The 112,639-nt window shown below is 60.8% G+C and carries 109 protein-coding genes, 2 tRNA genes, 1 rRNA gene and 2 pseudogenes (1 of these 114 cut by a window edge); 54 read left to right on the plus strand and 60 right to left on the minus strand.

Features of this window, described 5'->3' with window-relative positions:
- Positions 1-209 precede the first annotated feature (209 nt).
- The 4 genes from rrf (at position 210) to AC07OV_RS16525 (ending at position 4,050) form a co-directional block, all read left to right on the plus strand.
- Positions 210-325 (plus strand): 5S ribosomal RNA (gene rrf / locus AC07OV_RS16510).
- Between the two features lie 159 nt (positions 326-484).
- Positions 485-1,144 (plus strand): paraquat-inducible protein A, encoded by a 660-nt coding sequence (locus AC07OV_RS16515; RefSeq protein ID WP_176995247.1) that lies wholly within the window; start codon positions 485-487, stop codon positions 1,142-1,144.
- Complete coding sequence (locus tag AC07OV_RS16520; RefSeq protein WP_176995246.1) at positions 1,131-1,754, plus strand: paraquat-inducible protein A; 624 nt, start codon at positions 1,131-1,133, stop codon at positions 1,752-1,754. The genes AC07OV_RS16515 and AC07OV_RS16520 overlap by 14 nt, the downstream gene beginning before the upstream one ends.
- Positions 1,747-4,050 (plus strand): PqiB family protein, encoded by a 2,304-nt coding sequence (locus AC07OV_RS16525; protein ID WP_495092594.1) that lies wholly within the window; start codon positions 1,747-1,749, stop codon positions 4,048-4,050. Before AC07OV_RS16520 ends, AC07OV_RS16525 begins: the two co-directional genes overlap by 8 nt.
- A gap of 169 nt (positions 4,051-4,219) precedes the next feature.
- Here the strand turns inward: AC07OV_RS16525 and mksF are convergent, their stop codons facing one another.
- The 3 genes from mksF to mksB are packed head-to-tail and all read right to left on the minus strand — an operon-like array spanning position 4,220 to position 9,031.
- Positions 4,220-7,060 carry an Mks condensin complex protein MksF gene (gene mksF, locus AC07OV_RS16530; RefSeq protein ID WP_495092595.1) on the minus strand — a complete coding sequence of 947 codons (2,841 nt, stop codon included), beginning with the start codon at positions 7,058-7,060 and terminating at the stop codon, positions 4,220-4,222.
- Complete coding sequence (gene mksE / locus AC07OV_RS16535) at positions 7,057-7,764, minus strand: Mks condensin complex protein MksE (RefSeq protein ID WP_135290752.1); 708 nt, start codon at positions 7,762-7,764, stop codon at positions 7,057-7,059. The genes mksF and mksE overlap by 4 nt, the downstream gene beginning before the upstream one ends.
- Complete coding sequence (gene mksB / locus AC07OV_RS16540; RefSeq protein WP_176995243.1) at positions 7,754-9,031, minus strand: Mks condensin complex protein MksB; 1,278 nt, start codon at positions 9,029-9,031, stop codon at positions 7,754-7,756. The genes mksE and mksB overlap by 11 nt, the downstream gene beginning before the upstream one ends.
- A 186-nt stretch (positions 9,032-9,217) precedes the next feature.
- Here mksB and AC07OV_RS16545 point away from each other — a divergent pair, with 186 nt between their 5' ends.
- A complete protein-coding gene (locus tag AC07OV_RS16545) occupies positions 9,218-9,964 on the plus strand; it encodes an energy transducer TonB (protein WP_495092631.1) in 747 nt (248 codons plus the stop codon).
- A complete protein-coding gene (gene rimI / locus AC07OV_RS16550) occupies positions 9,957-10,409 on the plus strand; it encodes a ribosomal protein S18-alanine N-acetyltransferase (RefSeq protein ID WP_005784514.1) in 453 nt (150 codons plus the stop codon). The genes AC07OV_RS16545 and rimI overlap by 8 nt, the downstream gene beginning before the upstream one ends.
- A gap of 110 nt (positions 10,410-10,519) precedes the next feature.
- On the opposite strand, the gene AC07OV_RS16555 is transcribed toward rimI, so the two are convergent.
- On the minus strand, positions 10,520-10,924 hold the full coding sequence (locus AC07OV_RS16555) for a serine kinase/phosphatase (protein ID WP_495092596.1): 405 nt from the start codon (positions 10,922-10,924) through the stop codon (positions 10,520-10,522).
- A gap of 154 nt (positions 10,925-11,078) precedes the next feature.
- Here AC07OV_RS16555 and can point away from each other — a divergent pair, with 154 nt between their 5' ends.
- The gene (gene can / locus AC07OV_RS16560; RefSeq protein WP_046070813.1) at positions 11,079-11,723 is read left to right on the plus strand and encodes a carbonate dehydratase; all 645 of its coding nucleotides are present in this window, start codon (positions 11,079-11,081) and stop codon (positions 11,721-11,723) included.
- Here the strand turns inward: can and AC07OV_RS16565 are convergent.
- From AC07OV_RS16565 to AC07OV_RS16585, 5 genes are all read right to left on the minus strand, one after another.
- A complete protein-coding gene (locus tag AC07OV_RS16565) occupies positions 11,720-12,229 on the minus strand; it encodes an SET domain-containing protein-lysine N-methyltransferase (RefSeq protein WP_494996479.1) in 510 nt (169 codons plus the stop codon). The two genes, can and AC07OV_RS16565, sit on opposite strands and share 4 nt — an antisense overlap.
- A gap of 147 nt (positions 12,230-12,376) precedes the next feature.
- On the minus strand, positions 12,377-13,546 hold the full coding sequence (locus AC07OV_RS16570; RefSeq protein WP_494996480.1) for a hypothetical protein: 1,170 nt from the start codon (positions 13,544-13,546) through the stop codon (positions 12,377-12,379).
- Positions 13,547-13,668: 122 nt separating this feature from the next.
- Positions 13,669-15,369, minus strand: coding sequence for an acid phosphatase (locus AC07OV_RS16575; protein WP_495092597.1), 1,701 nt, complete (start codon positions 15,367-15,369; stop codon positions 13,669-13,671).
- A gap of 93 nt (positions 15,370-15,462) precedes the next feature.
- Entirely contained in the window at positions 15,463-15,783 is a 321-nt protein-coding gene (locus tag AC07OV_RS16580; protein ID WP_494996482.1) for a hypothetical protein, read from the minus strand.
- Positions 15,784-15,910: 127 nt separating this feature from the next.
- The gene (locus AC07OV_RS16585; protein WP_259172017.1) at positions 15,911-17,329 is read right to left on the minus strand and encodes a short-chain fatty acid transporter; all 1,419 of its coding nucleotides are present in this window, start codon (positions 17,327-17,329) and stop codon (positions 15,911-15,913) included.
- A 186-nt stretch (positions 17,330-17,515) separates the two neighbouring features.
- Between AC07OV_RS16585 and AC07OV_RS16590 the strand changes: the two genes are divergently transcribed.
- On the plus strand, positions 17,516-18,805 hold the full coding sequence (locus AC07OV_RS16590) for an MFS transporter (protein ID WP_176995236.1): 1,290 nt from the start codon (positions 17,516-17,518) through the stop codon (positions 18,803-18,805).
- Between the two features lie 3 nt (positions 18,806-18,808).
- On the opposite strand, the gene AC07OV_RS16595 is transcribed toward AC07OV_RS16590, so the two are convergent.
- Positions 18,809-20,179 carry a GntT/GntP/DsdX family permease gene (locus AC07OV_RS16595; protein ID WP_176995235.1) on the minus strand — a complete coding sequence of 457 codons (1,371 nt, stop codon included), beginning with the start codon at positions 20,177-20,179 and terminating at the stop codon, positions 18,809-18,811.
- A gap of 294 nt (positions 20,180-20,473) precedes the next feature.
- Here AC07OV_RS16595 and AC07OV_RS16600 point away from each other — a divergent pair, with 294 nt between their 5' ends.
- From AC07OV_RS16600 to AC07OV_RS16615, 4 genes are all read left to right on the plus strand, one after another.
- Positions 20,474-21,379, plus strand: coding sequence for a cation diffusion facilitator family transporter (locus AC07OV_RS16600; RefSeq protein WP_176995234.1), 906 nt, complete (start codon positions 20,474-20,476; stop codon positions 21,377-21,379).
- A gap of 99 nt (positions 21,380-21,478) precedes the next feature.
- A complete protein-coding gene (locus tag AC07OV_RS16605; RefSeq protein WP_495092598.1) occupies positions 21,479-22,699 on the plus strand; it encodes a TolC family protein in 1,221 nt (406 codons plus the stop codon).
- 16 nt (positions 22,700-22,715) lie between these two features.
- Positions 22,716-23,822, plus strand: coding sequence for an efflux RND transporter periplasmic adaptor subunit (locus tag AC07OV_RS16610; RefSeq protein ID WP_495092599.1), 1,107 nt, complete (start codon positions 22,716-22,718; stop codon positions 23,820-23,822).
- Positions 23,823-23,840: 18 nt separating this feature from the next.
- A complete protein-coding gene (locus AC07OV_RS16615) occupies positions 23,841-26,978 on the plus strand; it encodes a CusA/CzcA family heavy metal efflux RND transporter (RefSeq protein ID WP_495092600.1) in 3,138 nt (1,045 codons plus the stop codon).
- A gap of 224 nt (positions 26,979-27,202) precedes the next feature.
- On the opposite strand, the gene AC07OV_RS16620 is transcribed toward AC07OV_RS16615, so the two are convergent.
- The 3 genes from AC07OV_RS16620 to AC07OV_RS16630 all read right to left on the minus strand — a co-directional run bounded on the left by AC07OV_RS16620 (position 27,203) and on the right by AC07OV_RS16630 (position 30,916).
- A complete protein-coding gene (locus tag AC07OV_RS16620) occupies positions 27,203-28,585 on the minus strand; it encodes a heavy metal sensor histidine kinase (RefSeq protein ID WP_495092601.1) in 1,383 nt (460 codons plus the stop codon).
- Positions 28,582-29,256 carry a heavy metal response regulator transcription factor gene (locus AC07OV_RS16625; RefSeq protein WP_176995229.1) on the minus strand — a complete coding sequence of 225 codons (675 nt, stop codon included), beginning with the start codon at positions 29,254-29,256 and terminating at the stop codon, positions 28,582-28,584. Before AC07OV_RS16625 ends, AC07OV_RS16620 begins: the two co-directional genes overlap by 4 nt.
- Before the next feature lie 340 nt (positions 29,257-29,596).
- Complete coding sequence (locus tag AC07OV_RS16630; protein WP_494996487.1) at positions 29,597-30,916, minus strand: OprD family porin; 1,320 nt, start codon at positions 30,914-30,916, stop codon at positions 29,597-29,599.
- A 225-nt stretch (positions 30,917-31,141) separates the two neighbouring features.
- Between AC07OV_RS16630 and AC07OV_RS16635 the strand changes: the two genes are divergently transcribed.
- From AC07OV_RS16635 to AC07OV_RS16650, 4 genes and pseudogenes are all read left to right on the plus strand, one after another.
- Positions 31,142-31,474, plus strand: a complete 333-nt coding sequence (locus tag AC07OV_RS16635) for a DUF2790 domain-containing protein (protein WP_495092602.1) — start codon at positions 31,142-31,144, stop codon at positions 31,472-31,474.
- 195 nt (positions 31,475-31,669) lie between these two features.
- A pseudogene (locus tag AC07OV_RS16640) lies at positions 31,670-32,356 on the plus strand (PAS domain-containing protein); the annotation flags it as partial.
- Between the two features lie 108 nt (positions 32,357-32,464).
- Positions 32,465-32,896: pseudogene (locus tag AC07OV_RS16645) on the plus strand (methyl-accepting chemotaxis protein); the annotation flags it as partial.
- 53 nt (positions 32,897-32,949) lie between these two features.
- Positions 32,950-33,528 (plus strand): flavin reductase family protein, encoded by a 579-nt coding sequence (locus AC07OV_RS16650; protein WP_494996489.1) that lies wholly within the window; start codon positions 32,950-32,952, stop codon positions 33,526-33,528.
- Between the two features lie 98 nt (positions 33,529-33,626).
- Here the strand turns inward: AC07OV_RS16650 and AC07OV_RS16655 are convergent, their stop codons facing one another.
- Positions 33,627-34,511 carry a LysR family transcriptional regulator gene (locus AC07OV_RS16655; protein WP_495092603.1) on the minus strand — a complete coding sequence of 295 codons (885 nt, stop codon included), beginning with the start codon at positions 34,509-34,511 and terminating at the stop codon, positions 33,627-33,629.
- A 122-nt stretch (positions 34,512-34,633) separates the two neighbouring features.
- On the opposite strand from AC07OV_RS16655, the gene AC07OV_RS16660 reads away from it, so the two are divergent.
- Complete coding sequence (locus AC07OV_RS16660) at positions 34,634-35,974, plus strand: MFS transporter (RefSeq protein WP_494996570.1); 1,341 nt, start codon at positions 34,634-34,636, stop codon at positions 35,972-35,974.
- Positions 35,975-36,063: 89 nt separating this feature from the next.
- On the opposite strand, the gene AC07OV_RS16665 is transcribed toward AC07OV_RS16660, so the two are convergent.
- Positions 36,064-36,873, minus strand: coding sequence for an AraC family transcriptional regulator (locus tag AC07OV_RS16665; protein ID WP_176995223.1), 810 nt, complete (start codon positions 36,871-36,873; stop codon positions 36,064-36,066).
- A gap of 138 nt (positions 36,874-37,011) precedes the next feature.
- Here AC07OV_RS16665 and AC07OV_RS16670 point away from each other — a divergent pair, with 138 nt between their 5' ends.
- Together AC07OV_RS16670 and ddlA are read left to right on the plus strand one after the other, a co-directional pair.
- Positions 37,012-37,650 (plus strand): LysE family translocator, encoded by a 639-nt coding sequence (locus AC07OV_RS16670; RefSeq protein ID WP_176995222.1) that lies wholly within the window; start codon positions 37,012-37,014, stop codon positions 37,648-37,650.
- Positions 37,651-37,694: 44 nt separating this feature from the next.
- Positions 37,695-38,789, plus strand: coding sequence for a D-alanine--D-alanine ligase (gene ddlA / locus AC07OV_RS16675; RefSeq protein WP_495092604.1), 1,095 nt, complete (start codon positions 37,695-37,697; stop codon positions 38,787-38,789).
- A 24-nt stretch (positions 38,790-38,813) separates the two neighbouring features.
- Here ddlA and AC07OV_RS16680 read toward each other — a convergent pair whose 3' ends face one another.
- The 7 genes from AC07OV_RS16680 to AC07OV_RS16710 all read right to left on the minus strand — a co-directional run bounded on the left by AC07OV_RS16680 (position 38,814) and on the right by AC07OV_RS16710 (position 44,876).
- Positions 38,814-39,128 carry a helix-turn-helix domain-containing protein gene (locus tag AC07OV_RS16680; RefSeq protein ID WP_176995220.1) on the minus strand — a complete coding sequence of 105 codons (315 nt, stop codon included), beginning with the start codon at positions 39,126-39,128 and terminating at the stop codon, positions 38,814-38,816.
- 471 nt (positions 39,129-39,599) lie between these two features.
- Entirely contained in the window at positions 39,600-40,325 is a 726-nt protein-coding gene (locus AC07OV_RS16685) for a purine nucleoside phosphorylase YfiH/LACC1 family protein (protein ID WP_495092632.1), read from the minus strand.
- Between the two features lie 25 nt (positions 40,326-40,350).
- Positions 40,351-42,180 (minus strand): gamma-glutamyltransferase, encoded by a 1,830-nt coding sequence (gene ggt, locus AC07OV_RS16690; RefSeq protein ID WP_495092605.1) that lies wholly within the window; start codon positions 42,178-42,180, stop codon positions 40,351-40,353.
- Between the two features lie 36 nt (positions 42,181-42,216).
- Positions 42,217-42,996 carry a PhzF family phenazine biosynthesis protein gene (locus tag AC07OV_RS16695; protein ID WP_494996494.1) on the minus strand — a complete coding sequence of 260 codons (780 nt, stop codon included), beginning with the start codon at positions 42,994-42,996 and terminating at the stop codon, positions 42,217-42,219.
- A 98-nt stretch (positions 42,997-43,094) separates the two neighbouring features.
- Complete coding sequence (locus tag AC07OV_RS16700) at positions 43,095-43,928, minus strand: EamA family transporter (RefSeq protein ID WP_495092606.1); 834 nt, start codon at positions 43,926-43,928, stop codon at positions 43,095-43,097.
- 123 nt (positions 43,929-44,051) lie between these two features.
- Positions 44,052-44,128, minus strand: a tRNA-Met gene (locus tag AC07OV_RS16705).
- A 196-nt stretch (positions 44,129-44,324) separates the two neighbouring features.
- Positions 44,325-44,876 (minus strand): RNA polymerase sigma factor, encoded by a 552-nt coding sequence (locus AC07OV_RS16710; RefSeq protein ID WP_176995216.1) that lies wholly within the window; start codon positions 44,874-44,876, stop codon positions 44,325-44,327.
- 263 nt (positions 44,877-45,139) lie between these two features.
- On the opposite strand from AC07OV_RS16710, the gene AC07OV_RS16715 reads away from it, so the two are divergent.
- The 11 genes from AC07OV_RS16715 to sctU are packed head-to-tail and all read left to right on the plus strand — an operon-like array spanning position 45,140 to position 55,280.
- Complete coding sequence (locus tag AC07OV_RS16715; RefSeq protein ID WP_495092607.1) at positions 45,140-46,204, plus strand: HrpJ domain-containing protein; 1,065 nt, start codon at positions 45,140-45,142, stop codon at positions 46,202-46,204.
- The gene (gene sctV / locus AC07OV_RS16720) at positions 46,201-48,294 is read left to right on the plus strand and encodes a type III secretion system export apparatus subunit SctV (protein ID WP_494996496.1); all 2,094 of its coding nucleotides are present in this window, start codon (positions 46,201-46,203) and stop codon (positions 48,292-48,294) included. Before AC07OV_RS16715 ends, sctV begins: the two co-directional genes overlap by 4 nt.
- 37 nt (positions 48,295-48,331) lie before the next feature.
- Positions 48,332-49,231 carry an FHA domain-containing protein gene (locus tag AC07OV_RS16725; RefSeq protein ID WP_176995213.1) on the plus strand — a complete coding sequence of 300 codons (900 nt, stop codon included), beginning with the start codon at positions 48,332-48,334 and terminating at the stop codon, positions 49,229-49,231.
- Complete coding sequence (locus tag AC07OV_RS16730) at positions 49,228-50,586, plus strand: FliI/YscN family ATPase (RefSeq protein WP_494996497.1); 1,359 nt, start codon at positions 49,228-49,230, stop codon at positions 50,584-50,586. The genes AC07OV_RS16725 and AC07OV_RS16730 overlap by 4 nt, the downstream gene beginning before the upstream one ends.
- Positions 50,573-51,001 carry a type III secretion system stalk subunit SctO gene (gene sctO / locus AC07OV_RS16735; protein ID WP_495092608.1) on the plus strand — a complete coding sequence of 143 codons (429 nt, stop codon included), beginning with the start codon at positions 50,573-50,575 and terminating at the stop codon, positions 50,999-51,001. The genes AC07OV_RS16730 and sctO overlap by 14 nt, the downstream gene beginning before the upstream one ends.
- Positions 50,998-51,456 carry a type III secretion system HrpP C-terminal domain-containing protein gene (locus tag AC07OV_RS16740; protein WP_495092609.1) on the plus strand — a complete coding sequence of 153 codons (459 nt, stop codon included), beginning with the start codon at positions 50,998-51,000 and terminating at the stop codon, positions 51,454-51,456. The genes sctO and AC07OV_RS16740 overlap by 4 nt, the downstream gene beginning before the upstream one ends.
- Entirely contained in the window at positions 51,453-52,466 is a 1,014-nt protein-coding gene (locus AC07OV_RS16745) for a FliM/FliN family flagellar motor switch protein (RefSeq protein WP_495092610.1), read from the plus strand. The genes AC07OV_RS16740 and AC07OV_RS16745 overlap by 4 nt, the downstream gene beginning before the upstream one ends.
- On the plus strand, positions 52,463-53,116 hold the full coding sequence (gene sctR, locus AC07OV_RS16750) for a type III secretion system export apparatus subunit SctR (RefSeq protein ID WP_494996501.1): 654 nt from the start codon (positions 52,463-52,465) through the stop codon (positions 53,114-53,116). The genes AC07OV_RS16745 and sctR overlap by 4 nt, the downstream gene beginning before the upstream one ends.
- Before the next feature lie 7 nt (positions 53,117-53,123).
- Positions 53,124-53,387, plus strand: coding sequence for a type III secretion system export apparatus subunit SctS (gene sctS, locus AC07OV_RS16755; protein ID WP_032886096.1), 264 nt, complete (start codon positions 53,124-53,126; stop codon positions 53,385-53,387).
- Positions 53,388-53,397: 10 nt separating this feature from the next.
- Positions 53,398-54,186: a type III secretion system export apparatus subunit SctT gene (sctT, locus tag AC07OV_RS16760; protein WP_495092611.1), complete on the plus strand. Its 789-nt coding sequence runs from the start codon at positions 53,398-53,400 to the stop codon at positions 54,184-54,186.
- Positions 54,183-55,280, plus strand: coding sequence for a type III secretion system export apparatus subunit SctU (gene sctU / locus AC07OV_RS16765; protein WP_176995207.1), 1,098 nt, complete (start codon positions 54,183-54,185; stop codon positions 55,278-55,280). The genes sctT and sctU overlap by 4 nt, the downstream gene beginning before the upstream one ends.
- A gap of 220 nt (positions 55,281-55,500) precedes the next feature.
- Here sctU and hrpT read toward each other — a convergent pair whose 3' ends face one another.
- From hrpT to AC07OV_RS16850, 17 genes are all read right to left on the minus strand, one after another.
- Complete coding sequence (gene hrpT, locus AC07OV_RS16770; RefSeq protein ID WP_176995206.1) at positions 55,501-55,704, minus strand: HrpT family type III secretion system protein; 204 nt, start codon at positions 55,702-55,704, stop codon at positions 55,501-55,503.
- On the minus strand, positions 55,701-57,839 hold the full coding sequence (gene sctC / locus AC07OV_RS16775) for a type III secretion system outer membrane ring subunit SctC (protein WP_494996503.1): 2,139 nt from the start codon (positions 57,837-57,839) through the stop codon (positions 55,701-55,703). The genes hrpT and sctC overlap by 4 nt, the downstream gene beginning before the upstream one ends.
- A gap of 195 nt (positions 57,840-58,034) precedes the next feature.
- Positions 58,035-58,250 (minus strand): hypothetical protein, encoded by a 216-nt coding sequence (locus tag AC07OV_RS16780; RefSeq protein ID WP_176995204.1) that lies wholly within the window; start codon positions 58,248-58,250, stop codon positions 58,035-58,037.
- A 55-nt stretch (positions 58,251-58,305) separates the two neighbouring features.
- On the minus strand, positions 58,306-58,926 hold the full coding sequence (gene sctL, locus AC07OV_RS16785) for a type III secretion system stator protein SctL (RefSeq protein WP_495092612.1): 621 nt from the start codon (positions 58,924-58,926) through the stop codon (positions 58,306-58,308).
- Between the two features lie 88 nt (positions 58,927-59,014).
- Positions 59,015-59,311 carry a hypothetical protein gene (locus AC07OV_RS16790; RefSeq protein WP_495092613.1) on the minus strand — a complete coding sequence of 99 codons (297 nt, stop codon included), beginning with the start codon at positions 59,309-59,311 and terminating at the stop codon, positions 59,015-59,017.
- 187 nt (positions 59,312-59,498) lie between these two features.
- A complete protein-coding gene (sctJ, locus tag AC07OV_RS16795) occupies positions 59,499-60,299 on the minus strand; it encodes a type III secretion system inner membrane ring lipoprotein SctJ (RefSeq protein ID WP_495092614.1) in 801 nt (266 codons plus the stop codon).
- Between the two features lie 5 nt (positions 60,300-60,304).
- Positions 60,305-60,673 carry an EscI/YscI/HrpB family type III secretion system inner rod protein gene (locus AC07OV_RS16800; protein WP_495092615.1) on the minus strand — a complete coding sequence of 123 codons (369 nt, stop codon included), beginning with the start codon at positions 60,671-60,673 and terminating at the stop codon, positions 60,305-60,307.
- A 117-nt stretch (positions 60,674-60,790) separates the two neighbouring features.
- Positions 60,791-60,982 (minus strand): hypothetical protein, encoded by a 192-nt coding sequence (locus AC07OV_RS16805; protein WP_176995200.1) that lies wholly within the window; start codon positions 60,980-60,982, stop codon positions 60,791-60,793.
- A gap of 172 nt (positions 60,983-61,154) precedes the next feature.
- Positions 61,155-62,078: a sigma 54-interacting transcriptional regulator gene (locus AC07OV_RS16810; RefSeq protein ID WP_494996507.1), complete on the minus strand. Its 924-nt coding sequence runs from the start codon at positions 62,076-62,078 to the stop codon at positions 61,155-61,157.
- Between the two features lie 318 nt (positions 62,079-62,396).
- Positions 62,397-63,497: a redox-regulated ATPase YchF gene (ychF, locus tag AC07OV_RS16815; RefSeq protein ID WP_176995198.1), complete on the minus strand. Its 1,101-nt coding sequence runs from the start codon at positions 63,495-63,497 to the stop codon at positions 62,397-62,399.
- 21 nt (positions 63,498-63,518) lie between these two features.
- Positions 63,519-64,103 (minus strand): aminoacyl-tRNA hydrolase, encoded by a 585-nt coding sequence (pth, locus tag AC07OV_RS16820; protein ID WP_003171596.1) that lies wholly within the window; start codon positions 64,101-64,103, stop codon positions 63,519-63,521.
- Positions 64,104-64,270: 167 nt separating this feature from the next.
- Positions 64,271-64,867 (minus strand): 50S ribosomal protein L25/general stress protein Ctc, encoded by a 597-nt coding sequence (locus AC07OV_RS16825; RefSeq protein WP_176995197.1) that lies wholly within the window; start codon positions 64,865-64,867, stop codon positions 64,271-64,273.
- Positions 64,868-65,004: 137 nt separating this feature from the next.
- The gene (locus tag AC07OV_RS16830) at positions 65,005-65,946 is read right to left on the minus strand and encodes a ribose-phosphate pyrophosphokinase (RefSeq protein WP_003208392.1); all 942 of its coding nucleotides are present in this window, start codon (positions 65,944-65,946) and stop codon (positions 65,005-65,007) included.
- Between the two features lie 46 nt (positions 65,947-65,992).
- Positions 65,993-66,067: transfer RNA gene (locus AC07OV_RS16835), tRNA-Gln, on the minus strand.
- A 37-nt stretch (positions 66,068-66,104) separates the two neighbouring features.
- Positions 66,105-66,908, minus strand: a complete 804-nt coding sequence (gene ispE, locus AC07OV_RS16840; RefSeq protein WP_495092633.1) for a 4-(cytidine 5'-diphospho)-2-C-methyl-D-erythritol kinase — start codon at positions 66,906-66,908, stop codon at positions 66,105-66,107.
- Positions 66,909-66,957: 49 nt separating this feature from the next.
- The gene (gene lolB / locus AC07OV_RS16845; RefSeq protein WP_176995195.1) at positions 66,958-67,575 is read right to left on the minus strand and encodes a lipoprotein insertase outer membrane protein LolB; all 618 of its coding nucleotides are present in this window, start codon (positions 67,573-67,575) and stop codon (positions 66,958-66,960) included.
- Between the two features lie 4 nt (positions 67,576-67,579).
- Positions 67,580-69,304: a tetratricopeptide repeat protein gene (locus tag AC07OV_RS16850; protein ID WP_495092616.1), complete on the minus strand. Its 1,725-nt coding sequence runs from the start codon at positions 69,302-69,304 to the stop codon at positions 67,580-67,582.
- A 182-nt stretch (positions 69,305-69,486) separates the two neighbouring features.
- Here AC07OV_RS16850 and hemA point away from each other — a divergent pair, with 182 nt between their 5' ends.
- From hemA to AC07OV_RS16880, 6 genes are all read left to right on the plus strand, one after another.
- Positions 69,487-70,776, plus strand: coding sequence for a glutamyl-tRNA reductase (hemA, locus tag AC07OV_RS16855; protein WP_494996508.1), 1,290 nt, complete (start codon positions 69,487-69,489; stop codon positions 70,774-70,776).
- Entirely contained in the window at positions 70,773-71,855 is a 1,083-nt protein-coding gene (gene prfA, locus AC07OV_RS16860) for a peptide chain release factor 1 (RefSeq protein ID WP_495092617.1), read from the plus strand. The genes hemA and prfA overlap by 4 nt, the downstream gene beginning before the upstream one ends.
- Positions 71,856-72,686: a peptide chain release factor N(5)-glutamine methyltransferase gene (prmC, locus tag AC07OV_RS16865; protein WP_495092618.1), complete on the plus strand. Its 831-nt coding sequence runs from the start codon at positions 71,856-71,858 to the stop codon at positions 72,684-72,686.
- The gene (locus AC07OV_RS16870) at positions 72,680-73,435 is read left to right on the plus strand and encodes a molybdopterin-synthase adenylyltransferase MoeB (RefSeq protein WP_495092619.1); all 756 of its coding nucleotides are present in this window, start codon (positions 72,680-72,682) and stop codon (positions 73,433-73,435) included. Before prmC ends, AC07OV_RS16870 begins: the two co-directional genes overlap by 7 nt.
- Positions 73,428-74,222 carry a glutamate racemase gene (murI, locus tag AC07OV_RS16875; protein ID WP_495092620.1) on the plus strand — a complete coding sequence of 265 codons (795 nt, stop codon included), beginning with the start codon at positions 73,428-73,430 and terminating at the stop codon, positions 74,220-74,222. The genes AC07OV_RS16870 and murI overlap by 8 nt, the downstream gene beginning before the upstream one ends.
- Before the next feature lie 112 nt (positions 74,223-74,334).
- Positions 74,335-74,853, plus strand: a complete 519-nt coding sequence (locus AC07OV_RS16880) for an acyloxyacyl hydrolase (protein WP_176995188.1) — start codon at positions 74,335-74,337, stop codon at positions 74,851-74,853.
- A 111-nt stretch (positions 74,854-74,964) separates the two neighbouring features.
- Here the strand turns inward: AC07OV_RS16880 and AC07OV_RS16885 are convergent, their stop codons facing one another.
- The 12 genes from AC07OV_RS16885 to AC07OV_RS16940 form a co-directional block, all read right to left on the minus strand.
- Positions 74,965-75,270: a YkgJ family cysteine cluster protein gene (locus tag AC07OV_RS16885; RefSeq protein ID WP_176995187.1), complete on the minus strand. Its 306-nt coding sequence runs from the start codon at positions 75,268-75,270 to the stop codon at positions 74,965-74,967.
- 54 nt (positions 75,271-75,324) lie between these two features.
- On the minus strand, positions 75,325-75,816 hold the full coding sequence (locus AC07OV_RS16890) for a DUF2878 domain-containing protein (RefSeq protein WP_495092621.1): 492 nt from the start codon (positions 75,814-75,816) through the stop codon (positions 75,325-75,327).
- Positions 75,809-77,080, minus strand: coding sequence for a class I SAM-dependent methyltransferase (locus AC07OV_RS16895; protein WP_495092622.1), 1,272 nt, complete (start codon positions 77,078-77,080; stop codon positions 75,809-75,811). The genes AC07OV_RS16890 and AC07OV_RS16895 overlap by 8 nt, the downstream gene beginning before the upstream one ends.
- The gene (locus AC07OV_RS16900; protein ID WP_457404510.1) at positions 77,067-77,876 is read right to left on the minus strand and encodes a DUF1365 domain-containing protein; all 810 of its coding nucleotides are present in this window, start codon (positions 77,874-77,876) and stop codon (positions 77,067-77,069) included. Before AC07OV_RS16900 ends, AC07OV_RS16895 begins: the two co-directional genes overlap by 14 nt.
- On the minus strand, positions 77,873-79,120 hold the full coding sequence (locus tag AC07OV_RS16905) for an NAD(P)/FAD-dependent oxidoreductase (RefSeq protein ID WP_495092623.1): 1,248 nt from the start codon (positions 79,118-79,120) through the stop codon (positions 77,873-77,875). The genes AC07OV_RS16900 and AC07OV_RS16905 overlap by 4 nt, the downstream gene beginning before the upstream one ends.
- Complete coding sequence (locus AC07OV_RS16910) at positions 79,117-79,899, minus strand: SDR family NAD(P)-dependent oxidoreductase (RefSeq protein ID WP_494996515.1); 783 nt, start codon at positions 79,897-79,899, stop codon at positions 79,117-79,119. The genes AC07OV_RS16905 and AC07OV_RS16910 overlap by 4 nt, the downstream gene beginning before the upstream one ends.
- Positions 79,896-80,318 (minus strand): nuclear transport factor 2 family protein, encoded by a 423-nt coding sequence (locus AC07OV_RS16915; protein ID WP_494996516.1) that lies wholly within the window; start codon positions 80,316-80,318, stop codon positions 79,896-79,898. Before AC07OV_RS16915 ends, AC07OV_RS16910 begins: the two co-directional genes overlap by 4 nt.
- Entirely contained in the window at positions 80,311-81,756 is a 1,446-nt protein-coding gene (gene phrB / locus AC07OV_RS16920) for a deoxyribodipyrimidine photo-lyase (RefSeq protein WP_494996517.1), read from the minus strand. The genes AC07OV_RS16915 and phrB overlap by 8 nt, the downstream gene beginning before the upstream one ends.
- Positions 81,757-82,686 (minus strand): MerR family transcriptional regulator, encoded by a 930-nt coding sequence (locus AC07OV_RS16925; protein WP_495092624.1) that lies wholly within the window; start codon positions 82,684-82,686, stop codon positions 81,757-81,759.
- Positions 82,687-82,688: 2 nt separating this feature from the next.
- The gene (locus AC07OV_RS16930; RefSeq protein WP_494996519.1) at positions 82,689-83,648 is read right to left on the minus strand and encodes a YbgA family protein; all 960 of its coding nucleotides are present in this window, start codon (positions 83,646-83,648) and stop codon (positions 82,689-82,691) included.
- 111 nt (positions 83,649-83,759) lie between these two features.
- Positions 83,760-83,975, minus strand: a complete 216-nt coding sequence (locus AC07OV_RS16935; RefSeq protein WP_176995177.1) for a TIGR02450 family Trp-rich protein — start codon at positions 83,973-83,975, stop codon at positions 83,760-83,762.
- The gene (locus AC07OV_RS16940; RefSeq protein WP_176995176.1) at positions 83,972-84,958 is read right to left on the minus strand and encodes an NAD(P)/FAD-dependent oxidoreductase; all 987 of its coding nucleotides are present in this window, start codon (positions 84,956-84,958) and stop codon (positions 83,972-83,974) included. The genes AC07OV_RS16935 and AC07OV_RS16940 overlap by 4 nt, the downstream gene beginning before the upstream one ends.
- A 210-nt stretch (positions 84,959-85,168) precedes the next feature.
- On the opposite strand from AC07OV_RS16940, the gene AC07OV_RS16945 reads away from it, so the two are divergent.
- Both AC07OV_RS16945 and hemH read left to right on the plus strand, forming a co-directional pair.
- A complete protein-coding gene (locus tag AC07OV_RS16945) occupies positions 85,169-86,068 on the plus strand; it encodes a TIGR01777 family oxidoreductase (RefSeq protein WP_495092625.1) in 900 nt (299 codons plus the stop codon).
- 14 nt (positions 86,069-86,082) lie between these two features.
- Positions 86,083-87,105: a ferrochelatase gene (gene hemH / locus AC07OV_RS16950; protein WP_495092626.1), complete on the plus strand. Its 1,023-nt coding sequence runs from the start codon at positions 86,083-86,085 to the stop codon at positions 87,103-87,105.
- 138 nt (positions 87,106-87,243) lie between these two features.
- Here hemH and AC07OV_RS16955 read toward each other — a convergent pair whose 3' ends face one another.
- Positions 87,244-89,337: a TonB-dependent siderophore receptor gene (locus tag AC07OV_RS16955; protein ID WP_495092627.1), complete on the minus strand. Its 2,094-nt coding sequence runs from the start codon at positions 89,335-89,337 to the stop codon at positions 87,244-87,246.
- 111 nt (positions 89,338-89,448) lie between these two features.
- Complete coding sequence (gene algW / locus AC07OV_RS16960; RefSeq protein WP_176995172.1) at positions 89,449-90,603, minus strand: Do family serine endopeptidase AlgW; 1,155 nt, start codon at positions 90,601-90,603, stop codon at positions 89,449-89,451.
- 102 nt (positions 90,604-90,705) lie between these two features.
- Here algW and AC07OV_RS16965 point away from each other — a divergent pair, with 102 nt between their 5' ends.
- The 3 genes from AC07OV_RS16965 (at position 90,706) to cysN (ending at position 94,558) form a co-directional block, all read left to right on the plus strand.
- Complete coding sequence (locus tag AC07OV_RS16965; RefSeq protein ID WP_495092628.1) at positions 90,706-91,464, plus strand: Nif3-like dinuclear metal center hexameric protein; 759 nt, start codon at positions 90,706-90,708, stop codon at positions 91,462-91,464.
- Between the two features lie 268 nt (positions 91,465-91,732).
- Positions 91,733-92,650, plus strand: coding sequence for a sulfate adenylyltransferase subunit CysD (gene cysD, locus AC07OV_RS16970; RefSeq protein ID WP_005784641.1), 918 nt, complete (start codon positions 91,733-91,735; stop codon positions 92,648-92,650).
- 9 nt (positions 92,651-92,659) lie between these two features.
- Positions 92,660-94,558 (plus strand): sulfate adenylyltransferase subunit CysN, encoded by a 1,899-nt coding sequence (gene cysN / locus AC07OV_RS16975; RefSeq protein WP_178919180.1) that lies wholly within the window; start codon positions 92,660-92,662, stop codon positions 94,556-94,558.
- 176 nt (positions 94,559-94,734) lie between these two features.
- Here cysN and yihG read toward each other — a convergent pair whose 3' ends face one another.
- The 3 genes from yihG to AC07OV_RS16990 form a co-directional block, all read right to left on the minus strand.
- Positions 94,735-95,634: a 1-acylglycerol-3-phosphate O-acyltransferase, YihG family gene (gene yihG / locus AC07OV_RS16980; RefSeq protein ID WP_176995169.1), complete on the minus strand. Its 900-nt coding sequence runs from the start codon at positions 95,632-95,634 to the stop codon at positions 94,735-94,737.
- Positions 95,635-97,734, minus strand: coding sequence for a phosphate acetyltransferase (gene pta / locus AC07OV_RS16985; RefSeq protein ID WP_176995168.1), 2,100 nt, complete (start codon positions 97,732-97,734; stop codon positions 95,635-95,637).
- A 79-nt stretch (positions 97,735-97,813) separates the two neighbouring features.
- Entirely contained in the window at positions 97,814-98,104 is a 291-nt protein-coding gene (locus AC07OV_RS16990; protein WP_176995259.1) for a DUF3565 domain-containing protein, read from the minus strand.
- On the opposite strand from AC07OV_RS16990, the gene AC07OV_RS16995 reads away from it, so the two are divergent.
- The gene (locus AC07OV_RS16995; RefSeq protein ID WP_176995167.1) at positions 98,103-98,588 is read left to right on the plus strand and encodes an FKBP-type peptidyl-prolyl cis-trans isomerase; all 486 of its coding nucleotides are present in this window, start codon (positions 98,103-98,105) and stop codon (positions 98,586-98,588) included. The two genes, AC07OV_RS16990 and AC07OV_RS16995, sit on opposite strands and share 2 nt — an antisense overlap.
- Positions 98,589-98,887: 299 nt before the next feature.
- Here the strand turns inward: AC07OV_RS16995 and rpsT are convergent, their stop codons facing one another.
- Positions 98,888-99,166 carry a 30S ribosomal protein S20 gene (gene rpsT, locus AC07OV_RS17000; RefSeq protein WP_003171647.1) on the minus strand — a complete coding sequence of 93 codons (279 nt, stop codon included), beginning with the start codon at positions 99,164-99,166 and terminating at the stop codon, positions 98,888-98,890.
- Between the two features lie 254 nt (positions 99,167-99,420).
- Between rpsT and murJ the strand changes: the two genes are divergently transcribed.
- The 6 genes from murJ (at position 99,421) to ispH (ending at position 106,943) form a co-directional block, all read left to right on the plus strand.
- Positions 99,421-100,959: a murein biosynthesis integral membrane protein MurJ gene (gene murJ, locus AC07OV_RS17005; RefSeq protein ID WP_176995166.1), complete on the plus strand. Its 1,539-nt coding sequence runs from the start codon at positions 99,421-99,423 to the stop codon at positions 100,957-100,959.
- 119 nt (positions 100,960-101,078) lie between these two features.
- Positions 101,079-102,017 carry a bifunctional riboflavin kinase/FAD synthetase gene (gene ribF, locus AC07OV_RS17010; RefSeq protein WP_176995165.1) on the plus strand — a complete coding sequence of 313 codons (939 nt, stop codon included), beginning with the start codon at positions 101,079-101,081 and terminating at the stop codon, positions 102,015-102,017.
- A gap of 14 nt (positions 102,018-102,031) precedes the next feature.
- Positions 102,032-104,863, plus strand: a complete 2,832-nt coding sequence (ileS, locus tag AC07OV_RS17015; protein ID WP_176995164.1) for an isoleucine--tRNA ligase — start codon at positions 102,032-102,034, stop codon at positions 104,861-104,863.
- Entirely contained in the window at positions 104,856-105,365 is a 510-nt protein-coding gene (lspA, locus tag AC07OV_RS17020) for a signal peptidase II (protein WP_105697447.1), read from the plus strand. Before ileS ends, lspA begins: the two co-directional genes overlap by 8 nt.
- 7 nt (positions 105,366-105,372) lie before the next feature.
- A complete protein-coding gene (gene fkpB / locus AC07OV_RS17025) occupies positions 105,373-105,810 on the plus strand; it encodes an FKBP-type peptidyl-prolyl cis-trans isomerase (RefSeq protein WP_173390393.1) in 438 nt (145 codons plus the stop codon).
- Between the two features lie 185 nt (positions 105,811-105,995).
- Positions 105,996-106,943 carry a 4-hydroxy-3-methylbut-2-enyl diphosphate reductase gene (ispH, locus tag AC07OV_RS17030; RefSeq protein ID WP_176995163.1) on the plus strand — a complete coding sequence of 316 codons (948 nt, stop codon included), beginning with the start codon at positions 105,996-105,998 and terminating at the stop codon, positions 106,941-106,943.
- Here ispH and AC07OV_RS17035 read toward each other — a convergent pair.
- The gene (locus AC07OV_RS17035) at positions 106,897-107,475 is read right to left on the minus strand and encodes a GspH/FimT family pseudopilin (RefSeq protein WP_176995162.1); all 579 of its coding nucleotides are present in this window, start codon (positions 107,473-107,475) and stop codon (positions 106,897-106,899) included. The genes ispH and AC07OV_RS17035 overlap by 47 nt on opposite strands.
- Positions 107,476-107,680: 205 nt before the next feature.
- Here AC07OV_RS17035 and pilV point away from each other — a divergent pair, with 205 nt between their 5' ends.
- From pilV to thiO, 5 genes are all read left to right on the plus strand, one after another.
- The gene (gene pilV, locus AC07OV_RS17040; RefSeq protein ID WP_495092629.1) at positions 107,681-108,166 is read left to right on the plus strand and encodes a type IV pilus modification protein PilV; all 486 of its coding nucleotides are present in this window, start codon (positions 107,681-107,683) and stop codon (positions 108,164-108,166) included.
- Positions 108,163-108,870: a PilW family protein gene (locus AC07OV_RS17045; RefSeq protein ID WP_495092630.1), complete on the plus strand. Its 708-nt coding sequence runs from the start codon at positions 108,163-108,165 to the stop codon at positions 108,868-108,870. Before pilV ends, AC07OV_RS17045 begins: the two co-directional genes overlap by 4 nt.
- Before the next feature lie 6 nt (positions 108,871-108,876).
- A complete protein-coding gene (locus AC07OV_RS17050; RefSeq protein ID WP_494996525.1) occupies positions 108,877-109,407 on the plus strand; it encodes a pilus assembly PilX family protein in 531 nt (176 codons plus the stop codon).
- Between the two features lie 11 nt (positions 109,408-109,418).
- Positions 109,419-109,820, plus strand: coding sequence for a type IV pilin protein (locus AC07OV_RS17055; protein ID WP_176995158.1), 402 nt, complete (start codon positions 109,419-109,421; stop codon positions 109,818-109,820).
- A 62-nt stretch (positions 109,821-109,882) separates the two neighbouring features.
- A complete protein-coding gene (gene thiO / locus AC07OV_RS17060) occupies positions 109,883-110,992 on the plus strand; it encodes a glycine oxidase ThiO (protein WP_176995157.1) in 1,110 nt (369 codons plus the stop codon).
- Here the strand turns inward: thiO and AC07OV_RS17065 are convergent.
- On the minus strand, positions 110,979-111,212 hold the full coding sequence (locus tag AC07OV_RS17065) for a PP0621 family protein (RefSeq protein ID WP_494996526.1): 234 nt from the start codon (positions 111,210-111,212) through the stop codon (positions 110,979-110,981). The genes thiO and AC07OV_RS17065 overlap by 14 nt on opposite strands.
- Before the next feature lie 125 nt (positions 111,213-111,337).
- Complete coding sequence (locus AC07OV_RS17070) at positions 111,338-112,363, minus strand: outer membrane protein assembly factor BamD (protein ID WP_176995155.1); 1,026 nt, start codon at positions 112,361-112,363, stop codon at positions 111,338-111,340.
- 149 nt (positions 112,364-112,512) lie between these two features.
- On the opposite strand from AC07OV_RS17070, the gene rluD reads away from it, so the two are divergent.
- A protein-coding gene (gene rluD, locus AC07OV_RS17075; protein WP_010213248.1) for a 23S rRNA pseudouridine(1911/1915/1917) synthase RluD crosses the window boundary here: on the plus strand, positions 112,513-112,639 show its beginning. It continues 836 nt past the right edge of the window; only the first 127 of its 963 coding nucleotides appear in the window; the start codon lies at positions 112,513-112,515; the stop codon falls past the right edge of the window.

A 112,639-nucleotide genomic window follows, 5' to 3' on the forward strand; every position in this document is an offset into this window, starting at 1 on the left:
TGTAAGCGCTGTGAGGCGTTGAGCTAACCAATACTAATTGCCCGTGAGGCTTGACCATATAACACCCAAGCAATTTGAGTCGAAAGGCCAGATTGCGGTGTGTGAAGACGAAATGAACCGAAAGTTCGACGCTCTCAAAGCACCGATAGCTGTCACATACCCAATTTGCTGAAGCGAGGCCAGCCGGCCACGACTCAGTACCCGAATTTCTTGACGACCATAGAGCATTGGAACCACCTGATCCCATCCCGAACTCAGCAGTGAAACGATGCATCGCCGATGGTAGTGTGGGGTTTCCCCATGTGAGAGTAGGTCATCGTCAAGATTAAATTCCAAAACCCCTGTTTGCTAACGCAGACAGGGGTTTTGTTTTGGGCGGTCGAAAACCAGATCACCGTACATCCCCCGACAAATTTGCACAGTTATTTCTGAACCAGACCACTAGAATAGCCACCTAACCTTTTTTAGAGTCTGAGCCCTACCTATGCCGGATCCGGTTGATGCCCTCGAGGTGTCGGATTTACCACTGGACGACCTGGTGGCATGCCATGAGTGCGATCTGCTGATGCGCAAACCATCGCTCGCCCTCGGCGAAAAGGCCCAATGCCCGCGATGCGGTTACGAGCTCTACGCCCACCGTCACAACGTCGTTGAACGCAGCCTCGCGCTGGTGATCGCCGCGTTGCTGTTGTTCATCCCTGCGAACTTTTTACCCATTATGCAGCTCAACTTACTTGGGCAGACGTCCGAGGACACGGTATGGAGCGGTGTCGTGGGCTTGTTCGATACAGGTATGCAAGGCGTCTCCATCGTAGTGTTCCTGTGCAGTATGGGGATCCCTCTGCTCAAACTGCTGTGCCAGTTGGCTGTGTTGCTCAGCATTCGCTGGAACATCGGCCGCAGCTATGGGCTGCTGCTGTACCGCATCTACCATCACATGAAGGATTGGGGGATGTTGGAGGTCTACTTGATGGGCGTACTGGTGGCGATCGTAAAACTCGCCGACATGGCCGCCATCACGATCGGCCTGGGGCTGGCCTGCTTTGTCAGCCTATTGATGGTGCAGGTGCTGCTTGAGGTGGTGATGTCGCCCCACCAGATCTGGGAAGCCCTTTCAGGAGAGGATGAACATGCGGGCGATTGATGCAGGCATTCTGATTTGTACCGAATGCCACGAGTTGAACAAGCAGGACCCCGATAACGATGAACAGATCTGCACCCGCTGCGGTGCGTTGATCCATGCCCGTCGTCCTAACAGTCTCACCCGTACCTGGGCGCTGCTGATTACCGCGGCCATCTTGTACATTCCAGCCAACCTGTTACCCATCATGACCATCAACTCGCTCGGCCAGGGTGACCCCAGTACCATCATGGCCGGGGTGATCCAGCTGATGCAGCATGGCATGTTCCCCATCGCTGCCGTGGTGTTCATTGCCAGTATCCTGGTGCCGACCTTCAAGCTAGTGGGCATAGGTCTGCTACTGTTCTCGGTGCAGCGCCATCAACCGCTGTCCGCGCAACAACGTATTGTGATGTACCGTTTTATCGAGTTCATTGGCCGCTGGTCCATGCTGGATATCTTCGTGATCGCCATCCTGGTGGCGGTCGTAAACTTTGGGCGACTTGCCAGTGTCGAGGCCAATCTCGGCGCTGCGGCGTTCGCCAGTGTGGTGATCTTGACGATGCTTGCCGCAGTAACTTTTGATCCCCGACTGATTTGGGACAACACGGAGTCGGACGACGACCATGAGTGATTTGCCAAAAGCTAAAACCCGCCCAGCCTCCAACTGGTCGGCCATTTGGGTCCTGCCCCTGATTGCGTTGATCATCGGCGGCTGGCTGGGATGGCGTGCCTATACCCAGCAGGGCATCGAAATCCAGGTTCGCTTTGAAAGCGGCGAAGGCATCCAGGTGAACAAGACCGAAGTGGTCTACAAAGGCATGCCCGTGGGCAAGGTCAAGACCCTGGCCCTGGACGATGAGGGTAACAATCGGGGAGTCATTGCCACCATCGAGATGAACAAGGACGTCGAGCAATACCTCAAGACCAACACCCGCTTCTGGCTGGTCAAGCCCAGCGTCAGCCTAGCCGGTATCACGGGGCTGGAAACCCTCGTCTCGGGTAACTACATCGCCGCCAGCCCTGGCGACGGCGAACCCACGCGCAAGTTCAAGGCGCTCTCCGAAGAGCCGCCGTTGTCCGATGCCAAACCCGGCTTGCACCTGACCATCAAGGCTGATCGCCTAGGCTCCCTAAATCGTGGCAGCCCGGTGTTCTACAAGCAGATCCAGGTCGGCCAGGTCAAAAGCTACCTGCTGTCCGAAGACCAGAGCACCGTCGAGATCAAGGTCTACATCGAGCCGACCTACGCCAGCCTGGTGCGCAAACACACACGTTTCTGGAACGCCAGCGGCATCAGCATCGACGCCAACCTTTCCGGCGTAAAAGTGCGCAGCGAATCCCTGTCCAGCATCGTCGCCGGCGGCATCGCCTTCGCCACGCCGGAAAACCGCAAGGACAGCCCACCCACCGACCCGAGCTTGCCGTTCCGCCTGTATGAAGACTTCGACGCCGCCGCAGCGGGCATCAAGGTCAAGGTCAAGCTCACCGACTTCGAAGGCCTGCAAGCCGGGCGCACGCCGGTCATGTACAAAGGCATTCAGGTCGGTAGCCTGAAAACCCTGAAGATCGACCCGGACCTGTCCAGCGCCAACGCCGAGCTGACGCTCGACCCATTGGCCGAAGACTACCTGGTCCAGGACACCCAGTTCTGGGTGGTCAAACCATCGATCTCCCTGGCCGGCATCACCGGCTTGGAAGCCTTGGTCAAAGGTAATTACATCGCCATCCGCCCCGGCGACAAAGGCAGCGCGCCCCAGCGCGAATTTGTCGCCCGCGCCAAAGCGCCACCGTTGGATCTGCGCTCCCCAGGCCTGCACATGGTGCTGTTTACCGACAACCTCGGCTCGCTGGATGTCGGCAGCCCGATCCTCTACAAGCAGGTCAAGGTTGGCTCGGTGCAGAGCTACCAGTTCTCGCGCAAGAACAAGCAACTGGTGATCGGCGTCCACATCGAGAAGGAATACGAAAACCTGGTCAACGGCTCGACGCGTTTCTGGAACGCCAGCGGCGTTACCCTGACCGGTGGACTCACCGGCGGCATTCAGGTGAAAAGCGAATCCCTTGCCAGCCTGATGGCCGGTGGCATCGCCTTCGAAACCCCAGAGCCGAACGTGCCGTTGAAAAAACGCATCCCGCGTTTCCGTTTGTTTGCCGATCGCGAAGCGGCCAATCAACACGGCACCCTGGTGACCATCAAGGTTGATCGCGCCGACGGCCTGCGTCCAGGCACACCGATACGCTTCAAAGGGCTGGATGTGGGCAAGATCGAGAATGTCGACCTGAGTGCCGACATGCAATCGGTCCTGCTCAGCGCGCGCATCACTCAAGTGGCCGATCGCATTGCGCGCACGGGCAGCCAGTTCTGGGTGGTCAAGCCTGAGCTGGGCCTGATGAAAACCTCGAACCTGGAAACGTTGGTCACCGGCCAATACATCGAAGTGCAGCCCGCCGTCAAAAACGCCGGGCCGCAAAAAAGCTTCGTGGCACTGGATGAACCGCCGAAAGCCATCCATCAGGAAGAGGGCCTGAGCCTCACGCTTAGCGCCGCCCGCCGTGGTTCACTGAAAGAGGGCGTTCCAGTGACCTACCGTGAAGTGACCGTCGGCAAAGTCACTGGCTACGAATTGGGCCAGACGGCTGACCGTGTGCTTATCCACATCCTGATCGAACCGAAATACGCACCGCTGGTACGCAGTGGCAGCCGCTTCTGGAACACCAGCGGTTTCGGCCTCGACTTCGGTCTGTTCAAAGGCGCAACGGTGCGCACCGAGTCTCTCGAAACTCTGGTGGCCGGTGGCATCGCCTTCGCAACACCCGACGGCGAGCGCATGGGTAACGCTGCACGGCCGCAGCAAACCTTCCCGCTGTTCGACAAGTTTGAAGATGAATGGCTGACCTGGGCGCCGAAGATTCCGCTCGGCAAGTAGACCGAGGCGCGGCCTTCGCGGGCAAGCCCGGCTCCCACAGGGGAATGCATTTTCAGAAACAATGCATTCCAAATGTGGGAGCGGGCTTGCCCGCGATGAGGCCCGAACAGGCAACAAAAAAGGCCCCTGGATTCTCATCCAGGGGCCTTTTGCATTTCAGCCGAAAAAATCAGACCTCATCCAACTCCGGCTCATCCGCCTGCACATTCACCGTCGCCTTCACCACATCATGACGGCGGATGTACTTCCAGTCCGCCTCATCGATATAGATTCCGTTCGGCCCGCTACCGCCTTCCAGGTCGATCGCCACCTGCGCCGACACCTGCGGCTTAACACTCGCCAGGATCGGCACAAAGCCCAGCTGCAAGCTGGTTTCCAGCAATGCCGCCTGGTTCTTCTCGTCGATGTCCGCCGCCTCATCGAGGTAGTAAGGCAGGCGCACGCGCCCGGCCTGGTCGCGGTCCATCAAGTGCAGCAACAAGTACATGTTGGTCAGCGCCTTGATGGTCATGGTGGTGCCGTTGGACGCCGCACCGTCGATGTCGGTGTGAATCACCGGCTGCCCGTGCACCTTGGTGATCTCGAACGCCAGTTCGAACAAGTCCTTGAGGCCCAACTGGTTATGGTTGGCGGCCACCAGGCGAGCCAGGTATTCCTTGGCCTCTTCGTTCTTGTTGTCCTGTTCGGCGCTCTGGCTCAGGTCGAACACCGACAGCGTTTCACCTTCTTCATACTGGCCGGCACTGTGGATGATCTGGTCGATGTGCTTGAGCGCTTCCTTGTTCGGCGCCAACACGATGCGGAAGCTCTGCAGGTTGGACACCTGACGCTTGTTGATCTCGCGGTTGAATAACGCCAGTTGGTGCTCAAGGCTGTCGTAGTCGCTGCGGATATTGCGCAGGGTCCGCGCGATATCGGTCACCGCCGCACGGCGTGCCTTGCCCAGGGTCAGGGCTTCGTCGGTACGGTGCGCATAGGCGTTGATCAGCAACTGCAGGCGACGCTCAACGTCATCCTCGCTGTCGAACTTGGCCACGCCCTTGAGGCGCACTTGCGCGTACAGCGCTTCGATCTGGCCATCGGCGCGCAGCAAGCCTTGCCAGCTGTCCTGATAGTCATTGAGCAGCGGCAGCAGGTTGTCCATGGAGTCGTCGACCGGGTCCATGAACGGTGTGCCAAACGGCAAGTCAGCCGGCAGCAACTGACGACGACGCAAGGCGTCATCCAGGGTGCGCTGCTTGGCTTCCATATCGCCGATCTGGCGGCCCACCAGTTGTAGCTTGGCGGACAGTTGCTGGACGCGTTCGGTAAACGCATCGCTGGAACGCTTCAACTCATCCTGAGCGGCTTCCATCTGCGCCAGGTTTTCCAGTTTCTCGCCTTCTTCCGCGCTCAGAGTCTGTGCACGACGGAAGTCTTCCAACGCTTTCTGCGCGTCCAGCACGTGCTGGTACAGCGCTTCGGTCTGGGTCTTGCTCGCCGCGCGGTCAGCGGCTACGGCCTGTTGGGTCTTGAGCTGCTTGAGTTCTTTTTCCAGGCGCTCTTTCTGGTCACGCAATGCTGCGCGGTCCGCCAGGGCCTGCAATGCCGGTGGTTCGATGTGCGAGATGTCGATGGACAACCCCGGCACTTCAAAGCGTTCACCCTTGAAGCCATCGAGGATCTGCTCCAGGGATTTAACCCACTGGCCGTCCTCATCCAGCGTGATGCCATGCTCGCCCAACGGCAGGCTGAACAACGAACTGTTGAACAGGCGCATCAGACGCTCGACATCCTGCTGCGAGAATTCTTCGCGCAGTTTGGCGTAGCTGTTGTTGTCCGCGTGATCTAGCTGCTGCTTGACCGACTTCAGGCGCTTCTCCAGGTCGCGCAAGCGTTCGTCCAGGTCCTCGGCGCTGAACTGCCGCGACTGCGCCAGGGCGCCCGCCAGTTCATCGTGAGCATCCTTGGCCGCCAGCAACTGCTGCTCCAGCACCTTCACGTCATCGACCAGCGCAAAGCGATGCTTGAGCACCGACAACTCGCCCAGCCAGCGCTGGATGCCACTGATCTCCCGCTCAAGGCGCATCAGCTCCTGGGTGCCGCCACGCTGGTCGTTTTGCAGCGCGTCCTGCTCGTTGCGGTAGTGCTCGGCCTGAATGGTCAGTTCTTCCTTGCGTGCACTGGCGTAGTCCGACCAGGTGCCCAGCAGCGAATCCAGCAGCGGCGACAGGCGATGCAGTTTGCCGCGCAGGACATCGCGCTGTTTCACGCCGTTGGACAAGGCCTCCACCAGCGGCCCGGCGGCCACCAGCGAGTTGTAGTCCTGTTCCATGCGTCGTACATCACGGAAAGCTTCTTCGCACGCGGCGATGTAGTCCACGCTGCCGGAGCGCAGGCTGTGTTCGAACGCATCGAGGAACAGTTGCTTGAGCTTGGCCGCGGTGATTTCACGCATGTGCAGCAGGTTGATAAACAGTGCGCGGAAGGTCTTCAGGCTCTGCTCGCTGGTGGAGCGCAGCGGAATCAACGTCAGGTCCAGCGGGATCGACGTGTGGCCGCCCACCAGCAAACGGCGCAGTTCATCGGGCTTGAGTTCGTAGGCTTTCAGGCCTTCGCGCTCAAGGTTGGTGAACAATTCCTTCTGGCGCAGGCAGGTGTCGTTCTTCTGGTAGTGCGCCAGATCCAGCTTGCCGGCATAGGCAAAGAACTGGTGACCGAAACCGCCACCCGGGCCGCGACCTACCACGCCGATCACATGCGGGCCGTGGGGCAGGGACACTTCCACGAGGATGTAGCTGGTGTCGCTGGCAAAGTAGAACCGGCGCGATTGTTCCAGGGTGTACTTGCCGAAGCTCATGTCCGACATGCGTGCCAGGATCGGGAACTGCAAGGCGTTGATCGACGCAGATTTACCCAGGTTGTTCGCGCCATACACCGACAGCGGCTCTTCCAGCGGGAACAGGCCCAGGCTGTAGCCGGCGGTATTCAATAGGGCGAAGCGGCGGATGCCGTAGCGTTCCTTACTCATGCGTCGGTCTCCTGTTCTTCGGCAATGGCACGGGCCAGGGCGTCTTCTTCGCTTTCATCGGCAAAGTCGCTCAAGTCCAGCGGGTCATCGGTTTTCAGCAGTTTCTCATCGCTGTCTTCATCGATGATCACCGGTGCCGGCAACGGCAACACGCTGTGCACGCTGGCCGCCAGGTCGCGGTCCTGCTGCACCGAGAGGCACACGTCGAGGAAACGGTGCATTGGCGGCAGGAAGCGGTACACGCCGTTGTCTTCGCTGGCAAACCCGAGTTGGGTCATGCGGCGCATGATCTTTTCTTCGAGTTCTTCCTGAGTCTGCACTTCGGCCTGGATAAACAGGTCGCGGTACTTCTCCAGCAACGACGGCAGCTCATCGCGGCCCAGGCTGCCACCGTCGAGCACGGCAATCGGGTCGCGGCCCTGGTCGGCCAGGTGTTCAACGATGATGAAGGTAAACAGCGCCAGGCGTTGCGCGGTCTTGTTCACCTGCGCAGCGGCCACGGCGGTGTCCGGCACGAAGTAGTAGAAGCCACGGGTGTCGCACACCAGTTCAAAGCCCAGGGCCTTGAACAGCGTGCGGTACTGGTCCTGGAAATTCGACAATTGCGCGTACAGCTCCGGGTCGCGGCGGCTGACGTGATAACCCTTGAACAGCTCGCGAAAGATCGGCGCCAGCTGGGACAGTTCGGAAAGATCAAGATGCATGAGGTGTGCTCGCGGAATTCTCGGTCGCTTCAACAGCGGCCGGGAGCAGGGCGAAGGAGCGCAGGCTGACCTGGTGCTCGTGTGTGTGGTAATCGCGGCGTTCCAGGCGTTCACGCTTGAAGCGTTTTTCGCGGGACAGGCGTGAGAACCAGTACAGCAATTCGTCGGTGGCGCCGTTCGGTTCCTGCTCCAGCAGCCAGGTCATCAGGTCCGGCATCGGCAGCGCGTCTTCGCAGCGCTCGAGCATTTCCTTGACCGTGCGCGGTGCACGCTGGGCGTCGCCTTTGTAGGACTTGTGCGCTTTTGGAAACTTTGCCGGTTTCGGTTCGAAGTTCGCCAGTGCGTATACATAAGCTTCCACCTGGCTCGCGCTGCCGAGGAAGGTGCTTTGCGGCCGGGTGAACATCGGCATCGCCGCTTGCGGCACCGCGTCCAGGCCTTTGCGGCGGATCGCCGACAGGGCCAGCGCCGCGCCACGGGTCACGGCGTTGTGCCGGCGTGCTTCTTCACGCAGGGGCAGCAGCAGTTCCCGCGCATGGCGCAAGGTCAGCTGGGCGCTGGTCTGCATTTCGAGGATGCGCGCGTGGGTGCGCAGCAACATGTCGTCGTCCACCAGGTGGCCCAGGCGCTGTTGCTCGGTGAGCAGGCGCAGCAACACGTTTTCCACCTTGCGCACGCCTTGCTCGAAGGCGCCGTCGGCGTTTACCAGTTGGATCATCGGTTCGACGTATTCGTCCCAGGTCGCCAGGACCTCGGCGTAACGCTGGCGCAACGGGATCTGCCGGTCGCTGGTCTTGGCCCGGTCGGCCACGGCAGCGAGGGCCTGTTCGTCGTTGGCGAGTTTTTTCAGCACGTCCCGCACGCGCATGTCGAGCAAGCGCAGCTGGCGGGCGAGGTCGTGGCCATCACGGATGTCGAAGGCGTCCTGGATATAACCCGCCAGGCGCTCAAGGTGGCGCAGGTAGGCTTCGATTTCCAGGCACAGGCCAAGCCGGTGCTCCTTGCGAAGATAGGCCAGGAAGTCGTGGATCTGCGCATTGAGCTCGAAACGGTTCGGGCTCTTGGCGACAGGCACCAGGATATCCAGGCGAATCCACACGTCCAACAGGCTGGTAATGTCCTGTGGCGTGCTGTCCAGTTGTTGGGCGGCCAATTGTGCGCGCAGCTCGCCCAGGCTCAAGGTGCCTTGGTCGAAGTGTTCGCACAGTGGCTCAAGTAAGGCCCAGTGTTCGGCGAGGGCGCGCAGGACGCGCTTGGGTTCGATCATGGGAAAGGCCGCTGGTTGGCGATGAAAAGTCGCGATTGTACTGCATCGGGCGGGGGATTTATCCACAGCCGGTCAGTGCGCAGTGGGCGATTGTTGCCGAACAGCGGTAGAATCCCCGCTCTTTAGTTATCCACAAGTGGCCGAGCTGTGCTTATCGAGTCCCGACGTCGCGCTTACTTGACCGCCATGCAGGTGGTCAACTGGCTGCCCCGCACCGAACTGCCGTTTGCCGCGCCGTCGCGGCCCGAGCTGCTGGAAGCGCTTGAGCCTTATGAGGCGTTGGAGGTATCGGGCGAGGAGGCGGCGGCGCCGGTCGCGGTGACGAAGTCGTCTGCGCCCGTACGTCCGGTGGTGGAACGCGCCAAGATCGAAGTGCCACGCCCTTCGACGGCGGCCAAGGCGCCCGTGGTAGCCGAGGAGGCTGCCCCAGTGGTCAAGGCCCCGGTCGTGCCGCCGCCGCGTTTTGCCCTGCAATTGCTGCGTGCCGGGCGCTGTCTGCTGCTGGTGGAACTGCCCACCGGCGAACGCTTCCAGACCCGCGACCCGGCCTACATGCTGCTCAAGGACATGCTGCGCGCCGCCGGCCTGCCCGACAGCCCGCAAATCATCGGCGACCCGGTGCGCTGGCCGCTCCTGGTACGTGGCAACATGAACCAGGGCCCCGAAGCCGCACGGGATTTTGTGCAAGGTTTTGTGTCGGCACGCCTGGAAGACGAACCCTGCGTGTGCCTGTGGCTGATCGGCCTGCCTGCCGTACGCTTCGCCGGCGAGGCCAATGCCGAAGCGTGGTACCGCGAGCTGCAGGTCGAAGGCCTGGGCTCGGTATGGGCCCTGCCGGGCCTGGAACTATTAATGGAAGAGCCACAGCGTAAGGCTGATGTCTGGCAAGCCATGCGCCGGCTGATGGCGCGCTGGAAAACAACTGATGAGTGAGGCTTTATCCTTCCGCCCGATGACCGAGGCTGACCTCGACGCCGTGCTGAAAATCGAATACGCGGCGTTCAGCCACCCCTGGACCCGCGGAATCTTTCTCGATGGGCTGGGCAAGTACCAGATCTGGCTGATGTTCGAAGGCGAGCAGCAGGTGGGCCACGGCGTGGTCCAGATCATCCTCGATGAAGCGCATCTGCTGAACATCACCGTCAAACCCGAAAACCAGGGCCGTGGCCTTGGCCTGGCGTTGCTGGAGCACCTGATGTCCCGCGCCTACGCCGCCAGTGCCCGGGAGTGCTTCCTGGAAGTACGCGACAGCAACACCGGCGCCTTCCGCCTGTACGAGCGCTACGGCTTCAACGAAATCGGCCGCCGCCGGGATTACTACCCCGCCGTGGGTGGCCGCGAAGACGCGGTTGTCATGGCCTGCACCCTGGTCGACTAACCAACACGCCGCTGTAGGAGCCCGGCTTGCCGGCGATAGCGCCCTCAAGATCGCCATCGCCGGCAAGCCGGCTCCTACAGGTCGTGGTGGATAGTCGGTATGAAGGCGTATCAGGGTTTACCGTCTATCGGGTCGACATCAGCCAATTCCGCCTCATCCAACCCATTCCCGCCGCCAATCTCATCTTCACCCACGATGCTCAAATCCCAATCCGCCTGATCACCCTCGCCCAGCTCGCGGGCATCCCGTGCACCGTCTTCATGGATCAGCGTTTCCGGGCTCATGTCATCGTCCGTCGACTCGTGATCATCGGTGGATGCGCCGGTAAGCCCGGCTTCCCGCACCCGTTCGTCGGGCATCCGGTGTTCACGTTCACGCCGCGGGATCTCATCGCCGATCTCCGCCGTGGGTTCCTCTTCGTCAAAGTCCAGTTCGCGCATCGAACCCATGCGGTCTTCATTGTCATCAATGGGTTCCGGTTGCGTTGCACCGTAGGGACGTCGTGATTCAGTCATGGCCAATCCTCATACTGTGGGGCTTATAGTGTGTGGACAGGCGGCACGGCCCAAAGATTCAAGCGGATTCATGCTTGTTATTCAACGGCAGGGCGTGACCTGGACGTGGGGTTGTCAGTCACAAAACTGCGCATCATTCCTGAGGCTTTCCCTGATGAACGAACTACAAGACCTGCTTGATAACAACGAACGCTGGGCGGACGCGATCAAACAGGAAGATCCCGAATTCTTCGCCAAGCTTGCCCGCCAGCAAACCCCGGAATACCTGTGGATCGGCTGCTCCGACGCCCGGGTACCGGCCAACGAGATCGTCGGCATGCTGCCGGGTGATCTGTTCGTGCACCGCAACGTGGCCAACGTGGTGCTGCACACCGACCTCAACTGCCTGTCGGTCATCCAGTACGCGGTGGACGTGCTCAAGGTCAAACACATCCTGGTCACCGGCCACTATGGCTGCGGCGGCGTACGTGCCTCGATGCAGGACCGTCAGTTCGGCCTGATCGACGGCTGGTTGCGCACCATTCGTGACCTCTACTACGAAAACCGTGATCTGTTGGCCCAGCTGCCAACCGAAGAAGAGCGCGTCGACCGGATGTGCGAGCTGAACGTGATCCAGCAGGTGGCCAACGTCGGGCATACCAGCATTGTGCAAAACGCCTGGCACCGTGGGCAGAGCCTGTCGATCCATGGCTGCATCTATGGCATCAAGGACGGCCGCTGGAAGAGTTTGAACACCACCATCAGTGGTTTCGAGCAGCTACCGCCGCAATATCGTCTGCGCCCGCTGGGCGAAGCTTAAGGCCGGTTACGTTCGTACCATTGCCTGCCTTCGGCGTTCGGGGCTTCCGCGTTGCCGGTGATCCAGCCCCGGCAGTTCGGCTCGCCGCACTGGCAGGCGAATTGCCGGAACAGCACGTCCTCGGTGGTGGCGTAATCCATGGTCAGCTGTTCGCCTGCCGGGATATGACGTACGGTCCAGGCCTCCAGGTAATGCAAGTCGAGGAACACGTTCGGATTGCACGAATGCATGACCAGGCCTGTGAACCAGCAGTCGTACAGGTGGATGCGTGGGGATAACCGCAACGTGTGCACGCGTCGTTCGCTCAGTGCATAGCCGGAGATCTTGGCGATGCACACGCGGCTGTCGAAGGCGACGAGCGTTCGGATACCGGTTTGCATGCCATTGGCCATTTGCATCACTTCAAAATGCTCCGTCGTGGGGTAACCCAGGCCCAGTAACAGCTTGAAGGGATAAAGGTAATTGCTCTTGGCTTTTTTGGCCTTGTCCTTGGCTTGAGTGTTCATGACTCTCCTGGCTTAGGCTGCATCGACCTGCGGAGAGTGTCTGACTGCCAGTCTTGCAGCGAATGGGCGCACTTCAAGACTTGCTCAAGTTACAACCAATTTCTACTGTCAAATCTGACAGTAGAAATTGGTTTTTTTTTGTGCGCCCTACAGCGCTGGGGCAGTGACGGAAGGGGCGGGAGCGGCGCTTTTCAGCTGTTTAAGCTGGGCTTTGACAGGCGGCGTGGCGCATTTGGCGTTGGCTTGCTCCGGCGGCAAGTTGCGCACCGAGGTGTAGAACAGTTCACAGGTCTGTTCCTTGCGGGTGACCTGCCAGGTGTTCATGCAGGCCTTGAGCAATACATTCGGATCGCTCGCCGGTTTCTGTCCCATCCCGGCCTGCCAGCAAGCGGCGCTCAGGTCCTGGCCCATCACTTTCAAACCGGCTTCATCGGCCTTTTGTTCGTTACCGTCATAGGTGGCCGGATCGGCCGCGTACCAGATGTAACTGGGGTGGTTGGCGCCCAGCACCGACACGGTTTTACCTGTCGCCGGGCTGATCTGCGCCAGGCCCAGCACGCCCACGGTCTGGCCATATTGCTGTTTTATCCAGCTGCGCACCGGCGCGCCGAACGCCACCATTGGCAATGAGCCGTTGGGTTGCAGGCTCAACTCCTTGACCATGCGCGTCTGGTAGTCAGCGAAGTAGCTGTAGACGTTTTCCAGGTCCTTGCCGGCGTTGGACGGCGCGGCAATCGGGGCGATATCGATGATGGTCTGGTACGCCGGTGTTTCGGTGGCCGGGATGCCATTGTCGGTCAGCAGTGTCGCCCAGCGGTCGGTGGTCGCCGACTCCAGGTAATCCTGGGCCTGGGTCAGTGAGTAATCGGGTGGAAAGTGCAGCAGCTCGATGCTTTTGCGGTTTTCCAGGGCCATGCCCAGCGGCAGGAACAGGTACCAGTTATAGGCCCACTTGCCGTCGGTATTGAGCTTGCTGGCGCCCTGGTAGGCCAGGTCGGCGGTGTTGAGTAGCGTGGTCAGCGGTTGGCCGTAGTTGTCGGGCACGCCACTGAAGGTGGCCGACACCTGCCCATCATGGGTCTTCACACTGACTTTGGCCCGGCTGTAACCGTCTCGCTGCAGGCTCTGGTTCAAATAATGCTCGGCGGTCTGCTCCAGCGTCCACGGGCGCAAGCAGATCACGTTGCAGTTATTGGGAAAAGCGAACAGCTGGGTCACACGTTGCGTGCTGCCCAGCGGTACTTCGATGTCGGCCTGTACGACCGCACTGGCCATCAGTGCGGCCAGGGTGAAGGACAACCTGGTCGGTTTAAACATTGTCTGTTCCTTGTCAGCGAAAGCCCGTCTGCGCGGGGTGAAAGCCCACGTGCACACAGTAGCGGTTGACCAGGAAAACCGCGTGCTAAATCGCCAGCTGTGTCGCTATTGGATAAGAAAACCTACAGGGTGAACTGCAATGCGTTGCTCAGATCACCCATCGGCTTCTGGCCACGGGCGATCATCGCGTCATCACGCTGCTTGAGGCCGTCCAGGGTCTCCAGCTGGAACACACGGGTGATCAGGCGCAGGATCGACGCCGTGTCGTAAACCGTGTGGTCCACCGTGCCTTTGCGTGCGAATGGCGACACCACCAGCGCCGGAATCCGGGTGCCAGGGCCCCAACGGTCGCCTTTTGGCGGTGCCACGTGGTCCCACCAGCCGCCGTTTTCATCGACGGTCACCACCACCACCATGTTTTTCCACTGCGGGCTTTCTTGCAGCACCTTCAGGGCGCGGGCGATATGGCGGTCGCCCGAGGCCACGTCGGCGTAGCCTGCGTGCATGTTCAGGTTGCCCTGGGGCTTGTAGAAGCTCACGGCAGGCAGCTTGCCGGCCTGGGCATCGGCGAAAAACTTGTTGGTGCTCGACTCATCGCCCAAACCGCCGTCGCGCAGGCGCTTGTCCCGCTCGGCGCGGTTCTCAGGCCCTTGTTTCTTGAAGTAGTTGAACGGCTGGTGGTGGTACTGGAAGTTCGGGATCTTGGGGATGCCGCCCGAGTCCTTGAACTGATCCAGCGTGGCCTGCCAGGCCCCGGCGTACCACGCCCAGTCGACGTTCTTTTTCGACAGCTTGTCGCCAATGTGCTCGTGGGTTTGCGGCACCAGCACGTTGGGCAGGTCGGGTTTGGAGTAGTCCGGGTTTTCCGGGTCGCGAATCCACGTTGGCCAGTAAGGCGGGGCCAGGGTATTTACGCCGTAGCCGTCCGGGGTCAGCGCGCTGGGGCCGAACTGCGGCGGGCCGGTCATGGCGCTGGCCGGGGATTTGTCCAGAGGCTTGAGACGCGGGTCGGTCGGGTCATCGCTTTGCAGCGTGGCGATCTGGGCCTTGGCCACCGATTGTGCGGCATTCGGATAAAACGGTGCCGTGGCGCTGATCAGGTACTGGTGGTTGAGGAACGAGCCACCAAATGCACCCTGGAAGAAGTTATCGCAGAGCACAAATTCCTTGGCCACATCCCACAACCGCAGGGAGTACCGGCTCTGGGCGTAATACCCCATCACCAGGCCTCCGGAGTCAGCCCAGGCGACAAAGTTGTCGTTCTTGCCGCCGTTGATCTGCATCTGGTTCTGATAAAACACGTGCCACAAGTCGCGGGTCACCAGGCTCAGGGGCAGGTCTTCGGCGTTCGGGCCCTTGAGGGCGAAGGGCGCGTTGGGCAGGTTTTCCTGGAACTGCACTTCGCTGGGGTAGGTCACCCCGTCCACGCTTTGCGGGCCGACTTGCAGCACACCGCCCCAGGCGGGCGGCAGGGTGGTCAGCAGGCTGCCGTCGCGGTCGCGTTGCTGCACGTCGGCCGCAGAGAGGGCGGACAGTGGCTTTTCGACGCCAGGGAAGTCGGCAAACAGGTTGTTGAAGCTGCGGTTCTCGGCGTAGATCACCACCACGGTTTTCACCTGGTCGTGCAGGGCCTTGTCCAGCTCTTGCGGAGTGAGCGGTCGCGCCACCGGCTTGCCCGGTGCTTCGCTGGTATTGCCGCACGCACTCAAGGTTGCGCCGACCCCCAGCACTGCCGCGCCTCCCAGGAAACGCCGGCGGCTGGTGTCTACCGGCGCCGGGTCTGCGGAATCGGGGGAAGGGCGGTCTTCGTGCTCATCACTCATTGTTGGGAGTCCCTGTCGAGGTGTTGCAAGATATTTCGCAGGACGGTAACAACGCAATGTGACGGAAAGAAGACAGCGGTTTGAATCAGAGGATCAGAGCAGGCGCAGGGCCAATTGGGCACCAGCGCGTAAGTACTCCACCTGTGCCGTCACCGCATCCTTGACGATGGCTTCGCCGGTGTCAGTCAGCTTGGCTTTTTTTGCATCGATGACACTGGTCTGCAACAGCTGCATGGCCACGTCGATCGATTTCTGGAACGCGGTCACGTTGTTATGCAGGCCAAACTCCTTGATGACGGTGGCCATGCGGCGATCAGCGTCGTCACGCAAGGCCCTGTACTCAGTGACCGAGACGGTGTCGTCCTGGTAGATATCAGTGATCAACTCTTCCAGTGATTTGGATAGGGGCGTCATCGGATTTTCCTTGGTGTTGGGTGAGGGAGGAATCCGAATCAGATTAATCAAAGGCCCTGGCGGAAGGAGTCAGGGGTTGTCGTTGCCGGGTGTACGACAACCCCACGTGATCAATGAGACGTTGCTATCAAGGCATGACCGGTGGCAGATATTTCAATGTAGTCCCCAGTGCCCACAACAGGAACAGCACCAACGGCGTGTGCACCAGCAACTGCACAAACGAGAACCCAATCAGGTCCCGTGCCTTCAACCCCAGTACGCCCAGCAGCGGCAACATATAGAACGGGTTGATCAGGTTCGGCAGCGCCTCGGCAGCGTTGTAGATCTGCACCGCCCAGCCCAGGTGGTATTGCAGGTCATTGGCCACCTGCATCACGTAAGGCGCTTCGATGATCCACTTGCCGCCGCCCGACGGGATAAAGAAGCCGAGCACCGCCGAGTACACGCCCATCAACAAGGCATAGGTGTCGTGGGAGGCAATGGAGGTGAAGAACAGCGAGATATGGTGCGCAAGGGTCTGGCCGTCGCCGCCCTTGACCACGGTCATCAGCGCCGCAATCGAGCCATACAGCGGGAACTGGATCAGCACGCCCGTGGTGGTCGGCACCGCACGGGCCACGGCATCAAGGAAGCTGCGCGGGCGCCAGTGCAGCAGTGCACCGACCATGATGAACAGGAAGTTGTAGGTGTTCAGCCCCGAGATGGCGCTGATCGCCGGCTTGGTCGAAAACTCGTGGAACAACCAACCGGCCGCCAGCAACGCCAGCAGAATGGTCAGCAACGGGCTGTGTTCCAGCCATTCGCCCGGGCGAGTCGGTGCTTGCACCTTGGGCAGATTGAACGCCGGGTCGACGCCGCAAGCCTTGGCATCACGGGCGCTGTTCGGCCCGGGTGCGGTGGCGTAGGCAATAATCAGCGAGACCACAATCAGCGCCAACAGCAGCACGCCCGATTGCCACAGGAAGATGGTGTCGGTGAACGGGATCACCCCGGTAATCGACAAAATCGACGGCGGCAGGCTGGCCGGGTTGGCCTGCAGTTGCGCGGCCGACGACGACAGCCCCAAGGCCCACACGGCGCCAAGACCCAGGTAGGCAGCAGCCCCCGCTGCGCGGTAATCCATACGCAAATCCGTACGGCGGGCCAGCGCACGCACCAGCAACCCGCCAAACACCAGGGACAGGCCCCAGTTCAGCAGGGAGGCAACCATGGAGATCAACGCCACCCACGCCACGGCCGAGCGGCCGTTCTTCGGGATGCGCGCCAGGCGATCGATCAGCTTCACCGCAGGTGGAGAGCTGGCGACCACGTAACCGCCGATCACCACAAAGGCCATCTGCATGGTGAACGGAATCAGGCTCCAGAACCCGTCACCAAAGGCCTTGGCGGCTTCGGCCGGCGCAGCGCCCATGCCCAGGGTCGCCACGGCGACAATGATCACGGCGAGGGCGGCGAACACCCAGGAGTCAGGAAACCAGCGTTCGGCGAAGTTGGAACAACGCAGGGCAAATCGGGCATAGCGGCTTTCTTCGATAGCATCGGCCACGAGTCATTCCTCTTGTATTTATTATGGGTGTTGGCAGTTTTACGGCATGTTCCGCTACGGCCATTGATATGGGAATGCAGTTATCTTCATCGATCAATGAGGAAAACAAATATATCTGTCGTGATTGCCATCACTCGGCCCAACTCATAACCTGCACGCCATTTTGTTTGTCTGCCGAGCCTTGTCATGACTGCCACCTCTTTCCCACGGGCGCAGCGTTTTTCCCGCTCCGACTACAAAACCCTGGGCCTGGCCGCCCTGGGCGGGGCCCTGGAAATCTACGACTTCATCATCTTCGTGTTCTTCGCGCTGACCCTCAGCCAACTGTTCTTCCCGCCGGAAATGCCCGAGTGGCTGCGCCTGCTGCAAAGCTTCGGTATTTTCGTCACCGGCTACCTGGCGCGGCCGCTGGGCGGCATCCTGATGGCACATTTTGCCGATCATCTGGGGCGCAAACGGGTGTTCAGCCTCAGCATCCTGATGATGGCGTTGCCCTGCCTGCTGATTGGCGTCATGCCAACCTATGCGCAAATCGGCTATTTCGCCCCATTGATTCTGCTGGCGCTGCGCGTGCTGCAAGGCGCCGCCGTGGGCGGTGAAGTGCCGAGCGCCTGGACCTTCGTCGCCGAACACGCGCCGAGAAACCATCGCGGCTACGCCCTGGGCTTCCTGCAAGCCGGCCTGACCTTTGGCTACCTGCTCGGCGCGCTGACCGCCACCCTGCTGGCGCAAGTTTTCACCCCGGCCGAAATCCTCGACTACGCCTGGCGCTTCCCCTTCCTGCTCGGCGGTGTGTTCGGCGTGATCGGCGTGTGGCTGCGCCGCTGGCTCAGCGAAACCCCGGTGTTCCTCGAAATGCAGGCCCGCCGCCAGGCCGCCGCCGAATTGCCGCTGCGCACGGTGCTGCGCGACCACCGTGCGGTGCTGCTGCCGGCGATGATCCTCACCTGCGTGCTCACCTCCGCCGTGGTGGTGCTGGTGGTCATCACCCCGACCATGATGCAGAAAACCTTCGGCATGAGCCCCAGCCACACCTTTGCCTTGAGCGCCTTGGGCATCGTGTTCCTGAACATCGGCTGCGTGCTTGCCGGCCTGTTGGTGGACCGCATCGGCGCCTGGCGCGCGGTGCTGGTCTACAGCCTGCTGTTACCGGTGGGGGTTGCTGTGTTGTACGCCAGCCTCATCGCCGGTGGCGTCTGGCTGGGCGCGGCGTATGCCGTGGCGGGCTTGAGTTGCGGGGTGGTGGGCGCGGTACCGTCGGTGATGGTCGGCCTGTTTCCGGCGCAGGTGCGGGTGTCGGGCATTTCCTTCACCTACAACATTGCCTACGCACTGTGGGCGAGCACCACGCCGCTGCTGTTGATCGCGCTGATGCCGACCAGCCCGTGGATCTGCGTGGGCTATTGCGTGGTGATGGGGGCGGTGGGCGTGGTGAGTGTGGCGCTGTTTGGCAAGCGCCACACCTTGGCTGCGTAGGGCTCAGGTCAGGAAATGCCAGAGCAACAACGTACCGATCAAGCCGACGACTGAAACGATGGTCTGCAACACCGACCACACCCAGATCGTCTGCTTCAACTGCAGGCCGAAATACTCGCGCACCATCCAGAACCCGGCGTCGTTGACGTGGCAGAAGAACACCGAGCCGGCGCCAATCGCCAGGGCCACCAGTGAGCTTTGCGTGGCCGCCAGCCCGGCCATCATCGGCGCGAGGATGCCCGCCGTCGTGGTGGTGGCGACGGTGGCCGAGCCGGTGGCCTGGCGCAAGGCCACGGCGATCAACCACGCCAGCAGCAGGTACGGCATGTGCGCGCCTTCGGCGACCTTGCTGATGGTCTGGCTGACGCCCGCGTCCAGCAAGGTTTGCTTGAGGCCGCCACCGGCGCCGATGGTCAGCAGCAACACGGCGATCGGCGCCAGGGCCTTGCGCAGGGTGTTGCCGACTTCGGCACGCGGCATGCCGGCCGCCCAGCCCAGGCAGATCACGGCCGCAATCACCGCCAGGCCGAGGGCGATCAGCGGTTCACCGAGGAACTTCAAGGTCAACGCCACCGGGCTCTCCGGTGACATGGCGACCTTGGCCAGGGTGCTGCCGAGCATCAGGATCACCGGCAACAAAATAATCAGCAACGACACGCCGAAGCTCGGCTGGCGCGGCGCCTTGGGCGGTGCGCTGAAGAGTGCACCGATGTCGGCGGGTTCATCCACGTGCAGGCGCTTGGACAACCAGTTGCCGTAGATCGGGCCGGCCAGGATCACCGCCGGCACCGCCAGGCAGAAGCCCAGCAACATGGTCAGGCCCAGGTCCGCGTGCAACGCACCCACCGCAATCAGCGGGCCTGGGTGCGGCGGCATCAGGGCGTGCAGGGTGGTCATGCCGGCCAGCGCCGGGATGGCGATTTTCAGCAGCGGCAGGTTCGAACGTTTAGCCATCACGAAGATGATCGGCACCATCATCACCAGGCCCACTTCGAAGAACAGCGGCAAGCCGATCACCATGGCCACCAGCGCCATCACCCAGGGCAATGACTTGCCCTTGCCCAGGCCGAGCAGGGTGGTGGCGATGCGGTCGGCGGCGCCGGATTCCGCCATCAGCGCGCCGAGCATCGAGCCCAGGGCAATGATGATGCCGGCTTCACCGAGGATTGCACCGGCACCCTTGCTGAACGCCTTGGCGACCTCCTCCGGTGGCAGCCCGGCGCCGACACCGGCGATGAAGGTGCCGATCAGGATCGACAGGAACGGCGGCAGCTTGGTCGCGCTGATCAGCACGATGATGCTGGCGATGGCCAGCAGTACACAAAACATGAGGCGGGTGTCGTGAACCATCCACGCGGCAGTCGATAACTCCAAAACGGGACTCCTTATCGAACAGGTTGGCTAATTTGTTTCTTTTTGTTTCCTGCACGAAAAGCATACCTGATAGAACCGTGGCAGAGCGCCCGTGTGCGATTTTGGTGCGCCAAAAAATAACGCCGGACTGGCGGCCGGATGACAAATCCGCAAGGCATGCCACTTTTTTGCATCAGGACTCTATCTTTGTAGGAGCCGGCTTGCCGGCGATGACGCCCGCAAGGTCGGCGCAACGGCCAAAACCGTTATCGCCGGCAAACCGGCTCCTACACAACGCATCAGGAGTACCGCCCCATGAGCGCAGGACACAACCACGCCCAGGTACGCGCCGGCCACGAGCGCAAGTTATGGATGGCCCTGGGCCTGACGGGCAGCTTCATGATCGCTGAAGTGATCGGCGCCTTCGTCACCGGCAGCCTGGCACTGTTGTCCGACGCCGCGCACATGATGACCGACGCCCTGGCCCTGGCGATCTCCCTGGTGGCCATCCAGGTCGCCAAGCGCCCGGCCGACCGCAAGCGCACTTTCGGTTATGCGCGCTTCGAGATACTGGCAGCGGCGTTCAATGCGTTGCTGTTATTCGCTGTAGCGTTCTACATCCTGTATGAGGCGTACCAACGGTTGCAGGCGCCGGCCGAGATCCAGTCCACCGGCATGTTGGTGATTGCAGTGCTGGGGCTGATCGTCAACCTGATCTCCATGCGCCTGCTCAGCGCCGCCAGCGGCGAGAGCCTCAACGTTAAGGGCGCCTACCTGGAAGTGTGGAGTGACATGCTCGGCTCCATCGGCGTGATCATCGCGGCGGTGGTGATCATGCTCACCGGCTGGGGCTGGGTCGACTCGCTGGTGGCGGCCGCCATCGGCTTCTGGGTGTTGCCACGCACCTGGACGCTACTCAAGGAAAGCATGAACGTGCTGCTGCAAGGTGTGCCGGACGGCGTTGATATCGATCAGGTCGAGCAGGGCATTCGTAGCGTGCCTGGGGTGAGGGACGTGCACGACTTGCACATCTGGGCCCTGACCAGCGGCAAGAATGTGCTGAGCACGCACTTGGTCGCCGATGCGTCCCAAGGCTCCGAGCAACAGATCCTCAGTCGAGTGACGGAGTTGCTGCACGAACAATTCGATATTTCCCACGCCACCATTCAGGTCGAGGGCGAAGGGTTTCAGCACGATGAGCATGACGAGGTGCATGCCTGACGGATTTGTAATCTTTGCTCCACCGCCGCGATAAGTGCTGAACGCTACATTGCCCCCGCTGGGAAACCTCAGCAACTTCATGGGCGTGGAACTCTCGTTATGGCACTTTCGCTTAGAACACTGTTGGGGGCGGCCGCCTTGTGGGCCGCCGCCAGTGCCGTCCAGGCACAAACCCTCACCCTCGACTCGGCCCTGCAAACCGCCTTCGCCAACAACCCGGACCTGGCGGCGGCGCAATGGGAAATCGACATCGCCAGGGGCGGTCGCCAGCAAGCGGGGTTGATCCCCAACCCGGTCGCTTCGCTGGATGCCGAAGACACCCGTCGCGATACCCGCACCACCACCCTCAAGCTCAGCCAAACCCTGGAACTGGGTGGCAAGCGTGGCGCGCGTATCGACGTGGCGACGCGGGCCCAGGACGCGGCGGCGCTGACCTTGGAGCAGCGGCGCAACGGCCTGCGCGCCGAGGTGATCGGCAGCTATTACAGCGCCCTGCGCGCTCAGGAACGCCTTGACCTGGCGCAGCGCTCGCTGGCCCTGGCCGAGCGCGGCCTGGTGGTCGCCAATGGGCGCGTGACCGCAGGTAAATCGTCGCCGGTGGAAGCGACCCGCGCCCAGGTGCAATTGTCGGAAATACGCCTGGAACTGAACCGCGCCGAGGTCGGCCTCACTGACGCCTATCGTCGCCTGGCCGCCAGCACCGGCAGCGCCGCCACCGACTTCCAGGCCGTTGCCGCGCCAGCCCAAGTGGTGCCGCAATTACCGGCTTCGGCGCAGTTGCTGGCGCGTCTGGAACACACCACCGAGCTGCGCCTGGCCGAGTTGCAGATCTTGCAAAGTGAAGCCAGCGTAGGCCTGGAAAAAGCCCAGCGCATTCCCGACCTCGACCTGTCCATCGGCAGCCAATACGACGCCAGTGTGCGCGAACGAGTGAACCTGATCGGCGTGTCGATGCCGATCCCATTGTTCAACCGCAACCAGGGCAACGTACTCGCCGCCAGCCGTCGTGCCGACCAGGCCCGCGACCTGCGCAACGCCACCGAGCTTCGCCTGCGTACCGAAACCCGCCAGGCCCTGGACCTGTGGCAAACCGCGAACACCGAAGTGCGTGCTTTCAACCAACAGATCCTGCCCGCTGCCCAGAGCGCAGTGGACAGCGCCACCCGTGGTTTCGAGATGGGCAAGTTCAACTTCCTCGACGTGCTCGACGCCCAGCGCACCTTGATCGCAGCCCGCACCCAATACCTCGCGGCCACCGCCCAGGCCACCGACGCCTGGGTGCGCATCGAACGAATCTACGGCGACCTCGCCCGGTTTTGATTTTATGGAGTCCTCTATGAACCCTAAACATGGCGTGGCGCTTGCCGTCGCCCTCGGCCTGATGCTGTCCGGTTTTGCCAAGGCCGACGAAGAAGAAGGCGCACTTGAACTCACCGAGCAGCAGATCCAGGCGGCCGGCATTCAGCTGGCTCAGGCGCAGCCCCGTGCGATCAGCACGATGCTCACGCTGCCCGGCGAAGTGCGTTTCGACGAAGACCGTACCTCGCACATCGTGCCCCGTGCGGCAGGCGTGGTGGAGTCGGTGAAGGTCAATCTTGGCCAGTCGGTAAAGAAGGGCGAGTTGCTGGCAGTGATCGCCAGCCAGCAGATTTCCGACCAGCGCAGCGAGTTGGCGGCCAGCGAACGTCGTGTCGAACTGGCGCGCACCACCTTCCAGCGTGAGCGTCAGTTGTGGCAGGACAAAATCTCCGCCGAGCAGGATTACCTGCTGGCGCGCCAGGCCCTGCAGGAAGCTGAAATCGCCCTGAACAATGCGCGCCAGAAGATGAACGCCCTCAGCGGCAGCGCGGTGTTGGTGGGCGGCAATCGCTATGAGTTGCGTGCGCCGTTCGCCGGCACCGTGGTGGAAAAACACCTGGGCGTGGGCGAGGTGGTCAGCGAAACCAGCAACGCCTTTACCCTCTCGGACCTGTCCCAGGTATGGGTCACCTTCGGCGTGTTTCCCAAGGACTTGAACAAGGTGCGTGTCGGTAAACCGGTGACCATCAGCTCCACGGAAATGGGCACCGACGTGCAAGGCACCGTGGCCTATGTCGGCAACCTGCTCGGTGAGCAAACCCGCACCGCCACCGTGCGCGTGACCGTGCCCAACCCCGATGACGCTTGGCGCCCGGGCCTGTTTGTGTCGGTGCAGGTGGCGACCGACACCTACCAGGCCAAGGTCACCGTGCCGCAGGCCGCGATCCAGACCGTCGAGGACAAACCCTCGGTATTCGTGCGCACCCCCGAAGGTTTTATCACCCGCCATCTGGAGCTGGGCGTCAGCGAAAACGGTTATGTCGAAGTGCGCCAGGGCCTCGACGCCGGGGCGCAGGTGGCCACGGTCGGCAGCTTCATCCTCAAGTCCGAACTGGGCAAAGGCTCGGCCGAACACGCCCATTGATCCTGCGAGTGATTCCCCATGTTTGAACGCCTTATCCAATTTGCCATCGAGCAGCGCATCATCGTGCTGCTGGCGGTGCTGTTGATGGCCGGAATCGGCATCGCCAGCTATCAGAAGTTGCCCATCGATGCGGTGCCCGACATCACCAACGTGCAGGTGCAGATCAACTCCGCAGCGGCCGGTTACTCGCCGCTGGAAACCGAACAGCGCATCACCTTTCCCATCGAAACCGCCATGGCCGGGCTGCCGGGGTTGCAGCAGACCCGTTCGCTGTCGCGCTCCGGGCTGTCCCAGGTGACGGTGATTTTCAAGGACGGCACCGACCTGTTCTTCGCCCGTCAGTTGGTCAACGAACGCCTGCAAGTGGCCCGCGAGCAGTTGCCCGACGGTATCGAAACCGCCATGGGGCCGATCTCTACGGGCCTGGGGGAAATTTTCCTGTGGACCGTGGAGGCCAAGGACGGCGCACTCAAGGACGACGGCACGCCCTACACCCCGACTGACCTGCGGGTGATCCAGGACTGGATCATCAAGCCGCAACTGCGCAACGTGCCGGGCGTGGCCGAGATCAATACCATCGGCGGTTTCGCCAAGGAGTATCAGATCGCCCCCGACCCTAAGCGCCTGGCCGCCTACAACCTGACCTTGGGCGATCTGGTCACAGCGCTGGAGCGCAACAACGCCAACGTCGGCGCCGGGTACATCGAGCGCAGCGGTGAGCAGTTGCTGATTCGGGCGCCGGGCCAGGTGGCGTCGGTCGACGACATTGCCAATATCGTGATCACCACCTCGGACGGCACGCCGATTCGCGTGCGCAACGTGGCGCAGGTCGACATCGGCCGCGAGTTGCGCACGGGGGCGGCCACCGAAAACGGCCGGGAAGTGGTGCTGGGCACTGTGTTCATGCTGATCGGCGAAAACAGCCGCACGGTGTCCCAGGCGGTGGCGAAGAAACTTGAGGAGATCAATCGCTCGCTGCCCGCAGGCGTGGTCGCGGTCACGGTCTACGACCGCACCAACCTGGTGGAAAAAGCCATCGCCACCGTGAAGAAAAACCTCTTCGAAGGGGCGCTGCTGGTGGTGGCCGTGCTGTTCCTGTTCCTGGGCAACATTCGTGCGGCACTGATCACCGCGATGGTGATTCCGCTGGCGATGCTGTTCACCTTTACCGGGATGTTCACCAACAAGGTCAGCGCCAACCTGATGAGCCTTGGCGCGCTGGACTTCGGCATCATCGTCGACGGCGCGGTGGTGATTGTCGAAAACGCCATTCGCCGCCTGGCCCACGCGCAACAACGTCACGGGCGATTGCTGACGCGCAGCGAACGCCTGCACGAAGTGTTCGCCGCCGCCAAGGAAGCGCGGCGTGCGCTGATCTTCGGGCAGTTGATCATCATGGTGGTGTACCTGCCGATCTTCGCCCTCACCGGGGTGGCCGGGAAGATGTTCCACCCGATGGCGTTCACCGTGGTGATCGCCTTGCTCGGCGCGATGATCTTGTCGGTGACCTTCGTGCCGGCGGCCATTGCGCTGTTCGTCACCGGCAAGGTCAAGGAGGAAGAAAACCTGGTGATGCGCACCGCACGCCGCGCCTATGCGCCGGTGCTCGATTGGGTGATGGCGCGCCGTCCGCTGGTGTTTGGCTTGGCGGTGTTGACCATCGTGGGTTCGGGCTGGGTCGCCAGCCGCATGGGCAGCGAGTTTATCCCCAGCCTCAGCGAAGGCGACTTCGCCCAGCAAGCCCTGCGCGTACCCGGCACCAGCCTCACGCAATCGGTGCAGATGCAGCAGCAATTGGAAAAAACCTTGATGGCCCAGGTGCCGGAAATCGAGCGGGTGTTTGCACGCACCGGCACGGCGGAAATCGCCTCGGACCCCATGCCGCCGAACATTTCCGACAGCTACGTGATGCTCAAGCCGAAGGACCAGTGGCCGGACCCGAAAAAGTCCCGCGAAGCCCTGGTCGCCGATATCCAGCGTGCCAGTGCAATTGTGCCGGGCAGTGCGTATGAACTGTCGCAACCGATCCAGCTGCGCTTCAACGAGCTGATTTCGGGCGTGCGCAGCGATGTGGCGGTGAAGGTGTTTGGCGATGACATGGCGGTGCTGAACAGGACCGCCGCTGAAATCGCCGAGACCTTGCAAACCCTCAACGGTGCCTCGGAGGTAAAGGTGGAGCAGACGTCCGGCCTGCCGGTACTGACCATCAATATCGACCGCGACAAGGCCGCGCGTTTTGGCCTGAATGTGGGCGATGTGCAGGACACCATTGCCGTCGCCGTTGGCGGGCGCCAGGCCGGCACGCTGTACGAAGGCGACCGCCGTTTTGACATGGTCGTGCGTTTGTCTGACGCGTTGCGCACCGACATTGACGGCTTGTCACGGTTGTTGATCCCGGTGCCGGCGTTGGCCAGCAATGCCTCGGGGCAATTGGGGTTTATTGCGTTGTCCCAGGTGGCCAGCCTGGACCTGGTGCTTGGCCCCAATCAAATCAGCCGCGAGAACGGCAAGCGCTTGGTGATCGTCAGTGCCAATGTGCGTGGGCGTGACATTGGCTCGTTTGTGGATGAGGCCGAGGCGGCCATTACCGCGCAAGTCAAGGTGCCAGCCGGTTACTGGACCACCTGGGGTGGCCAGTTCGAACAATTGAAAGAAGCCTCCGAGCGTTTGCGCATCGTGGTGCCGGTGGCCTTGCTGCTGGTGTTCGGGTTGCTGTTCATGATGTTCAACAACCTCAAGGATGGGTTGCTGGTGTTTACCGGCATTCCGTTCGCGTTGACCGGTGGGATCATGGCGCTGTGGCTGCGTGATATTCCGCTGTCGATCTCGGCGGGAGTGGGGTTTATCGCGTTGTCTGGTGTGGCAGTGCTCAACGGGCTGGTGATGATTGCGTTTATCCGCAACCTGCGCGAGGAGGGGCGTTCGTTGTCGGTCGCGATCCACGAAGGCGCGCTGACACGCTTGCGCCCGGTGTTGATGACCGCGCTGGTGGCGTCCCTCGGCTTCATCCCCATGGCACTGGCCACTGGCACCGGCGCCGAAGTGCAGCGCCCGTTGGCGACGGTGGTGATCGGCGGCATCATCTCCTCCACCTTGCTGACCTTGCTGGTGCTGCCGGCCCTCTACCAATGGGCCCATCGCAAAGAAGAGTCATGAAACACCACAGACAACATGTAGGAGCTGGCTTGCCGGCGATGCAGGCGCCTCGGTGTATCAGTGGCAGCGCAGTGATGCCATCGCAGGCAAGCCAGCTCCCACAGGGAATTGCGTTGTTCTTGAGTAGGAGCCGGCTTGCCGGCGATGCAGGCGCCTCGGTGTATCAGTGGCAGCGCAGTGATGCTATCGCTGGCAAGCCAGCTCCTACAGGATGCGCGTCTGATTTATAGGGGGAAGACCAGCCGAAACAAAGTGAAGCCACCGGGCAGGCTGCGCACGTCAGCCTGGCCCTGATGCAGGGTCATGATCGACCGCACGATGGCCAGCCCTAAACCGGTGCCACCTTCCGTGCGTGCGCGGCTGCTGTCGACGCGGTAGAAGCGTTCGAACAGGTGGGGCAGGTGTTGAGCTTCGATCCCCGGGCCCGGGTTGCTCACCGACACCGAAGCGTGATTGCCATAGGCCTCCACCAACAACGAAATGTTCGAGCCTTGCGGAGTGTGGCGGATCGCATTGGACAGCAGGTTGGAAAGGGCGCGCTGGATCATCAGGCGGTCGCCTTGCACCTGGGCATCGCCGCTCAAGGTCAGGGTCAGCTGCTTGTCCTCGGCGCTCAGGGCGAACAGCTCCATTACACGATGGGCTTCGTCGGCCAGTGAAACAGCAGTGAACGAAGCCCGCGCGGCGGGGTGGCTCACCTGGGCCAGGAACAGCATGTCGGAGACGATGCGCGCCAAGCGCTCCAGCTCTTCGGTGTTGGATTCGAGCACCGCCTTGTATTCCTCAGGCGGCCGCTGGCGCGACAGCGTCACCTGGGCCTTGCCCATCAGGTTGGTCAGGGGCGCACGTAGTTCGTGGGCGAGGTCATCGGAGAATTGCGAGAGCTGCTGCACCCCGGCGTCCAGACGCTTGAGCATCACGTTGAAGCCCTGCGCCAACTCACCCAGCTCCTGCGGCAGGTTGTCGACGGACAAACGATGCGTCAGGTCCTGGGTGGTGACCTTGGCCGCGATCTGGCTGAATTGCTTCAACGGCGCCAACCCCCGTTGTACCAGCCACCAGGCGCCCATGCCGATCAGGATCAGCAGCATCGGCAGGGCGATCACCGTGGCGCGCAGGTAGGCACTGAGCAACGCCTGGTCGTCCATGCGGTCCAGGGACAGCACCACGCGCACCCGTTCACCGCTGGCCAGGCGCATCAGGCTGGAGGCGCTGAGCACCTGGTTGCCGTAACTGTCTTCCCAGTTGAGATAGCCGAGGGTCTCGCGGTGCGCATAGTCCGTCAGCAACGGCTCCTGGGGCTTGGCCCCGATGCTTAGCAGCACGCTGTTATCTGGTGCGGTGCCGACGATGGTCAGGTAAAAATTGTCATGGCCCATCACCAGGTCCATCAGCGAATGGGGGCGAGCGCGGATGGCGCGGGTGTCCAGGCCCTGGGAGAGGCTGTGCTGGATCTGCTCCATCTTGCTCTCCAGGCCCTTGCGCGCGAGTTTTTCCAGCTCGAAGGTGAGGGCCAGGTAAGCCAGGGTCGCCAACAGCAACACCAGGCCTGCGCCCATTAGGCTGACGGTCAGCCCCAGGCGCATCGACAGGCTGCCGGACCTCATGGGCGCGCCTCCAGCACGTAGCCCACGCCGCGAATGGTGTGGATCAGTTTCACTTCGCTCTGATCGTCCACCTTGGCCCGTAGGCGGCTGATGGAGACCTCCACCACGTTGGTGTCGCAGTCGAAATTCATGTCCCACACCAGCGAGATGATCTGTGTGCGGGTCAGCACTTCTCCGGCCTGGCGCATCAACACCTGGAGCAGGGCGAACTCCTTGGTGGTCAGGTCGATGCGCCGGGTGCCGCGATAGGCGCGGTGGCGGCGCGGGTCCAGTTCCAGGTCCGACACGCAAAACACTTCCGGCTGCGGGATGTGTTCGCTGCGCCGTAGCAGCGTGCGCACCCGCGCGAGCAACTCGGGAAATTCGAAGGGCTTGACCAGGTAATCGTCGGCGCCCATGTCCAGGCCTTTGATCTTGTCGTCCAGGCGGCCACGGGCGGTGAGCATCATCACGCGCTGGGTGCCGTTGCGGCGCAATTGTTCCAGCACGTGCCAGCCATCCTTGCCGGGCAGGTTGACGTCGAGTATCACCAGTTCGTAGGCGTGTTGCCCGGCCAGGTGCAGGCCGTCGATACCGTTGGCGGCGCAGTCGACCACGTAGCCGCTTTCACTGAGACCTTGCTGCAGGTAGGCAGCGGTTTTTTGCTCGTCCTCAACCACAAGGATACGCATGGGGAATGACCTTTTTCGCGATGAGAAGGGGGATCCATTTCCTTATGGAGGGTGTTGCCGGGGAGCCGCAGACTCTGAACCGTGAAGTCACTTCAGGGTCAACTGCGACCATCGGTCGCAACTAAAGTGAACAGCCAAAAAAAACGCCCCAGTGGGGCGTTAAAAATCCATCTCTTTCCAAAGGAGCTACACAAAAGCTTCAGAGATGAATGTGCTCGGTGTTGCAACTTGAGGCCAGTCTACGAAGTTCAACTTAACGAGAAGGTGAGGCCAATATTACAGTTTTGATAACTGGCTATTTGTGAACAGATGTTAGTCAAGCGCGAACGAATGTAATGACTCAGAGAATAGTCATGGGGTATTCGGCAATCACGCGCACTTCTTCCAGGTCTGACTCGAATGCACTGGAACGCACCGTGGCCTGACGCAAACGCAGCGACAAGTCTTTCAAGTTGCCACTTTGCACCACGTACTTGGCTTCGATATCACGTTCCCAACGACGTTGATCGGTCAACGGGTTGCCCGCCCCGTCGCGGCGCATGTACACCGCGTTGGCGTTGCTGTAGTCGGCGCCGGTGCCCTTGCCGTAGCGGGTCATGAACGACAGGCCGGGAATGCCGAATGCCTGCATGTCCAGGTCATAGCGCACCATCCACGAACGTTCCTTGGGCGAGTTGAAGTCGCTGTACTGGATCGAGTTGTTGAGGAAGATCGAGTCGGACTGGCGCAGGTAATCGAAGTCGTCATCGCCGTTGTTGCGCTGGTGCGACACGGCCACGCTGTGGGCACCGACCTTCACCCCGACCCTGGCGCTCCAGATGCTGTTGTCGAACTCGCCCAGCCGCTTCTTGCCCTCATCCACGGCCTTGTAATAGTTGACGTCGCCGAACAGCGAGATGTCTTCGTTCAGGGGGTAGTTGGCGGCGCTGCCCAGGTAGTACTGATCCCAGGCGTCCTTGAGACGGCTGCTGTACAGGCTCAGGCTGAGGTGCTTGTTCACCGTGTAATCGCCGCCGAAATAGCCGATCCAGGGCGAGTCGACCTTGCCTGCGTAGAACGTTGCAAAGCCGTTGTTCATGCCACTTTCATTGGGCTGGCTCATGCCGCTCAAACGCCCGCCTTGCAGGCTCAAGCCTTCGATGCTGGTGTTTTGCGCGGTCACGCCACGAAAGCTTTCGGGCAATAGGCGCGAGTCGCCGTAGGCCACCACCGGCGTAACTGGGAACACGTCGCCAGCCTTGATCACGGTGTCGAGCACGCGCAGTTTCGCGGCGCCACCGACCTTGCTGTAGCCAGTTTCCGGATGGTTTTCGCTCTCTACTGGCAGCACGCCGAACGAACCCTTGCCGCCACTGCGACCAGTGCCCGAATCGAGCTTGAGGCCGTACATGGCAAATGCGTCCAGGCCAAACCCCACGGTGCCTTGGGTAAAACCGGACTCGAACTTGCCGATCAACCCCTGCGCCCAGGCTTCGGAATAGCCATTGCCGGTAGGGCTGGACTGGCCCTTGCGGTCATCGCGGTTGAAGTAAAAATTGCGCGCCAGCACATTCAGGCTGCTGCCTTCGATAAAGCCTTCTGGCTTGCCTTCCACAGCCACGGCGGCCAGGGGCAGTGCGGCAATCAATGAAAAGGGAAGGGTGTAATACACAGTGCTCATGTTTCGCTCCTCGGTAGTGGCAGTGTTCAGCTTCTTATTGAAGTGGGCGTTTTTATTGATCTGGCCCGGGCTGATAGTTGCAAACTGCAGATAACGGCGAAGTGGCGCGAACATTACAATTCTGGAAACTAGCGTCCATCTAACAAATAAGTAATGTTCTGGTGAACATCGCGTCAGGGTTCGCTGGTTACGCTCGGCACTGAACTTTCAGACGAGGAACCAGCAATGAACTTTTATAAACTTGGCCTGGGTGTACTGGCTGCAGTGTTGTCATTTGGCGCAATGGCCGAGGGCGGTGGTGATCGCACGTTTGCGTTGATGATGGAGCGCAATGAAAAAGCGATGGCCGACTATGCCAACCGGGTCGGCAAGCCTGCGCCCGAGGTGCAGGCGTATCGCTACGGCATGAAACTGGACATTGCCAAGGTGGTCAACGTCACGCCGCCGATCCGTTCGTGCAATCCAGTGCCGTCGCGCATGACCTACGAAGACTCCAGCGGCAAGCTCAATACCCTTGAATATCAAGTGATGGGGGTATGCCGAAACAACGGCGGTTAATGGATCCAAAAAATCAGTGGAATACAGCAAAAAAAGCGCTTCAGAAAACGCCGGCAGCGCCGATGCAGGTCAGATCCTTCTCCCTATTAGACCCATCGGTGCCCCATGTTCAACACCCGTTTGAAGCAGGAGCTGTCGGCTCTTCGCGAAGAGTTGTCCAGCTTGCAACAGGTCAAGGAGAGCCTGGAAAGCGAAATGCTGTGCCTGACGCTGGATGCCGATGGCCGTGTTGAGTGGGCCAATGCCAATTTCCTGCAGGAGCTGGCTTACCCGTCCGGCAGCATTGTGGGGCGCCCCATCGAAGACCTCGTGCCGGCGCACGTGCGCCAGGACGAATTCCAGAAGCGCTTCAAGAATGCCCTGGTGCGCGGTGAACACTTCGCCGGCACCGTGCGCCTGATGCGTGGCAATGGCCAGGAAGCCTGGTTGCGATCGATCGTACAGCCGGTGCGCAGCTCGGATGGGCGCATCAAGCACTTCTCGATCTACTCCAGCGACCTGACCCGCACCATCGAGGCGTCGCGCGAGCATGAAAACCTGATCACCGCGCTGGTGCGCTCTACCGCCGTCATCGAGTTCGACCTGGGTGGTCACGTGCTGACTGCCAATGATCGCTTCCTGGGCGGAATGGGTTACAGCCTGGCGCAGATCCAGGGCAAACATCACCGCATGTTCTGCGATCCGGAAGAGTCCAACAGCGTTGAGTACCAGAACTTCTGGAAACGCCTGAACGCCGGTGAGTTCGTGGCGGCGCGTTTCAAGCGTGTCGACAGCCGTGGCCACACGGTATGGTTGGAAGCCACCTACAACCCGGTGATGGATGCGACTGATCGGTTGTACAAAGTGGTCAAGTTCGCCACGGTGATCACCGACCAGGTCAACCGGGAACAAGCGGTTGCCGAGGCCGCCAATATCGCCTACAGCACCTCGCTGCAAACCGACAACAGCGCCCAGCGCGGCACCACCGTGGTGACCCAGGCGGTGGATGTGATGCGTGACCTGGCCAAGCATATGCAACAGGCGGGCGAAGGGATCGAGGCGCTCAACGACCAATCCCAGGTGATCGGCACCATCGTCAAGACCATCAGCGGCATCGCCGAGCAGACCAACCTGCTGGCGCTCAACGCGGCCATCGAAGCGGCCCGCGCCGGTGAACAGGGGCGCGGTTTTGCGGTGGTGGCCGATGAGGTTCGCCAGTTGGCCTCGCGCACCAGCAAAGCCACCGAGGAGATTGTCGGCGTGGTGCGCCAGAACCAGGACATGGCCCGCGATGCCGTGGCCCTGATGACCGATGGTCGCTTGCAGGCCGAGCAAGGCCTGGCCCTGGCGGCCGAAGCGGGCACGGTGATCGTGGAGATCCAGGACGGTGCGCAAAAGGTGGTCAGCGCCGTGGGGCAATTCGCCAATCAGCTGTCGAGCTGAGCGTAGGGCTCAGGTATCGTAGGTTTCTTTCCTGCTTGAAGAGCCGACCGTCCATGAGCCCTACCCACCGTCGCCCCGTTCCGCTGTCCAAGGCCTACCGCTTGCTCAACCACGGGCCGACCGTGCTGGTGAGCGCTGCGCACGAGGGCCGGCGCAATATCATGGCCGCCGCCTGGGCCATGCCGCTGGATTTCGAGCCGCCCAAAGTCGCGGTGGTGCTGGACAAGTCCACCTGGACCCGCCAATTGCTCGAAGGCGCCGGCACCTTTGTGCTGCAAGTGCCGTGCGTGGCCCAGGCCGACCTGGTGCAGACGGTCGGCAATACCAGCGGGGCCGATATCGATAAGTTCGCCGCCTACGGCTTGCAGGTGTTCAGCGGTGAACACACCAAAGCCCCGTTGCTGGAAGGCTGCGTGGCCTGGCTGGAATGCCGCCTGCTGCCTGAACCCCACAACCAGCAGACCTATGACTTGTTCCTGGGCGAAGTGGTCGCGGCCTATGCCGACGAGCGCGTGTTCAGCGAGGGGCATTGGCATTTCGAAGGGCAGGACCCGTTACGCACCTTGCACCACATTGCGGGCGGAAATTTCCTGAGCATCGGTGAGCCCATCACCGGCAAAACCCTCGCCTAACCCCATTTTGTAGGAGCCGGCTTGCCGGCGATGCAGGTACCTCGGTGTATCAGGTGCCCTCCAGTGACGTCATCGCCGGCAAGCCGGCTCCTACAGGGTTACCAGCGTGCCTGGCTGAGGGCGTCGGCAAATGCCATCAGCTTCGGCGAGTATTGCCGCGACGGCGGATAAACTAGTGATATGGCCCGGCTACGTCCGGCAACGTCTTCCAGTACGGGCACCAGGCGGCCGGCGTCCAGGTCATCGCGCACCGCGAAATCCATGACTTGGGCGATACCGAAACCGCCTACGGCAGCGTCCACCAGCGCGTCACCAAGATCAAAGATCAAACGCCCTTCGACGCTCACGTCCTGCACCTTGTTCTCCAGCATGAACTGCCAGTCCACCATGCGCCCGCTGCGCAAATTACGCACGGTGAGGCAGTGATGGTCTTTCAGGTCGCCAACACTGTGCGGCGTGCCAAAACGCGCCAGGTAGGACGGGGCTGCGACGGTGATCCAACGCAGCGGCGCCAGGGTGCGGGCGATCAGGCGCTGGTCCTGGATTTCGCCGGTGCGCAACAGTGCGTCGAAGCCTTCGTCAACGATGTCGACCAGGCGGTCGGTCATCACCGCTTCGATGCGCAGTTCGGGGTGACGCAAGGTCAACTCGCCGATCACCGGCATCACCACCTTGCGCCCGAACAACGATGGCGTGCTGATCTTCAACAGGCCGGACGGGTTGCTGCGCCGGTCGAGCAACAGCTTCTCGGCTTCCGCCAGTTCTGCCAATAGCGGTGCGCTTCGCTCGTAGAGCAGTTGCCCGTCGGGAGTGAGGCTGACGCTGCGGGTGTTGCGTTGCAGCAAGCGCACGCCCAGCTCGCTTTCCAGGCGTGAAATGGCGCGGGACAAACCCGACTGGGTCAACCCCAGGTCACCCGCCGCGCGCGTGAAGCTGCGGGTTTCGGCCACGCGGACTAATAGGCGAACAGCATTCAGATCCATGATTTAAGTCATTACTGAAAGAGTGAAAGCGCTATTTATCATCTGAGGTGCATAAAAGACACTGGCCGCACTTAATTAACTGGCAGGACGCTGTGATGTCGCCCTCTAAACCCTCTGGCTGGATGCTGATGCTGTTGGCCACTGCGCAACTGATCATCGCCCTCGACGCCACCATCGTGTTTGTCGCCTTGCCGCAGATCGGCACGCACTTGGGCTTTTCTTCTCAACAATTGCAGTGGGTGGTGAGTGCCTACACCGTCGCGTTTGGCGGGTTTCTGCTGCTGGGTGGCAGGGCTACCGACTTGCTGGGCAAGCGCCGGCTGTACCGTGTTGGGCAGTCGTTGTACGCGCTGTCATCCCTGGCAGCGGTGCTCGGCGGCAGCGCGATGTTGCTGGTGCTGGCGCGGGCGGTGCAGGGCGTCGGCGGGGCGTTGCTGTTTCCGGCGACCTTGGCGTTGATCAACACGCACTATGCCGAAGGGCCTGTGCGTAACCGTGCGTTCGCGGTGTGGAGCGCGGCATCGGCGGCCGGCTTGGCGTTGGGTGCGTTGTTGGGTGGCGTGCTCACTCAGGTGTGGGGCTGGGAGGCGGTGTTTCTGGTGAACGTGCCGTTGGCGGGTGGTTGCGCATGGGGGGCGCGTTATTGGATCCCGGCAGATGGCGAGCGGGCCCCTGGGCGCAACTTCGATATCAGCGGCGCGCTGACGGTCACGCTCGGTGGCACCTTGTTGGTGTTCTCTCTGGTGCAAGGCCCGGAGTGGGGCTGGACGTCGCCGTCGACGCTGGGCTGCATGGCCTTGGCGGTAGCGCTGCTGGGGCTGTTCGCCTGGATCGAACATCGTGGGCACGACCCGTTGATGCCGCTGCGTTTGCTCGCCTATCGCGAACTGCGCATGGCGATGGTGCTGACGGCGGTGTTCATGAGCAGTTTTGGCGTGCAGTACTACTTCCTGGCGCTGTACTACCAGCAGGTCTATGGCTACAGCGTGTTGCAGGCGGGCTTGGCGTTCTTGCCAGCCACCTTGGTGTGCACGTTCGGGATCTGGCTGGCGGAGCGTTCGCTGGCAACGCTGGGGTTGCGTAACACACTGGTGAGCGGGCAGCTGGCTGGCGCGGTGGGCATCGCCTGGGTGTGCTGGGCGTTGCCGACGGGGGTAGGGTTCTGGTCGCTGCTGCCAGGGATTTTTATCCTGAGCATTGGCCAAGGCATGACATGGACGGCGATGTGGGTGGCAGCCGGTTTGGGCATTCGCCCGGGAGAGCAGGGCGTGGCGGCGGGGATGGCGTCTACCAGTCAGCAGATCGGCGGCGCGCTGGGGCTGGCGGTGCTGGTGTCGGTGGCCAATGCCGGTGGGATCGAGCACGCGTTGTGGTGGAGTGCGGCGATTGCCCTGACGGGAGCGGTGTTAGCGTTGAGGCTCCAGACCCGCAGTCCCAAACCCATCCCGATAGCGCAATTGTAGGAGCCGGCTTGCCGGCGATAGCAGCTTTGAGACAAGCGCTCATTTCGCGGGCCTCATCGCCGGCAAGCCGGCGCCTACGAGGGCGTGTTTCAGCGCCCGAGCATCTTCACCCAGCGCGACGGCGGCATGCCGTAGGTGCTGCGAAATTGCCGGGTCATGTGGCTCTGGTCGGTAAAGCCGGCCGTCATCGCCGCATCCACCAACGATTGGCCTTGGGCCAACAGGCTGCGCACCAGGTCCAGGCGGCGCATCGTCAGGTAACGGTAGGGGCTGGTGCCGAACAGCAGGCGAAAATCCCGCGACAAGGCCCAGCGGTCGCGGCCGGCGTGGTCGGCCATTTCTTCCAGGGTGATGCTGCGGCCCAGGGCGCTGTGGATAAATTCCCGGGCGCGTTCGGCAGCCACGTAGTCGAAGCTCTTGCGGCTTACGATCCCTCCCGAGACGTTGCTCAGTGCGTGAGCCAGGTCGAACAGGGCGTCCTGCTCCTGCAAAGGGTCGATGGGGCTGTCCAGGTTCTGCAGCAGCACTTCGCTGGCGCGAAACAGCCTCGGGTCGGTGGACAAGCCATTGGGGATGAACGGCAACGGCTTTCCGCCGAGGATCTGCTGGATCAGCGACGGCTCGACGTAAATCATCCGGTACTTGAAACCGTCCTCGCTGCCGGCGTGGCCGTCATGGGTTTCATCCGGGTGAAGCACCATGGTGGTGCCTGGCACGCTGTGGATCATGTCACCACGGTAGTGAAAGCTCTGCACGCCGGACAAGGTTCGCCCAATGGCGTAGGTGTCATGGCGATGCGGGTCGAAGGCGAAGCCGGCAAAGTACGCCTCGATGCGGTCCAGGCCGCTGGCATGCGGCGCGCGGTGCAGCCAGTCGAGGGTGCGAGTGGGAGTGCCCATGGTGGCTTGTCACAAAATAGAGGTGGAAACACGTTAACCCAGTCTGCATTCCTTGTCTGCCGGGGTCTTGTACGATTGTGCAGGGTGGGGGCGGGGCCTATGATCACCGCTTATGTGTTGCGTTGACGGAGCTGCCCCATGGATTTTTTCAAGCTTGCCTACCTGGCCCCTCTGGTTTCACTGGGCTTGCTCTGGATCGTTGCCGTCGTCACCCCCGGGCCGAACTTCTTCAATATTGCCCAACTGGCCGCCAACGGTTCGCGTCGCCATGGTGTGGCGGCTTCGGCTGGCGTGGCTTCTGGAACGATCCTGTGGGGGCTGGCAGGGGGCTTGGGGATCAAGTCGCTGTTCACCGCCGCGCCCATGCTGTACCTGGCCTTCAAGATTGTCGGCGGCTGCTACCTGATCTACCTGGGACTCAAGCTTTTCAAACGCTCGGCGCCTGCCGCCGGCCCGGACCAGCAGCCGGTTGAGCCTCGGCGCTCGATGTTTTCAGCCTGGCGCCTGGGGCTGCTCGGCAACGTGTCCAACCCCAAGTCGGCGTTGTTTGTCGCGACAATTTTTGCATCGACCATGCCGCCCTCGCCGTCGCCGATGTTGTTGACTCTGGCGGTGACCGTCATGGCCACCCTGTCGTTCAGTTGGTACTGCGCCGTGGCGTTGGTGTTTTCCAGCGAGCGCATGGCCAGTCTCTACAGCCGTTCGCGCAAGTGGCTCGACCGCTTCGCCGGTGGCTGCTACGTGTTGTTCGGCGCGCACCTGGTAGCGAGCCGCTGACCTGCCATGGTAAGAAGCCTTACTTTCAACAGTGAGGCCGGGTCATGAGCAAGGTGCGGGTAGGTATTATTTTTGGTGGCCGTTCGGCCGAGCACGAAGTCTCGCTGCAATCGGCGCGCAACATTGTCGACGCCCTCGACCGCACACGTTTCGAGCCGGTGCTGATCGGTATCGACAAGGCCGGCCACTGGCACCTCAACGACACCTCGAACTTCCTGATCAACCAGGAAAACCCGGCCTTGATCGCCCTCAACCAGTCCAACCGTGAATTGGCGGTGGTGCCCGGCAAGCCCAGCCAGCAGGTGGTGGAAACCACCGGCAACGGCTTGCTCGAACATATCGACGTGATCTTCCCGATCGTCCACGGCACTCTGGGCGAAGACGGTTGCCTGCAAGGTTTGCTGCGCATGGCCGACCTGCCATTCGTGGGCTCCGATGTGCTGGGCTCGGCAGTGTGCATGGACAAGGACATCAGCAAGCGCCTGCTGCGCGATGCGGGTATTGCCGTCACGCCGTTCATCACCCTGACCCGTGGCAACGCGGCGCGCACGTCCTTTGACAGGGCGGTGGATAAGCTCGGTTTGCCGATGTTCGTCAAACCGGCCAACCAAGGCTCGTCGGTGGGGGTGAGCAAAGTCGGTAGCGAAGCCGAATACCTGGCGGCCGTCGAGCTGGCGTTGGGTTTTGATGAAAAAGTGCTGGTGGAATCGGCGGTACAGGGCCGTGAAATCGAGTGCGCCGTGCTGGGCAACGACAACCCCATCGCCAGTGGCTGCGGTGAGATCGTGGTGAGCAGCGGTTTCTATTCCTACGACAGCAAATACATCGATGCCCAGGCCGCCCAAGTGGTGGTGCCGGCGGACATCAGCCAGCAAGCCAGTGAGCGAATCCGTCGCCTCGCCATTGAGGCATTTGAAGTGCTGGGCTGTTCCGGCCTGGCGCGGGTCGACGTGTTCCTCACCGAAGACGGTGAAGTGTTGATCAACGAAATCAACTCGTTGCCCGGCTTCACCCGCATCAGCATGTACCCCAAGCTGTGGCAGGCAGCGGGGATGAGCTACAGCGAGTTGGTGAGCCGGTTGATCGAACTGGCGCTGGAGCGACATGCGGGGCGCAAGGGCCTGAAGATTAGCCGCTGAGTTTTCCGAAGTCCCGATATGTCGTCAGGGGTTACCGAGGACTTCTCGAAAAATATCCGGCCTGCTGGCCGCAATGTGCAGCAGTGAGCGCGCCGCTCCAGAGGGAGAGCGGCGCCCTTGTTCCCATTCTTGAAGCGTTCTGACCGAGACCCCTAGAAGCTCGGCAAACTTGGGTTGCGACAGCCCTGTTTTGCTTCTCGCTTCTGCAGCTTGTGTGATCTCAACCTTGTGTGCAGCACCGAAATGTCCTGCTTTGACATCCTGAACGGCCGCCAGTAATTCTTCGCCGATATTGCGTTTGGCGTCTCGTTCCTTAAGTTGTTTTTCAGTGAGTGGCATGGTTCATTTCCTTCGCGATTCTGTACAGGATGTGCGCTGGAATAGTCTCGGCTGCGCCTTTGCCATAAATCAGTAGTACCACCAGGGCCCCGCATGCCAACTGTGTGGTATAGATCACCCGCACAGATCCGCTCTTGCCTCGGCCATCCAAGCTCCAGCGTACTTTTCGGCAACCACCGGAGCCTGGCACGACTTTTCCGGCCTCTGGATGATTGGCTAGAAAAGCCATGAACATTCCTCTTTCCTCCTCTGTCCAGTAATCAGGCCATAGTCTGCTGAACAGCGGGGATTCGATGATCGTTAGCACGCGAAATTCTACGTCTATGACGTAGCCTCTGGCAAGGAAGGGCGGGCTAGAAAGTCGCAGGCGCGATGGAGGTATTCAAGAGGCGTTTCATCGCAAAAAATGACAGGGCGCGTGAGTACGGGTGGTATGAGTAGGACCTGTCTCAGTTGCCCGTAAGCCCTCTTTCATCGGCCCGTCCGAGCGATCCACGAATACAGCAATGTCTTTGCCTCTTGCGGGTGATGGGTCCTTCGGCGGTAGCTGGCGAATGCCGGTGATGTGCAGTAGGTACACACCTCGCTCACGTCAATTTGCGCACGGGAAACCCCGGCTGCCTGCAGCAGGATCAACCCATACCCACTCAAATCAAACCAGGCACTGCCCGTCTGTTGCGCCGACGGCGGAGTGATTTCGGGTGACAGTAATGGTGTCGGCTGCTCAACGCACCATGGCGCCTTCCGGTCCTGCCACAAATGCCCTTGGTTCGCCTGTAACTGTGCAATGAACCCTTCGCTCACCTCATAGCAACACGGTTTGATCGAAGGCCCAATGGCCACCTGCAACTGGCCAGCGGCAATCCCCTCGGCGACAAAACGCTGTACGGCATTGGCGATGATCCCGGCCCGCAGGCCCTTCCAGCCGCCATGCACCGCCGCAACCCTTTCTCCGTTGTTCGAGGCGATCAGGATCGGCAGGCAGTCGGCCGTGATCACCGCGATGGCAGGATGCTCGCGGGTAAACACGCCGTCGGCTTCCACCGTGTTGGCCTCCAGGCCCGCCTGCCACTCGATCACCGAGGCACTGTGCACCTGTTTGCAGATGAACACATCCTCCGGGCGCAGCGGGTCATTGATCGTACAAAAACCGTGATCGACACCCGGGATGGCGCCGAGATTAGTAGCGTGCTGCACGTTACGTTCTCCGTTGATTAACCCGTCAGTCGCCGACCGCTTCGCCTTCACGCCGAGGGTCGGCACCGCCGCTCAGCGTTGCCTTGCCCTGGGCATCACGGGTGCGAACGATGGCCTGAATGCCACTGGTCATGTCGATCTCGCTCAACGCGTGCCCCTTGTCCTTGAGCGTCTGTTTCAGTGCGGGACTGAACAGGCCTTGTTCCAGCTCGGTCGCCCCATTGCGACTGCCGAAGTTGGGCAGGCTGATGGCGGCTTGCGGGTCGAGCTTCCAGTCAAGCATCGCCACCAGGGATTTGCTGACGTATTCGATGATCTGCGAACCACCGGGTGAGCCCACCGTGGCCAGCAGCTCGCCACTCTTGCGGTCGAACACCAGCGTCGGCGCCATGGCTGAACGCGGGCGCTTGCCGGGTTCGACTCGGTTGGCCACCGGCTGGCCGTTTTCTTGCGGGATGAAGGAAAAGTCGGTCATCTGGTTGTTGAGCAAAAAGCCCTGGACCATCACATGGGAGCCGAACGCTGCTTCCACTGTGGTGGTCATCGACACGGCGCCGCCCTCGTCATCCACGGCCACCACTTGCGAGGTGGAGATGCGCAGCGGCGAGCGGTCGGGTGCATAGGCCACCTGGATGCCGGCAGGTGTGCCCGGCTTGGCGATACCCATGCTGCGTTCGCCGATCAGGCTGGCGCGCTGGGCCAGGTAGCCCGGTGCGACGAGTCCGGCGACCGGCACGGGCACGAAGTCAGCATCGGCCACGTACAAGCCCCGGTCGGCAAACGCCAGGCGACCGGCCTCGGCCAGCAGGTGAACGGCCTCAGGCGTCGGTTCAAGGCCGGCAGGTGATGGGCTCTTGACGGGCGTCATCGGCGCGATGGCCAGGCGCGGGTCGCGGGCTTCCAGCGCCTGCAAGGTGCCCAGGATTTGCGCGACTGCGATCCCGCCGGAGGACGGAGGCGGCATGCCGCACACCTTCCACTGTTTGTAGTCCGTACACAGCGGTGCACGCTCCTTGGCGGTGTAGCCCTTGAGGTCCGCCTGGGACAGGCTACCCGCGTTGCGATGGCCCTGGACCTTGCGCGCGATCTCATCGGCAATCGGCCCGTGGTACAGCGCGTCCGGTCCATCTTCGGCAATGCGCCTGAACACGGCGGCCAGCGCCGGGTTTTTCAGCAGCGTACCGGTGGCCTTGGGCGTGCCATCGGCGTTCAGAAAATACGCCGCCATTTCTGGCGACTGGGGAATGTAGCGGTCAGCGGCGATCAGCGCGTGCAAGCGCGGCGAAATGGCAAAACCCTGCTCCGACAAGCGAATCGCCGGCTCAAACAGTTTGGCCCATTGCAGGTGCCCGGTTCTCTGGTGCGCCATTTCCAGCGCGCGCAGTACCCCGGGGGTGCCCACTGAACGCCCGCCGATCTGTGCGTCGGGAAACGCCATGGGCGTGCCGTCCGCCTTCAGGAACAAACGTTCCGTTGCGCCGGCGGGGGCGGTTTCGCGGCCGTCGTAGGCGTGCGCGGCTTTCCCGTCCCACAGCATGATGAACGCGCCACCACCGATACCTGACGACTGTGGCTCCACCAGGGTCAACACCGCCTGCATCGCAATGGCGGCGTCAATCGCCGAGCCGCCCTGGCGCAGCATTTCACGCCCGGCTTCGGCCGCCAGCGGGTTGGCGGCGGCGGCCATGTGGCGCTCGGCATGGCGGGTGGTGAGGTCGGTGCGATAGCCCGAACCCAGTTCCGGTGCCGGTGGCTGATCGTTGACAGGGGTATGGCAGGCTACCAGGGTGAGGGCGGCTGCAATGACCGACAACTGCCGGCGAGAAATCGAAAACACGCGCTGAACTCCGTTCATTTTGAGAATGATCTGTTGTCCTTGGGGTACTGCCTTTTACAGGTAAATCGTGCCTTGCAGGAAGAGCACGGCATGGCCCGAGATAATCACGCGGTCGCCCTGGAGCGCGCAACGCAGTTGACCACGGCGCCGGCCGCCTTGTTCAGCTGTGAGTTGCTGCTTGCCCAGGCGCTCGGCCCAGAATGGCGCGAGGGAGGTGTGGGCCGAGCCCGTCACCGGGTCTTCATTGACACCCACGTTCGGGCCGAACCAGCGGGAAATGAAATCGAATCGCGTGCTTTTGGCGGTCACGGCGATCCCGCGCTTGGGCAAACCCTTGAGGCGGGCGAAGTCCGGCGTCAACGCGGCGACCTGTGCTTCATCGTCGAGCAGCACGATGTAGTCATCGGTGGCGAAGACGTCGGCGTTCTCAATCCCCAGTGCGCTCAACAGGCCGGCGGGTGGTTCACACGGTTGGGGCTGCTTGGCCGGGAAATCCATGGCCAGTTCGTCGCCAGTGCGCGTGACCCGAAGTTCGCCGCTGCGGGTGGCAAAGCGCAGCACCTCGGGTGCATCCGCCAGCTTGTGGATCAGCACCCAGGCGGCGGCGAGCGTGGCGTGGCCGCACAGGTCCACCTCGACTTCCGGGGTGAACCAGCGCAGTTCGTAGACGTCACCGCGAGGCACAAAGAAGGCGGTTTCCGAGAGATTGTTCTCGGCGGCGATGTTGTGCAGTTGTTCGTTGGGCAGCCACTCGGTGAGCGGGCAGACGGCTGCCGGGTTGCCGCCGAATGCGTGGCTGCTGAAAGCGTCGACTTGGTAGATGTCCAGTTTCATCGGGGGCACTCCGTGTAGGGGGAGGTTGGACACTAACAGCGGTACTCCGGAGCGTCGCCGTACAGATGGGGTCTTTTTTCGGGCGCAGGTGCGCAGGCTCAGCCCAGTCGCAACACCATCGCCCCGGCGGCGATGATGCAGGCCGCGATCACGCGCACCCGCGTCAGGTGTTCCTTGAGCACCAGGGCCGAGATCACTACGCCAAACAGGATGGATGTTTCCCGAAGGGCTGAGACGGTGGCGATGGGGGCCGCTGTCATCGCCCAGAGTGCCAGGCCATAGGACGCCACGGTGCCCAGGCCGCCGACCACGCCTTGGCGCCAGTGGCGCACGCAATATTCGCAGAACGCCGTTCGCCTGGCGGCCAGGGCCCAGGCAGCGAGGGGGATGCCGGTCAGCAGGAAGATCCACAGTGTGTACGCCGCCGGCGCTCCGGACTTGCGCACGCCCAAGCCGTCGATGAGGGTGTAGCCGGCAATTACACCGGCGTTGACCAGCGCCAGCATCAACCCTTTGCCATGCCCGGCCGAAGGGGCGACGGCCATGCTCAAGATGCCGGAGGAAATGATCGCGATGCCGACCCAAGCCGGCACTGACAGTGATTCCGCCAGCAGGAATACACTGATGATGGCCACCAGCAAGGGCGCGGTGCCTCGCATGATCGGGTAGGTCTGGCTCATGTCGGCAACGCGGTAGGTCGCAGCGACGAGGACGAAGTACGCGACCTGCAGGATCACCGAGGCGCCAATGAAGGGCCAGCTTTCTCGTGCCGGCAGTGGCAGAAACGGAATGGCCGTCAGAGCGATCAGCGATGCGATGGAGGTGATCATGCAGGTGGTCAGAAGCTTGTCGCCGCCGCCCTTGACCACGGCGTTCCAGGTGGCGTGAAGTAAGGCGCCCAGCATGATGACGGCGAACACATCAAGGCTCATGAATCGGGTTTCCTGTGGGACTCAAGTCAGCGTCGTGGGGAGTGGACCGCTGCGAGTATGCCCCAGCACTTTTCTCCAGGCATAAAAAAACGGCTTACCTTTCGGTAAGCCGTTTTTAGTACTTGGTGGCTACACAGGGACTTGAACCCCGGACCCCAGCATTATGAATGCTATGCTCTAACCAACTGAGCTATGTAGCCAAGTGGCGCGCATTATTCGCGTAGAACGACAATGCGTCAAGCGTTTATTTTGAATTTTTATCTACGCTTTCAACTGTTTAAGCAAAATCGGGCGAAACAGCGACGAGCGGCGCTGCTCTCGCATTGGTTTTATGCACGTTTGCGATAGCGTGACGCGCTTGGGCAGATATCCCTGCCGCCCAGCGCGTTGTCCGGCTTATCGGTTCATGGTGTTGTGGGTGGCGCGCTTAAGTTGTTCACGTGCCCGCGACAGGCGTGAGCGCACGGTGCCGATCGGAATGTCCAGTACGTCCGCAGTGTCCTGATAGCTGCCGTCGGTTTCCAGCGAGGCGTACAACGTCCTGCGCATCTCTGCCGGCAGATGGTCGATGGCGCTCAGGGTTTTTTCCAGGCGTCGGTTGACCTCGAATTCCCAGTCCAGATTCCGGCTGTCCTCCTGGCCGTGCCACAACGCTTCGTCGAATTCGCAATGCACGGGTTTGGCGTACATGCGCCGGAAGTGGTTGCGGATCAAGTTTTGCGCAATACCGCACATCCAGGTGCTGAGGGTGGCATTACCGCAGAAGCGCTCGCGGTTGCGCCAGGCTTCCAGGTAGGTCAGTTGCAGAAGATCGTCCGCATCTTCCGGGTTGAGTACGCGTTTGTGAATGAAGCGGCGCAGCTTTTTTTGTTGGTCGTCTGTCAGGTGGAGCATGAATTGAGGCGAGCTGCCAACAAGGTGGGCTAAATCTTCAATAGGGATATTCACGATTTATTCCTCTGGGTGAACGCTGACGAAATGGTTTCGTCGGGAACCCCTTTTGCACTGGCTATGCCAAGCGGAATTAATGAATAACCTATTGATTTACATGCATATATATCTTGAATTGACGCGTATTTGTGCAAGGCGTTGCAATCGGCGCGTACGGCTCATGCAAGTTTTTTCAACTGTGGTGGGTCCTCAAGTTTTGATGGAACCAGGTCACAGTGGCTTGCCACACAGGGACACACTCTTCCTGTTCGGGTCTGCCGATGAAAATCGAATCTTCCAACGATGTGCAACCGATCCAGCACCTGGATCAGCCGGGTCTTCGAGATGCTCACGCGCCGTCTGCCCCTGCGGGAGGCAATGAGTCGATTCCGATCTTTGGCCAGGCGTTGGCGGATACCGCGCGGGAGTTGAGCAGGCGGTCGAACGGCGTGCAAATTCCGGCTGTCCAGCATATTGCCCAGCTGTATGACCAGCTGGGGCACCCGGCCAACGCGTCACTGGCCTCTGTTTCCCGACGCATTTGGGCAGAATTGCTGAAGCAGCAATTGAGCGTCGGCAAATTGATCGACCTCACCGACGGGGATCCGGCGCGTGCATTCGTGGTGCTCAAGCATGTGATCGAACAGGCGGATGCGCAGGTGCACACCGCCGAGACCAAAATGGCGCGGACGATCCTCGCCGATCTGGAGAAAGGCTTCAAAGGCGAAATCCAGGCGGGCCTCAACATTGCTGTGGCGTTGCTGGCTGCCACCGATGACCCGAAGGAGCGTCAGGCGATGCGCGAGTTGTATTACAACAGCGTGGTCAATCGCCAATCCCTGACCGTGATGTTGCATGCGCTGCTGGACGCATATGGTGGCGAGCGGTTCCTGAACGGCTTGAATGTGATGCGCGGGGCATTGGCCGACGACATGGCCGCCCGCGCCTCTTCGATTTCCCCGGCGGCGTTGCGCTCGCTGTTGAAGGGATTGGGAAGTTGCAGTCAATTGGGCGGCGTATTTTCCAGTTGCCAGGCCCTGGTCCAGCGTTTGAATGACGAGTTTGACCCCGTCACTCTGCTCAAGCGCTTGTTGGCCTGTACCAGCACCGGCCTCGGTGGGAACGAAATCCCGGACCTGCTGAGTGAGCTTCGATGCGAGCAACCTTCGCAGAGGCTGATGGTCCTCAATAGTCTTTACCCTGCTTTCCGACAGTTGCCCCTGGCTGTTTGGCCAGATGAGGGCGTGCGTAAGGACAGCGTGAAACTCCTGCTGATGGTCATGGACCAACTGACCCAGAGCGAGCGCTTGGAGAACCCGCGTTTCGGCGCAGGGGCGCTGGCGTGACCGTGCTGTCGACCATCAATGCAGTGCTGCTCAAAGTGGCACAGCGCGCCGAAGTCTTGGGCGCCGTGGTGGTCATGGCGATCGTTTTCATTTTTATCGTACCGTTGCCCACCTGGCTGGTGGATATCCTGATCGCGCTCAACATCTGCATCTCCTGCCTGTTGATCGTGCTGGCTTTGTACCTGCCCGGGCCGCTGGCTTTCTCGTCGTTTCCGTCGATTCTGCTGTTGACCACCATGTTTCGCCTGGCGCTTTCGATTGCGACCACGCGCCTGATCCTGCTGGAGCAAGACGCGGGTGATATCGTCGAAGCATTTGGCAATTTCGTGGTGGGTGGCAATCTGGCGGTAGGGATGGTGATCTTTCTGATCCTCACCCTGGTCAACTTTCTGGTGATTACCAAGGGCTCGGAGCGGGTCGCGGAAGTCGCGGCGCGTTTCAGCCTCGATGCGATGCCCGGCAAGCAGATGTCCATCGACAGCGACTTGCGTGCCGGCCTGATCGACGGCATTCAGGCGCGGGACAAGCGTGAGCAATTGTCTCGGGAAAGCCAGTTGTTCGGGGCTATGGACGGGGCCATGAAATTCGTCAAAGGGGATGCCATCGCCGGCTTGATCATTGTGGTGGTCAACCTGCTGGGCGGCTTCTCCACGGGCATGTTCCAGCACGGCCTGAGCGCTGGCGAGTCTATGGCCTTGTACTCGGTACTGACCATCGGCGATGGCTTGATTGCCCAGATTCCGGCGCTGCTGATTTCCCTGACTGCGGGCATGATCATTACCCGCGTGGCGCCGGATGGGCGCAAGGGCATTACCAACATGGGCGCCGAAATCGCCCGGCAAATGACCAGTGAGCCCAAGAGCTGGATCATCGCCTCAGTGGGCATGCTCGCGTTTGCCGTCGTGCCCGGCATGCCGACCGGGGTGTTTATCTTTATCTCGCTGATCACCGGTACGCTGGGGTATTACCTGGTGCGCCAACGTCAGCGCCAGGAGCGCCCGGCAAACGAGGCTTCCGAGGCGGTTCGTCCCGAGGAGAACGGTAGCGAAGATTTGCGCGGGTTCGATCCGTCGCGGCCTTATCTGTTGCAGTTTTCGCCGGTGTTGCGAGGCACCCCCGAGGTGACTGACCTGATTCACGGGATCCGCCAGTCCCGTAACGCGCTAGTGGCCAACATTGGTCTGACGCTACCCCCGTTCGAGGTCGAGCTCGACGCTGCGCTGGCGGATGATGAAATGCGTTTTTGCGTCCATGAGGTGCCGATGGTGAAAGCCTCGGTCGTTTCTCGGGTGGCCGTGGACCGTAACGCGTTCACCGTCGTACCCGAACACGGCGTGCCTGGGCTGGCGGAACGTGACGAGCAGGGCTGGCTCTGGCTGGCGCCGGATGATCCACTGCTCGATGACCCGCAGTTGGAGCGCTTCACTGCAACGGACCTGATACTCCAACGCATGAAGCAGGCCATGATGCTCAGTGGGCCGCAGTTCCTGGGTATCCAGGAAAGCAAATCGATCCTCAGTTGGCTGGAGCATAACCAGCCGGAACTCGTTCAGGAGCTGCAGCGCATCATGCCTCTCTCGAGGTTCTCGGCGGTGTTGCAACGCCTGGCGAGTGAAGGCGTTCCACTGCGTGCCGTGCGCCTGATCGTGGAGTCGCTGATCGAGTTTGGCCAGCATGAGCGCGAACCCGAGGCACTGGCTGATTACGCGCGTATCGCCCTCAAAGCGCAGATCATGCATCAGTACAGTGAAGCGGATGGCCTGCATGCCTGGTTGCTCTCGCCTCAAACCGAAAGCACGTTGCGTGACGCGCTGCGCCAGACCCAGACCGGTGTCTTCTTTGCGCTCGACGACGAGCACAGCTCAGCCCTGATCAACCTGCTCAACCAGGCTTTTACCGTTCGGCCCAAACTCAAAAGTGTGATGCTGGTCGCCCAGGACTTGCGCAGCCCGCTGCGGACATTGCTGCTCGAAGAATTCAACTACGTGCCGGTGCTGTCGTTCGCGGAGCTGGGAAGCAGCTCCAAGGTAAAAGTACTGGGGCGTTTTGACCTTGCTCAGGTTGATTTGATGCGTGGGGCACAGGCATGAGCCGGTGGGTATTTACTAATCGATCGAGGCGCCGGTGATGTTTGAACTGCGTGTTTTGGACGGTTTGTGTCAAGGGGCTGCACTGCCGCTGTTCGGTGAGCAGTGGAGCATCGGTGCCCATGCCGATGCCGACCTAATGCTCAATGATCCTGGTGTTGCCCAGCAGCATGCTCGGCTGCTGCTGGTCGGAGCGAACTGGTCGGTACAGGCTGAAGCGGGGCTGTTGCAAGGCGCCGATGGGCAGGTTTTGGCGCAGATTGCTAGCCTGGCACCGAACGCTGTGTTTTGCGTGGGGTGTGTACGGCTCTGTGTCACCTTGGCTGATGAGCCTTGGCCGCCGGCACCTACCCAGGCTCCCGTGGCGTCAGCTCCTGCCACTGAGCCGACGCCAACCCTCAATTTATCGTCCATTTCCCCTCCACAACAAAAGCGCCTGATTACTGTGGTGCTGGTGATAACGGTGATCTTCATTCTGGTGGGCATGGCCTCTACAGGGGAGCCCGAGGCCCAGGCTTCCCTGATGCCGCAGGCCGTCCAGAAACGTGAACTGGCCTCGCCGTTTGAAGTGCGCGAGCAGTTGTTGAAGATGCTGGGCGAGCGTGAGCTGGGCCAGCGCGTTTCCCTGCAAGTCATCAATGGCCAGGTGACGCTCAGTGGGGATGTCTCCCAAGACGATGTGGACCTGGTGGCACGGATGCTCAGCCGTTTTGGAGAACAGTTCGAAAGCGCTGTACCGGTACTCAGTCGTGTACGTGCGCGCGACAGCGCGTTGCCCTTCAAGATCGTTCAGATCGTCGGCGGGCCGAATGGCCATGTGGTTCTGGAAGAGGGGACCCGGTTGTTCGTGGGCGATGAGGTGGAAGGACTGCGCCTGGTGTCGATCGATAACAGCAAAGTGATATTTGACGGTGCTCAGCGGTATGAGGTGCGCTGGTGAGCCTGGAACTGCAAGCGCGTCTAGAGGCCTGGCAGCAACGCCAGGCTCAGTCACTGGCGGCTTTTGCGCCGGTGACGATGCGCGGTCGCATCCAGCGCGTCAATGGCATGCTACTGCAGTGCCGTCTGCCCCTGGCGCGTATTGGAGACTTGTGCCAGGTCGAGAAAACCCCGGGTGATTGCATGCTCGCCGAGATCATTGGCTTCGATCAGCAGGATGCGGTGCTCAGTGCCCTGGGTAACCTGGAAGGCGTGCGGGTGGGGGCCAGCGTTGAACGCCTGGGTGTGGCGCATCGGGTAAAGGTCAGCGACGCGTTGCTGGGCCAGGTGTTGGACGGTTTCGGCCGGCCCATCACGGGGGAGGGCGCCAGTGCCTTTGTCGAGACGGACTTGCCGGATACGAGTGCAGTGCTGTGTGAAGCTCCGTTGCCCACTGAACGTCCGAGGATCCACCGCGCGCTGGCCACCGGAGTCCGTTCGATCGATGGCTTGTTGACGTTGGGTGAAGGCCAGCGTGTCGGGCTGTTTGCCGGGGCGGGTTGCGGGAAGACCACCTTGCTGGCCGAAATCGCCCGTAACGTTGAGTGCGATGTGATCGTGTTCGGCCTGATCGGTGAACGGGGCCGTGAGTTGCGTGAGTTTCTGGACCATGAGTTGGATGAGCAACTGCGTGCCAAAGCGGTATTGGTGTGCGCTACCTCCGATCGCTCAAGCATGGAGCGTGCGCGTGCGGCATTCACCGCTACGGCCCTGGCCGAAGGTTTTCGACGCAAGGGGCTGCGGGTGTTGCTGCTGATCGACTCACTGACCCGTTTCGCCAGGGCGCAGCGTGAAATCGGTCTGGCGGCGGGTGAACCGTTGGGCCGCGGTGGTCTTCCGCCGTCGGTCTACAGCCTGTTACCCCGTTTAGTGGAGCGCGCCGGGTTGACCCATGAGGGGGTGATCACGGCGATCTACACGGTACTGATCGAACAGGACTCCATGAACGATCCGGTCGCTGATGAGGTTCGCTCACTGCTGGATGGTCATATCGTGTTGTCTCGCAAGTTGGCCGAGCGCGGGCACTATCCGGCAGTGGACGTGCTGGCGAGCTTGTCGCGAATCTTGAGTAACGTTGTCTCACCGGCGGACATTCGCGCCGGCACCGCATTGCGACGCTTGTTGTCGGCTTACCAGCAGATCGAGTTGATGCTCAAGCTGGGGGAATACCAGCCTGGCACTGATGCCCTGACCGACCTGGCGGTGGACAGCCGCCAGGCGGTCGATGCTTTTCTGCGCCAGGACTTGCGTGAGCCCACGCCCATGGCGATGACGCTGGAGCACATTCAGGAGCTGACCGCACATGTCCCATTCTGACGTGCTGCCAGGCGATGTGGAGACACTGCGACGTCTGCGCAGGCACCGGGCAGACCGGGCCGAACGTAGTCTGCGTGAGGCGAAGCGAGCCCAGCAAACGCTGCTTGCCCATATAGAGCAGGCCAGCGGCACGCTTGAAGAAAGCCGGCAGGACGAGGCTCGGGAAAGTGCTCAGCTGCTCAGCCAATACCAGGGCCAGGTGATGACCTTACAAGCCCTGAAAACCTGGGGCGCGCAGGAGCGCGTTTTATCGGCCAATACCCGTCGAGACAAAGCCCGGCTGGAAGCGTTGCAAAGCCAGCAGGAAGAAAAGGCAACCCGCGTTGGCAGCGCCCAAAAACAGGTCACCGAGTGCCTGCGGCAGGTTGAAAAACTCCAGGAGCTGTCCCTTTTACTGGCGCAGGAGCCAACGTGAAACAGATTTCCAATAAGCCCACTGAGTACCCACGGCTACGTGAAATACGCGAGGACCGTGAGCCCATCGGCGCCGGTGTTGTGCCTTGGGAGCAAGGGCGATTATTCGCCCAGCTGTTTGCGGGCCTGGACGATGGCGCAGGGAGGGGACCCTCTCTGCTGAAGGCGAAACCGATTGCCGATGCCACCTTGATTGGCGCCCTCACAGACCTATTGCTCCCTCGTATGCAAATGGGGGCGCAGTGGCCGCTTCAGGCGGTGTTGTACCTGCCCAGGCTTGGGCGGATCAACGCCAGCGTGCGTCGTGAACAAGGCGCCTGGGCCATTGAGCTGGAACCTGAGCAAGACGCAACGGCACGCTGGCTCAGTGGTGTACGGCAACGATGTGAAGGCCGCTTGGCAGCGGCGCTGGGGCTGCCGGTCAGCCTGCATTTACCTTGCATAAGGTTGACATGATAGTGCCGTCGCTGGTGTTGCCTTGGATTAAGAGCGACATCGTTGCTGCTCGCCGTCGATTGGGCCGTGGCTTGTGCATGCCCTTTCAAGTGGCTGGGCAAGATGGTGAGCTGCGCCTGGAACCCGGGCGGCCGCCCACCGGAGGCGACGTCGTCTGCCTTGAAACCCAGTGTGGTGTGCTCGCGCTTGCGCAGGCCGGACCGCTGCTCAGCTTGCTGGGCGAATGCCCGGTCACGTTGGCCCAGGCGGGTAACGATTCCAATGCCTGGTTTTGGGCGTTATTCCAGCACCACCTGAGCCCGCAGGTACGAACGCTGCTGGGCACCGTGCGACTGCTGGAGGTGGATCGCCCGGTCGGGTTCGGCTGCCAGATCACTGTGAGCCTGGGGGCATCTCGCGTCGTGGGCTACCTGTGGCTTGCTGCCGAAAGCTTCCTGGCGTTACACGCGTCCGGCCCGTGGCGCCCGACTGCAGAGCCGATGACGGCGTCGTTTCAGTTGGCGATTGCCGTGACGCTCGGGCGTTTGCAATTGCCGGTAAGGCAGGCACAAGCGCTACGCACCGGTGATGTGTTGTTGGTTGAGCAGCGCTTTTTTCAGGCCTGCGGGACGGGCTATGTACGCACCGGCAGACGGTGCTTGCGAGGGTGTATTGACGATGCCAATGGCGCGGTGTGCATGACCCTTACTGCTATCGAGGAGACGTCCGTGGACGACAATTTTACTGCTCCCCATTACTCGGGGCATGAGAAGGATGAACCGGTGGTGGATGTATTCGGTGACGAGCCTTTCGATGAGTTGAGCATGGCTCTGACGGTACGCTGCGGAACGCTCAACCTCACCTTGGGTGAGCTGCGCAACCTTGCGCCCGGTGCGGTGCTGGGTATTGCCGGCTACGCCCCGGGCATGGCAGGTCTCTATTATGGCGACCGCTCGATTGCTCAGGGGCAACTGGTGGAAGTTGATGGACGCCTGGGGTTGCAGTTGTCCCGTGTGATGTTCGGTCGATGAATATCCAGGGGCTGGATCCCCTCATTCTTGCGGTGTTTCTGGGGGCGCTTTCGTTGATGCCCCTGTTGTTGATCGTCTGCACATCGTTCTTGAAAATTGTCATTGTGCTGATGATTACCCGCAACGCCATCGGTGTGCAGCAGGTGCCGCCGAGCATGGCCATCAACGGCATCGCGCTTGCGGCAACTCTCTTTATCATGGCTCCAGTGGGCTACGAGATTGCCGAAAGCATCAAGGTCTCGCCCCTGGACATGAGCAATGTGCAAACGTTTTTGCAGACGGGAAGCGAGGCCATCAAACCGCTGCGTGCCTTCATGTTGCGCAATGTGGACCCGGACACGTTGACGCACTTGCTGGACAACACCGCACGTCTTTGGCCTGCGCAAATGGCGCAGGACGTGCGGCGCGAGGACTTGATCCTGCTGGTGCCGGCGTTTGTGTTGTCACAATTGCAAGCGGGATTTGAGATCGGTTTTCTGATCTACATTCCCTTCATCGTAATTGATCTGATTGTCTCCAATCTGCTGCTGGCGCTGGGCATGCAAATGGTCTCGCCGATGACCATTTCACTGCCGCTCAAGTTGCTGTTGTTCGTGCTGGTGTCGGGGTGGTCGCGCTTGCTCGACAGCCTGTTCCTTTCCTACCTCTGAGTGCCCTATGGAACCGATCGTGTTGTTCAAGCAGGGCATGCTGTTGGTGGTCGTCCTGTCGGCGCCGCCGCTGATTGTGGCGGTGGTGGTGGGTGTGCTGACGTCCCTGGTACAGGCGTTGATGCAAATACAGGATCAGACACTGCCCTTTGGTATCAAGTTGGTTGCCGTGGGTATCACGCTGATCCTGACCGGCCGCTGGATTGGGGTCGAGTTGATCCAGTTGATCAACCTGACCTTCGACATGATTGGCCGCTCGGCCCTGAACTGAGGCGTTGCCTGTGCTGCTTTATCTTGAGTACCTGCCCAGCCTGATGATCGGCATGTCGCGCATCTACCCCTGTGCCATTTTGGTGGCAGCGTTCTGCTTTCAACATATCCGCGGCATGCTACGGCACACCATTGTGATGGTCATGGCATTGATGCCTGCGCCGGGTATTCATGCCGTATTGGCGGTCGAGGAATACTCCGCTTTGATGCTTGGTGCATTGGTGCTCAAGGAAGTGGCCCTGGGCCTCCTGTTGGGCGTGCTGCTGTCGATGCCGTTCTGGATGTTCGAATCGGTGGGAGCGCTGCTCGATAACCAGCGTGGAGCCTTGGCGGGGGGGCAGCTTAATCCTTCACTGGGCCCGGATGCGACGCCGATCGGGCACTTGTTCAAGCAGTTGGCGATTTTCCTTCTGATCGTCACGCTAGGACTGGGGACGTTGACTCAGGTGATCTGGGACAGCTACCTGATCTGGCCGCCCACCGTATGGTTTCCGCTGCCGGCACCGAATGGCATGGGCGTATTCGTCGGATTGCTGGGCGACACCTTCACCCACATGATGCTCTACGCCGCGCCTTTTATCGCGGTGCTGCTGTTGCTGGAGTTCGGTATCGCGCTGCTGGGGGTTTACAGCCAGCAGCTACAGGTGAGTACGCTGGCGCCCCCCGTCAAGTGCCTGGCGGGTATCGGCATTTTACTGGTGTACTTTGCGTTGTTGCAGGACCTCATCGTCGGGCGCATGAGCCAACTGGGCGACCTCAGGCATTCGCTGGGGCTGCTCTTCAAGGCGTCACTGCCGTGAGTGATTCAGGGGAAAAGAAGCACCCGGCGTCAGCCAAGAAGCTGCGTGATCAACGCAAGAAAGGCCAAGTCGCCCAAAGTCAGGACGTAGGTAAGTTACTGGTGCTGACGTCGATCAGTGAAATCGCACTGTTCACGGCCGAGAGCAGCCTGCAACGGTTCCAGCAGTTGATGATATTGCCGATCTCGGACCTGAATCAGCCGTTTGCACGGGCTCTGGAGGAGGTGCTGGTTGAAAGCCTGATTGTGTTTTTCTCATTCTCTGTGTTGATGGCAGGGGTGGCGATTGCTGTGAAGCTCATCAGCAGCTGGATGCAGTTCGGATTATTGTTTGCGCCAGAGAGCCTCAAGCCCGACTTCAATCGCCTGAACCCGGTCAGCCAGATCAAGCAGATGTTTTCTGCTCAATCGCTGATGAACCTGTTGATGAGTATCGCCAAGGCGTTTCTGATAGGGATGACTGTGTATTTGGTGGTCTGGCCCTCTTTGGGGGCGTTGATCAACTTGGCCAACAGTGACCTGCAAAGTTACATCCTGGCGTTGATCGTGCTGTTTCGGCACTTGCTGCATGCCTGCCTCGGCCTGTTGTTGATACTGGCGCTTATCGACCTGATGATGGTGAGGCATTTTTTTGCCAAGCGCATGCGCATGACCCAGGTTGAGGTCGTCAAAGAGTACAAGGATATGGAGGGCGACCCGCATGTGAAGGGCCAGCGCCGCGCATTGGCGCAGCAATTGGCCCAGGAAGAACCGAAGGTAAAGCTGCCCAAGCTGGAGGAGGCGGACATGCTGGTGGTCAACCCGACGCACTATGCGGTCGCCTTGTATTACCGCCCTGGTAAAACACCGCTGCCGCTGCTGGTGAGCAAGGGCACGGACGACGAGGCTCGCAGGCTGATCGATCGTGCCAAGGCCGCTGAGGTACCAGTGATCCAGTGTATATGGCTGGCGCGCACGATCTATACAAAAGAGTTGGGTGCGAGCATTCCCCGCGAAACCTTGCAGGCGGTGGCGCTGATCTATCGCACCTTGCGTGAGCTGGACGATGAGGCCAAGCGTGAGACGCTGGAAATCCCCGAGCTTGATCAGCGCTGACCTGGGCGCCATGGGCATCCAGATAGGCAAAACAGCCATCGAATGCCAAGGGGCGAAACGCTGCTCCAACACGCGTTGTGATTACCCGGTTTGCAAGGCTGCGCGAGAGGCGTGAGGTGCACACACCGTGATAGCGGGAGCGAGTGACAGGTGAGCGGCCGCGCCGCTCACCCGATTTTTCAAGATTACCTGGCGTTGATCATCGGGCATTGGCGAGCGCTCAGCGCTCCAGCGAGATGGTCTGGTAGTCCGCCCGCTCACCACTGGGGCCGGGTTCGACGCGCATCTGTGGCGGCCACCAGATCACCATTTGGTCCTTGGTCGATTGTGGGCGTGAGCAGGAGTCGCCCTTGCACGTGGGGGTACAACCTGTGACGAACAACGCTGCACTGATCAGTGTGATGCACAACAAGCGGCGATTCATGGCTTGGCCTTCTGAGCTGGAGTGATCAAGGAAGGGCGGGGTACGCTGAGGTGTTCGTCCTTTACCACCGGGCGCATCGCGATAAAGACTTCGGCTTCCTCACCGGGCTTGAGCCAGGCACGCGGCCACGCGCTGACTGCCAGTGTCTGCGAGTTGCTGCATTCTTTTTCGTCTATACGCACATTGCGGTTGAACTGGTTACGCAGCACCACGACTGCCACGTTGTACTCGGGGCCGGCATACCATTGGCTGCGATTTTCGTTCAGCGCCAGCAATTCGCGCGTGTTGCATAATGTCCGCAGCCCTAGTGGCATCGGTGCCGCTTTGAAGGCCTGGGGGACTTGCCCGCTGACCAGGTGCGCCAGGGTGCTGATAACGTCGTTGCGATTGATCACCGGCTGGTGAGGGCTGTAGCGCCTGGCGAGCGGTGTGAGCGCCGCTTGCAGATCGGCTTGGTCGGCCTGGGGCAAATAGCGCGAGGGGTCGGACTGGTCGCCGATGACGCGCGGGGTGAGGATAAACAGGCGCTCACGTCGATTGTTCTGTCGTTCGGTCGAGGAAAACAACGCCTTGCCCAGCAGCGGAATGTCCCCCAGCAGAGGCACCTTGTTCTGCTTGTCGGTGCTTTCGGTGACATGGAATCCACCCACCACCAGCGAGCGTTTTTCGGCTATTACTGCCTGGGTGCTGACCTTGCCTCGGCGCACATCCAGCTGGCCTGGCGTGGGGTTGGTCTCGTCGAAATTCCCATCTTCAATATCCACCGCCAAGTGGATCTGGTGACCACCGCGACTGGTGATGACACGCGGTACGACCTGGAAGCTGGTCCCCACGGTGACCGGCAGAATGGTTGCGTTTTCTCTGCCGGGCGTCAGGTACTGAGTGCGGTTGAAGTCGATGACCGCCGGCTGGTTTTCCAGGGTGAGGACCGAGGGGTTGGAGACCATGGTTGCCAGTCCCTTGGCTTCAAGTGCGCGTATATCCGCGTAGAAGCGATCACGATTTTCAATCGATAACTGAGAGCTGGTGCCGGGGGCCTGGTTGGTGCCGAGGCCACGGAAACGACTGTTCTGGAAACCCCAGTTCACGCCGAACTCGCGTAATTGCGTGCGCTCGATGTCGAGGATAATGGCATCGATCTCTATCAGCTTGCTGGCGACATCGAGCTGAGCGATCAACTCGCGGTACAGGGCTTGGCGCTCCGGCAAATCGTAGATCAGCACCGCGTTGTTGCGCACGTCAGCTTCGACGCGAATCCGGCTGGAGGGGGCTGGTGCGCGTGGGGTGAGCGTGCCGCCTGTCTCCATTTGCGCAGGGTTGCCGTTTACACCAATCATTTGCCCGAGCAGTGGGTTGTTCAGTCGGGGAATGTTTGGCGCAAGGGGGGAGGGTTGTGCAGGGGGCCGTTGGCCAAGCCCCGAAAGGGCCGAGGTGGAGCGGGGCTCCAACAACCCGCGTAAAATGCTAGCAACGCCGGGAATGGCATGCTTTTCACCGCGATATTCCACTTGGCGATCCGTTGCGTTGGCAAACTTCAGCGGGTAGCTGAGCACGCTTTGCTTTTCTTCCGGTGAGCGGCGTTGGCTGCTGAAATGCCTGATCTGTTCGATATAGCTCCTCGGGCCGGAGACCAGGACGACGCCATCTTCGGGGAGTTCGCCCCAGCCGAAGCGGCTGTCGAGCAGGCCAATATCCGTGAGTGCTTTTTTGAGGTCCGCGATGGTTTCGGAAGAAACCTCCAAACGTGCAGATTCCTGTTGATCCAGAGAGCTGATATAGAGCGTGTTGTTGTACAGATACCACTGGAAGCGATGTTCGACCCCCAGCCGATCAAGCAATGACTGTGGGGTGTTGGCGCGAATCTTTCCGTTGACGTTGCCCTCCAGTAGCCCCTCCACTTGCAGTTGCGTGCCAAAGGTCTGCGCAAAGTCTTCGAGCACTTCTCGCAGCGGTTTATGTTGGGCCTCGTAGGCGTAAGCGGTATTTTTCCATTCGGAAGGAATGGCGGCGTAGGTACTGACTACGGGCATCAGCAAGCAGGGCAGTGCGACCAGGCACCGCCATCCCGTTCGTTTTGACGATAAGCGCGTTGAGTCAACGCGCAAGCCTGTGTGCTGGGAGGGGGGGTTAAACATGAGGTGTTCTCTTATTAGTAAGACGGCGAGCGAAGCGAGATAGGTTTGAGGTTCAGGGCCGGCCGAACAGGGCGCGCGGCAGTGGAGCGCCAGGTGCCGCGTTGGTTGAGCAGCGCCTGGAGGCAACCGAAGAGAGTGGCCTGATCGCACGACCCGCGCAGGCTCTGAGCCACTCACCGACCAGCACTTTCGTTTTTACTGGAAACTCTCAAAGGCACTTTTGAGCAGCAAGTGATTCACCCGGTTGTGTTCCAGGTAGGCCATCTGCGTCGTGGCTTTTTTCATGGCCAGTTCGAAGAACTCTGTGTCTGAACCATTGGCTGAAACTTCAGCGATATTCGCTGTGTAGGCCTTATGGGCGACGTCGCTGTTCCTTAACAACTGGCGAGACAGATCATTAAAAAAATCCATGGTTTTTCCTTCATGCCGATGGGTTTGAATGCGCGATAGCTCCGCTTGCAAGACGTTATGAAAACGCTGGCTCGCGTACTTTCAGGTCGTAATCCAAGTACTCTTTACTGGTGTTGAAGAACGCTTCGAGCAGTGAGTTCCAACTGATTCGGAAGTCGCCCTCGTCGGTTTGCAAAACGAGTGTCTGAGGCCGGACTGCTTCGTCGGTGTGAAGCTTCCAATACGTGGCATTGCGAAGGCTGAGGCACTGTTTGATCTCTTCAACGTCATGGGGATGACACAGCAGCGTCGCGTTGATTTCCTGGACTTGGCTGGCCAGTAGTTGCTTGAGCAAGGCTGCCAGCCTTTGAGGAGGCGCGATGTCGTCAAGCAGGCTGCGCATCGCTTGCTGGGTGATGCGGGTCGCATAGTGTTCGAGGCTGTCACACATCGCCTGACGGTCGAGTTCCCACTGCTTGAGTTGGGTATCTGCGCGCTGCCAGATCTGCAGCGAGGCCTCTTGCTGCAGCGCTTCACATTTTCTTTCGGCCTGGCTTATCAGCTCGCCGGCCTGGGCACTGGCGTGGCGTAAAATATGGTTGGCCTGGTCCCAGTCCTTAAGCTCTTCACGGAGGATCAGGTTGCGTGGCAAACCAGAGGCGCCGCTGGGCAATTCAAGGGAGTGTCGGCATAGCATCGGCGTTCTCCTTACACGTTCGAGCCGAGGGGGATGGCGTCGGTTGCCGTTGTCGTCACCCGCCAGACGACGGCTTGCCAGAGTGTGTTCAGTTGGCTGGTTGCTCCCTCGACGGAGATTTTTTTTTTTCTGCTTCTTGCACGCGCCCACGGGGAAAGCGCAATCGCAGGCGTTGCCAGGTGGAGGTCGCTACCCAGCTGTAGAGCAATTGCAACGGGTCGGCATCGCGCAGTGGCAGCGCAGGAGGCAGGGCCTTGGAAAGTCGTGTGCACCACAGCTGATGACTGTCGCTCAAGGCTGACGAGGCTTGCGGGTTGAAGGTGTCGTGAACCAGTGTCAGCGCCAAATCGAGTTGTTCCGTGGAGGCGAGGGCCAGGCGGAGCACGGTGGTGTGAGGCTCCGGAGGCAGGCAGGCGACAACACCGTGGAGCGTGCAGGAGGCCCATCCCCCGCTACAGTGGAGCGCATCCATCGCACGATGAGCGTCATCTCGCCAGTCTTCGTGGGCGTACTTCCAGGGGAACGCCCACCATTGGGCCCAGGCCAAATGCTCGCTCGCCGACTGATCGATGCTAGGCGTCATGGGCAGGGCCGATTGATTCGCCAGCTACAGGCCTCCCTTGCCGCGCACGCTGGCGTCGTGCAAACAGGAATGATGCCGCGAGGGTGACGGCCACTAGGCTGAGCAGAAAAAGGGTTACGCTGGTTCGCCAGAACGGGAGGTCATCGTTGGGCACCAGGAACGGGCCGAAGTAAGTCAGGCGTTGCTGTTCCTGATAAGCAGTGGCGGTCACGAAAATCACGCTTAGCTTTTGCGGGTTGTCCACCGCAGCGGTCATGCCCGGGATACTGCTCGCGACCATCCTGCGTACGCGGGCACGGATGTTATCGGGGTCCAGGCGCGGGTCATGTTTGATGAATACCGACGCGGACGCGGGTTGGACCGGTTCACCCGGTGCTATACGTTCCGGCAGCACCACGTGCACACGCGCAACGATCACACCGTCAATATTGGACAGGGTGGCCTCAAGCTCTTGGGACAGGGCATAGATGTAGCGCGCGCGCTCTTCCAGCGGCGTGGAAATGACGCCCTCCTTGCGAAACGTGTCACCCAGTGTAGTGCGTGCCGCTCGAGGCAATCCGGCGGCTTCCAGCGTGCGTACGGCGCGCCCGATGTCGACGGCATTGACGGCGACGGTGACGCCATCCTTGGCCGGGATTTTCTGCGCGCGAATGTGTTTGTCGGCCAACTCTGCGATGACCTCATTGGCCTCTTGCTCGGAAAGTTGGCGATGAAGTTCGACACGATCGCTGCAGCCACCCAACATCAGTGCAGCCGCCAGGAGTAACACGACAGGCAGGAAATTATTCATGGCCATTATTGCAAGTTGCAGATTTTGTCGAGGCATTGAGTGGCTTTGCCCAGGCTTTTTACCAGCAGTTGGGAGGTCAGTACGACGTTGGATAGTTCACGTGGGTACTGCTTGAAATCGTCTGGATCGGAGCCTTTGTTGGTTGACTTGAGTGCGTGCGCAAGACGGGTTTCCAAGGCCTTGACGTGTTGTCCGGCCTCTGTCAGCAGCGAAGGTCCTGGAGGATTGTCTACCCGAGTGGTAGTCGCTCCTGAGCGGTTCAGCGATGCGGTGAAAAAGTCGACGTCTGTATTGGACGCTGAATGACTTGGTGTGTTAACGGCTTCTTCAAGGCCGTTTTGTCGCACTGAAAAGTCAAGTTTTTCTATCTTCATGTAAAGCCTGCTATGTCGATATTTGACGCAGCCTGCCTGGGGCGGCTGATATAAAAAGTTGCTATTTCAGCGAACAAGAAAGCCATCCCCGACGGATAAATCGGGGAGGCGGTTGTATTAGCGAACTTCTTTAGCTGCCGCATATTTGTTGGTGATTTGTTTAGCTTTCAGGCTCAGCTCGAAACCCTCCCGAGCAATGGCCTCCGCTTTATCCAGCAGATCATCACTGCTATTTCCTGTGCCAGGTTTTGTTCCAGAGCCGGGCAGGAAGCTGTTGGTATTGAGGGGGGATAAACCTTGAATGGACATAATAAACTCCAGCTGCAATGTTTGAAGGGGATACACGTTCGCCGTCGGCCAAGCCATATTTATGCCTTGGCATTTCAATAACGCCTTGAGCCTGGCTCCAGTTGTGTGGTGTTTAGCAACAAGGCGTTCCAAATGTTTCAGTGGCAGATGTTTCTAAATGTTTGAAAGCGCATTAAGCCAGGGATATATCCAGCTGTTTCATTCTGTAGTAAAGCGTGCGCTTGGCCACGCTTAGCTCCGCTGCGGCGCTATCGACACAGTAATCGTGGCGTAGCAACGACTCTTCGATCAGTGCCTTTTCCAGCTGCCGCAGGCGTTCTTTCAGGCTCATCACGGATTCCTGCCTGACGTTCAAGGAGGTGGAGAGTAGCGGTAAGCCCAGGACGAAGCGTTTGGCTGTCGAACGCAGTTCGCGAACGTTGCCCTGCCAGGGATGGCTTAGCAATTGCTGCAGCAGTCCGCTAGGCGGCGGCGGGGCCGAACAACCGAAATGGGCAGCTTCTTGCCGGATCATTTCCAGGAATAACGGAATGATGCGTTCGCGCCGGTCCCGCAAGGCCGGGAGTTGGATGTTGACGACATTCAGGCGAAAGTACAGATCGCGCCTGAAGGTGCCTTGTTCGACCATCGTGTGCAACGAGTGTTGGGCCGATGCAATGACTCGCATATCGACGGGGATAAAGCGGGTTGAGCCCAGGCGCTCTACGCCGCGGGATTCCAGCACCCGCAATAGCTTGGCTTGCAGAGTTAGCGGCATGCTGTCGATTTCATCAAGGTACAGTGTCCCCAGATGAGCAGCTTCCACAAAACCGGCCCGTGATTGCATCGCACCGGTAAAGGCGCCGCTGTTGACGCCGAACAGTTGGCTTTCCGCAAGGCTTTCCGGGATGGCTGCGCAATTCACAGCAATGAAGCTACCGCGCCGTCCCGACAAATGATGGACTCGTTGCGCCAAGGTGTCCTTGCCGGTACCGGTCTCGCCCATCAAGAGGATGTCAATATTAAGGGCGGCAGTAGTATTGATGGTTTCTTCAATTTCAGATCCTTCAATAAAGAGTGGATCTACTGGCGTGTCTATTTGAAACAAGGCCGACATAGTGCGGGTGCTCCACTGTCGCTGTCACTTCATTGTTGGCCTGATGCTCTGTCAATATCAGCCGATAAAGGTAACTTACCAAGTTTCTCGTTGAGGTTGTAAGAGAGGAATGAGCAGTATTCTGTAAGAAAAGTAAGAGTTATTCCCGGAGGGATGAGATGCATATGTAAGAGGGGCGTAAAAAGCGCGGAAGAAAACAGGATTAATCTGAAGTGTTGGACGTAATGACTGCGATAAAAGTTATTTGCGGGGCGAGCGCCCACAAAAAAGCCGATGCAATGCATCGGCTTATTGTTTGCGGAAAACCGCGGAAGGCACTTATACGTTGAAGCGGAAGTGCATTACATCGCCATCTTTAACGATGTAGTCCTTACCTTCCAAGCGCCATTTACCGGCTTCCTTGGCACCGGCTTCACCCTTGTACTGAATGAAGTCGTTATATGCGATCACTTCGGCACGGATAAAGCCTTTTTCGAAGTCGGTGTGGATTACGCCGGCAGCCTGTGGCGCGGTTGCGCCGACCTTGACGGTCCATGCACGGACTTCTTCCACACCGGCGGTGAAGTAGGTCTGCAGGTTGAGCATTTCGTAACCGGCGCGGATCACACGGTTCAGGCCAGGCTCTTCCAGGCCCAGGGCTTCGAGGAACATGTCCTTTTCTTCGCCGTCTTCGAGCTCGGCGATTTCCGCTTCGATTTTGTTGCACACCGGCACCACGATCGCGCCTTCTTCATCGGCAATGGCCTTGACCACGTCGAGCAGCGGATTGTTCTCGAAGCCGTCTTCGGCCACGTTGGCGATGTACATCACCGGCTTGGTGGTCAGCAGGTGGAAGCCCTTGATCACGGCCTTCTCGTCGGCGCCCATGTTCTTCATCAGGCTGCGCGCAGGCTTGCCTTCGGTGAAATGCGCGATCAGTTGCTCCAGCAGGCCTTTCTGGACCACTGCGTCCTTGTCGCCGCCCTTGGCGTTACGCGCGACTTTCTGCAGTTGTTTTTCGCAGCTGTCGAGGTCGGCGAAGATCAGTTCCAGGTCGATGATCTCGATGTCGCGTTTTGGGTCGACGCTGTTGGAGACGTGAATCACGTTCTCGTCTTCAAAGCAGCGGACCACGTGAGCGATGGCATCGGTCTCACGGATGTTGGCCAGGAACTTGTTGCCCAGGCCTTCACCTTTGGACGCGCCGGCGACCAGGCCTGCGATGTCGACGAATTCCATGGTGGTCGGCAGGATGCGCTTCGGATTGACGATGGCCGCCAGGGCGTCCAGGCGTGGATCCGGCATCGGCACGATACCGCTGTTGGGTTCGATGGTGCAGAAGGGGAAGTTCTCCGCCGCAATACCGGACTTGGTCAGGGCGTTGAACAGGGTGGATTTGCCGACGTTGGGCAGGCCGACGATGCCGCAATTGAATCCCATGGTGTTTCCCCTCGGTAAGAGTCAGGCCTTCTGGCTGTGCAGGTTTTTCATCGCGCGGTTCCATTCACCGGCGAAGATATCCGGCAGCACGCCGAGGGCAAAGTCGATGCTGGCATCGAGTTTTTCCTGTTCGGCGCGTGGCGCACGACCCAGGACGAAATTTGAAACCATACTGGCAACGCCCGGGTGGCCAATGCCAAGCCGCAGACGGTAGAAATTATTCTGATTACCCAGCTGCGCGATGATGTCGCGCAATCCGTTGTGCCCACCATGGCCGCCGCCGAGCTTGAGCTTGGCAACACCGGGTGGCAGGTCGAGTTCGTCATGGGCCACCAGGATTTCTTCAGGCTTTATCCGGAAGAAGCCCGCAAGCGCCGCGACAGCCTGGCCGCTGCGGTTCATGTAGGTGGTGGGAATCAGCAGACGAACATCCTGACCCTGATGCGAGAAGCGTCCGGTCAGGCCAAAATATTTGCGATCGGCCGCAAGGTTCACACCTTGCGCGTGGGCGATACGCTCAACAAAAAGGGCCCCCGCGTTATGCCGGGTCTGTTCGTATTCGGCGCCTGGATTTCCCAGGCCAACGATCAGTTTAATGGCAGTCACGACAGGGGCCCTTCCTTTGGAGTTGTGGATAACATCGCCTGACCTTGGTGCGGCGAAAGTGGACAACAGTAGCTCATTTACTCAAGAGTAAACGTCGCGTTATCGCCCGCTTTCTCGCTACGTTCCGGTCCGCGATGTTTCCTCAAGCTCCGGCAATACAGAGTGAATTACTCTGCAGCGCCTTCTTCAGCTTCTGGTGCAACGCGTGGAGCGTGTACGTTTGCAACAGCTTTGTCATCACCGTGAGCCAGTGCAACAAACTCAACGCCTTTAGGGGCCTTGAGGTCGGACAGGTGGATGATGGCGCCAACTTCAGCGGCCGACAGGTCGACTTCGATGAACTCAGGCAGGTCTTTCGGCAGGCAGGTCACTTCGATTTCGTTCACAACGTGAGAAATCTCGCCGCCTTTCTTGATCGGTGCTTCTTCACCGATGAAGTGTACAGGGACGATAGCGGTCAGCTTCTGGCCAGCAACAACGCGAACGAAGTCAGCGTGCATGATGAACTGCTTGGACGGGTGGCGCTGCATCGCTTTAACGATGACGTTCTGCTTGGTGCCGTCGACGTTCAGCTCGATAACGTGGCTGTAGGCAGCTTCGTTTTCGAACAGCTTGGCGATTTCCTTGGCCAGGATGGTCACGGACTCAGCAGGCTTGTTACCACCGTAAACAACGGCTGGAATGTTGGCGGCGTGACGCAGGCGGCGGCTCGCACCTTTCCCCAGGTCAGTACGCGCTTGGGCGTTCAGAGTAAAGTCAGTCATTTTGTATCTCCAAAATAGCCATCATCGAGGGGCGTTTGCGACCAGCGCCGTACTCGACATGGGCAAAAAAGCCCCGCCCCAACAGAATGCTGGGGCGGGGCGCTTTTCGTCAGTGAGGTGTACCGAAGGTTTGACCCTTAACGGAACATCGCGCTGATCGATTCTTCATTGCTGATGCGGCGGACCGCCTCGGCAACTACCGGTGCGATATCCAGTTGACGGATACGCGAACAGGCTTGAGCGGCTGCGGACAACGGGATGGTGTTGGTCACCACCAGTTCGTCCAGCATGGAGTTCTCGATGTTCTCGATCGCTCGGCCCGACAGCACAGGGTGTGTGCAGTAGGCGAAGACTTTTGCTGCACCGTGCTCTTTCAAGGCTTTTGCCGCGTGGCACAGGGTGCCGGCGGTGTCGACCATGTCATCAACCAGAATACAGGTACGCCCTTCGACATCACCGATGATATGCATCACTTCAGAGTGATTGGCTTTTTCACGGCGTTTGTCGATGATCCCGAGGTCCACGCCCAGGGATTTGGCAACAGCCCGTGCACGCACGACGCCACCAATGTCCGGGGACACGATCATCAGGTTTTCAAAGCGCTGGTCTTCGATGTCATCCACCAATACCGGGGAGCCGTAGATGTTATCTACCGGAATATCGAAGAATCCCTGGATTTGGTCAGCGTGCAGGTCAACCGTGAGAACACGGTCGATGCCTACCACGGTCAGCATGTCAGCAACGACTTTCGCGCTGATAGCCACACGTGCGGAACGCGGGCGGCGATCCTGACGGGCATAACCAAAGTAAGGGATTACAGCTGTGATTCGAGTCGCTGAGGAGCGGCGGAAGGCATCAGCCATCACGACGAGTTCCATCAGGTTATCGTTGGTCGGAGCGCAGGTCGGCTGAATAATGAAGACATCTTTACCGCGGACGTTTTCATTGATCTCGGCTGTAATTTCGCCGTCGGAGAATTTACCGACAGAGATGTCACCGAGAGGGATATGCAGCTGACGTACGACACGCCGAGCCAGATCGGGGTTAGCATTCCCCGTAAAGACCATCATCTTGGACACGCGCAGTACCTAGAGGCTGAGGGTAACCTGGATGAGTATTAGAAAATGGCAGGGGCGGCTGGATTCGAACCAACGCATGGCAGGATCAAAACCTGCTGCCTTACCGCTTGGCGACGCCCCTGTATCTGTTGCAACGAGTGCCTAACACTCGGTTCCTTTTAGAGCAGACTTTGCAGCTTGCGATGCAACATCGAAACGTTGCTTCCCTTTGCTACAAACCCTGTAAGGGTCTCTGTAAGAAGGGCCGAGACTTTATCAGCTTCAGCTTTGCTTGGGAAGCCCCCAAACACACAACTTCCAGTTCCGGTTAATTTTGCTTCGGTAAATTTACCTAACAAATTCAATGCGTTACGTACCTCTGGATAACGCCTTGCTACAACCGGTAAGCAGTCATTTCGACTGTTTCCCTTGGGAACGGGGCGCACTTTAATGGGAGAAGAGTTACGTGTCAACAACGGATCTGAAAAAATTTCTGCTGTACTTACAGATACTTGCGGCACAAGCACGACATACCACGGCTCTTCGGGGTATTCGGGGGTGAGTTTCTCCCCGACGCCCTCGGCGAAAGCCGCGTGCCCACGCACGAAAACCGGGACGTCCGCCCCCAGCGTAAGGCCCAGCGCCGCAAGGCGATCAGGGTCCCAGCCCAGCTTCCACAGATGATTGAGACCCAGCAATGTAGTCGCGGCATTCGAGCTACCGCCACCGATACCACCGCCCATGGGCAAGATTTTATCGATCCAGATATCAATGCCGAGCGAACAACCGGATTGCGCCTGAAGTTTTTTCGCCGCCCTCACAATCAGATTGCTGTCGTGAGGCACGCCTTCGAATTCGGTGTGCAACTGGATCACGCCATCGTCGCGAACAGCGAAGGTCAACTCATCGCCATAGTCGAGAAACTGAAACAGCGTCTGCAACTCGTGGTAGCCGTCTTCACGGCGACCCAGAATGTGCAGCATCAAATTGAGTTTTGCCGGGGAGGGCAGGGTCAAGCGTTCTACAGTCACGTTATTGCCCCAGCTTGCGTGGTTGCCAGTCCTTGATCACCAGCGTGACGTCAAGGTCAGTACCATGCAGCTTGATACGCTCGGGCAGCCAGTAACCGCCTTGCTCGACGTAGCTCAGGTATTCGACCTGCCAGCCATCCTGCTCCAGGGTGGCCAGGCGACTGTCGCCGTTGAGGCTAAGGCGACTTTTGCTATCCGGTGCAGGCAAGCCGCGTACCCACCAGACTAGGTGAGACACCGGCAGCTTCCAGCCCATCTGTTCCTCCAGCAGCGCTTCCGGCGAGGCCGCTTCGTAGCGCCCCTGGTTGGCCACTTCGAGGCTCACTTGGCCCGGGCGCCCGGTCAGACGTGCGGCGCCCCGACCCAGCGGGCCGGACAGGCGAATGTCGTAGTAGTCCTGGCGTTGCAGCCAGAACAAGGTGCCGCTGCCGGAATCCTTCGGCGCACGAACCCCGACCTTGCCTTCGATCTGCCAGCCGTCAATGCTGCTGAGCTGGTCCTTGTGCTGTTTCCATTGCGCCGGGTTGCCCTGGCCTTCAACGGATTCACGGCTGCCTATGCCCGCGCAACCGGCGAGCAGGGCGATAAAACTGAAGACTACAACGTGGCGCAAGAACATAAGCTTAAAGGGTCTCGGATCCGGTCAGGCGCTTGATGGTGCTGCGCAGGATGGGGCTTTCGGGTTGTTCCTTGAGGAATTTTTCCCAGATTTGGCGTGCTTCGCGCTGCTTGCCGTTGGCCCACAGCACTTCGCCCAGGTGGGCGGCGACTTCCTGGTCGGGGAAGCGCTCCAGCGCCTGGCGCAGCAAGCGTTCGGCTTCATCCAGGTTGCCCAGGCGGTAATTCACCCAGCCCAGGCTGTCGAGCACGGCCGGGTCTTCCGGGGTCAGCTTGTGGGCTTGTTCGATCAGCACCTTGGCTTCGGCGTAGCGCGTCGTGCGATCCGACAGCGTGTAGCCCAGGGCATTGAGCGCCATGGCGTTGTCCGGGTCGCGCTTGATGATCAGGCGCAGGTCTTTTTCCATCTGCGCCAGGTCATTGCGCTTTTCCGCCTGCATGGCGCGGGTATAGAGCAGGTTCAAATCGTCCGGGTATTGCAGCAAGGCTTGTTGCAGCAATTTCCAGGCGCGTTCGCCTTGATTATTGGCCGACAACGTTTCGGCCTGGATCAGGTACAGCTGGATCGCGTAATCCGGCTCGGCATCGCGTGCAGCGGCCAGGCGTTTTTCCGCCTCGTCGGTGCGGCCGTTGCTCATCAAAATGTCAGCCTGGCGCAACTGGGCCGGCAGATAGTCATTGCCGGGGCCGACCTGGGCGTATTCGAGCAAAGCCGCCTGCGGGTCATTACGCTCTTCAGCGATACGACCGAGGTTCAGGTGCGCCGAGTCCACATGGCTTTCGCGCTGTATCAACTCTTCCAGGTACCCCTTGGCCTCGTCCCAGGCCTTGGCTTCCAGGCACACCAGGGCCAGGGAATAGCGCAATTCGTCGTCGTCCGGGTATTGCTGGACCAGGTTGGCGAACTGCACTTTGGCGTCCTCCATGCGGTCCTGCTCGACCAGCGCGCGCGCGTACGTCAGGCGCAGGCGTTTGTCATCGGGGTACTTCTTGATGCTTTTTTCCAGCAGTGGCACCGCTTCCTTGCCGCGATTGAGGTTCTGCAGCAGGCGAGCACGCAGCAGGATCGGCGCGATCTCGCCGTCTTCCGGCGGGTTCTGCTCCAACAGTTTCAGTGCTGCGTCGGCCTCGTCATCCTGTTGTAGCAGCAGCGCCTTGCCGAAAATCAGCTGGCTGTTCTTCGGATGCTTTTGCAGCAGGCGGTCGAAACTCTTCATCAGGCCATTGCGTGTGTCCTGGTCAGTGTCGGCGGCCGACAGCGCGAGGAAATCGAAATGGGTGTCGCCCTTGCCCTGCAGGACTTTCTCCATATAGACCATGGAGTCGTCATACCGCCCGGCACGTGCCAGTTGTACCGCCGCCGCCCGCTGCGCTTCCAGGTCGTCCGGGGCGTTTTTTGCCCAGATCAGCGAGGTATCCAGCGCGGCCTGGTCGGCCCCCAGGTATTCGGCAATGCGAAACGCGCGCTCCGAAATGCCCGGGTCCTGGGTATTGATGGCCTGGGTCACGTAGTTATCCAGGGCAATATCGAAACGATTGCGCTGGCCGGCGAGTTCCGCGGTCAACAGGCTGTAGATCGTTTCTTCCTTGAACGAGGAATAAACCTTGGGCTTTTCAGGGGCGGGGGTGCTGTCTTCGACCGGCGGCGTACCGTCCGGCGACACGGGGGCCAAGGCCTGGCAGCCGCTGAGGAAGACAAAAGCAAGGAGCAACGCGGAAGATCTATTCATATAGGAAGAGGACGACTAACCTGCGGTCGGATCATCATGACACAAGCCTTCGGCCAAACATAACCGAGTCTCAGTTGGTGCCTTTATAGACACAAGGCATTAGGACAATAGCCTACGGTGGTTGTTCTGAATCATTCGAAGTAGGACAATTGTCGGCTTCCCGACATCATCAGCGATATTGAATGGCCTTCCTCGCACTCGGTATTAACCACAAGACTGCTACCGTAGACGTGCGCGAGCGCGTTGCGTTCACGCCAGAGCAGTTGGTTGAGGCCTTGCAGCAGCTCTGCCGGCTCACCGACAGCCGCGAAGCTGCGATCCTTTCGACCTGCAATCGCAGCGAGCTCTATATAGAGCAGGAACATCTTTCGGCGGATGGGGTGCTGCGCTGGCTGGCCGATTACCACCATTTGAGCCTCGACGACCTGCGCGCCAGCGCTTATGTGCACGAAGAAGATGCGGCAGTTCGTCACATGATGCGCGTCGCCGCAGGGCTCGACTCGCTGGTGCTGGGCGAACCGCAGATCCTGGGCCAGATGAAATCCGCCTACGCCGTGGCCCGCGAGGCCGGTACCGTGGGGCCGTTGCTGGGCCGCCTGTTCCAGGCCACATTCAATTCCGCCAAGCAAGTGCGCACCGACACCGCCATCGGTGAGAACCCGGTGTCCGTGGCGTTTGCCGCCGTCAGCCTGGCCAAACAGATTTTCAGCGACCTGCAGCGCAGCCAGGCCCTGCTGATCGGCGCCGGTGAAACCATCACCCTGGTCGCCCGTCACCTGCATGACCTGGGTGTGAAGCGCATCGTGGTCGCCAACCGTACATTGGAGCGCGCGAGCATCCTGGCCGAACAGTTCGGTGCCCATGCGGTGTTGCTGTCGGACATCCCGGCCGAGCTGGTGCGCAGCGATATCGTGATCAGCTCCACCGCCAGCCAGTTGCCGATCCTGGGCAAAGGCGCGGTGGAGAGTGCGCTGAAGCTGCGCAAGCACAAACCGATCTTCATGGTGGACATTGCCGTTCCCCGGGATATCGAGCCAGAAGTCGGCGAGTTGGACGACGTTTACCTCTACAGCGTCGACGACCTGCACGAGGTGGTCGCCGAAAACCTCAAGAGCCGCCAGGGCGCTGCCCAGGCCGCCGAGGAAATGGTCAGCACCGGCGCCGAAGACTTCATGGTGCGCCTGCGTGAACTGGCGGCGGTGGACGTGCTCAAGGCGTATCGTCAGCAGGGCGAACGCCTGCGCGACGAGGAGTTGAGCAAGGCCCAGCGCTTGCTGGCCAACGGCAGCAGCGCCGAAGAGGTGTTGATGCAGCTGGCCCGTGGCTTGACCAACAAGTTGCTCCACGCCCCCAGCGTACAGTTGAAAAAGCTTACCGCCGAAGGCCGCCTCGATGCGCTGGCCATGGCCCAGGAACTCTTTGCCCTCGGTGAGGGCGCGTCAGATAGCTCTTCGGATAAAAAATCGCAATGAAAGCGTCACTGCTCAATAAACTGGACGTGCTCCAGGATCGTTTCGAAGAACTGACCGCCTTGCTCGGCGACGGCGAAGTCATTGCCGATCAGACCAAGTTCCGCGCCTATTCCAAGGAATACGCCGAAGTCGAACCGGTTGTCGCCACTTACAAAAAACTGCTGAAAGTGCAGGCCGACCTCGAAGGCGCCCAGGCGCTGCTCAAGGACAGCGACCCAGATATGCGCGAAATGGCCGTGGAAGAAGTCCGCGAGGCCAAGGAAAAACTCGCCGAGCTGGAAGGCGACCTGCAGCGCATGCTGTTGCCCAAGGACCCTAACGACGGGCGCAACGTGTTCCTCGAAATTCGCGCCGGCACCGGTGGTGACGAGGCGGCGATTTTCTCCGGCGACCTGTTCCGCATGTATTCGCGTTACGCCGAGCGCCGCGGCTGGCGCGTGGAAATCCTCTCGGAAAACGAGGGTGAGCACGGCGGCTATAAAGAAGTCATCGCGCGGGTCGAAGGCGACAACGTCTACGGCAAGCTGAAGTTCGAATCCGGCGCACACCGCGTACAGCGTGTGCCGGCGACTGAATCCCAGGGCCGCATCCACACCTCCGCGTGTACCGTGGCCGTGTTGCCCGAGCCGGATGAACAGGAAGCCATCGAGATCAACCCGGCCGACTTGCGCATCGACACTTACCGCTCGTCGGGCGCCGGTGGTCAGCACGTGAACAAGACCGACTCCGCCATCCGCATCACCCACTTGCCGTCGGGCATCGTGGTGGAATGCCAGGAAGAACGTTCCCAGCACAAGAACCGTGCGCGGGCGATGTCGTGGTTGTCGGCCAAACTCAACGACCAGCAGACCAGTGCCGCCGCCAATGCGATTGCCAGCGAGCGCAAGTTGCTGGTGGGGTCGGGCGACCGCTCCGAACGCATCCGTACCTACAACTTTGCCCAGGGCCGGGTCACCGACCACCGGGTCAACCTCACCCTTTATTCCCTGGACGAGATCCTCGCCGGTGGCGTCGAAGCGGTGATCGAGCCGTTGCTCGCCGAATACCAGGCCGACCAACTCGCAGCGATCGGTGAATAAATGACCATCATCGCCAGCCTGTTGCGCGCCGCCGACCTGCCAGACTCGCCTACCGCGCGCCTGGATGCCGAGTTGTTGCTGGCCGCCGCCCTGGGCAAGCCTCGCAGCTATCTGCACACCTGGCCGGAAAAAATCGTCAGCAGCGAAGATGCCTTGACCTTCGCCGGTTACCTGCAGCGCCGCCGTGGTGGTGAGCCGGTGGCCTATATTCTCGGCCAGCAAGGTTTCTGGAAGCTCGACCTGGAAGTCGCGCCCCACACCTTGATCCCGCGCCCGGACACCGAATTGCTGGTGGAAGCGGCACTGGAATTGTTGCCGGCCACGCCCACCCACGTTCTTGACCTGGGCACCGGCAGTGGCGCCATCGCCCTGGCCTTGGCCAGCGAGCGCCCGGCCTGGCAGGTAACGGCGGTCGACCGCGTGCTCGAAGCCGTGGCCCTGGCCGAGCGCAACCGCCAGCGCCTGCACCTGAACAACGCAACGGTGCTGAACAGCCATTGGTTCAGTGCCCTGCAAGGCCACACGTACAACCTGATCATCAGCAACCCGCCGTACATTGCCGCCAACGACCCGCACCTGGTGGCGGGCGATGTGCGCTTTGAGCCGGCCAGTGCACTGGTCGCGGGCCATGACGGCCTGGACGACCTGCGTTTGATCATCGCGCAGTCGCCAGCGCACCTGAATGCCGGTGGCTGGTTGTTGCTCGAACACGGTTATGACCAGGCTGCGGCCGTGCGTGACCTGTTGTCGGGTGAAGGCTTTGAGGAGGTCCACAGCCGCATCGACCTCGGCAGCCACGAACGCATCACCCTGGGGCGCCGCCCGTGCTGACCGATCAGGAGCTGTTGCGCTATAGCCGGCAGATCCTGTTGCAGCAGGTCGACATCGACGGCCAGTTGCGCCTGAAAAACGGCCGTGCCCTGATCATCGGCCTCGGAGGCCTGGGCGCGCCGGTGGCGTTGTACCTGGCAGCCGCCGGCGTGGGTGAGTTGCACCTGGCGGACTTCGATACTGTCGACCTGACCAACCTGCAACGCCAGATCATCCATGACACCCACAGCGTGGGGCAGACCAAGGTCGACTCGGCGTTGCAACGCCTGGCGGGCATCAACCCCGAGATCTCGCTGGTTGCCCATCGCGGCGCGCTGGACGCTGATTCCCTGGCCGTCGCCGTAACAGCGGTAGATGTGGTGCTTGATTGCAGTGACAACTTCTCCACCCGCGAAGCCGTGAATGCTGCGTGTGTCGCGGCCGGTAAACCCTTGGTCAGCGGCGCCGCGATTCGCCTTGAAGGCCAGTTGTCGGTATTCGACCCGCGCCGCGCCGAGAGCCCGTGCTACCACTGTTTATATGGGCACGGCAGCGACACCGAACTGACCTGCAGCGAGGCCGGCGTGGTCGGCCCGCTGGTGGGTGTGGTCGGCAGCCTGCAAGCCCTGGAAGCGTTGAAACTGCTGGCCGGGTTTGGTGAGCCGCTGGTGGGTCGCCTGCTGTTGATTGATGCATTGACCACGCGTTTTCGCGAATTGCGGGTCAAGCGCGACCCCGGCTGCAGCGTGTGTGGAGCGCAGCATGGTTAAGGACGCGCCCATCGGTGTGTTCGATTCCGGCATCGGCGGGCTGACGGTGCTCGACGAAATCCAGCAGCTGTTGCCCCATGAGTCGCTGTTGTATGTGGCCGACTGCGGGCACATTCCTTATGGCGAGAAAACCCCAGGTTATATTCTTGAGCGCTCGCGATTGGTGGCGGAGTTTTTCCGTGGCCAAGGTGCCAAGGCGTTTGTGATCGCCTGCAACACCGCGACCGTCGCCGCCGTTGGGGATTTGCGCCTGGACTATCCCGACTGGCCGTTGGTGGGCATGGAGCCTGCGGTCAAGCCGGCCGCTGCCGCTACCCGCAGCGGTGTGGTCGGTGTACTGGCTACCACCGGCACCCTGCAAAGCGCCAAGTTCGCCGCGTTGCTCGACCGCTTCGCCACCGACGTGCGGGTGATCACCCAACCCTGCCCGGGCCTGGTGGAGCTGATTGAAACCGGCGACTTGTGCAGCCCCGCGTTGCGCCAGATGTTGCAGGGTTATGTCGAACCGCTGCTCAGCGCCGGTTGCGACACCATTATTCTTGGCTGCACCCATTACCCCTTCCTAAAGCCGCTGCTGGCCCAGATGCTGCCCCCCAGCATCATCCTGATCGACACCGGCGCCGCCGTGGCGCGTCAGCTCAAGCGCTTGCTGAGTGAGCGCGACCTGTTGGCCACCGGTAATCCAGAGCCTGCACAGTTCTGGACCAGCGGCGACGCCGACCACCTCAGAAATATCCTACCGACACTATGGAAATCTCCCGGCGTTGTGCGTAGTTTTGGCTCGTGAAAAATTCGTGAAATACCGGGGTTAGAAGCTGAACTTCTGTCTACACGCCAGCTTCTATAGCGAGTTAGCCTGCACAAAACCAAATAACGTCGTTCTCAAAGGATTGTTTCTTATGAAGCGCTTGTTCTGTTTGGCCGCGATTGCGGCCGTCGTGGTGGGACACTCGGTTTCGGCACAGGCCGCTGGCCTTGAATTCGGGGTGGGGAGTACCAGCGATTCAACCATGACCTACCGGTTGGGGTTGACGTCGGATTGGGATAAAAGCTGGTGGCAAAGCGATACCGGGCGGTTGACCGGTTACTGGAGCGGCGCCTACACCTACTGGGATGGCGACAAGCGCGCCAGTGTCAGCAGCCTGTCGTTCTCGCCGGTGTTTGTGTATGAGTTTGCCGGGGAAAAGGTCAAGCCGTACATCGAGGCAGGGATTGGTGTGGCGGTGTTCTCCCGCACGCGGGTCGAGGACAACAACATCGGCCAGGCCTTCCAGTTCGAAGACCGCTTGGGCTTCGGCCTGCGCTTTGCCGGTGGACATGAAGTGGGCATTCGCGCCACGCACTATTCCAACGCGGGCATCAGCAGCAACAACGACGGCGTAGAGAGCTACTCGCTGCACTACACCTTGCCGCTGTAACCACGCAAATCCTTGTAGGAGCCGGCTTGCCGGCGATAGCAACCTTGAGGCTTGCAGTGGTTTCAAGGGCCTCATCGCCGGCAAGCCGGGCTCCTACACGATGTATTTCAATCAGCGGTAAGCGGTGGCAATGCCCTGTCGCTCTTCCAGGCACTCCGGTGCCCCCATTTCGAACTCCCGGCAAATCAGCGGCCGTCGCTCATAGATCGTGCACATCATCGTGTCCCGATCCAGCGCCGCGCACCAGCCATCGTCCAGGCGCAGCATCACCTCGCCGCCCCAATCGTCGGTATCGATATAGCGCTCCGGCACGCCGGTGTCGGTGATCAGCATCACTTCCAACTGGCAGCAGCAGGCCGCGCACGTCGAGCAGGTGACGGCGGGTTCGGGGATCTGAACGTGGGGGATGTCTGTCATAGGCGCGCAGTGTAAGGCAAGCGCGTCAGGCGCGTGTGATTGCTCTGACAGACGTCAGTGCCCCAGCTGCCGCGCAACCCAATGCAGCACCGGGAACGCCACGGCCCACAGCAGCGCGAGGCCGATCAGCGTAGGCGCCGTGGCGTAGCCGAAACTCACGCCGGCCAATTGGCTACCTGCGTAATAGGACAAGGGCCCGGCCACCGCGCCCAGCACGCTGGCGCGCCACCAAGGGCGTGCGGTCCACGCCAGGCAATGGCGCAACGTGGTCGCGAGCAATGCCCACAGCAGCACCAGCCAGAACGGAATCAGCGGCCCGGGCAGGCTGAAATGAAACACACCAAAGGTGCGCAACGAGGTGTCGATCACTGTGCCGAGCAAGGTCACGGCGAGGATCACTTGGCCTTCCTCGGCCCAGGAACTTGTCCACAGCAAATGAAGGGCCAGCGCGGCGAACCCCACCAGCAGCCAGCGGCTGTCGCCACCGAGTACGCAGGCAAACCAGCCGCACTGGAACAGCACGGCATTGACCAGCGGTTTAAGCACTGAAGCGCCCGAGCAGCGGCGGGTTGATCGCCGCGGGCTTGGCCAGCAGCAACTGCGCGGTACCAATCGTTCGTTCCATGAACCCTCCCTCGCAGTAGCACAAATAGAACTCCCACAAGCGCAGGAAGTACTCATCGTAGCCCAACTCGGCGAGGCGGCCGTGGGCGCGGCGAAAGTTCTCATGCCACAGGCGCAGGGTTCGCGCGTAGTGCAGGCCGAAATCCTCCATGTGCAGTAGGTTCATGTCGGTGTCGCGGCTGACGATGTGCAGCATGTTCTGCACACAGGGCAGGGCGCCACCGGGGAAGATGTAGCGCTGAATGAAGTCGACACTGTTCTTGGCCTGCTCGTAGCGCTGTTCCCGAATGGTGATGGCTTGCAGCAACATCAGGCCGTCGGCCTTGAGCAGGTGCGCGCATTGCTTGAAGTAGGTCGGCAGGAAGCGATGGCCCACGGCCTCGATCATCTCGATCGAGACCAACTTGTCGTATTGGCCGGTGAGGTCGCGATAGTCCTGCAGCAACAGGGTCACCTGGTCCTTCAGGCCCAGGGCGTCGATGCGTTTTTCGGTGTAGGCAAACTGCTCCTTGGACAAGGTCGTGGTGGTGACCTTACAGCCATAGTGCTGGGCCGCATACAGCGCCATGCTGCCCCAGCCGGTGCCGATTTCCAGCAAGTGGTCAGTCGGTTTGAGCGCGAGCTTCTGGCAGATGCGCTCCAGTTTGTTCAACTGCGCCTGTTCCAGGGTGTCGTCGGGGGTCAGGAATTGCGCCGCCGAATACATCATCGTCGGGTCGAGGAATTCTTCGAACAGGTCATTGCCCAGGTCGTAGTGAGCGGCGATGTTTTTCTGTGAGCCCTTGCGCGTGTTGCGGTTGAGCCAGTGCAGGCCTTGGGTGAACGGGCGAGCCAGTCGCGCCAGGCCGCCCTCCATCGCATCCAGAACATCCAGGTTGCTGACCATCACGCGCACCACGGCGGTGAGGTCCGGGCTGCTCCAATAACCGTGGATAAACGCCTCGCCCGCACCGATGGAGCCGTTGGCCGCCACCAGGCCCCACACGGCCGAATCGAGGATCTGGATTTCCCCCAACAGGTGCGCTTCCCGGGCACCGAACACTTGGCGTTCGCCGTCCTCGATCACCACCAACTGGCCATGGCGCAACTGGCTGAGTTGGCGCAGTACCGCCTTGCGCAGCAGCGCGGTGGTCATGCCGTTGACGTTCAGGCGGTTGGCCTTGACCGATAAGCTAGGGGTTTTCATGGCGGCGATCCTTGGTATACCCGACTGCGGTGCGAGAGGCGCCATCGGCGGCCCGGTGGGAAAAAATCGGTGTGCGTTTGAGCAACAGGCGCAGGGCCTGCCAGTAAATCGCCAGGCAGGTCTTGGCGGTCATCCACGGAAAGCGCCACAGGTAGCGGTGCAGACTGGCGCGGCTCAGGGCTTCTTTTTGCAGGTTCAGGGTGGCGTCGAAGACTTTAAAGTCGCCTTGCCAGTCGGCCATGTGCACACCCAGCTTGGCAGCGGGCGGGCTGAAGCTCATGCGGTATTCCAGCTCGCGCGGCAAAAACGGCGACACATGAAAAGCCTTGGCCACGGCAAAATGCTGGTGCTCATCGGCACCCAGCGCCTGGGCGGGCAGCACGTAGTGATAGCGCTCGCGCCAGGGGGTGTTGGTCACTTCACACAGGATCGCGGCCAGTTGTCCGTCGGCCTCGAAACAGTAGAAGAAACTCACAGGGTTAAAAGCCAGGCCCCAACTGCGGGCCTGGGTCAGTAGGCAGATTACGCCCTGGGGTGTACGCCCCAGTGCCTTGCCGACTTCGTGGCGCACGGCATCGGTCAAGCTCATGCCGTGGCGCGTCAATTCACGCAGGTAGTCCTGCTGGCGAAAGCCGAAGGGCGCCAGGCGACTCGCGCCGGCCAGGGGCGAGAGCCCGAGCACTTCGTCTTGTTCGCTCAAATCCAGGTACAGCAGGCCGATGCGGTAACGAAACGCATGGGCCTTGGGCGCGAACCGCCGATGGGCGATCCAGCCGCTGTACAGGGCACTGTTCACAGGCGCTCTCCAAAGGCTTCGGCCACACGCAAGGCGCTGGTCACGCCGTCTTCGTGGAAACCGTTGGCCCAGTAGGCACCGCAATAAAAGGTATTGCGCGTGCCGTGCAACTCTTGCCAGCGCGCTTGGGCAGTCACGGCTGCCAGGCTGTATTGCGGGTGCGCGTAGGTGTAGCGGGCAAGGATCTTGAGCGGGTTGATCATCGGCGTCTGGTTGAGGCTGACGCAAAAGGTGGTGGCGCTGTCGATACCTTGCAGGATGTTCATGTCGTAGGTCACGGCCGCCTGGGTCTGCTCGCTGCCGGTCAGCCGGTAGTTCCAACTGGCCCAGGCCAGTTTGCGGTCCGGCAGCAGGCGGGTGTCGGTATGCAGCACGACATCATTGTCGGCATAGGGCAGGGCGCCCAGGATTTCCTGTTCGGCCTGGCTTGGGTCGGCGAGCAACGCCAGGGCCTGGTCGCTGTGGCAGGCAAACACCACCCGATCAAAGGTTTCGCGGCCGGCCGGGCTGTGGATAACCACGCCATCGTCTGTGCGCTCCACGTTATGCACAGGGCAATTGAGCCGAACGTGTTCACGAAAGCTGCGGGTGAGCGGTTCGATGTAGCTGCTGGAGCCGCCGTCGATCACGCACCACTGCGGCCGATTGTTCACCGAGAGCAAGCCGTGGTTTTTGAAGAAGCGTACGAAGAACTGCAACGGAAACCCCAGCATGTCGGCCAGGGACATCGACCAGATCGCCGCGCCCATCGGTACGATGTAATGTCGGATAAATCGCGGGCCGTAGCCTCCGGCCTGCAGGTAATCGCCCAGGGTCATCTCGGCACTGATGCGTTGCTCTTGCAGGTCCAGTGGCGCCTGGCGATTGAAGCGCAGGATGTCGCGCAACATGCCCCAGAACCCCGGAGACAAAATATTGCTGCGCTGGGCGAACAGGCTGTTGAGGTTGTTGCCGTTGTACTCGAAGCCTTCGTTCTGGTCACACACCGAAAAGCTCATCTCGGTGGGTTTGAAGGTCACCCCGATCTGCCCCAACAGGCGAATGAAGTTGGGATAGGTCCAGTCGTTGAACACGATAAAGCCTGTGTCCACCGCGTAGCTTTTATCCTCCACGGTCACGTTGACCGTGTGGGTATGCCCGCCGATGCGCTCGCCCGCTTCGAACAGCGTGATGTCGTGGTTACGGTTGAGCAGGTAAGCACTGGTCAACCCGGCAATCCCGCTGCCAACAATCGCGATCTTCACAGGTCGTCCTTCTGCGGCGGCGGGCTGCGCAGCATGCGTTTGCCGATGATCAATTGCGCGCGGTTGGGCAATTTCGACAGTGGCCACAGCGTGGCGATGAAAAGGGCCGGGAAGGCGATTTCCAGCGGGCGTTTTTCCAGCTTGGTAAAGATGTGCCTCGCGGCCTTGCCGGCAGGCCAGCTCAGGGGCATGGGGAAGTCATTGCGCTCGGTCAGTGGCGTGTCGACAAAGCCCGGGCTGATCACCGTGACGTCGATGTTTTCCGGCGACAGGCTGATACGCAGCGATTCAAACAGGTAACGCAGCCCCGCCTTGGACGCACCATAGGCTTCGGCGCGCGGCATCGGCAGGTAGGTCACGGCACTGGCAACGCCTACCAAATGCGGCGTTTGCCCGGCGCGCAACAGGGGCAGCGCGGCTTCGATGCAGTAACTGCTGGCCAGCAGGTTGGTGCGCACCACGTGCTCGATGATCGATGAGTCGAACTGCCGGGCGTCCACGTATTCACAGGTGCCGGCGTTGAGGATCACGGTGTCGAGCGAGCCCCAGGCTGCGCCGATGCGCTCGCCGATCTCGCGCACGGTCTGGCTGTTCGTCAGGTCGCCGGCCACCACCAACACCTGCCCCGGGTAGCGTTGGGCGAGGGCTTCCAGCGGGCCTTTGGTGCGCGAGCTGAGCGCCACGTGGGCGCCGCTGTTGAGCAGTTCCACGGCCAGCGCGGCACCGATGCCACTGCTGGCGCCGGTCAGCCAATAACGACGGGGCGGTGTAAGGCTCATCCCATTCTCCTTTTCAGCCAGCTGACCACACTGCCCAGCACGGGCAAGTGTTCGTAGAGCATCGCGCCGGCATCGAAATAATCGCGATGGCGGTACACCTTGTCGCGCCACATCAGGTGCGAACAACCTTCCACCCGGATCACCTTGCCATTGGCCAGGCGCGGGTGACAAAAACTCATTTTCCAGCGCAGGTAGCCTTCGCCTTCCGCCACCTGGTCGAAGCCGTGGAAGTCGAAGCGCAACTGGCTGACGTTGCTGTACAGGTCGGCAAAGTAGCGATGCATCGCGGGCAGGCCGTGCACTTCATGCAGTGGGTCGGCGAAGGCGATGTCCTGGCTGTACAGGCTGTCGAGCAGGTGCAGGTTGTGCTTGTCCAGCGTGGAAAACGCCTGGGCAAACCGGCGCAGGAAGTCACTCATGAGCACCTCCGACCGCTTCACGTGAAGGCAGGCTGCGGAAGGCCGCCAATGCCCGCTCCCGTGATTTCTTCAGGTCGACGATTGCGCGCGGGTAATCCGCCACGCCGAACAGGCCGCCGACCGCCTCGGGGTTGTGCACTTCCTTTTTATTCAGCGCGGCCAGTTCTGGCAGCCAGCGCTTGATGAAAACGCCTTCGCTGTCGAATTTCTCCGACTGGCTCAGTGGGCTGAAGATGCGGAAGTAAGGCGCCGAGTCAGTGCCGGTGGACGAGCTCCATTGCCAGCCGCCGTTATTCGCCGCCAGGTCGCCGTCGATCAGGTGGCGCATGAAGAAACGCTCACCTTCGCGCCAGTCGATCAGCAGGTTCTTGGTCAGGAACATCGCCACCACCATGCGCAGGCGGTTATGCATCCAGCCGGTTTCGAGCAACTGGCGCATGGCGGCGTCGATGATCGGCAAGCCGGTGCGCGCCTCCTGCCAGGCGGCGAGGTCCTTGGGGGCATTACGCCAGGCCACGGCTTCGGTCTCGGGGCGGAACGCACGGTGGCGCGACACCCGTGGGTAGCCCACGAGGATGTGCTTGTAGAACTCACGCCACAGCAGTTCGTTGATCCAGGTGATGGCGCCCATATCGCCGCTTTCGAATTCACCCTGATTGGTCTGCAATGCAGCGTGCAGGCATTGGCGTGGCGACACCACGCCAGCAGCCAGGTACGCCGAGAGCTGGCTGGTGCCGGGCTTGGCCGGGAAGTCGCGTTCGTCCTTGTAGTAGCTGATCTGTTGGTCGGCGAAGGCGTCGAGGCGGCGGCGGGCTTCGTCTTCACCGGCCGGCCAGAGGGCGCGCAAGGTGTCGCTGGGCGGTTCGAAGCCGTCGACGGTTTCAGGCACCGGGTCGCTGTGGATGGCGGTTTTTGCCTGGGCCTTTGGCGTGGCCACCAAGCGTGGCAAGGCGCTGTGCAGGCGGGTGTAGCAGACTTTGCGGAACTGGCTGAACACCTGGAAATAGGTGCCGGTTTTGGTCAACACGCTGCCGGGTTGGAAAAACAGTTGGTCCAGGTAGCTGTGGAATGTCACACCGTCGGCTTCCAGCGTCTTGGCCACGGCGGCATCACGGCGACTCTCGTGAATGCCGTATTCCTCGTTGACGTGCACCGATGTCACCGACAACTCGCGGCACAGTCTGCTCAGCACACCGGGCGCCTGGTCCCAGGTGGCGCAGGTACGGATCAGCAACGGAATATTCAGTGCACCGAGCGCCTGGCTCAAGTGCGCCAGGTTGCGCAGCCAGAAGTCCACTTTGCACGGGGCATCATCGTGGGCCAGCCATTGTTCGGGCGTGATCAGGTACACGGCCGCGATCGGGCCCCGCTGGCTCGCGGCGGCCAGGGCGGTGTTGTCGTGTAGGCGCAGGTCGGTGCGCAGCCAGATCAAATGCATTTAAACGATTCCACGCTGGATCAGTAACTGATGAGCCGACAACGGGTCTTCGGCCACGAACAATTCGGGGATGTCACGGGTTAATACGGCCAGCTCGGCCTTGTGGATGCATACCGTTGGTCCGGTTATCAGTTTTGGGCAACTCACGCCGCCGAACAGTTTGGCCAGTGCCGACAGGTGGAGGGCCTTGCTTGAGTACAACAACACTGCGCGGGGTTGCAGGTGCTCCACCGCCAGGGCCAACTCGCCCACCGGTAACGGCCAATCGAAGACTTCCACCGGGCAGTCGGCGCTGCTCGCCAGCCAGGCGCTGAGCCACAGGTGGGGCTCCAGGGGCAGGTCCGAATGATTGACCAGCAACAGCGGCGCGCCTTGAAGCTGGCGGTTGTTGTGGTAAATGCGTGCGCCGAACTTGCTGCGCAGCCAGGACAGGAAAAACACCCGCTCCATCTGCGCGCCGAACTGGCCTTGCCAGCGTTGCTCCAGTTCCTGAAGCAGCGGCAGCATCAGTTGCTCGCACAAGGTGCGCGGCGGGTACAGCGCCATGGCCTGGTTGAAGGCGTCGTCGACCCGGCGCTCGGCCAGTTCGCTGATGGCGGTCACCAAGTTCTGGCGCAAGGCATGCCATTCATTTTCAACGGCGTCGGGGAAGGCCTGCGCGGAGTCGATCAGGCTTTTCACCTGGCTGACCGGCACGCCGCGATTGAGCCACGTCAGAATGGCGTGGATACGTTGAACATGCTCGGCGCTGAACAGCCGATGGCCCTTGGGCGTGCGCTGGGGCACGATCAGGCCATAGCGGCGCTCCCAGGCGCGCAGGGTCACGGCGTTGACGCCGGTCTGGCGCGCCACTTCGCGAATCGGCAACCAGCCGTCTTCGAGCGCTTTGGCAATGTCTTCGCCGGGTTCGTCTTGCAGGGCAGGTTTCATAGTTAGATCGCGTTTCGCAGGCTGAGATTTTCCGGGTGCGGCTGCAGGTAAGCCTGCTGCGCGATGTAACGGTCCGGGTGTTGGCGAAAGTGGTGCTTGAGCAGGGTCAACGGCACCACCAGCGGCACGATGCCATGGCGGTACTGGCCGATGACGGTTTGCATTTCCTGCTTGTCGTCGGCGCTGATGGCCTGCTTGAGGTAGCCGCTGATGTGTTGCAGCACGTTGGTGTGGGTGCCACGGGTGGCGCATTTTTTCAGGCCGGTCATCAGGTCGCTGAAGTAGCAGTCGGCCAATTCTTCGAGATGGGTGTGCTTGCTCATGCTGCCGAGCAGGTGGCCGAGGCTTTTGTAATGCGCCGGGCTGTGGGCCATCAGCAAGTATTTGTAGCGAGAATGGAAGGCCAGCAGGCCGTGGCGGGTCAGGCCTTCAGCGCGCAATTGCTGCCAGCTGGCGTACACGAAGACGCGTGTCAGGAAGTTTTCACGCAGCACCGGGTCATTCAACCGACCGTCTTCTTCCACGGGCAGGTTGGGGTGGCGTGCGCAAAAAGCCTGGGCATAGATGCCGCGCCCGCCGCCGTCCACCGGGGTGCCATTGTCGCGATACACCTTGACCCGCTCCAGGCCACAGGACGGCGACTTCTGCATGAAGATGTAGCCGCACAGGTCAGTGTGTTCCGCCGCCATCTGCTCGCCGTAAGCGTCCAGCGGCTGGGTGACGTTGAGTTCACGGTGCACAGTGCCAACGGCTTGCGGGTGGGCGGGGTCGCCCACCAGGCGGATCGGTTCGCGGGGGATACCCAGGCCGATGGCGACTTCTGGGCACAGCGGCACAAAGTCGAAATAGTCAGAAAGGGTTTGGCTGCACAGCAGGGATTGTTTGTGGCCGCCGTTGAAGCGCACGTTTTCGCCCAGCAAACAGGCGCTGATGGCGATCTTTGGTTTTGCACTGCTGGACATGGCCAAACCCCTGCGAGATTCCTATACAAACTGAAAAGCTTGTACAACTAAATCTCATCATAGATTTGATGCTGTACAAGTCAAATATTTTGTACAAGTATTTGCGGCGTGTTACTTCCAGCCCATCCGCCAGGCTTCGGCGTTTTGCAGGGTTTGCCAGGCCAGGCGTTCAGCGCGTCGGGTCATTACGGCTTGCAGCTCGATTTCCAGCACGGTGCCTTCTTCGTCACGAAACAGCTCAGTGACCAGGAAGTGTTTTTCCTTGTGGCGTGGATGGGCTGCTGTCCATTTCGACAGCAGCAATTTGGCCGGGTTGATGCGGTTCATTGCAGGTGTTCGATCAAGCGTCGTGCGGCTTCCTGGCCGCTGAGCCATGCCCCTTCGACCCGGCCCGAGAGGCACCAGTCGCCACACACGTACAAGCCCAGGTCGGCGTCGGCCAGCACACCGAATTCGTGGCTGCTGGACGGCCGCGCATACAGCCAGCGGTGCGCCAGGCTGAAGGATGGCGCGGGCATGGCGCTGTGCAGCAGTTCGGCGAAGGCACCGTGCAGGTGTTCAATCACCGCTTCTTTGGGCAAGTCCAGGTGCGCCTTGCTCCAGGCGCTGGTGGCGTGCAGCACCCAGGTGTCCAGGGTGGTGTCGCGCCCGGGCTTGCTGCGGTTACGGGCGAGCCAGTCGAGGGGGCTGTCTTGTACGAAGCAGCCTTCCATGGGGGTGTCCAGCGGCGTGTCGAAAGCCAGGGCGATGGCCCAGGTCGGGTCCATCTTCACGCCTGCGGCGGCGCTCGCCAGTTTGGGCGCTGCGGCCAGTAGAGCGGTGGCCTGCGGCGCCGGCGTGGCGATGACCACATGGCTGAAGGGGCCGTGATTGCCGCCGTCGGCATCCAGCAGGTTCCAGTGTTGGGTGCCCTGGAACACTTCGGTGATACGGCAACCAAACTCCACCGGCAGGTCATCGAGCAGGGCGCGGGTGATGGCGCTCATGCGTGGCGTGCCGACCCAGCGGATCTGTTCATCGGGGGAGGGGGTGAGTTGGCCGGACTTGAAGTTGTACAGCTGGGGCTTCCATTGCTCGGCCCAACCGTTGCTTTGCCAGCGTTGCACTTCGTTGACGAAGCGCCGGTCGCGGGCGGTGAAGTACTGTGCGCCCATGTCCAAGGCGCCCGCATCGCTGCGCTTGCTGGACATGCGGCCACCACTGCCGCGGCTTTTATCAAAGAGTTGTACAACATGCCCTGCGTCTCGTAACGCTCGGGCGGCTGAGAGACCGGCGATGCCGGTGCCGATGATCGCGATGGGAACAGTCATGGGAGGCCTCGTTTTACCTTTGGGTACAGACTACGCCGACACCAATAGCTGTACAATATTGTTTTTTGGTATAAGTTTTGGCGTGCCTGTTCTAACGGTGTGACCTATGGTTAAAGCTGAGGCTTAGCCAACGTTACGCCCGTTTACAAATGATCCCTTTCTATAAAATAGACCAGTGATCGACGGCGAACGTTACATCAGGAGCGTCCCATGCATATTTTGCTGACCGGCGGTACGGGTCTGATCGGCCGCCAACTGTGCCAACACTGGCTGGCGCAGGGGCATCAACTTACGGTGTGGAGCCGTGAGCCGGAGACGGTCGCCAAATGGTGTGGCGCTCAAGTGCTGGGCGTTGGCCGTCTGCAAGAGGTGATCGGCCCGGTGGATGCGGTCATCAACCTGGCGGGTGCGCCGATCGCGGATCGCCCCTGGACCCGCAAACGCAAGGCGTTGTTGTGGAGCAGTCGTATCAGCCTCACCGAAACCCTGCTGGCGTGGATCGAGGGTTTGGAGCACAAACCCGCCGTGCTGATATCGGGTTCTGCGGTGGGCTGGTATGGCGACGGCGGCGAGCGCGAACTGACCGAGGCAAGCGGCCCGGTGCAGGATGACTTCCCCAGCCAGCTCTGTATTGCCTGGGAAGAAACCGCTTTGCGCGCCGAAGCCTTGGGCGTGCGCGTAGTGCTGGTGCGCACCGGCCTGGTGCTGGCGGCGCAGGGCGGCTTTTTGTCGCGGTTGCTGCTGCCATTCAAGCTGGCGCTGGGCGGGCCGATCGGCGATGGTCGGCAGTGGATGCCGTGGGTGCATATCAAGGATCAAATCGCCCTGATTGATTTTCTTCTGCACAAGAACGACGCCAGCGGTCCTTATAATGCGTGCGCGCCGCACCCGGTGCGCAACCGCGAGTTTGCCAAGACCCTGGGCCAGGTGCTGCACCGCCCTGCGTTCATGCCGATGCCGGCGTTTGCGTTGAAGGTTGGGCTGGGCGAGTTGTCCGGGTTGCTGTTGGGCGGCCAGAAAGCGGTTCCCGAACGCTTGCTGGCGGCCGGTTTCACTTTTCAGTTCACAGAGTTGCACGCGGCCCTGGAAGACTTGTCCAGCCGCCTCTAGCCATAGGATGTTGCATGACGGATCACGCGTTGTTACTGGTCAACCTGGGTTCACCGGCGTCCACTTCGGTGGCCGATGTGCGCAGCTACCTCAATCAATTCCTGATGGACCCCTACGTGATCGACCTGCCGTGGCCGGTGCGGCGTTTGCTGGTGTCGCTGATCCTGATCAAGCGCCCCGAGCAATCGGCCCACGCCTACGCGTCCATCTGGTGGGACGAGGGCTCGCCGCTGGTGGTGCTCAGCCGTCGCCTGCAACAGCAAATGACCTCGCAGTGGACCCACGGCCCGGTGGAATTGGCGATGCGCTACGGCGAGCCGTCGATTGAAAGCGTGTTGACCGGTCTCGCCGCCCAAGGCATTCGCAAGGTCACCCTGGCGCCGCTGTACCCGCAGTTTGCCGACAGCACGGTGACCACGGTGGTTGAAGAAGCCCGCCGCGTGCTGCGTGAGAAAAAACTCGATCTGCCGCTGGCGATCCTGCAACCCTTCTACGACCAACCCGAATACCTCGACGCCCTGGTGGCCAGCGCCAAGCCGCATTTGCAGCAGGATTACGATCACCTGCTGTTCAGCTTCCACGGCTTGCCGGAGCGGCATCTGCAAAAACTCAACCCTGGCCACACCTTCGACGGTGCCACCGATTGCTGCGCGAACGCCTCGGCGCAGGTGCGTGCCACCTGTTATCGCGGGCAGTGTTTCAGCGTGGCACGGGATTTTGCCGCGCGCATGGGCTTGCCAGAGGACAAGTGGTCGGTGGCCTTCCAATCGCGCCTGGGCCGGGCGAAGTGGATCGAGCCCTACACCGAGGCCCGCCTGGAAGCGCTGGCCCAGCAAGGCGTGAAAAAGCTGCTGGTGATGTGCCCGGCGTTTGTCGCCGATTGCATCGAGACGCTCGAAGAGATCGGCGATCGAGGGCTGGAACAATTCCGCGAGGCCGGAGGCGAGGAGTTGGTGCTGGTGCCGTGCCTCAATGACGACCCGCAGTGGGCGAAGGCGTTGAATGCCTTGTGCGAAAAAGCACCAGTGTCTCTATAGCTGAAGCCAGTGAAGATCAAAATGTGGGAGCGGGCTGGCCCGCGATGGGGCGTGTCAGTCGATTGATTTGTTGGCTGATGCACCGCTATCGCGGGCAAGCCCGCTCCCACATTAGCCCTCCCACATTTTTTACCGTGTTTACAGGTTAAGGGTGAGGCTGACGGTCAGGTTGCGCGGTTCGCCCGGGTTCACCCAGTAGCTGCTGTAGGACCGCTCGTAGTACTTCTCATCAAACAGGTTGTTGAGGTTCAGGCCCAGGGTGACGTTCTGCGTCGCCTTGTAATGGGCCAGCAAATCGACGGTATGGTAAGCCGGTAGCTCAAAGCGACCGCCTGCTTCGCCGGAGCGATCGCCCACATAGGTGAACGCCGCGCCCAGATCGGAACCGCGCAACGCACCGTCCTGGAATTCATATACGCCCAACAGACTGCCGCTGCGCTTGGCCACGCCCAGTATCCGGCTACCGGCTGGAATCGCCTTGTCGCCTTTGGTCACTTCAGCATCGATATAGGCGAACGCGCCGATCACTCGCACCGCGTCTGTCACCTGCCCGGTCATTTGCAGGTCGAACCCTTGGCTGCGTGCTTTGCCCATGGCGCGGTTGAGGTTGGTGGCCGGGTCCAGCGTCAGCACGTTTTCCTTTTCGATATGGAAGGCGGCGAGGGTGGTGCTGAGGCGGTCGTCGAACAGTTCGCTCTTGATCCCCACTTCATAGCCCACGCCTTCTTCGGGTTTGAAGGGTTTTTTGTCGGCGCCCAGGCCGCTGTTGGGTTTGAATGAGGTGGAGGCGTTGGCGAATACGCCGACGTGCGGCGTGAGTTGATACAGCAGGCCCGCGCGCTGGGTGAAGGCGTCGTGGGTCTGGTGGCTTTTGGGCGCGCCGGTGAAGTCTTCGATGTGTTGGTCGAAATGCTCGAAGCGCGCCCCGAGCATGCCGCGCAGGCGGTCGGTGAAGATGATTTGGTCCTGCAGGTTCAGCGCGTGGCTTTTGGTCTGCTCGAAGAAATCGGTGCCCGAGCGCAGGCCGTTGGGTTTGGGCTGGCCGTAGACCGGGTTGTAGAGGTCGATGGCGTAGGGGCTGCCGGCGATGGCGGTCACGCGTTCTTTCTTGCGGTAGTCCTCGTATTCGGTGCCGATCAGCAGTTCATGCTGCCAGCTGCCAACGTCGAACAGCCCGCGCAGTTCAAGCTGGGTGATGCTGTCGTGCCAACCGGTGGAGCGCTCGCGGTAGCGGCGGTTGACGGTATGCCCATCGGCGTTGAGTGCGCGGCTTTCCGATGCGTCACCCCACAGGCTGCCTTGTTTGTAGTGGCTGGCCAGGCGCAGTTTCCAGGCGTCGTTGAGGTGATGTTCGAGGGCCGCCTGGAGGCGGTTGTTGTGGTTGCTGATGTCGCCGTCGTTGGGCTCGCCGAGGAAGGTTCTGCGGGATACGCCGGGGGCGTCGACGATGCCGCGATCGAACGTGGAGCGGTGGCGCACGAATTCGCTTTCGACGAGCAGGCTGGTGTCCGGGTCCAACTGCCAGCTCAAGGACGGTGCGACAAAGACACGCTTGGCGCCCACGTGGTCGCGGAAGCTGTGGTTGTCTTCGACCGCCAGGTTCACACGTGACAGCACGCGGCCCTCGGGGTCCAGTGGCGTGTTCACATCCAGGGCGGTGCGATAGCGGTCCCAGCTACCGGCGCTGGTTTGCAGGGTGGTGAAGGCGTCGGGCTGGGGTTTTTTGGTGACGATGTTCACGGTGCCGCCCGGATCGCCGCGTCCGTACAGGCTGGCGGCGGGGCCTTTGAGTACTTCAATGCGCTCGATATTGGCTGTGTCCGGTGTGCTCGGGTAGCCGCGGTTGGCGCTGAATCCGTCCACGTAGAACTCCGAGGTGGTGAAGCCGCGCACGCTGTATTCGTAAAGTGTCAGGCCGCCGAAGTTGTTTTGCTTGGACACGCCGCCGGCAAATTCCAGAGCGCGTTCCACGCTGGTGCTGCCCAAGTCCTTGAGCACGGTGGCGGGAATCACGCTGATGGATTGTGGGATGTCGCGCAGGGCCGTGTCGGTTTTGGTCGCGCTGGCGGAACGGGTGGCGCGATAGCCGTTGACCGGGCCAGTGGCGGACTCGTAGGCGTCGGAGGTGACGCTGATGGTGTCCAGTTCAACGGTATTGTCTTCGGCGTAGGCGGGGTCGAGCAGCAAACCCAAGGCCAGGCCAGCCAAGGGGGCAAACTTTCGAGACGGCATGATAGAGCGTTCCAATAGCGATATTGAAACAATATAACATGCCTAATGAGAATGAATCGCTTCGAAACATTGCCTTACAGGTGCCCGAAAACGAGCACCTGTTCGCGGGCGTTATTCCTCTTCTTTCACCGGTGCAGGCGGTGGGCGCAGGCCGATTTCGGCCATCAGCTTGATCTCTTTGCCGTTGCGCATGACCTGGATCGCCACCTTGTCGGTCGGTTTGATCCGCGCCACCTGGTTCATCGACTTGCGGCCATCTCCGGCCGGCTCGCCATCGATGTTCAGGATCACATCACCCAATTGCAGGCCGGCTTTTTGCGCCGGGCCGTCGCGGAAAATCCCTGCGACCACAATGCCTGGGCGCCCGGTCAGGCCAAACGACTCGGCCAGTTCCTTGGTCAGCGGTTGCACTTCGATCCCCAGCCAGCCGCGAATCACCTGGCCGTGTTCAATGATCGACTTCATCACCTCCATGGCCAGCTTCACCGGGATCGCAAAGCCGATGCCTTGTGAACCACCGGACTTGGAGAAAATGGCCGTGTTGATACCGGTCAGGTTGCCATTGGCATCCACCAGTGCGCCCCCGGAGTTGCCCGGGTTGATCGCCGCGTCGGTCTGGATGAAGTCTTCGTAGCTGTTGAGCCCCAGCTGGTTACGTCCGGTGGCGCTGATAATGCCCATGGTGACGGTCTGGCCCACGCCGAACGGGTTGCCGATCGCCAGCGCCACGTCGCCCACGCGCAACGCTTCGGAGCGGCCGATGGTGATCGATGGCAGGCTCTTGAGGTCGATCTTGAGAACCGCGAGATCGGTTTCCGGGTCGCTGCCGACCACGCGGGCCAGGGTTTCGCGGCCATCACGCAGGGCCACCACGATCTGGTCGGCGCCAGTGGTCACGTGGTTGTTGGTGAGGATGTAGCCTTCAGGGCTCATGATTACCCCGGAACCCAGGCTGGATTCCATGCGCCGTTGCTTGGGCCCGTTGTCACCGAAATAGCGGCGGAACTGCGGGTCTTCGAACAGCGGGTGAGCCGGCTTGTTGATGACCTTGGTGGTGTACAGGTTGACCACGGCAGGCGCCGCGATGACGACAGCATCCGCGTAGGTCACCGGGCCTTGCACCACCGCGCTGGTCTGCGGGGCCTGTTGCAGGTTCACATCAAGGCTGGGTAGGCCTACAAACTGGGGGAAACGCTGAATGATCAGCATCGCGATCAGCACGCCAGCCAACAATGGCCATCCAAAAAAACGCAGTGCCTTGAGCATCAAGTAAGTCCTGACAGGTTGCAGGGGGCGGGAGAGCGCCCATAATGTCGCGCATTATACGAGGCTGCGAGCGCCTCGGAACGGGATATTTAGGAGTCTTTTATGGCCGTCCCCCTTAGCACCCTCGTCGAGGAAGCGGACCGCTACCTCGGCAGCGCAAAAATTGCCGATTATTGCCCCAATGGCCTGCAGGTCGAAGGCCGCCCGCAGGTGATGCGCATCGTCAGTGGCGTGACTGCCAGCCAAGCCCTGCTGGACGCGGCCGTCGAAGCCCAGGCCGATCTGATCCTGGTGCACCACGGTTATTTCTGGAAAGGCGAGAACCCCTGCATCACCGGCATGAAGCAGCGCCGGCTGAAAACCCTGCTCAAGCACGACATCAGCCTGCTGGCCTATCACCTGCCGCTGGACCTGCACCCCGACGTCGGCAACAACGTGCAACTGGCCCGCCAGTTGGACATCACCGTCGAAGGCCCGCTGGACCCGAGCAACCCCAAGGTCGTCGGCCTGGTCGGTTCACTCGCCGAACCACTGTCACCCCGCGACTTCGCGCGCCGTGTGCAGGAAGTCATGGGGCGCGAGCCGCTGCTGATCGAAGGCAGTGAAATGATCCGCCGTGTCGGCTGGTGCACAGGGGGTGGCCAGGGCTACATCGACGACGCGATTGCGGCCGGTGTCGACCTGTACCTGAGCGGTGAAGCCTCCGAGCAGACCTTCCACAGTGCGCGCGAAAACGACGTCAGTTTCATCGCGGCTGGCCACCACGCCACCGAGCGTTATGGCGTGCAGGCGCTGGGCGATTACCTGGCACGGCGCTTTGCCCTGGAGCATCTGTTCATCGATTGCCCGAATCCCATTTGATCCTCGCTGCTGAACAATAATGTGGCAGGCTTGTGTGGGAGCTGGCTTGCCTGCGATGCAGACACCTCGGTGATTCAGAAAAACCCGGGTGATGCCATCGCAGGCAAGCCAGCTCCCACCCTTGACCGCGTTTCGGCCCAAACTGAGGGGCATATTCATATACCGTTTCGATCTAGTTGGCTCCCTGAATAGAAGCAGGTGCTGTGCTAGCATGCCCCGCTCGAACACGGCCCGCTGGCCGTCCATAAGATCGTTTTCGTGAGTAGCCATGGTCGACAAACTGACGCATCTGAAACAGCTGGAGGCGGAAAGCATCCACATCATCCGCGAGGTCGCCGCCGAGTTCGACAACCCGGTGATGCTCTACTCGATCGGTAAAGACTCCGCCGTGATGCTGCACCTGGCACGCAAGGCCTTTTTCCCGGGCAAGCTGCCGTTCCCGGTGATGCACGTCGACACCCGCTGGAAATTCCAGGAGATGTACAAGTTCCGCGACAAGATGGTCGAAGAGCTGGGCCTGGACCTGATCACCCACGTCAACCCGGACGGCGTGGCGCAGGGCATCAATCCGTTCACCCACGGCAGCGCCAAGCACACCGACATCATGAAGACCGAAGGCCTCAAGCAAGCCTTGGACAAGCATGGTTTCGACGCCGCGTTCGGCGGTGCCCGTCGTGATGAAGAGAAATCCCGTGCCAAAGAGCGCGTGTACTCGTTCCGCGACAGCAAGCATCGCTGGGACCCGAAGAACCAGCGCCCGGAGCTGTGGAACGTCTACAACGGCAACGTCAACAAGGGCGAGTCGATCCGCGTGTTCCCGCTGTCCAACTGGACCGAGCTGGACATCTGGCAGTACATCTACCTGGAAGGCATCCCGATCGTTCCGCTGTACTTTGCCGCCGAGCGTGAAGTGATCGAGAAGAACGGCACGTTGATCATGATCGACGACGACCGCATCCTTGAGCACCTGTCCGACGAAGACAAAGCCCGCATCGTCAAAAAGAAAGTCCGTTTCCGTACCCTTGGCTGCTACCCGTTGACGGGCGCGGTGGAGTCCGAAGCCGAGACGCTGACGGACATCATTCAGGAAATGCTCCTGACGCGAACTTCCGAGCGCCAGGGCCGTGTCATCGACCACGATGGTGCAGGCTCGATGGAAGACAAAAAACGTCAGGGTTATTTCTAAGGGGTTGTCATGTCGCACGTATCTGATTTGATCAGCGAGGACATCCTCGCCTACCTGGGCCAGCACGAGCGCAAGGAAATGTTGCGCTTCCTGACCTGCGGCAACGTCGACGACGGCAAGAGCACCCTGATCGGGCGCCTGCTGCACGACTCCAAGATGATCTACGAAGATCACCTGGAAGCCATCACCCGCGATTCGAAGAAAGTCGGCACCACCGGTGACGACATCGACCTGGCGTTGCTGGTCGACGGCCTGCAAGCCGAGCGCGAGCAGGGCATCACCATCGATGTGGCGTACCGCTACTTCTCTACCGCCAAGCGCAAATTCATCATCGCCGACACCCCCGGCCATGAGCAGTACACCCGCAACATGGCCACCGGTGCCTCCACCTGTGACCTGGCGATCATCCTGATCGACGCCCGCTACGGCGTGCAGACCCAGACCCGTCGCCACAGCTTTATCGCCTCGTTGCTGGGCATCAAGCACATCGTGGTGGCCGTCAACAAGATGGACATTAATGGCTTTGATCAGAACGTGTTCGAGTCGATCAAGGCTGATTACTTGAAGTTTGCCGACGGTATCGCGTTCAAGCCAAGCACCCTGGCCTTCGTGCCGATGTCGGCGCTCAAGGGCGATAACGTGGTGAACAAGAGCGAGCGTTCGCCCTGGTACACCGGCCAGTCGCTGATGGAGATCCTCGAGACCGTCGAGATCGCCAACGACCGCAACTACACCGACCTGCGTTTCCCGGTGCAGTACGTCAACCGTCCGAACCTGAACTTCCGCGGTTTCGCCGGCACCCTGGCCAGCGGCATCGTGCACAAGGGCGACGAAGTGGTGGTGCTGCCCTCGGGCAAGAGCAGCCGCGTCAAATCCATCGTCACCTTTGAGGGTGAACTGGAGCACGCAGGCCCGGGCCAGGCCGTAACCCTGACCATGGAAGACGAGATCGACATCTCCCGTGGCGACCTGTTGGTACACGCCGACAACGTGCCGCAAGTGACCGACGCCTTCGACGCCATGCTGGTGTGGATGGCCGAAGAACCGATGCTGCCCGGCAAGAAATACGACATCAAGCGCGCCACCAGCTACGTGCCGGGTTCCATCACCAGCATCGTGCACCGCGTGGACGTGAACACCCTGGCCGAAGGCCCGGCAAGTTCGTTGCAACTGAACGAGATTGGCCGGGTCAAGGTCAGCCTCGACGCCGCCATCGCCCTGGACGGTTACGACAGCAACCGCACCACCGGTGCGTTTATCGTCATCGACCGTTTGACCAACGGCACCGTGGCAGCGGGCATGATCATCGCGCCACCGGTCAGCCATGGCGGCGCGGCGCAGCACGGCAAGTTGGCTCATGTAGCCACTGAAGAACGTGCGCTGCGCTTCGGCCAGCAACCGGCCACCGTGCTGTTCAGCGGCCTGTCGGGCGCTGGCAAGAGCACCCTGGCGTATGCCGTCGAGCGCAAGCTCTTCGACATGGGCCGTGCGGTGTTCGTGCTGGACGGCCAGAACCTGCGTCACGACCTGAACAAGGGCTTGCCGCAGGACCGTGCCGGCCGCACCGAGAACTGGCGTCGTGCCGCTCACGTGGCGCGTCAGTTCAACGAAGCCGGCTTGCTGACCTTGGCCGCGTTTGTTGCACCGGATGCCGAAGGCCGCGAACAGGCCAAGGCGCTGATCGGCGGCGACCGTCTGCTGACCGTTTACGTGCAAGCGTCGCCGCTGGTGTGCGCCGAGCGTGATCCGCAAGGCCTTTACGCTGCGGGTGGGGATAACATTCCGGGCGAGTCCTTCCCGTACGACGTGCCGTTGAATGCCGATCTGGTGATCGACACCCAGGCCCTGTCGTTGGAAGAGAGCGTCAAGCAAGTGCTGGAGCTGTTGCGCAAACGCGGCGCGATCTAAGCGTCACGCGTACAAAAAAGCCCGCCACCGATCACTCGGTGGCGGGCTTTTTACATTTTCTCAAATGTGCACTCGGTCAATGTGGGAGCTGGCTTGCCTGCGATAGCTGCCTGCCAGTTGATACATGTGTAGCTGACCCACTGCTATCGCAGGCAAGCCAGCTCCCACAATTTTGATCAGTGTTTGCCTGGGAATTGTGTGTGCAGTTTTTCCAGCAGTTGGTCTTTGTCTTCCCACAGTTGGTTGATCCACCCCTGAAACGCCGTCCGATACTCCCCATCCTGCTCATAATTCTTGCCAATGAACGCGGCCGGGATCTGCACCTCTTCAAACTGCACCACCACGTCCTTCACATTTCCACAGAGCAAATCCCAATACCCAGGGCGACCGGCCGGGTAGTGAATGGTCACGTTGACCAGTGACTTCAACTGTTCACCCATGGCATCCAGCACAAACGCGATACCGCCAGCTTTAGGCTTGAGCAGGTAACGGAACGGCGACTTCTGCTGTGCATGCTTACCCGTTGTGAACCGCGTACCTTCGGCAAAGTTGAAAATACCTACCGGGTTGTCGCGAAATTTCGCACAGGTCTTACGGGTGGTTTCCAGGTCCTTGCCTTTCTTTTCCGGGTGCTTTTCCAGGTACGCCTTGGTGTAGCGCTTCATGAACGGGAACCCCAAAGCCCACCACGCCAGGCCAATCACCGGCACCCAGATCAGTTCCTGCTTGAGGAAGAACTTGAGTGGGCGAATCCGCCGATTGAGCACGTATTGCAACACCATGATGTCCACCCAGCTCTGGTGGTTGCTGGTCACCAGATACGAGTGCTGGTAGTCCAACCCCTCCAGGCCGGTCACGTGCCAGCGCGTGCGCCGCACCAGGTTCATCCAGCCCTTGTTGTTGGTCACCCAGGCTTCGTGGGTGTGGTTCATCAGCCATTCGCTGAAGCGCTTGGCAAACGGCAAGGCCTTGAACAGAGCGACGATAAACAGGAACGAACACAGCAGGATCGTGTTCAGCGCCAACAACAGCGAGGCGATCACCCCGCGCACGGCGGCAGGTAGAAAATCCAGCATTTAGATATCCATAGGTCGGTTGGCGGCTTGGATCGCAGTCAGCGCGATGGTGTACACGATGTCGTCTACCTGAGCGCCGCGTGGCAGGTCGTTGACCGGTTTGCGCAGGCCCTGGAGCATCGGCCCCAGGCTTACGCAATCGGCGCTGCGCTGCACGGCCTTGTGCGTGGTGTTGCCGGTGTTGAGGTCGGGGAACACGAACACCGTGGCCTTGCCGGCGACCTGGCTGTTGGGGGCCAGTTGCCGGGCCACGGTTTCGTTGGCGGCGGCGTCGTACTGCAACGGGCCGTCGATCAGCAGTGAGCTTTGTTGTTCGTGGGCGAGCAGCGTGGCTTCGCGGACTTTCTCAACTTCCTCACCGCTGGCCGAATCGCCGCTGGAATAGCTGATCATCGCCACGCGCGGGGTGATGCCGAACGCCGCCGCCGAGTCGGCGCTTTGCAAGGCAATCTCTGCCAGCTCAGCCGCGCTTGGGTGCGGGTTCATCACGCAGTCGCCGTACACCAGCACCTGCTCGGGGAACAGCATGAAGAACACTGACGACACCAGCGTGCAGCCCGGCGCCGTCTTGATCAGCTGCAGGGCAGGGCGGATGGTGTTGGCCGTGGAGTGAATGACGCCGGAGACCAGGCCGTCCACTTCATCCAGCGCAAGCATCATGGTGGCGATCACCACGGTGTCTTCCAGTTGCTGCTCGGCCATCGGCGCGTTGAGGCTCTTGCTCTTGCGCAGGGCCACCATCGGTTCGACGTAGCGCTGGCGAATCAGGTCCGGGTCGAGAATCTCCAGGCCTTCGGGCAGTTCGATGCCTTGGGCGCGGGCCACCGCTTCTACATCGGCAGGCTTGGCCAGCAACACGCAGCGGGCGATGCCACGCGCCTGGCAGATGGCGGCGGCTTGTACGGTGAGTGGCTCGCTGCCTTCGGGCAGCACGATGCGTTTGTTGGCAGCCTGGGCGCGCTGGATCAACTGGTAGCGGAACACGGCGGGCGACAGCCGCATTTCCCGTGGTGTGCCGCAGCGTTGGTGCAGCCAGCGCGCATCGAGGTGGCTGGCGACGAAGTCGGTGATGATCTCGGCGCGTTCGCGGTCGTCGATGGGGATTTCTTTGTTCAGGCTGTTGAGCTGGTTGGCGGTGTCGTAGGAGCCGGTGCTCACCGACAGCACCGGCAGTCCCGCCTGGAACGCGCCACGGCACAGGTCCATGATGCGCGGGTCGGGCAGGGTGTCGCTGGTCAGCAGCAGGCCGGCCAGGGGCACGCCGTTGATGGCGGCCAGGCTGACGGCGAGGATGATGTCGTCGCGATCGCCGGGGGTTACCACCAAGACGCCGGGCTTGAGCAGCTCCACGGTGTTACGCATGGTGCGCGCGCAAATGATGATCTTGGTCATGCGCCGGCTTTCGTAGTCGCCGGCGTTGAGGATCTGCGCACCCATCAGGTCAGCCACGTCGCGGGTGCGCGGTGCGTTGAGTTCCGGCTGGTAGGGGATGCAGCCCAGCAGGCGGAAATCGCCGCTGCGCAGCAACGGCGAGTGTTCCTTCAGACGGGCCGAGAACACTTCCATGCTTTCGTCGGTGCGTACCTTGTTGAGGATCACGCCCAGCACTTTCGGATCTTTCGGGCCACCAAACAGCTGGGCCTGCAATTCCACGCGGCCGGAGAGTTCGGTGAGCACTTCGTTTTCCGGCGCGGAGACCAGGATCACTTCCGCGTCGAGGCTCTTTGCCAGGTGCAGGTTGACCCGCGCCGCATAGCTGGCGCTGCGGGTGGGTACCATGCCTTCGACGATCAACACGTCCTTGCCCACGGCGGCTTGCTGGTACAGGGTGATGATTTCTTCGAGCAACTCGTCGAGCTGGCCGTCGCCGAGCATGCGCTCTACGTGCGCCAGGCCTAGCGGTTGCGGCGGTTTGAGGCCGTGGGTGCGCGCCACCAGCTCGGTGGAGCGTTCAGGGCCAGTGTCGCCCGGATGCGGTTGGGCAATCGGCTTGAAGAAGCCGACTTTCAGCCCGGCTCGTTCAAGGGTACGCACCAGCCCAAGGCTGATGGAGGTCAGACCCACACCAAAATCGGTGGGCGCGATAAAAAAAGTCTGCATGCGAATTCTCTGGAGGTGCATGGCTTCGGTGGCGCCCTATGGCTGAGTGCCTACCGCTGATCAGGCGTCAAGGTTATCGTTATTCGCGTGCTTGCGCACACCAGCCGCACGCAAAGGGCTGACCTATTTTTTCAAGGCGTTGCGCCGGGTCGAGCACCCAGGCGCGGGACTGCCAGGGCGGCTGGTGGCGCAGGTGCTGCGTATGGCCGCAGGACAGCTCGGCCACCCAGTGCTGGTCGTCGTCCAGGTGGAACCCGATGATGAAGGATGCCGTTGATCGGCCCCGTCTGTCCGGGTTCTGTTCGCTTTCGGGCAAATCCTTGTTTAGACTTGTCCGTTCTTCATTCTTATGCAAAAGGTCTCGCCCCATGACGATCGCCGCTAACAAGGCTGTCTCCATCGACTATACCCTGACCAACGACGCTGGTGAGGTCATCGACAGCTCCGCCGGCGGCGCGCCGCTGGTCTACCTGCAAGGCGCAGGTAACATCATCCCAGGCCTGGAAAAGGCGCTGGAAGGCAAGAACGTCGGTGATGAGCTGACCGTTGCCGTAGAACCTGAAGATGCCTATGGCGAGTACTCGGCCGAACTGGTCAGCACCCTGAGCCGCAGCATGTTCGAAGGCGTCGACGAGCTGGAAGTGGGCATGCAGTTCCACGCTTCCGCGCCAGACGGCCAAATGCAGATCGTCACCATCCGTGACCTGGACGGCGACGACGTGACCGTCGACGGCAACCACCCTCTGGCTGGCCAGCGCCTGAACTTCAAAGTGAAGATCGTTGCCATCCGCGACGCTTCCCAGGAAGAAGTGGCTCACGGCCACGTCCACGGTGAAGGTGGTCACCACCATTGATTGTGGTTTGATCAATCGGTAGCAAAAAGCCCCGACTTGTTCGGGGCTTTTTTTGTGCCTGAGAATGTATGCGGTCAAAAAATGTGGGAGCTGGCTTGCCTGCTATAGCGGTGGATCAGCTTGATATGGATTACTGGCCCACCGCCATCGCGGGCAAGCCCGCTCCCACACACGCTCGCTCGCACATTTTTGAGTCGTGCAAACCATATTTCAGGCACAAACAAAAATGCCCCGGACCTTTCGGTACGGGGCATTTCTTAACTGTTACGCAACCTGGGTTACGTGGCAGTTGTTACCACTTAGGCTGCTGCAGCGACGTTCAGAGCCTTGATGTGGCCATTCAGGCGGCTCTTATGACGAGCGGCCTTGTTCTTGTGGATGATGCCTTTATCGGCCATACGGTCGATAACAGGCACAGCCAGAACGTAAGCTGCTTGAGCTTTTTCAGCGTCTTTGGTGTCGATGGCTTTAACTACATTCTTGATGTAGGTACGAACCATGGAACGCAGGCTGGCGTTGTGGCTGCGACGCTTCTCAGCCTGTTTTGCACGTTTTTTGGCGGAAGGTGTGTTGGCCACCGTCGAGCTCCTCGAAAGACTTTTTAGGAAATAGCAAACAAAATAGGCCGCGAATCATGCCGATGACTTGATGGGTTGTCAAGGGCGGCTGATGCGAACTGCTGAGTGGTCGATCTGAAGAGGCGGGTGATTTATTTCCGGCGCTTGACCTGTAAACTCGCGAGCTTTGGCTCTGTGCTGTTGCAGGCGCGCAGTATCGCATAAGTGGGCGCGTTGTTCGCCTGCTGTTTATCTAATAGGCGCAAACTCTTTCAATGAACCTCCTCAAATCGTTGGCCGCCGTCAGCTCTATCACGATGATCTCCCGGGTATTGGGGTTTGTGCGTGACACCCTGCTGGCGCGTATTTTTGGCGCCAGCATGGCCACGGATGCCTTCTTCATCGCCTTTAAATTGCCCAACCTGTTGCGAAGGATCTTCGCCGAAGGCGCATTTTCCCAGGCGTTCGTGCCGATCCTGGCCGAATACAAGACCCAGCAGGGCGAGGAGGCCACTCGCACCTTTATTGCCTACGTTTCGGGCTTGCTGACCCTGGTGCTGATGCTGGTGACTGTCGTCGGCATGCTCGCCGCCCCTTGGGTGATCTGGGCCACGGCCCCCGGTTTTGCCAATACGCCGGAAAAATTCGCGCTGACCACCGACCTGCTGCGCGTGACCTTTCCTTATATATTGCTGATCTCCCTGTCGTCCCTGGCCGGCGCGATCCTCAACACCTGGAACCGCTTCTCGGTGCCGGCGTTTGTGCCGACCCTGTTGAACGTCAGCATGATCATCTTCGCGCTGTTCCTCACGCCGTACTTTGACCCGCCGGTGATGGCCCTGGGTTGGGCCGTACTGGCTGGCGGCCTGGCGCAACTGCTCTACCAACTGCCGCACCTCAAGAAGATCGGCATGCTTGTGCTGCCGCGCCTGAACCTCAAGGACACCGGGGTGTGGCGCGTGATGCGCAACATGCTGCCGGCGATCCTCGGGGTGTCGGTGAGTCAGATTTCCCTGATCATCAACACCGCATTTGCCTCGCTGCTGGTCTCGGGCTCGGTGTCGTGGATGTATTACGCCGACCGGCTGATGGAGCTGCCGTCCGGCGTACTGGGCGTGGCCTTGGGTACGATCCTGCTGCCAACACTGTCGCGCACCTATGCCAGCAAGGACCGCCAGGAGTACTCACGTATCCTCGATTGGGGCCTGCGCCTGTGCTTTGTGCTGGTGCTGCCGTGCTCTCTGGCTTTGGGCATCCTGGCCGAGCCGTTGACCGTGTCACTGTTCCAGTACGGTCAATTCAGTGCGTTTGATGCGTCCATGACCCAGCGTGCGCTGATCGCCTATTCCGTGGGTCTGCTCGGCATCATCGTGATCAAGGTTCTGGCGCCGGGCTTCTATGCCCAGCAAAACATCCGTACCCCAGTGAAAATCGCGGTATTCACGTTGATCGTCACCCAACTGCTCAACCTGGTGTTCATCGGCCCGTTGGCCCATGCCGGCCTGGCGTTGGCCATCAGTGCCGGGGCGTGCATCAACGCCGGCCTGCTGTTCTACCAACTGCGCAAGCAGCAGATGTTCCAGCCACAGCCGGGCTGGGGCATGTTTGCCCTTAAGCTGCTGGTAGCGGTGTCGGCGATGTCGGCGGTGTTGCTTGGCTTGATGCACTTCATGCCCGCCTGGGATGAAGGCCATATGCTGGAACGCTTCCTGCGCCTTGGCGTATTGGTGGTGGCTGGCGTGGTGGTGTACTTCGGGATGTTGCTGCTGCAGGGCTTCCGTCTGCGGGATTTCAATCGAAAGTCCCTGGGATAGAGACTTTGCCGCGATAAAACGGTTGTTTTATCGATTCGATCCATTTGGCCTGTTCTGTTGCCTGTCGTCCGGGCCCGGGTGTGGTTATAATCGACCACTTTATGAGCAAGAAGCGCGTTATGCAGCTGGTTCGAGGTCTCCACAACCTGCGCCCCCAGCATCGGGGCTGCGTCGCCACTATTGGCAACTTTGACGGTGTTCACCGTGGCCACCAGGCTATCCTGGCCCGGCTGCGTGAGCGGGCGGTCGAGTTGGGCGTGCCCAGCTGCGTGGTGATTTTTGAGCCACAGCCGCGGGAATATTTCAGTCCTGAGACGGCGCCGGCACGCCTGGCCCGGTTGCGGGACAAGCTGCAATTGCTGGCCGAAGAAGGCGTGGACCGCGTCCTCTGCCTGGCCTTCAACCAACGTTTGCAAAGCCTCAGCGCCGCCGAGTTCGTTGACCGTATCCTGGTGGACGGCCTGGGCGTACAGCACCTGGAGGTCGGCGACGACTTCCGCTTTGGTTGCGACCGTGTGGGAGATTTCGATTTCCTGCAACAGGCGGGCGTCAGCCAGGGGTTTACCGTCGAAGCCGCGCAAACCGTCGAACTGGACGGCCTGCGCGTGAGCAGTACCCAGGTGCGTAACGCCCTGGCCGCTGCCGACTTCGCCTTGGCCGAGCGCTTGCTCGGTCGCCCGTTCCGCATTGCCGGGCGGGTACTGCACGGCCAGAAGCTGGCGCGCCAACTGGGCACGCCAACCGCCAACGTGCAACTCAAGCGCCGTCGTGTGCCGCTCACCGGGGTTTACCTGGTGAGCGTCGACATCGACGGTCAATCGTGGCCGGGAGTCGCCAACATAGGCGTCAGGCCCACGGTTGCAGGTGATGGCAAGGCCCACCTGGAAGTTCACCTTTTGGATTTTGCCGGTGATCTGTATGACCGGCGTTTGACGGTGGTTTTCCACCAGAAGCTGCGTGAAGAGCAGCGTTTCGCCTCCCTTGAGGCGTTGAAAACGGCGATCAATGCGGATGTCGCCGCCGCCCGTGCACTAGCCGCACCTAGCGCCCATCGCTAACCGAAGAGCCTTAAATGACCGACTATAAAGCCACGCTAAACCTTCCGGACACCGCCTTCCCAATGAAGGCCGGCCTGCCACAGCGCGAACCGCAGATCCTGCAGCGCTGGGACAGTATTGGCCTGTACGGAAAGTTGCGCGAAATTGGCAAGGATCGTCCGAAATTCGTCCTGCACGACGGCCCTCCTTATGCCAACGGCACGATTCACATCGGTCATGCGCTGAACAAAATCCTCAAGGACATGATCCTGCGTTCGAAAACCCTGTCGGGCTTCGATGCGCCGTACGTGCCGGGCTGGGATTGCCACGGCCTGCCGATCGAGCACAAGGTCGAAGTGACCTACGGCAAGAACCTGGGCGCGGATAAAACCCGCGAACTGTGCCGTGCCTACGCCACCGAGCAGATCGAAGGCCAGAAGTCCGAGTTCATCCGCCTGGGTGTGCTGGGCGAGTGGGACAACCCGTACAAGACCATGAACTTCAAGAACGAGGCCGGTGAAATCCGTGCCTTGGCCGAAATCGTCAAGGGCGGTTTCGTGTTCAAGGGCCTCAAGCCCGTGAACTGGTGCTTCGACTGCGGTTCGGCCCTGGCCGAAGCGGAAGTCGAGTACGAAGACAAGAAGTCCTCGACCATCGACGTGGCCTTCCCGATCGCCGACGACACCAAGCTGGCCGAGGCCTTTGGCCTGGCGAGCCTGAGCAAGCCTGCGGCCATCGTGATCTGGACCACCACCCCGTGGACCATCCCTGCCAACCAGGCGCTGAACGTGCACCCGGAATTCACCTACGCCCTGGTGGATGTCGGTGATCGCCTGCTGGTGCTGGCCGAGGAAATGGTTGAAGCCTGCCTGGCCCGTTACGAGCTGCAAGGTTCGGTCATCGCCACCACCACCGGCTCTGCGCTGGAACTGATCAACTTCCGTCACCCGTTCTACGACCGTCTGTCGCCGGTGTACCTGGCTGACTACGTCGAACTGGGTTCGGGTACTGGCATCGTTCACTGCTCGCCCGCCTATGGCGTGGACGACTTTGTGATCTGCAAGAAGTACGGCCTGGTCAACGATGACATCATCAACCCGGTGCAAAGCAACGGCGTGTACGTGCCGTCGCTGGAGTTCTTCGGCGGCCAGTTCATCTTCAAGGCCGATCAGCCGATCATCGAAAAACTGCGTGAAGTCGGTGCGCTGATGCAAACCGCCACCATCCAGCACAGCTACATGCATTGCTGGCGCCACAAGACTCCGCTGATCTACCGCGCGACTGCGCAGTGGTTCATCGGGATGGACAAAGAGCCCACCAGCGGCGACACCCTGCGTGTACGCTCGCTCAAAGCCATCGAAGACACCAGGTTCGTTCCGGCCTGGGGCCAGGCGCGCCTGCACTCGATGATCGCCAACCGTCCCGACTGGTGCATCTCCCGCCAGCGTAACTGGGGCGTGCCGATCCCGTTCTTCCTGAACAAGGAAAGCGGCGAGCTGCACCCACGTACCGTCGAACTGATGGAAATCGTTGCCCAGCGCGTTGAGCAGGAAGGCATCGAAGCCTGGTTCAAGCTGGACGCTGCCGAACTGCTGGGCGACGAAGCGCCGCAGTACGACAAGATCAGCGACACCCTCGACGTCTGGTTCGACTCGGGCACCACGCACTGGCACGTCCTGCGCGGCTCGCACCCGATGGGCCACGAGACCGGCCCGCGTGCCGACCTGTACCTGGAAGGCTCGGACCAACACCGTGGCTGGTTCCACTCGTCGTTGCTCACCGGTTGCGCCATCGACAACCACGCGCCGTACCGCGAACTGCTGACTCACGGCTTCACCGTCGACGAGACGGGTCGCAAGATGTCCAAGTCGCTGAAAAACGTGATCGAACCGAAAAAGATCAACGACACCCTGGGCGCCGACATCATGCGTCTGTGGGTAGCGTCGACCGACTACTCGGGCGAGATCGCCGTGTCGGATCAGATCCTGGCACGCAGCGCCGATGCCTACCGCCGTATCCGCAATACCGCACGCTTCCTGCTGTCGAACCTGACCGGTTTCAACCCGGCCACCGACATCCTGCCGGCCGAGGACATGCTTGCCCTCGACCGTTGGGCCGTCGACCGTACCCTGTTGCTGCAACGCGAGCTGCAGGAAAACTACGGTGAATATCGCTTCTGGAACGTCTACTCGAAGATCCACAACTTCTGCGTGCAGGAGCTGGGTGGTTTCTACCTCGACATCATCAAGGACCGCCAGTACACCACCGGCGCCAACAGCAAGGCGCGCCGTTCGGCGCAGACCGCGCTGTTCCACATCTCTGAAGCGCTGGTGCGCTGGATCGCGCCGATCCTGGCCTTCACCGCCGACGAACTGTGGGAATACCTGCCGGGCGAGCGCAACGAGTCCGTGATGCTCAACACCTGGTACGAAGGCCTGACCGAACTGCCGGCCGACTTCGAATTGGGCCGCGAGTACTGGGAAGGCGTGATGGCCGTCAAGGTCGCGGTGAACAAGGAGCTGGAAGTGCAGCGTGCGGCCAAGGCCGTCGGTGGGAACCTGCAAGCCGAAGTCACCCTGTTTGCCGAGGAAGGCCTGACCGCCGACCTGGCCAAGCTGAGCAACGAACTGCGCTTCGTACTGATCACTTCGACCGCCAGCCTGGCGCCGTTTGCCCAGGCACCGGCAGACGCCGTGGCCACCGAAGTACCGGGCCTCAAGCTCAAAGTGGTCAAGTCGGCTTTCGCCAAGTGCGCCCGTTGCTGGCACTGCCGTGAAGACGTCGGCGTGAACCCTGAGCATCCGGAAATCTGCGGTCGTTGCGTTGACAACATCAGCGGTACTGGCGAGGTTCGCCACTATGCCTAAAGCCAGTCGTTTTGGACGTCTGGGTTGGCTCGTACTGAGCGTGCTGGTCCTGGTCATCGACCAGGTCAGCAAGGTTCATTTCGAAGGCGCCTTGCAGATGTATCAGCAGATCGTGGTCATTCCCGACTACTTCAGCTGGACCTTGGCCTACAACACGGGCGCTGCCTTCAGCTTCCTGGCTGACAGCTCCGGCTGGCAGCGCTGGCTGTTTGCACTGATCGCCGTGGTGGTCAGTGCAGTGCTGGTGGTGTGGCTCAAGCGCCTGGGTCGCGATGATACCTGGCTGGCTATCGCGCTGGCCCTGGTGCTGGGCGGCGCGTTGGGCAACCTGTATGACCGCATCGCCCTGGGCCATGTGATCGATTTCATTCTGGTGCATTGGCAGAACCGCTGGTACTTCCCGGCGTTCAACTTTGCCGACAGCGCCATCACCGTCGGTGCAATCATGCTGGCGTTGGATATGTTCAAAAGTAAGAAAACCGGAGAGACCGTCAATGACTGATCAGGTATTGGCTGAGCAACGCATCGGCCAGAACACGGAAGTCACTTTGCATTTCGCACTGCGCCTGGAAAACGGCGACACGGTCGACAGCACGTTCGACAAAGCCCCGGCGACCTTCAAGGTCGGCGATGGCAACCTGCTGCCGGGGTTCGAAGCGGCCCTGTTCGGTTTCAAGGCCGGCGACAAGCGCACCCTGCAGATCCTGCCGGAAAACGCCTTTGGCCAGCCGAATCCGCAGAACGTGCAGATCATCCCGCGCTCGCAGTTCCAGGACATGGACCTGTCGGAGGGCTTGTTGGTGATCTTCAACGATGCGGCGAACACCGAACTGCCTGGCGTGGTTAAAACCTTCGATGACGCGCAAGTGACCATCGACTTCAACCACCCGTTGGCCGGTAAAACCTTGACCTTTGATGTTGAAATCATCGACGTTAAAGCGATCTGATTGACGAAACCAGCGCCTGTGGGTGTCGGGCTTGTGTGGGAGCTGGCTTGCCTGCGATTGCATCACCTCGGTGTACCTGATAAACCGAGTCGTCTGCATCGCGGGCAAGCCCGGCTCCCACAAAGGCTTACTCTTATAGAGCTGAGTTGATCCAACTTCTTGCCCAGCAAGACACGAGGCACAGCATGCAAATCAAACTCGCCAACCCCCGTGGCTTCTGCGCCGGCGTGGACCGGGCGATCGAAATCGTCAACCGCGCCCTGGAAGTCTTCGGGCCGCCGATCTATGTGCGCCATGAAGTCGTCCACAACAAATTCGTGGTTGAAGACTTGCGCGCACGCGGCGCCATCTTTGTCGAAGAACTGGACCAGGTACCGGACGACGTGATCGTTATCTTCAGTGCCCACGGTGTTTCCCAGGCCGTGCGTACCGAAGCCGCAGGCCGTGGCCTGAAAGTCTTCGATGCCACCTGCCCGCTGGTGACCAAGGTGCACATCGAGGTTGCCCGCTATAGCCGTGATGGCCGTGAGTGCATCCTGATCGGCCACGCCGGGCACCCGGAAGTCGAAGGCACCATGGGCCAGTACGACGCCAGCAATGGCGGCGCGATCTACCTGGTGGAAGACGAAAAAGACGTCGCCAACCTGCAAGTGCACAACCCTGAGCGCCTGGCATTTGTCACTCAGACCACCTTGTCCATGGATGACACCAGCCGTGTAATCGACGCGCTGCGCAGTCGTTTCCCGGCGATTGGTGGGCCGCGCAAGGACGACATCTGCTACGCCACGCAAAACCGCCAGGACGCGGTCAAGCAACTGGCCAATGAATGCGATGTGGTCCTGGTGGTTGGCAGCCCCAACAGCTCCAACTCCAACCGCCTGCGTGAATTGGCCGAGCGCATGGCAACACCCGCGTACCTGATCGACGGTGCCGAAGACCTGCAACGCAGCTGGTTCGACGGCGTCGAGCGTATCGGTATCACCGCAGGCGCTTCGGCGCCGGAAGTGCTGGTGCGTGGTGTGATCCAGCAGTTGCATGCGTGGGGAGCTACCGGTGCCGATGAGTTGGCCGGCCGAGAGGAGAACATCACCTTCTCGATGCCCAAGGAGCTGCGGGTTCGTTCGCTGCTCTGAGTGCCAGGGTGCCGTCACTGCGGCACAATGCCTGCTCGGCGGCCTCGCTGCGCAGGCTGATGCGCCCGCTGGGCGCAAGCACCACCTGATGCACGCTGTGCGCCCGGTCTGTGGCGCACACATGCACAGTCCCGGCTCGAAACCCTCCGCCCGAAAATACCGGTTCGCCCAGCCCGCTGAAGCGGACTTGGTTCTTGACCGGGCCATTTCCCACGATGGGTACTCGACCATCGTCCTGCTGCTCCAGCAGCACCGGATTGTCATCGTCCAGATGCCCGCGCCCGCTGATATCCAGAATCACCCGCCAGCCCCGACTCCAGTCATCATCCCGTGCATGAATGATCACCGCGCGATTGCGTGAAATGGCCTCGGTGCGCGCATAGCGCAACCCTGCGGCCAGGGACTGCGCCGCGCTTTGCAGCTTTTGCGATTCAAGCAAACCCTTGAAGCTGGGGACCGCGAGATGCGCAAGGATGCCGCTCAGGACCAGGCTAAGCAGCAGTTCGATCAGGGTAAAGCCGCGTTGGGTCATGTGCCGTCCCTCCATGGGCGGGGTAAGCGTTTCACGTTGAAAGGGTAGGTATAGCCCTGGCCATTGGGTGTCGAGTGATGGCCTTTATGTCCAAAGTATTTCCCTTTGTTCCGGTTGCAGCGCCCGCTAAAAACCGGCGCTAGTCTTGGGCCGTACAGCAGGAGTTATCTGCGTTTCTTGGCCTTCGACACGGACGACGACGGTAATGTTTGCCTTCCATAACCTACTGCTTCCAAGTGCTTTACCTCGGTACCAAACCGGCATGACCTTGATAGAGGTGCTGGTGGCCGTCCTGATCCTTGCCATCGGCCTGCTGGGGGCTGCGGTCATGCAGCTCAATGCGCTCAAGTACACCGACAGCTCAAGGATGACCAGCCAGGCCAGTTTCATTGCCTACGACATGCTCGACCGGATTCGCGCAAACGCCGGTGTCGATTATTCATGGGAGCAGGGCAAACACTCGGTGGCGAGCATCGCTACCACTAGCGTGCGTGATGTGGACCTGCACGATTTCGAAGCCAATATCCTTGGCTTTGCCGGCAAGGGTGCCAAAGGCACGGTGGCGATCAGTGCCAATGAAGTGACCGTCAGCATCACCTGGGATGACAGCAGGGGGACGAATCGCTCTGGCGCCCGTGAGACTTTCACCTTGACCAGTCGCATCGGCAATGAAGCGCAGGTGGAGCAATGAGGTGCTTGGCCAGGGGGTTCAGTCTGGTGGAGCTGTTGATGGCCTTGGCCGTCGGCTTGGTGCTGGTGCTGGGGGTAGGCCAGGTGGCTATCAGTGCGCGAGCCACCCACGCCAGCCAGCAGGCAGCGATGGTGCTGCAGGACGATGCTCGGTTTGCCTTTGGCAAGATCCTCCAGGACATTCGCCTTGCCGGCATGTTTGGCTGTCTGGCGCCGGCCTTTATCGATAACGCACCGCCTGCATTTGACCGTCCTATCGGCTGGAGCGCAGAGGGCGGGGCAAGGTCACTGACCGTTGTCGCTGCCGATTTTGGTGCGGAGGGTGGTAAGCCCGACTGGACGGTTCTCTCCGACTGTACGGGCGCCGCGCAAGCCTATGCGGGAAGTTCGCCACCTCCGGCACCTGGCCAGATCCGATTTGCCATACGCCAGCTGACCTACACGTTTGAGGCTGCCCAATTGAAGATCAGCTCACCTGCGGCGCCGGCCAAGGCGGTGCTTGTGGATAACGTGCAGGCGTTCGATATCAGTTTCGGCCTGGCAGCCCGGCAGGACTCGACACAGGTGGAACGATACGACGCCAACCCGGCGGACGAATCGCTGATACGCAGCGTGCGGATTCTCATGACGCTGCGCGACCCGACGGGGCGCGTGAAGGATCAAACCTACAGCGTCGTGGCGGCGCTGCGTAATCGGTTGGGGTAGGGCGCCATGACGCTGAGTGCGGGTTTTCATTCACGACAGGCGGGCATGGTGTTGCTGATCAGCCTGGTGTTTTTACTGTTGCTGTCCTTGCTCGGTTTGTCATCGATGCAGGGGGCAGTGTCCCAGCAAAAGATGGCGGGGAGTGCCTGGCACAGCAATCAATCGTTTCAAAGTGCTGAAAGCGGCCTGAGGGTGGGGGAGTCGATTGTCCAGCGTGCAGGAGACGCGCTGCCGGTGTGCCACTCGATCATCACCTGTGCGCCGCCGAGCGAGTCAGCCTCTGTGATGGGAGCAGGCACGAATCCGCTTTCAGAAGTCTCCTGGGTGGCAATGAAAGGGGGGCTTTATGGCGTTCAATCAATAGGGGCGGGCGTGGGGCTGGCGCATTTGCCGCCTCAAACGCCTGCTGTGCTGTTCCGAGTGACGGCCGTGGGGTTCAGTGGCCAGTCGCGCTCGGTGCTGGAGTCGGTGTTTGCTCGGGTGGATGAAGGCGCTGGCCCGCGCTTTCAACGAATTTTGTGGCGGCAACTTCAATAAGGAGCGTTTTAATGGGCAAGGATTGCCGAGGGTTTACCCTGTTCGAGTTACTGGTGGCGGTGACGATCATCGCGTTGTTGGCTGCTATCGCTTACCCCGGGTACACCCGGCATATAAAAAAGGTCTATCGCGCAGAAATCGTTGCGCTACTCACTGAGCAGGCCCAGTCCCTGGAGCGGTTTTATACGAGGAACGGCACTTTTATTGATGCAAGCGGCATCAGTGCGGGCAACGATCGCTATAGAATCACCGCTGCACTGAACCCTCAGGATTTCAGCCTGGTAGCCACACCCGCCGCCGACTCTGTCATGGCGGGCGACCCCTGTGCAGCGTTTCAGCTGACCAGTACGGGTGAACGAAGCAACCCTGGTGCTGCATCCGAGCAATCGCGCAAAGCGTGCTGGGGGCAATGATGAGCGTGCTGCATGCGTGGGCGCCAGGGGCGCTTTTCCCTTTTTATCGTCTGGATCATATGATGGCTAAGCAGCAACAAGTGGTGATTGTCGGTGGCGGGGTGATCGGGTTGTTGACGGCGTTCAACCTTGCCAGTCAAGGGCAGGCGGTGGTCTTGCTGGAGCGCTCAGGGCTTGGGCAGGAATCCTCCTGGGCGGGGGGCGGCATTGTTTCGCCGCTGTATCCGTGGCGCTATAGCCCGGCAGTGACGGCCTTGGCTCATTGGTCCCAGGACTTTTATCCACAATTGGCGCAACGATTGTTTGCCGCCACCGGCATTGACCCCGAAGTTCACACCACAGGTTTGTACTGGCTCGACTTGGAGGATGAAGCCGACGCTCTCGCGTGGGCGGCCCGAGAAGGCCGGCCATTGAGCAAGGTGGATGTGTCGGCGGCCCATGACGCGGTTCCGGTACTGGGTAGCGGTTACTCCCAGGCGATCTACATGGCTGACGTGGCCAATGTTCGGAACCCGCGGCTGGTCAAATCCCTGAAGGCGGCGTTGTTGGCGCTGCCCGGTGTCACGGTTCATGAACAGTGCGAAGTGGCGGGGTTTGTCCTGAACGGCGACAAGGTCGTGGGGGTGGAAACGGCGGTGGGGCCTATTCTTGGCGATCAGGTCGTGCTGGCTGCAGGGGCTTGGAGCGGCAAGTTGCTGGGCAAGCTGGGCCTGTCTCTGCCCGTGGAACCGGTCAAAGGCCAGATGATCCTGTACAAGTGCGCCTCGGACTTCCTGTCGAGCATGGTCCTGGCCAAGGGGCGTTATGCGATCCCGCGGCGTGACGGGCACATCTTGATCGGCAGTACGCTGGAGCATGAGGGGTTCGACAAGACCCCGACTGACGTGGCCTTGGAAAGCCTCAAGGCCTCGGCGGTTGAGCTGATTCCCGCGCTGGCGGATGCCGAAGTGGTAGGGCATTGGGCCGGATTGCGTCCTGGCTCACCCGAAGGCATTCCTTACATCGGAAAGGTGCCCGGTTTTGACGGGCTTTGGCTCAACTGCGGGCATTACCGCAATGGGCTGGTGCTTGCCCCTGCATCCTGCCAGCTGTTTGCTGATTTGTTGCTGGACCGAGCACCGATCATTGATCCGGCGCCTTATGCGCCAGAAGGCCGACTCAACGCTGGATAGACTTCGGGCCTTGCTCAAGATGCGCCTGGGTGCAGTACCACTCCTGGCGTGAGCTTAGGGCGCGGTCCTGCGGCAGGTGCACGCCGCAGTGGGCGCAGCGCACCATCAGGGCTGCGTCGGGCTCGCTGGTCCTTTGCTGTTTGGCGGCCGGGCTTTTGAATTTGCGCCAGAACCAAACCGCGGCAGCAATAACGGCAATCCAGAACAGTAGACGAACCATGATGGGCAGTTTCTCGACAGGGAATGCGCCAGTTTAGCCAAGGACGTGGCAGGCGCACAGCGCAATAATGCTCGCCCATAAAAAAGGGAGCCCCGAGGGGCTCCCTTTTGCGTTGCGTCGACGTATCAGTCGAACACACCGAAGGTCATGTAGCTGAACCACGAGCGGTCCTGGTTATTGCCCAGGGCCTGCGGTGTCTCTTCTTCAATCACGTCGCCATTTTCATCATGCGGCTTGAGGTCCGAAGGGATCGCGTCCTTGGCGTCCTGGAATTGCTTCATCACGTCCTGGTTGGCGCGGGTTTCGCCCGGCGGCAGCGGTGGACGGGACTCGATCAGACCCAGGGTGTACTTGCTCAACCACGAGCGGTTGTCCGCCTCGGCAACCTGAGGCACGAACTGGCCGTCTTTCAGGCTTGGATGGTCCGGGTAGTTGAGTTTCAGGGTTTCCAGGCTGGTGGCCGCCAGGGCGTCCAGGTGCAGGCGCTGGTAAGCCTCGGTCATCACGGCCAGGCCATCACCCACGGAAGGGGTTTCCTGGAAGTTTTCCACTACATAACGGCCACGGTTGGCGGCGGCTACATAAGCCTGACGAGTCAGGTAGTAGTGGGCTACGTGAATTTCGTAGGAAGCCAGCAGGTTGCGCAGGTAGATCATGCGCTGCTTGGCGTCTGGCGCGTAGCGGCTGTTCGGGTAGCGGCTGGTCAGCTGGGCGAACTCGTTGTAGGAGTCGCGGGCAGCACCCGGGTCACGCTTGGTCATGTCCAGCGGCAGGAAGCGCGCCAGCAGGCCAACGTCCTGGTCGAACGAGGTCAGGCCCTTCATGTAGTAGGCGTAGTCCACGTTCGGGTGCTGCGGGTGCAGGCGAATGAAGCGCTCGGCGGCGGACTTGGCAGCTTCCGGCTCGGCGTTCTTGTAGTTGGCGTAGATCAGCTCGAGCTGGGCCTGGTCGGCGTAGCGTCCGAACGGATAGCGCGACTCCAGGGCCTTCAGCTTGGCTGTGGCGCTGGTGTAGCTATTATTGTCCAAGTCTTTCTGAGCTAGTTGGTACAGCTCGACTTCGCTCAGGTTTTCGTCGACGACTTCCTTTGTTGACGAGCAAGCAGCAGTCATGGCGAGGATGGCGATCAGCAGCAGGTGTTTCACTTGCATGGCGGCTTGCGTCCCTATGACGGCCGCTGTCTTGGGCGGGGCCGTCCTGTTATGATGAGCGCCCCGTTGAAAGCCTCGGGGCAAAAGACGCCGTATTTAACCACAAGCGCGCAGCCGAAACCAAAGGCTGTGCCACGCCTAGTCTGAGCATGTCCGATAAAATTGAACTTCGCGCAGAGGTGCCGTCCGAATTGGGCGGCCAACGCCTCGATCAAGTCGCCGCACAATTATTCGCTGAGCACTCGCGCTCGCGCCTTTCCGCCTGGATCAAAGACG

Source organism: Pseudomonas sp. GW821-FHT09A09, from assembly GCF_059418405.1.

Excerpts from the sequence above, each read along its gene's own strand:
- AC07OV_RS16615 (WP_495092600.1), top strand. The coding sequence starts at position 23,841 with ATGTTTGAACGCCTTATCCAATTTGCCATCGAGCAGCGCATCATCGTG.
- AC07OV_RS16650 (WP_494996489.1), top strand. The coding sequence starts at position 32,950 with ATGAGCCCTACCCACCGTCGCCCCGTTCCGCTGTCCAAGGCCTACCGC.
- murJ (WP_176995166.1), top strand. The coding sequence starts at position 99,421 with ATGAACCTCCTCAAATCGTTGGCCGCCGTCAGCTCTATCACGATGATC.
- AC07OV_RS16850 (WP_495092616.1), bottom strand. The coding sequence starts at position 69,304 with ATGAATAGATCTTCCGCGTTGCTCCTTGCTTTTGTCTTCCTCAGCGGC.
- rimI (WP_005784514.1), top strand. The coding sequence starts at position 9,957 with ATGAGTGAGGCTTTATCCTTCCGCCCGATGACCGAGGCTGACCTCGAC.
- lolB (WP_176995195.1), bottom strand. The coding sequence starts at position 67,575 with ATGTTCTTGCGCCACGTTGTAGTCTTCAGTTTTATCGCCCTGCTCGCC.
- AC07OV_RS16915 (WP_494996516.1), bottom strand. The coding sequence starts at position 80,318 with ATGAGTGACTTCCTGCGCCGGTTTGCCCAGGCGTTTTCCACGCTGGAC.
- AC07OV_RS16600 (WP_176995234.1), top strand. The coding sequence starts at position 20,474 with ATGAGCGCAGGACACAACCACGCCCAGGTACGCGCCGGCCACGAGCGC.
- sctO (WP_495092608.1), top strand. The coding sequence starts at position 50,573 with ATGTCCCATTCTGACGTGCTGCCAGGCGATGTGGAGACACTGCGACGT.
- pilV (WP_495092629.1), top strand. The coding sequence starts at position 107,681 with ATGTTTGCCTTCCATAACCTACTGCTTCCAAGTGCTTTACCTCGGTAC.
- AC07OV_RS16805 (WP_176995200.1), bottom strand. The coding sequence starts at position 60,982 with ATGTCCATTCAAGGTTTATCCCCCCTCAATACCAACAGCTTCCTGCCC.
- cysD (WP_005784641.1), top strand. The coding sequence starts at position 91,733 with ATGGTCGACAAACTGACGCATCTGAAACAGCTGGAGGCGGAAAGCATC.
- AC07OV_RS16610 (WP_495092599.1), top strand. The coding sequence starts at position 22,716 with ATGAACCCTAAACATGGCGTGGCGCTTGCCGTCGCCCTCGGCCTGATG.
- AC07OV_RS16620 (WP_495092601.1), bottom strand. The coding sequence starts at position 28,585 with ATGAGGTCCGGCAGCCTGTCGATGCGCCTGGGGCTGACCGTCAGCCTA.
- AC07OV_RS16895 (WP_495092622.1), bottom strand. The coding sequence starts at position 77,080 with ATGAAAACCCCTAGCTTATCGGTCAAGGCCAACCGCCTGAACGTCAAC.
- mksE (WP_135290752.1), bottom strand. The coding sequence starts at position 7,764 with ATGCATCTTGATCTTTCCGAACTGTCCCAGCTGGCGCCGATCTTTCGC.
- AC07OV_RS16670 (WP_176995222.1), top strand. The coding sequence starts at position 37,012 with ATGGATTTTTTCAAGCTTGCCTACCTGGCCCCTCTGGTTTCACTGGGC.
- ileS (WP_176995164.1), top strand. The coding sequence starts at position 102,032 with ATGACCGACTATAAAGCCACGCTAAACCTTCCGGACACCGCCTTCCCA.
- prmC (WP_495092618.1), top strand. The coding sequence starts at position 71,856 with ATGACCATCATCGCCAGCCTGTTGCGCGCCGCCGACCTGCCAGACTCG.
- ddlA (WP_495092604.1), top strand. The coding sequence starts at position 37,695 with ATGAGCAAGGTGCGGGTAGGTATTATTTTTGGTGGCCGTTCGGCCGAG.
- AC07OV_RS16955 (WP_495092627.1), bottom strand. The coding sequence starts at position 89,337 with ATGCCGTCTCGAAAGTTTGCCCCCTTGGCTGGCCTGGCCTTGGGTTTG.
- ispE (WP_495092633.1), bottom strand. The coding sequence starts at position 66,908 with ATGCTGCACATTCTGGGTCGCCGTGAAGACGGCTACCACGAGTTGCAG.
- cysN (WP_178919180.1), top strand. The coding sequence starts at position 92,660 with ATGTCGCACGTATCTGATTTGATCAGCGAGGACATCCTCGCCTACCTG.
- sctJ (WP_495092614.1), bottom strand. The coding sequence starts at position 60,299 with ATGAATAATTTCCTGCCTGTCGTGTTACTCCTGGCGGCTGCACTGATG.
- lspA (WP_105697447.1), top strand. The coding sequence starts at position 104,856 with ATGCCTAAAGCCAGTCGTTTTGGACGTCTGGGTTGGCTCGTACTGAGC.
- AC07OV_RS16995 (WP_176995167.1), top strand. The coding sequence starts at position 98,103 with ATGACGATCGCCGCTAACAAGGCTGTCTCCATCGACTATACCCTGACC.
- AC07OV_RS16945 (WP_495092625.1), top strand. The coding sequence starts at position 85,169 with ATGCATATTTTGCTGACCGGCGGTACGGGTCTGATCGGCCGCCAACTG.
- AC07OV_RS16590 (WP_176995236.1), top strand. The coding sequence starts at position 17,516 with ATGACTGCCACCTCTTTCCCACGGGCGCAGCGTTTTTCCCGCTCCGAC.
- AC07OV_RS16625 (WP_176995229.1), bottom strand. The coding sequence starts at position 29,256 with ATGCGTATCCTTGTGGTTGAGGACGAGCAAAAAACCGCTGCCTACCTG.
- AC07OV_RS17070 (WP_176995155.1), bottom strand. The coding sequence starts at position 112,363 with ATGCAAGTGAAACACCTGCTGCTGATCGCCATCCTCGCCATGACTGCT.
- AC07OV_RS16630 (WP_494996487.1), bottom strand. The coding sequence starts at position 30,916 with ATGAGCACTGTGTATTACACCCTTCCCTTTTCATTGATTGCCGCACTG.
- AC07OV_RS16515 (WP_176995247.1), top strand. The coding sequence starts at position 485 with ATGCCGGATCCGGTTGATGCCCTCGAGGTGTCGGATTTACCACTGGAC.
- hemA (WP_494996508.1), top strand. The coding sequence starts at position 69,487 with ATGGCCTTCCTCGCACTCGGTATTAACCACAAGACTGCTACCGTAGAC.
- AC07OV_RS16880 (WP_176995188.1), top strand. The coding sequence starts at position 74,335 with ATGAAGCGCTTGTTCTGTTTGGCCGCGATTGCGGCCGTCGTGGTGGGA.
- AC07OV_RS17050 (WP_494996525.1), top strand. The coding sequence starts at position 108,877 with ATGACGCTGAGTGCGGGTTTTCATTCACGACAGGCGGGCATGGTGTTG.
- AC07OV_RS16575 (WP_495092597.1), bottom strand. The coding sequence starts at position 15,369 with ATGAGTGATGAGCACGAAGACCGCCCTTCCCCCGATTCCGCAGACCCG.
- sctS (WP_032886096.1), top strand. The coding sequence starts at position 53,124 with ATGGAACCGATCGTGTTGTTCAAGCAGGGCATGCTGTTGGTGGTCGTC.
- ggt (WP_495092605.1), bottom strand. The coding sequence starts at position 42,180 with ATGAACGGAGTTCAGCGCGTGTTTTCGATTTCTCGCCGGCAGTTGTCG.
- AC07OV_RS17035 (WP_176995162.1), bottom strand. The coding sequence starts at position 107,475 with ATGACCCAACGCGGCTTTACCCTGATCGAACTGCTGCTTAGCCTGGTC.
- AC07OV_RS16520 (WP_176995246.1), top strand. The coding sequence starts at position 1,131 with ATGCGGGCGATTGATGCAGGCATTCTGATTTGTACCGAATGCCACGAG.
- AC07OV_RS16565 (WP_494996479.1), bottom strand. The coding sequence starts at position 12,229 with ATGAACACTCAAGCCAAGGACAAGGCCAAAAAAGCCAAGAGCAATTAC.
- AC07OV_RS16655 (WP_495092603.1), bottom strand. The coding sequence starts at position 34,511 with ATGGATCTGAATGCTGTTCGCCTATTAGTCCGCGTGGCCGAAACCCGC.
- AC07OV_RS16940 (WP_176995176.1), bottom strand. The coding sequence starts at position 84,958 with ATGACTGTTCCCATCGCGATCATCGGCACCGGCATCGCCGGTCTCTCA.
- algW (WP_176995172.1), bottom strand. The coding sequence starts at position 90,603 with ATGCTCAAGGCACTGCGTTTTTTTGGATGGCCATTGTTGGCTGGCGTG.
- murI (WP_495092620.1), top strand. The coding sequence starts at position 73,428 with ATGGTTAAGGACGCGCCCATCGGTGTGTTCGATTCCGGCATCGGCGGG.
- sctR (WP_494996501.1), top strand. The coding sequence starts at position 52,463 with ATGAATATCCAGGGGCTGGATCCCCTCATTCTTGCGGTGTTTCTGGGG.
- AC07OV_RS16660 (WP_494996570.1), top strand. The coding sequence starts at position 34,634 with ATGCTGATGCTGTTGGCCACTGCGCAACTGATCATCGCCCTCGACGCC.
- AC07OV_RS16525 (WP_495092594.1), top strand. The coding sequence starts at position 1,747 with ATGAGTGATTTGCCAAAAGCTAAAACCCGCCCAGCCTCCAACTGGTCG.
- ispH (WP_176995163.1), top strand. The coding sequence starts at position 105,996 with ATGCAAATCAAACTCGCCAACCCCCGTGGCTTCTGCGCCGGCGTGGAC.
- AC07OV_RS16680 (WP_176995220.1), bottom strand. The coding sequence starts at position 39,128 with ATGCCACTCACTGAAAAACAACTTAAGGAACGAGACGCCAAACGCAAT.
- AC07OV_RS16780 (WP_176995204.1), bottom strand. The coding sequence starts at position 58,250 with ATGGATTTTTTTAATGATCTGTCTCGCCAGTTGTTAAGGAACAGCGAC.
- AC07OV_RS16745 (WP_495092610.1), top strand. The coding sequence starts at position 51,453 with ATGATAGTGCCGTCGCTGGTGTTGCCTTGGATTAAGAGCGACATCGTT.
- AC07OV_RS16910 (WP_494996515.1), bottom strand. The coding sequence starts at position 79,899 with ATGAGCCTTACACCGCCCCGTCGTTATTGGCTGACCGGCGCCAGCAGT.
- AC07OV_RS16925 (WP_495092624.1), bottom strand. The coding sequence starts at position 82,686 with ATGAAACCTGCCCTGCAAGACGAACCCGGCGAAGACATTGCCAAAGCG.
- ribF (WP_176995165.1), top strand. The coding sequence starts at position 101,079 with ATGCAGCTGGTTCGAGGTCTCCACAACCTGCGCCCCCAGCATCGGGGC.
- AC07OV_RS16725 (WP_176995213.1), top strand. The coding sequence starts at position 48,332 with ATGTTTGAACTGCGTGTTTTGGACGGTTTGTGTCAAGGGGCTGCACTG.
- AC07OV_RS17055 (WP_176995158.1), top strand. The coding sequence starts at position 109,419 with ATGGGCAAGGATTGCCGAGGGTTTACCCTGTTCGAGTTACTGGTGGCG.
- AC07OV_RS16810 (WP_494996507.1), bottom strand. The coding sequence starts at position 62,078 with ATGTCGGCCTTGTTTCAAATAGACACGCCAGTAGATCCACTCTTTATT.
- mksB (WP_176995243.1), bottom strand. The coding sequence starts at position 9,031 with ATGATCGAACCCAAGCGCGTCCTGCGCGCCCTCGCCGAACACTGGGCC.
- AC07OV_RS16885 (WP_176995187.1), bottom strand. The coding sequence starts at position 75,270 with ATGACAGACATCCCCCACGTTCAGATCCCCGAACCCGCCGTCACCTGC.
- yihG (WP_176995169.1), bottom strand. The coding sequence starts at position 95,634 with ATGCTGGATTTTCTACCTGCCGCCGTGCGCGGGGTGATCGCCTCGCTG.
- ychF (WP_176995198.1), bottom strand. The coding sequence starts at position 63,497 with ATGGGATTCAATTGCGGCATCGTCGGCCTGCCCAACGTCGGCAAATCC.
- thiO (WP_176995157.1), top strand. The coding sequence starts at position 109,883 with ATGGCTAAGCAGCAACAAGTGGTGATTGTCGGTGGCGGGGTGATCGGG.
- sctC (WP_494996503.1), bottom strand. The coding sequence starts at position 57,839 with ATGTTTAACCCCCCCTCCCAGCACACAGGCTTGCGCGTTGACTCAACG.
- AC07OV_RS16965 (WP_495092628.1), top strand. The coding sequence starts at position 90,706 with ATGGCCGTCCCCCTTAGCACCCTCGTCGAGGAAGCGGACCGCTACCTC.
- can (WP_046070813.1), top strand. The coding sequence starts at position 11,079 with ATGAACGAACTACAAGACCTGCTTGATAACAACGAACGCTGGGCGGAC.
- AC07OV_RS16665 (WP_176995223.1), bottom strand. The coding sequence starts at position 36,873 with ATGGGCACTCCCACTCGCACCCTCGACTGGCTGCACCGCGCGCCGCAT.
- sctL (WP_495092612.1), bottom strand. The coding sequence starts at position 58,926 with ATGCTATGCCGACACTCCCTTGAATTGCCCAGCGGCGCCTCTGGTTTG.
- pta (WP_176995168.1), bottom strand. The coding sequence starts at position 97,734 with ATGCAGACTTTTTTTATCGCGCCCACCGATTTTGGTGTGGGTCTGACC.
- AC07OV_RS16605 (WP_495092598.1), top strand. The coding sequence starts at position 21,479 with ATGGCACTTTCGCTTAGAACACTGTTGGGGGCGGCCGCCTTGTGGGCC.
- mksF (WP_495092595.1), bottom strand. The coding sequence starts at position 7,060 with ATGAGTAAGGAACGCTACGGCATCCGCCGCTTCGCCCTATTGAATACC.
- AC07OV_RS17065 (WP_494996526.1), bottom strand. The coding sequence starts at position 111,212 with ATGGTTCGTCTACTGTTCTGGATTGCCGTTATTGCTGCCGCGGTTTGG.
- AC07OV_RS16555 (WP_495092596.1), bottom strand. The coding sequence starts at position 10,924 with ATGACTGAATCACGACGTCCCTACGGTGCAACGCAACCGGAACCCATT.
- AC07OV_RS16825 (WP_176995197.1), bottom strand. The coding sequence starts at position 64,867 with ATGACTGACTTTACTCTGAACGCCCAAGCGCGTACTGACCTGGGGAAA.
- AC07OV_RS16580 (WP_494996482.1), bottom strand. The coding sequence starts at position 15,783 with ATGACGCCCCTATCCAAATCACTGGAAGAGTTGATCACTGATATCTAC.
- AC07OV_RS17045 (WP_495092630.1), top strand. The coding sequence starts at position 108,163 with ATGAGGTGCTTGGCCAGGGGGTTCAGTCTGGTGGAGCTGTTGATGGCC.
- AC07OV_RS16930 (WP_494996519.1), bottom strand. The coding sequence starts at position 83,648 with ATGTCCAGCAGTGCAAAACCAAAGATCGCCATCAGCGCCTGTTTGCTG.
- prfA (WP_495092617.1), top strand. The coding sequence starts at position 70,773 with ATGAAAGCGTCACTGCTCAATAAACTGGACGTGCTCCAGGATCGTTTC.
- hemH (WP_495092626.1), top strand. The coding sequence starts at position 86,083 with ATGACGGATCACGCGTTGTTACTGGTCAACCTGGGTTCACCGGCGTCC.
- AC07OV_RS16695 (WP_494996494.1), bottom strand. The coding sequence starts at position 42,996 with ATGAAACTGGACATCTACCAAGTCGACGCTTTCAGCAGCCACGCATTC.
- AC07OV_RS16570 (WP_494996480.1), bottom strand. The coding sequence starts at position 13,546 with ATGTTTAAACCGACCAGGTTGTCCTTCACCCTGGCCGCACTGATGGCC.
- AC07OV_RS16990 (WP_176995259.1), bottom strand. The coding sequence starts at position 98,104 with ATGGGGCGAGACCTTTTGCATAAGAATGAAGAACGGACAAGTCTAAAC.
- AC07OV_RS16545 (WP_495092631.1), top strand. The coding sequence starts at position 9,218 with ATGCAGGTGGTCAACTGGCTGCCCCGCACCGAACTGCCGTTTGCCGCG.
- hrpT (WP_176995206.1), bottom strand. The coding sequence starts at position 55,704 with ATGAATCGCCGCTTGTTGTGCATCACACTGATCAGTGCAGCGTTGTTC.
- AC07OV_RS16635 (WP_495092602.1), top strand. The coding sequence starts at position 31,142 with ATGAACTTTTATAAACTTGGCCTGGGTGTACTGGCTGCAGTGTTGTCA.
- AC07OV_RS16800 (WP_495092615.1), bottom strand. The coding sequence starts at position 60,673 with ATGAAGATAGAAAAACTTGACTTTTCAGTGCGACAAAACGGCCTTGAA.
- phrB (WP_494996517.1), bottom strand. The coding sequence starts at position 81,756 with ATGCATTTGATCTGGCTGCGCACCGACCTGCGCCTACACGACAACACC.
- AC07OV_RS16935 (WP_176995177.1), bottom strand. The coding sequence starts at position 83,975 with ATGAACCGCATCAACCCGGCCAAATTGCTGCTGTCGAAATGGACAGCA.
- AC07OV_RS16715 (WP_495092607.1), top strand. The coding sequence starts at position 45,140 with ATGAAAATCGAATCTTCCAACGATGTGCAACCGATCCAGCACCTGGAT.
- AC07OV_RS16700 (WP_495092606.1), bottom strand. The coding sequence starts at position 43,928 with ATGAGCCTTGATGTGTTCGCCGTCATCATGCTGGGCGCCTTACTTCAC.